At 61.1% G+C, this 104,618-nt stretch carries 106 protein-coding genes, 4 tRNA genes and 1 pseudogene (1 of these 111 cut by a window edge); 33 read left to right on the forward strand and 78 right to left on the reverse strand.

Going from position 1 to position 104,618, the window contains the following annotated elements:
* Positions 1–102, forward strand: the 3' portion of a protein-coding gene (locus OEG81_RS17510; protein ID WP_264132649.1) for a CaiB/BaiF CoA transferase family protein. 1,044 nt of this gene lie to the left of the window's left edge; the window shows 102 of its 1,146 coding nt (coding positions 1,045–1,146); the start codon falls outside the window, past its left edge; the stop codon is at positions 100–102.
* Between the two features lie 18 nt (positions 103–120).
* Here OEG81_RS17510 and OEG81_RS17515 read toward each other — a convergent pair whose 3' ends face one another.
* Positions 121–858, reverse strand: a complete 738-nt coding sequence (locus OEG81_RS17515) for an IclR family transcriptional regulator (RefSeq protein ID WP_264130549.1) — start codon at positions 856–858, stop codon at positions 121–123.
* Positions 859–1,044: 186 nt separating this feature from the next.
* Between OEG81_RS17515 and OEG81_RS17520 the strand changes: the two genes are divergently transcribed.
* Complete coding sequence (locus OEG81_RS17520; protein WP_264130550.1) at positions 1,045–1,623, forward strand: AAA family ATPase; 579 nt, start codon at positions 1,045–1,047, stop codon at positions 1,621–1,623.
* A 27-nt stretch (positions 1,624–1,650) separates the two neighbouring features.
* Here OEG81_RS17520 and OEG81_RS17525 read toward each other — a convergent pair whose 3' ends face one another.
* Positions 1,651–2,817: a mandelate racemase/muconate lactonizing enzyme family protein gene (locus OEG81_RS17525; RefSeq protein ID WP_264130551.1), complete on the reverse strand. Its 1,167-nt coding sequence runs from the start codon at positions 2,815–2,817 to the stop codon at positions 1,651–1,653.
* Between the two features lie 118 nt (positions 2,818–2,935).
* Here OEG81_RS17525 and OEG81_RS17530 point away from each other — a divergent pair, with 118 nt between their 5' ends.
* From OEG81_RS17530 to OEG81_RS17545, 4 genes are all read left to right on the forward strand, one after another.
* On the forward strand, positions 2,936–3,835 hold the full coding sequence (locus OEG81_RS17530) for a LysR family transcriptional regulator (protein ID WP_264130552.1): 900 nt from the start codon (positions 2,936–2,938) through the stop codon (positions 3,833–3,835).
* A 103-nt stretch (positions 3,836–3,938) separates the two neighbouring features.
* Positions 3,939–4,904, forward strand: a complete 966-nt coding sequence (locus OEG81_RS17535) for a Bug family tripartite tricarboxylate transporter substrate binding protein (protein ID WP_264130553.1) — start codon at positions 3,939–3,941, stop codon at positions 4,902–4,904.
* Positions 4,905–4,964: 60 nt separating this feature from the next.
* Positions 4,965–6,338 (forward strand): amidase, encoded by a 1,374-nt coding sequence (locus OEG81_RS17540; protein ID WP_264130554.1) that lies wholly within the window; start codon positions 4,965–4,967, stop codon positions 6,336–6,338.
* A 58-nt stretch (positions 6,339–6,396) separates the two neighbouring features.
* Positions 6,397–7,125, forward strand: coding sequence for a GntR family transcriptional regulator (locus tag OEG81_RS17545; protein ID WP_264130555.1), 729 nt, complete (start codon positions 6,397–6,399; stop codon positions 7,123–7,125).
* 20 nt (positions 7,126–7,145) lie between these two features.
* On the opposite strand, the gene ssb is transcribed toward OEG81_RS17545, so the two are convergent.
* Both ssb and OEG81_RS17555 read right to left on the reverse strand, forming a co-directional pair.
* A complete protein-coding gene (gene ssb, locus OEG81_RS17550) occupies positions 7,146–7,634 on the reverse strand; it encodes a single-stranded DNA-binding protein (RefSeq protein WP_264130556.1) in 489 nt (162 codons plus the stop codon).
* 106 nt (positions 7,635–7,740) lie between these two features.
* On the reverse strand, positions 7,741–8,949 hold the full coding sequence (locus tag OEG81_RS17555) for an MFS transporter (RefSeq protein WP_264130557.1): 1,209 nt from the start codon (positions 8,947–8,949) through the stop codon (positions 7,741–7,743).
* A gap of 131 nt (positions 8,950–9,080) precedes the next feature.
* Between OEG81_RS17555 and uvrA the strand changes: the two genes are divergently transcribed.
* Positions 9,081–11,930 carry an excinuclease ABC subunit UvrA gene (uvrA, locus tag OEG81_RS17560; RefSeq protein ID WP_264130558.1) on the forward strand — a complete coding sequence of 950 codons (2,850 nt, stop codon included), beginning with the start codon at positions 9,081–9,083 and terminating at the stop codon, positions 11,928–11,930.
* A 66-nt stretch (positions 11,931–11,996) separates the two neighbouring features.
* On the opposite strand, the gene OEG81_RS17565 is transcribed toward uvrA, so the two are convergent.
* The 3 genes from OEG81_RS17565 to OEG81_RS17575 are packed head-to-tail and all read right to left on the reverse strand — an operon-like array spanning position 11,997 to position 14,842.
* Entirely contained in the window at positions 11,997–13,133 is a 1,137-nt protein-coding gene (locus tag OEG81_RS17565) for a deoxyguanosinetriphosphate triphosphohydrolase (RefSeq protein ID WP_264130559.1), read from the reverse strand.
* A 12-nt stretch (positions 13,134–13,145) separates the two neighbouring features.
* Complete coding sequence (aroB, locus tag OEG81_RS17570) at positions 13,146–14,234, reverse strand: 3-dehydroquinate synthase (RefSeq protein WP_264130560.1); 1,089 nt, start codon at positions 14,232–14,234, stop codon at positions 13,146–13,148.
* On the reverse strand, positions 14,231–14,842 hold the full coding sequence (locus OEG81_RS17575) for a shikimate kinase (RefSeq protein WP_412034088.1): 612 nt from the start codon (positions 14,840–14,842) through the stop codon (positions 14,231–14,233). The genes aroB and OEG81_RS17575 overlap by 4 nt, the downstream gene beginning before the upstream one ends.
* Positions 14,843–14,957: 115 nt before the next feature.
* Between OEG81_RS17575 and OEG81_RS17580 the strand changes: the two genes are divergently transcribed.
* The 4 genes from OEG81_RS17580 to OEG81_RS17595 all read left to right on the forward strand — a co-directional run bounded on the left by OEG81_RS17580 (position 14,958) and on the right by OEG81_RS17595 (position 22,096).
* A complete protein-coding gene (locus OEG81_RS17580; protein WP_264130561.1) occupies positions 14,958–17,393 on the forward strand; it encodes a penicillin-binding protein 1A in 2,436 nt (811 codons plus the stop codon).
* An 11-nt stretch (positions 17,394–17,404) separates the two neighbouring features.
* A complete protein-coding gene (lptM, locus tag OEG81_RS17585; protein ID WP_264130562.1) occupies positions 17,405–17,614 on the forward strand; it encodes an LPS translocon maturation chaperone LptM in 210 nt (69 codons plus the stop codon).
* 51 nt (positions 17,615–17,665) lie between these two features.
* A complete protein-coding gene (gene lysA, locus OEG81_RS17590) occupies positions 17,666–18,934 on the forward strand; it encodes a diaminopimelate decarboxylase (protein ID WP_264130563.1) in 1,269 nt (422 codons plus the stop codon).
* Positions 18,935–19,165: 231 nt separating this feature from the next.
* Complete coding sequence (locus OEG81_RS17595) at positions 19,166–22,096, forward strand: putative bifunctional diguanylate cyclase/phosphodiesterase (RefSeq protein ID WP_264130564.1); 2,931 nt, start codon at positions 19,166–19,168, stop codon at positions 22,094–22,096.
* Here the strand turns inward: OEG81_RS17595 and OEG81_RS17600 are convergent.
* From OEG81_RS17600 to OEG81_RS17615, 4 genes are all read right to left on the reverse strand, one after another.
* The gene (locus OEG81_RS17600; RefSeq protein WP_264130565.1) at positions 22,093–23,094 is read right to left on the reverse strand and encodes a GGDEF domain-containing protein; all 1,002 of its coding nucleotides are present in this window, start codon (positions 23,092–23,094) and stop codon (positions 22,093–22,095) included. The two genes, OEG81_RS17595 and OEG81_RS17600, sit on opposite strands and share 4 nt — an antisense overlap.
* A 259-nt stretch (positions 23,095–23,353) precedes the next feature.
* Positions 23,354–24,712: a c-type cytochrome biogenesis protein CcsB gene (gene ccsB / locus OEG81_RS17605; RefSeq protein ID WP_264130566.1), complete on the reverse strand. Its 1,359-nt coding sequence runs from the start codon at positions 24,710–24,712 to the stop codon at positions 23,354–23,356.
* A gap of 12 nt (positions 24,713–24,724) precedes the next feature.
* A complete protein-coding gene (locus OEG81_RS17610; RefSeq protein ID WP_412034089.1) occupies positions 24,725–26,785 on the reverse strand; it encodes a cytochrome c biogenesis protein ResB in 2,061 nt (686 codons plus the stop codon).
* A gap of 80 nt (positions 26,786–26,865) precedes the next feature.
* A complete protein-coding gene (locus OEG81_RS17615) occupies positions 26,866–27,567 on the reverse strand; it encodes a c-type cytochrome (protein ID WP_264130567.1) in 702 nt (233 codons plus the stop codon).
* 154 nt (positions 27,568–27,721) lie between these two features.
* On the opposite strand from OEG81_RS17615, the gene yihA reads away from it, so the two are divergent.
* Positions 27,722–28,345 carry a ribosome biogenesis GTP-binding protein YihA/YsxC gene (yihA, locus tag OEG81_RS17620; RefSeq protein WP_264130568.1) on the forward strand — a complete coding sequence of 208 codons (624 nt, stop codon included), beginning with the start codon at positions 27,722–27,724 and terminating at the stop codon, positions 28,343–28,345.
* Positions 28,342–29,358, forward strand: a complete 1,017-nt coding sequence (gene hemB, locus OEG81_RS17625) for a porphobilinogen synthase (RefSeq protein ID WP_264130569.1) — start codon at positions 28,342–28,344, stop codon at positions 29,356–29,358. The genes yihA and hemB overlap by 4 nt, the downstream gene beginning before the upstream one ends.
* Positions 29,359–30,654: 1,296 nt before the next feature.
* Here the strand turns inward: hemB and dsbD are convergent.
* The 20 genes from dsbD to rplN all read right to left on the reverse strand — a co-directional run bounded on the left by dsbD (position 30,655) and on the right by rplN (position 42,102).
* Complete coding sequence (gene dsbD / locus OEG81_RS17630) at positions 30,655–32,646, reverse strand: protein-disulfide reductase DsbD (protein ID WP_264130570.1); 1,992 nt, start codon at positions 32,644–32,646, stop codon at positions 30,655–30,657.
* Positions 32,647–32,656: 10 nt separating this feature from the next.
* Positions 32,657–32,983 (reverse strand): divalent-cation tolerance protein CutA, encoded by a 327-nt coding sequence (gene cutA, locus OEG81_RS17635; protein WP_264132654.1) that lies wholly within the window; start codon positions 32,981–32,983, stop codon positions 32,657–32,659.
* Between the two features lie 192 nt (positions 32,984–33,175).
* Complete coding sequence (gene rplQ / locus OEG81_RS17640) at positions 33,176–33,559, reverse strand: 50S ribosomal protein L17 (RefSeq protein WP_264130571.1); 384 nt, start codon at positions 33,557–33,559, stop codon at positions 33,176–33,178.
* 161 nt (positions 33,560–33,720) lie between these two features.
* A complete protein-coding gene (locus OEG81_RS17645; RefSeq protein WP_264130572.1) occupies positions 33,721–34,710 on the reverse strand; it encodes a DNA-directed RNA polymerase subunit alpha in 990 nt (329 codons plus the stop codon).
* A 148-nt stretch (positions 34,711–34,858) separates the two neighbouring features.
* The gene (gene rpsD / locus OEG81_RS17650; RefSeq protein WP_264130573.1) at positions 34,859–35,482 is read right to left on the reverse strand and encodes a 30S ribosomal protein S4; all 624 of its coding nucleotides are present in this window, start codon (positions 35,480–35,482) and stop codon (positions 34,859–34,861) included.
* 11 nt (positions 35,483–35,493) lie between these two features.
* Positions 35,494–35,895 carry a 30S ribosomal protein S11 gene (gene rpsK / locus OEG81_RS17655; RefSeq protein ID WP_013743934.1) on the reverse strand — a complete coding sequence of 134 codons (402 nt, stop codon included), beginning with the start codon at positions 35,893–35,895 and terminating at the stop codon, positions 35,494–35,496.
* Positions 35,896–35,909: 14 nt separating this feature from the next.
* The gene (rpsM, locus tag OEG81_RS17660) at positions 35,910–36,275 is read right to left on the reverse strand and encodes a 30S ribosomal protein S13 (RefSeq protein ID WP_073104496.1); all 366 of its coding nucleotides are present in this window, start codon (positions 36,273–36,275) and stop codon (positions 35,910–35,912) included.
* Positions 36,276–36,310: 35 nt separating this feature from the next.
* A complete protein-coding gene (gene rpmJ / locus OEG81_RS17665; RefSeq protein WP_003805360.1) occupies positions 36,311–36,424 on the reverse strand; it encodes a 50S ribosomal protein L36 in 114 nt (37 codons plus the stop codon).
* Between the two features lie 32 nt (positions 36,425–36,456).
* Positions 36,457–36,675 (reverse strand): translation initiation factor IF-1, encoded by a 219-nt coding sequence (infA, locus tag OEG81_RS17670; protein WP_009523889.1) that lies wholly within the window; start codon positions 36,673–36,675, stop codon positions 36,457–36,459.
* A gap of 7 nt (positions 36,676–36,682) precedes the next feature.
* Positions 36,683–38,008 (reverse strand): preprotein translocase subunit SecY, encoded by a 1,326-nt coding sequence (gene secY, locus OEG81_RS17675; RefSeq protein WP_264130574.1) that lies wholly within the window; start codon positions 38,006–38,008, stop codon positions 36,683–36,685.
* Positions 38,009–38,017: 9 nt separating this feature from the next.
* Positions 38,018–38,458, reverse strand: a complete 441-nt coding sequence (rplO, locus tag OEG81_RS17680) for a 50S ribosomal protein L15 (protein ID WP_264130575.1) — start codon at positions 38,456–38,458, stop codon at positions 38,018–38,020.
* 11 nt (positions 38,459–38,469) lie between these two features.
* Positions 38,470–38,655 carry a 50S ribosomal protein L30 gene (gene rpmD / locus OEG81_RS17685; protein ID WP_264130576.1) on the reverse strand — a complete coding sequence of 62 codons (186 nt, stop codon included), beginning with the start codon at positions 38,653–38,655 and terminating at the stop codon, positions 38,470–38,472.
* Positions 38,656–38,658: 3 nt separating this feature from the next.
* A complete protein-coding gene (rpsE, locus tag OEG81_RS17690; RefSeq protein WP_264130577.1) occupies positions 38,659–39,180 on the reverse strand; it encodes a 30S ribosomal protein S5 in 522 nt (173 codons plus the stop codon).
* A 15-nt stretch (positions 39,181–39,195) separates the two neighbouring features.
* On the reverse strand, positions 39,196–39,561 hold the full coding sequence (rplR, locus tag OEG81_RS17695; protein ID WP_264130578.1) for a 50S ribosomal protein L18: 366 nt from the start codon (positions 39,559–39,561) through the stop codon (positions 39,196–39,198).
* 21 nt (positions 39,562–39,582) lie between these two features.
* Positions 39,583–40,116 carry a 50S ribosomal protein L6 gene (gene rplF / locus OEG81_RS17700; RefSeq protein WP_264130579.1) on the reverse strand — a complete coding sequence of 178 codons (534 nt, stop codon included), beginning with the start codon at positions 40,114–40,116 and terminating at the stop codon, positions 39,583–39,585.
* A gap of 10 nt (positions 40,117–40,126) precedes the next feature.
* Positions 40,127–40,522, reverse strand: a complete 396-nt coding sequence (gene rpsH / locus OEG81_RS17705) for a 30S ribosomal protein S8 (RefSeq protein ID WP_264130580.1) — start codon at positions 40,520–40,522, stop codon at positions 40,127–40,129.
* Positions 40,523–40,533: 11 nt separating this feature from the next.
* Positions 40,534–40,839 (reverse strand): 30S ribosomal protein S14, encoded by a 306-nt coding sequence (gene rpsN, locus OEG81_RS17710; RefSeq protein WP_264130581.1) that lies wholly within the window; start codon positions 40,837–40,839, stop codon positions 40,534–40,536.
* Positions 40,840–40,850: 11 nt separating this feature from the next.
* A complete protein-coding gene (rplE, locus tag OEG81_RS17715) occupies positions 40,851–41,390 on the reverse strand; it encodes a 50S ribosomal protein L5 (RefSeq protein WP_264130582.1) in 540 nt (179 codons plus the stop codon).
* A 12-nt stretch (positions 41,391–41,402) separates the two neighbouring features.
* Positions 41,403–41,723 (reverse strand): 50S ribosomal protein L24, encoded by a 321-nt coding sequence (gene rplX / locus OEG81_RS17720; protein ID WP_264130583.1) that lies wholly within the window; start codon positions 41,721–41,723, stop codon positions 41,403–41,405.
* Positions 41,724–41,733: 10 nt separating this feature from the next.
* Complete coding sequence (gene rplN / locus OEG81_RS17725) at positions 41,734–42,102, reverse strand: 50S ribosomal protein L14 (RefSeq protein WP_013743946.1); 369 nt, start codon at positions 42,100–42,102, stop codon at positions 41,734–41,736.
* 421 nt (positions 42,103–42,523) lie between these two features.
* Between rplN and OEG81_RS17730 the strand changes: the two genes are divergently transcribed.
* The 4 genes from OEG81_RS17730 (at position 42,524) to OEG81_RS17745 (ending at position 47,985) form a co-directional block, all read left to right on the forward strand.
* Positions 42,524–43,951: an NAD-dependent succinate-semialdehyde dehydrogenase gene (locus tag OEG81_RS17730; RefSeq protein ID WP_264130584.1), complete on the forward strand. Its 1,428-nt coding sequence runs from the start codon at positions 42,524–42,526 to the stop codon at positions 43,949–43,951.
* Positions 43,952–44,175: 224 nt separating this feature from the next.
* Positions 44,176–45,465 (forward strand): OmpP1/FadL family transporter, encoded by a 1,290-nt coding sequence (locus tag OEG81_RS17735; protein ID WP_264130585.1) that lies wholly within the window; start codon positions 44,176–44,178, stop codon positions 45,463–45,465.
* A 239-nt stretch (positions 45,466–45,704) separates the two neighbouring features.
* Complete coding sequence (locus OEG81_RS17740) at positions 45,705–46,298, forward strand: chalcone isomerase family protein (RefSeq protein WP_264130586.1); 594 nt, start codon at positions 45,705–45,707, stop codon at positions 46,296–46,298.
* Positions 46,299–46,323: 25 nt separating this feature from the next.
* Entirely contained in the window at positions 46,324–47,985 is a 1,662-nt protein-coding gene (locus tag OEG81_RS17745; protein WP_264130587.1) for an AMP-binding protein, read from the forward strand.
* A gap of 160 nt (positions 47,986–48,145) precedes the next feature.
* On the opposite strand, the gene rpsQ is transcribed toward OEG81_RS17745, so the two are convergent.
* Genes rpsQ through rplC form a run of 10 tightly spaced genes read right to left on the reverse strand, consistent with a single transcriptional unit; the run spans position 48,146 to position 52,910 of the window.
* Positions 48,146–48,427: a 30S ribosomal protein S17 gene (gene rpsQ, locus OEG81_RS17750; protein ID WP_264130588.1), complete on the reverse strand. Its 282-nt coding sequence runs from the start codon at positions 48,425–48,427 to the stop codon at positions 48,146–48,148.
* Between the two features lies 1 nt (position 48,428).
* A complete protein-coding gene (gene rpmC, locus OEG81_RS17755; RefSeq protein ID WP_013743952.1) occupies positions 48,429–48,620 on the reverse strand; it encodes a 50S ribosomal protein L29 in 192 nt (63 codons plus the stop codon).
* A 9-nt stretch (positions 48,621–48,629) separates the two neighbouring features.
* A complete protein-coding gene (rplP, locus tag OEG81_RS17760; RefSeq protein ID WP_165023282.1) occupies positions 48,630–49,046 on the reverse strand; it encodes a 50S ribosomal protein L16 in 417 nt (138 codons plus the stop codon).
* Positions 49,047–49,048: 2 nt separating this feature from the next.
* The gene (gene rpsC, locus OEG81_RS17765) at positions 49,049–49,846 is read right to left on the reverse strand and encodes a 30S ribosomal protein S3 (RefSeq protein WP_264130589.1); all 798 of its coding nucleotides are present in this window, start codon (positions 49,844–49,846) and stop codon (positions 49,049–49,051) included.
* Positions 49,847–49,855: 9 nt separating this feature from the next.
* The gene (gene rplV, locus OEG81_RS17770; RefSeq protein WP_129969638.1) at positions 49,856–50,185 is read right to left on the reverse strand and encodes a 50S ribosomal protein L22; all 330 of its coding nucleotides are present in this window, start codon (positions 50,183–50,185) and stop codon (positions 49,856–49,858) included.
* Positions 50,186–50,188: 3 nt separating this feature from the next.
* The gene (gene rpsS / locus OEG81_RS17775) at positions 50,189–50,464 is read right to left on the reverse strand and encodes a 30S ribosomal protein S19 (protein WP_180068444.1); all 276 of its coding nucleotides are present in this window, start codon (positions 50,462–50,464) and stop codon (positions 50,189–50,191) included.
* 12 nt (positions 50,465–50,476) lie between these two features.
* A complete protein-coding gene (gene rplB, locus OEG81_RS17780) occupies positions 50,477–51,304 on the reverse strand; it encodes a 50S ribosomal protein L2 (protein WP_264130590.1) in 828 nt (275 codons plus the stop codon).
* Positions 51,305–51,601 carry a 50S ribosomal protein L23 gene (gene rplW, locus OEG81_RS17785; RefSeq protein WP_264130591.1) on the reverse strand — a complete coding sequence of 99 codons (297 nt, stop codon included), beginning with the start codon at positions 51,599–51,601 and terminating at the stop codon, positions 51,305–51,307.
* The gene (gene rplD / locus OEG81_RS17790) at positions 51,598–52,218 is read right to left on the reverse strand and encodes a 50S ribosomal protein L4 (protein ID WP_264130592.1); all 621 of its coding nucleotides are present in this window, start codon (positions 52,216–52,218) and stop codon (positions 51,598–51,600) included. The genes rplW and rplD overlap by 4 nt, the downstream gene beginning before the upstream one ends.
* A 2-nt stretch (positions 52,219–52,220) precedes the next feature.
* A complete protein-coding gene (gene rplC / locus OEG81_RS17795) occupies positions 52,221–52,910 on the reverse strand; it encodes a 50S ribosomal protein L3 (RefSeq protein ID WP_264130593.1) in 690 nt (229 codons plus the stop codon).
* A gap of 385 nt (positions 52,911–53,295) precedes the next feature.
* Between rplC and OEG81_RS17800 the strand changes: the two genes are divergently transcribed.
* Entirely contained in the window at positions 53,296–55,362 is a 2,067-nt protein-coding gene (locus OEG81_RS17800; protein ID WP_264130594.1) for a TonB-dependent receptor, read from the forward strand.
* Here OEG81_RS17800 and OEG81_RS17805 read toward each other — a convergent pair.
* From OEG81_RS17805 to rpsL, 7 genes are all read right to left on the reverse strand, one after another.
* A complete protein-coding gene (locus OEG81_RS17805) occupies positions 55,359–56,180 on the reverse strand; it encodes a betaine/proline/choline family ABC transporter ATP-binding protein (protein WP_264130595.1) in 822 nt (273 codons plus the stop codon). The genes OEG81_RS17800 and OEG81_RS17805 overlap by 4 nt on opposite strands.
* Positions 56,177–58,150: a glycine betaine ABC transporter substrate-binding protein gene (locus OEG81_RS18180; RefSeq protein WP_264130596.1), complete on the reverse strand. Its 1,974-nt coding sequence runs from the start codon at positions 58,148–58,150 to the stop codon at positions 56,177–56,179. The genes OEG81_RS17805 and OEG81_RS18180 overlap by 4 nt, the downstream gene beginning before the upstream one ends.
* Positions 58,151–58,273: 123 nt before the next feature.
* Positions 58,274–58,585: a 30S ribosomal protein S10 gene (gene rpsJ, locus OEG81_RS17815; RefSeq protein WP_013743964.1), complete on the reverse strand. Its 312-nt coding sequence runs from the start codon at positions 58,583–58,585 to the stop codon at positions 58,274–58,276.
* A 63-nt stretch (positions 58,586–58,648) separates the two neighbouring features.
* Positions 58,649–59,842 carry an elongation factor Tu gene (gene tuf / locus OEG81_RS17820; RefSeq protein WP_264130597.1) on the reverse strand — a complete coding sequence of 398 codons (1,194 nt, stop codon included), beginning with the start codon at positions 59,840–59,842 and terminating at the stop codon, positions 58,649–58,651.
* A gap of 78 nt (positions 59,843–59,920) precedes the next feature.
* Positions 59,921–62,023 carry an elongation factor G gene (gene fusA / locus OEG81_RS17825; RefSeq protein WP_264130598.1) on the reverse strand — a complete coding sequence of 701 codons (2,103 nt, stop codon included), beginning with the start codon at positions 62,021–62,023 and terminating at the stop codon, positions 59,921–59,923.
* 15 nt (positions 62,024–62,038) lie between these two features.
* The gene (gene rpsG / locus OEG81_RS17830; protein WP_180071599.1) at positions 62,039–62,509 is read right to left on the reverse strand and encodes a 30S ribosomal protein S7; all 471 of its coding nucleotides are present in this window, start codon (positions 62,507–62,509) and stop codon (positions 62,039–62,041) included.
* A 139-nt stretch (positions 62,510–62,648) separates the two neighbouring features.
* On the reverse strand, positions 62,649–63,026 hold the full coding sequence (gene rpsL, locus OEG81_RS17835; protein WP_041682771.1) for a 30S ribosomal protein S12: 378 nt from the start codon (positions 63,024–63,026) through the stop codon (positions 62,649–62,651).
* 445 nt (positions 63,027–63,471) lie between these two features.
* Between rpsL and OEG81_RS17840 the strand changes: the two genes are divergently transcribed.
* Genes OEG81_RS17840 through OEG81_RS17850 form a run of 3 tightly spaced genes read left to right on the forward strand, consistent with a single transcriptional unit; the run spans position 63,472 to position 67,248 of the window.
* The gene (locus tag OEG81_RS17840) at positions 63,472–64,182 is read left to right on the forward strand and encodes a response regulator transcription factor (RefSeq protein WP_264130599.1); all 711 of its coding nucleotides are present in this window, start codon (positions 63,472–63,474) and stop codon (positions 64,180–64,182) included.
* Positions 64,179–65,282 carry a FecR domain-containing protein gene (locus tag OEG81_RS17845; protein ID WP_264130600.1) on the forward strand — a complete coding sequence of 368 codons (1,104 nt, stop codon included), beginning with the start codon at positions 64,179–64,181 and terminating at the stop codon, positions 65,280–65,282. Before OEG81_RS17840 ends, OEG81_RS17845 begins: the two co-directional genes overlap by 4 nt.
* A gap of 4 nt (positions 65,283–65,286) precedes the next feature.
* Positions 65,287–67,248, forward strand: coding sequence for a CHASE2 and HATPase_c domain-containing protein (locus OEG81_RS17850; RefSeq protein WP_264130601.1), 1,962 nt, complete (start codon positions 65,287–65,289; stop codon positions 67,246–67,248).
* Positions 67,249–67,303: 55 nt separating this feature from the next.
* Here the strand turns inward: OEG81_RS17850 and rpoC are convergent, their stop codons facing one another.
* The 18 genes from rpoC to OEG81_RS17940 all read right to left on the reverse strand — a co-directional run bounded on the left by rpoC (position 67,304) and on the right by OEG81_RS17940 (position 86,059).
* Complete coding sequence (rpoC, locus tag OEG81_RS17855) at positions 67,304–71,551, reverse strand: DNA-directed RNA polymerase subunit beta' (RefSeq protein ID WP_264130602.1); 4,248 nt, start codon at positions 71,549–71,551, stop codon at positions 67,304–67,306.
* Positions 71,551–75,663 carry a DNA-directed RNA polymerase subunit beta gene (gene rpoB / locus OEG81_RS17860; RefSeq protein WP_264130603.1) on the reverse strand — a complete coding sequence of 1,371 codons (4,113 nt, stop codon included), beginning with the start codon at positions 75,661–75,663 and terminating at the stop codon, positions 71,551–71,553. The genes rpoC and rpoB overlap by 1 nt, the downstream gene beginning before the upstream one ends.
* 160 nt (positions 75,664–75,823) lie before the next feature.
* Positions 75,824–76,204, reverse strand: coding sequence for a 50S ribosomal protein L7/L12 (gene rplL / locus OEG81_RS17865; protein ID WP_180071621.1), 381 nt, complete (start codon positions 76,202–76,204; stop codon positions 75,824–75,826).
* A gap of 72 nt (positions 76,205–76,276) precedes the next feature.
* Positions 76,277–76,801: a 50S ribosomal protein L10 gene (rplJ, locus tag OEG81_RS17870; protein WP_264130604.1), complete on the reverse strand. Its 525-nt coding sequence runs from the start codon at positions 76,799–76,801 to the stop codon at positions 76,277–76,279.
* A gap of 255 nt (positions 76,802–77,056) precedes the next feature.
* On the reverse strand, positions 77,057–77,752 hold the full coding sequence (gene rplA, locus OEG81_RS17875; protein WP_264130605.1) for a 50S ribosomal protein L1: 696 nt from the start codon (positions 77,750–77,752) through the stop codon (positions 77,057–77,059).
* A gap of 2 nt (positions 77,753–77,754) precedes the next feature.
* A complete protein-coding gene (rplK, locus tag OEG81_RS17880; protein WP_264130606.1) occupies positions 77,755–78,186 on the reverse strand; it encodes a 50S ribosomal protein L11 in 432 nt (143 codons plus the stop codon).
* A 67-nt stretch (positions 78,187–78,253) separates the two neighbouring features.
* Entirely contained in the window at positions 78,254–78,787 is a 534-nt protein-coding gene (nusG, locus tag OEG81_RS17885; protein WP_264130607.1) for a transcription termination/antitermination protein NusG, read from the reverse strand.
* A 9-nt stretch (positions 78,788–78,796) separates the two neighbouring features.
* Positions 78,797–79,177, reverse strand: coding sequence for a preprotein translocase subunit SecE (gene secE / locus OEG81_RS17890; protein ID WP_264130608.1), 381 nt, complete (start codon positions 79,175–79,177; stop codon positions 78,797–78,799).
* A 48-nt stretch (positions 79,178–79,225) separates the two neighbouring features.
* Positions 79,226–79,301 (reverse strand) — tRNA-Trp (locus OEG81_RS17895).
* A gap of 94 nt (positions 79,302–79,395) precedes the next feature.
* Complete coding sequence (gene tuf, locus OEG81_RS17900) at positions 79,396–80,589, reverse strand: elongation factor Tu (RefSeq protein ID WP_264130597.1); 1,194 nt, start codon at positions 80,587–80,589, stop codon at positions 79,396–79,398.
* A 42-nt stretch (positions 80,590–80,631) separates the two neighbouring features.
* Positions 80,632–80,706, reverse strand: a tRNA-Thr gene (locus OEG81_RS17905).
* A gap of 53 nt (positions 80,707–80,759) precedes the next feature.
* Positions 80,760–80,833 (reverse strand) — tRNA-Gly (locus tag OEG81_RS17910).
* Positions 80,834–80,901: 68 nt separating this feature from the next.
* Positions 80,902–80,988 (reverse strand) — tRNA-Tyr (locus OEG81_RS17915).
* A 132-nt stretch (positions 80,989–81,120) separates the two neighbouring features.
* A complete protein-coding gene (locus OEG81_RS17920; RefSeq protein ID WP_264130609.1) occupies positions 81,121–82,041 on the reverse strand; it encodes a ParB/RepB/Spo0J family partition protein in 921 nt (306 codons plus the stop codon).
* Positions 82,042–82,070: 29 nt separating this feature from the next.
* On the reverse strand, positions 82,071–82,886 hold the full coding sequence (locus OEG81_RS17925; RefSeq protein WP_264130610.1) for a ParA family protein: 816 nt from the start codon (positions 82,884–82,886) through the stop codon (positions 82,071–82,073).
* Complete coding sequence (rsmG, locus tag OEG81_RS17930; protein WP_412034090.1) at positions 82,883–83,557, reverse strand: 16S rRNA (guanine(527)-N(7))-methyltransferase RsmG; 675 nt, start codon at positions 83,555–83,557, stop codon at positions 82,883–82,885. Before rsmG ends, OEG81_RS17925 begins: the two co-directional genes overlap by 4 nt.
* On the reverse strand, positions 83,557–85,473 hold the full coding sequence (mnmG, locus tag OEG81_RS17935; RefSeq protein WP_264130611.1) for a tRNA uridine-5-carboxymethylaminomethyl(34) synthesis enzyme MnmG: 1,917 nt from the start codon (positions 85,471–85,473) through the stop codon (positions 83,557–83,559). The genes rsmG and mnmG overlap by 1 nt, the downstream gene beginning before the upstream one ends.
* A gap of 379 nt (positions 85,474–85,852) precedes the next feature.
* Positions 85,853–86,059, reverse strand: coding sequence for a cold-shock protein (locus OEG81_RS17940; protein WP_128355911.1), 207 nt, complete (start codon positions 86,057–86,059; stop codon positions 85,853–85,855).
* 315 nt (positions 86,060–86,374) lie between these two features.
* Between OEG81_RS17940 and OEG81_RS17945 the strand changes: the two genes are divergently transcribed.
* Both OEG81_RS17945 and OEG81_RS17950 read left to right on the forward strand, forming a co-directional pair.
* A complete protein-coding gene (locus OEG81_RS17945) occupies positions 86,375–87,544 on the forward strand; it encodes a methionine aminotransferase (RefSeq protein ID WP_264130612.1) in 1,170 nt (389 codons plus the stop codon).
* Between the two features lie 475 nt (positions 87,545–88,019).
* The gene (locus tag OEG81_RS17950; protein WP_264130613.1) at positions 88,020–88,640 is read left to right on the forward strand and encodes a Fic/DOC family protein; all 621 of its coding nucleotides are present in this window, start codon (positions 88,020–88,022) and stop codon (positions 88,638–88,640) included.
* A 14-nt stretch (positions 88,641–88,654) separates the two neighbouring features.
* Here the strand turns inward: OEG81_RS17950 and OEG81_RS17955 are convergent, their stop codons facing one another.
* Positions 88,655–88,852, reverse strand: a complete 198-nt coding sequence (locus tag OEG81_RS17955) for a hypothetical protein (RefSeq protein WP_264130614.1) — start codon at positions 88,850–88,852, stop codon at positions 88,655–88,657.
* A 659-nt stretch (positions 88,853–89,511) separates the two neighbouring features.
* Here OEG81_RS17955 and OEG81_RS17960 point away from each other — a divergent pair.
* The 4 genes and pseudogenes from OEG81_RS17960 to OEG81_RS18185 all read left to right on the forward strand — a co-directional run.
* Positions 89,512–89,772, forward strand: coding sequence for a type II toxin-antitoxin system ParD family antitoxin (locus OEG81_RS17960; RefSeq protein WP_264130615.1), 261 nt, complete (start codon positions 89,512–89,514; stop codon positions 89,770–89,772).
* 8 nt (positions 89,773–89,780) lie between these two features.
* Positions 89,781–90,101 carry a type II toxin-antitoxin system RelE/ParE family toxin gene (locus tag OEG81_RS17965; protein ID WP_264130616.1) on the forward strand — a complete coding sequence of 107 codons (321 nt, stop codon included), beginning with the start codon at positions 89,781–89,783 and terminating at the stop codon, positions 90,099–90,101.
* 65 nt (positions 90,102–90,166) lie between these two features.
* Positions 90,167–90,733: a hypothetical protein gene (locus tag OEG81_RS17970; RefSeq protein ID WP_264130617.1), complete on the forward strand. Its 567-nt coding sequence runs from the start codon at positions 90,167–90,169 to the stop codon at positions 90,731–90,733.
* Positions 90,645–90,890: pseudogene (locus OEG81_RS18185) on the forward strand (integrase); the annotation flags it as partial. The gene OEG81_RS17970 and the pseudogene OEG81_RS18185, both read left to right, overlap by 89 nt.
* 6 nt (positions 90,891–90,896) lie before the next feature.
* On the opposite strand, the gene OEG81_RS17975 reads toward OEG81_RS18185, so the two are convergent.
* The 4 genes from OEG81_RS17975 to mnmE form a co-directional block, all read right to left on the reverse strand.
* Entirely contained in the window at positions 90,897–91,937 is a 1,041-nt protein-coding gene (locus tag OEG81_RS17975) for a virulence RhuM family protein (protein ID WP_264130618.1), read from the reverse strand.
* 70 nt (positions 91,938–92,007) lie between these two features.
* Positions 92,008–92,280 carry a type I restriction endonuclease subunit R, EcoR124 family gene (locus OEG81_RS17980; RefSeq protein ID WP_264130619.1) on the reverse strand — a complete coding sequence of 91 codons (273 nt, stop codon included), beginning with the start codon at positions 92,278–92,280 and terminating at the stop codon, positions 92,008–92,010.
* The gene (locus OEG81_RS17985; protein WP_264130620.1) at positions 92,277–92,534 is read right to left on the reverse strand and encodes a hypothetical protein; all 258 of its coding nucleotides are present in this window, start codon (positions 92,532–92,534) and stop codon (positions 92,277–92,279) included. Before OEG81_RS17985 ends, OEG81_RS17980 begins: the two co-directional genes overlap by 4 nt.
* 133 nt (positions 92,535–92,667) lie before the next feature.
* Positions 92,668–94,095: a tRNA uridine-5-carboxymethylaminomethyl(34) synthesis GTPase MnmE gene (mnmE, locus tag OEG81_RS17990; RefSeq protein ID WP_264130621.1), complete on the reverse strand. Its 1,428-nt coding sequence runs from the start codon at positions 94,093–94,095 to the stop codon at positions 92,668–92,670.
* A gap of 138 nt (positions 94,096–94,233) precedes the next feature.
* On the opposite strand from mnmE, the gene OEG81_RS17995 reads away from it, so the two are divergent.
* The 4 genes from OEG81_RS17995 (at position 94,234) to OEG81_RS18010 (ending at position 97,564) form a co-directional block, all read left to right on the forward strand.
* Positions 94,234–94,530, forward strand: coding sequence for a YciI family protein (locus OEG81_RS17995; protein ID WP_264130622.1), 297 nt, complete (start codon positions 94,234–94,236; stop codon positions 94,528–94,530).
* 24 nt (positions 94,531–94,554) lie between these two features.
* Positions 94,555–95,463: a LysR family transcriptional regulator gene (locus OEG81_RS18000; RefSeq protein ID WP_264130623.1), complete on the forward strand. Its 909-nt coding sequence runs from the start codon at positions 94,555–94,557 to the stop codon at positions 95,461–95,463.
* A 149-nt stretch (positions 95,464–95,612) separates the two neighbouring features.
* The gene (locus OEG81_RS18005) at positions 95,613–96,599 is read left to right on the forward strand and encodes a Bug family tripartite tricarboxylate transporter substrate binding protein (RefSeq protein WP_264130624.1); all 987 of its coding nucleotides are present in this window, start codon (positions 95,613–95,615) and stop codon (positions 96,597–96,599) included.
* Between the two features lie 29 nt (positions 96,600–96,628).
* Complete coding sequence (locus OEG81_RS18010; protein WP_264130625.1) at positions 96,629–97,564, forward strand: succinylglutamate desuccinylase/aspartoacylase family protein; 936 nt, start codon at positions 96,629–96,631, stop codon at positions 97,562–97,564.
* A gap of 29 nt (positions 97,565–97,593) precedes the next feature.
* Here OEG81_RS18010 and OEG81_RS18015 read toward each other — a convergent pair whose 3' ends face one another.
* A complete protein-coding gene (locus tag OEG81_RS18015; protein WP_264130626.1) occupies positions 97,594–99,027 on the reverse strand; it encodes a catalase in 1,434 nt (477 codons plus the stop codon).
* Between the two features lie 169 nt (positions 99,028–99,196).
* Complete coding sequence (locus OEG81_RS18020) at positions 99,197–100,351, reverse strand: iron-containing alcohol dehydrogenase (protein WP_264130627.1); 1,155 nt, start codon at positions 100,349–100,351, stop codon at positions 99,197–99,199.
* A gap of 173 nt (positions 100,352–100,524) precedes the next feature.
* Between OEG81_RS18020 and OEG81_RS18025 the strand changes: the two genes are divergently transcribed.
* A complete protein-coding gene (locus OEG81_RS18025) occupies positions 100,525–100,890 on the forward strand; it encodes a hypothetical protein (protein ID WP_264130628.1) in 366 nt (121 codons plus the stop codon).
* On the opposite strand, the gene OEG81_RS18030 is transcribed toward OEG81_RS18025, so the two are convergent.
* Complete coding sequence (locus OEG81_RS18030) at positions 100,856–101,428, reverse strand: MASE1 domain-containing protein (RefSeq protein WP_264130629.1); 573 nt, start codon at positions 101,426–101,428, stop codon at positions 100,856–100,858. The genes OEG81_RS18025 and OEG81_RS18030 overlap by 35 nt on opposite strands.
* Before the next feature lie 57 nt (positions 101,429–101,485).
* Here OEG81_RS18030 and OEG81_RS18035 point away from each other — a divergent pair, with 57 nt between their 5' ends.
* The gene (locus OEG81_RS18035; protein ID WP_264130630.1) at positions 101,486–101,839 is read left to right on the forward strand and encodes a winged helix-turn-helix domain-containing protein; all 354 of its coding nucleotides are present in this window, start codon (positions 101,486–101,488) and stop codon (positions 101,837–101,839) included.
* A 32-nt stretch (positions 101,840–101,871) separates the two neighbouring features.
* On the opposite strand, the gene yidC is transcribed toward OEG81_RS18035, so the two are convergent.
* The 4 genes from yidC to rpmH all read right to left on the reverse strand — a co-directional run bounded on the left by yidC (position 101,872) and on the right by rpmH (position 104,473).
* A complete protein-coding gene (gene yidC, locus OEG81_RS18040; protein ID WP_264130631.1) occupies positions 101,872–103,560 on the reverse strand; it encodes a membrane protein insertase YidC in 1,689 nt (562 codons plus the stop codon).
* Positions 103,561–103,686: 126 nt separating this feature from the next.
* Positions 103,687–103,920: a membrane protein insertion efficiency factor YidD gene (yidD, locus tag OEG81_RS18045; protein WP_264130632.1), complete on the reverse strand. Its 234-nt coding sequence runs from the start codon at positions 103,918–103,920 to the stop codon at positions 103,687–103,689.
* A complete protein-coding gene (gene rnpA, locus OEG81_RS18050; RefSeq protein ID WP_264130633.1) occupies positions 103,917–104,306 on the reverse strand; it encodes a ribonuclease P protein component in 390 nt (129 codons plus the stop codon). The genes yidD and rnpA overlap by 4 nt, the downstream gene beginning before the upstream one ends.
* 32 nt (positions 104,307–104,338) lie before the next feature.
* The gene (gene rpmH / locus OEG81_RS18055; protein WP_128355903.1) at positions 104,339–104,473 is read right to left on the reverse strand and encodes a 50S ribosomal protein L34; all 135 of its coding nucleotides are present in this window, start codon (positions 104,471–104,473) and stop codon (positions 104,339–104,341) included.
* Between the last annotated feature and the right edge of the window lie 145 nt (positions 104,474–104,618).

Below are 104,618 nucleotides of genomic sequence, written 5' to 3' on the forward strand. Positions count from 1 at the left end.
GAAATCGGCGAGCACGCCCGACAACTGCTGGCCGGATTGAACATCGATGCGGCGCAGATCCGCGCGCTTCAGGAAAAGGGAATACTGGGCCCCGTCAGCTAGGGGGCCGGCGGCCGGCCCCTAGTTCCCCGCGGAGCCGAATCGTTCCTGGCCGCCCAGCAAGACGGTAATCCTGTCGGCGGCGGCCTTTACCGCTTCGGGGAAATCCGCCTTCAGCCTGGACGTAGGCATGGTCAGCGTGACCGCGCCGACCAGCTCCTTGCGATCATTGCAGACCACCGCCGACACGCCCGACAACTCGGGCAGGCGGTCGCCCTTCAGGACGATGAAGCCGTCGCGTCGGATCTGATCGTAAAGCTTGCCCTCCGCCCCCAGGAAAGCGCTGAGCACGCGCCCGCCCGAGCCGCGATCCAGCGGCAGGACGTCGCCTTCGCTGGTGTGATAGCGTATGGCCTGCGGGGAGTCGACACGATGCACGCAAATCCGATGCTTGCCTTGCACGATATGGAAGGCCGCGCTTTCGCGCGTGGCGGCCACCAGCTCGCGCAGGACCGGCATGACGACGCTGCCCAGCGAAAAGGAAGCGGCGTAGATGGCATTCAAGCGGGCCACCTCGTAACCCAGGGCGTAGCGTCCATCGGCTTTGCGCTGCATCAGCCCGGCATGCTCCAGCGACGCCAGCAAACGCAGGATCGTGCTTTTATACAGTCCGGAACGCTGGGAAAGCTCGATCAGCGTCAGCTCGGTGTCTCCGGGCCTGAATGCCGACAGCAAGGACATCGCCCGATCGACGGCGGCCACGCCGCCCGGTGCCGGATTCGCGTCTGCCACAGAAAGAGTAATTGCTTTTTTTGGCACCCTGACCATCCCCCGCCGTAAAACTCAATGCCGACCGCAAACAGGTGCGCAATATGCCGCCCCTGGATTCAATCGAGCATGATACCAGCAGGCATCGCCCTCTTTAACGTCTTTGATGCGTAGACGGTAAACTCGGATTTGAACGCCGCGCGGATCGCGCGGGCGCAACACACACTGGTGCCTACATTGACCAAACCTATCGCCCTTTTCGTCCTGGGCCATGCCGGAACCGGCAAATCCTTCCTGACCCGTCATTTCATCCAGCGGCAGCAAGAAGAAGGGCGCGCCTGGTGCGTGCTGGACAAGGACGTGGTCAGCGAATGCTGGTCGGGACCTTTCCTGGAAACACTGGGGACGGACCCCAATGACCGGGACAGCCCGCTGTTCAAGGACAAGGTCCGCGACCTGGAATACGCCAGCACGCTGCGCATCGCCAGGGATCAGCTGGAGCTGGGCCTCAACGTGGCCTTTCCCGGCCCCTGGAGCCGGGAGCAGGCGTCCGAAGCCTTGTTTTCCACCCAGCGCCTGGGCCTGCCGCCGGACACGCAGCTGCGCCATGTCTGGCTGGAACTGCCTCTGGACGTTCGCAGGGATCGCATCGCGAAGCGGGCCGATCCGCGCGACGCATGGAAACTGGCGCATTGGGAACGCTATGTCGAAGCACTGAAGCGGCCCACGGCGGTGCAGGACGGGCGCGTGCCCATACTGGACGCCAGCGTGCCGCTGGTCCGGCAACTGGAGGCGCTGGAGGCGCTGTTGCGGTAAAGTCCGCGGCGCGCCCTGCGCCAGGTTCTACGAAGACAGCTGCTGCATCTGGCTGTACAGATCGGCCTTGCCTTCGAAGCCGATTCCGACCAGATCGGGCATGGTGATGTAGCTGTTCTCGACCTTGACGCCATCGGGGAAGCCGCCGAAAGGCTGGAACAAATCCGGATAGGACTCATTGCCCCCCAGCCCCAGCCCGGCGGCAATGTTCAAGGACATCTGGTGTCCACCGTGAGGGATGCAGCGGCTGGGCGACCAGCCGTGGTCGCGCAGCATCTCCAGCGTGCGCAGATACTCAACCAGACCGTAGCTGAGAGCGCAGTCGAATTGCAGCCAGTCCCGGTCCGCGCGCATGCCGCCGTAGCGGATCAGATTCCGCGCATCCTGCATGGAGAACAGGTTTTCGCCCGTCGCCATGGGATTCTTGTAATAGCCGCGCAGCGTGGCCTGAAGTTCGAAATCCAGCGGGTCGCCCGGCTCTTCGTACCAGAACAGATCGTACTGCGACAAGGCCTTGGCATAGGCAATGGCGGTGTCCAGATCGAAGCGGCCATTGGCGTCCACGCATAGCCGCTGACCGTCCTGCAGCACGCTGAGGATGGAGTCGATGCGCCGCAAGTCCTCGTCCAGCGATGCGCCTCCGATTTTCTTTTTCACCACCGTATAGCCGCGATCCAGGTAGCTGCGCATTTCATCCTTCAGCTTGCCGTGATCCTGTCCCGGATAGTAATAACCGCCGGCGGCATAGACGAAGACCTTGCGGTTCGGCCGGCCATCGCCGTACTCGTCCGCCAGGTGCTGGAACAATGGCTTGTTGGCGATCTTCGCCACCGCGTCCCAGACCGCCATGTCTATCGTGCCGATGGCCACCGAGCGCTCGCCGTGGCCGCCGGGCTTCTCGTTGGTGTACATGCAGTCCCAGAGCTTGTGCGGGTCCAGGTTGTCGCCGGCGTCGTTCACCAGGCTTGCCGGATCGGCTTCCAGGATGCGCGGAATGAACCGCTCGCGCATCAGGTTGCCCTGGCCATAGCGCCCATTCGAATTGAAGCCGTAGCCGACGACCGGCCTGCCGTCCCTGATGACGTCCGTCATCACGGCCACCAGGCTCAGCGTCATCTTGCTGAAATCGATATAAGCGTTACGGATGGATGAACTGATAGGCAGGGTTGCTTCGCGGATTTCCAGGATCTTCATGATGCGTATTCCAGATGTGTGGATGCGGACCCGTGCCCGCCCTGCGCAAAGGATAACGAAGCCTGCGCATGGCATTATTTACTTATAATCAATTCACCATTCATTTATTTAACAAGATATGGAATCCGCCCTGTCATTCTTCGTTTTGCTGGCGCGGCACAAGAACCTTTCGGCCGTGGCCAGAGCCCTGGACATCACCCCGCCCGCCGCAACGCGAAAACTCAAGCAGCTCGAGGAGCATCTGGGCGTGCGGCTGGCCAACCGGACCACGCGCAGCATCAGCCTGACCAGCGAGGGCGAACTGTTTCTTGCGCAGGCCACGCGCATACTGGCCGACATCAAGGCGATGGAGGACTCGGTTTCCAAGCACCGCGAACAGCCTCGGGGCCTGCTGCGCGTCAATGCCAGCCTGGGCTTCGGACGCAGACGCATTTCGGCGCTGGCCTCCCGGTTCGCCTTGAAGTTTCCCGACATAGAACTGGACCTGCATGTGACGGACAGGCCGGTGGATCTTGTGGCCAACAATGTCGACCTGGCCGTGCGCTTCGGCTCGCTGCCCGATCGGCGTCTGGTCGCCCGCCGGCTTCTGAGCAATCGCCGGTTCCTGTGCGCTTCTCCCCGGTACCTGAAGAAGCACGGCGAGCCGAAAAGCCTGGCCGACCTGGCGGGCCATCGCTGCATCATCCATAACCAGAACGATGAAGCGCATGGCATCTGGCGGTTTACCCATCGGCATCATACGGAAGTCATAAAAGTCAGAGGAGCCATGTCCAGCAACGACGGCGATATCGCTCTGGGCTGGGCCCTGGAAGGACACGGCATCATGATCCGCTCTGAATGGGACCTGAACAAATACGTGGCGGCCCGGCGCCTGAAAATCATTTTGCCGGAGTTCATTCTGGAGCCTGCCGACCTGTTCGTGTATTACCCCAATCGGGAGAACCTGCCCGCCAGGGTCAGGGTGTTCATCGATTTTCTGACAGAGGAATTCAAGCCTGCTTCGGGCCCCGCCGCGTGATCGGATCCGAACGATCTATGCTGAATTGATAACTGTTTATTGTTGACAATTTTACAATTGCGCGGGTCTAATGCCTACTTCGAACTTGAATACTGGAGTAGACATGAAGCGATTTGGAACCTTATTACTGGCAGGCGCGGTCGCCTTCGCGGCTTTCGGCGCCTCGGCGCAAGAACACCCGACCGCACGCATCGTCGTGCCGTTCGCAGCCGGCGGGCCCAACGATGTCGTGGCGAGGCTGGCCGCCAAGGGACTGACCGAGGTCCTGGGCCAGAACATAATCGTTGACAACAAGCCAGGCGCCACAGGGGCCATCGGCACGCAGTTCGTCGCCGATTCGGCGCCGGACGGCCTGACCATGCTTCTGGCCAGCAGCAGCTCCATGTCGACCGGCCCCCTGCTGATGCCGTCGGTCAGGTTCGACCCGGTCAAGGACTTCATCCCCGTCGACCTCATTGCCCTGGATGAGAACATTCTGGTGGTCCATCCCTCGGTAGAGGTCAAGACCACTCAGGAATTGATCGATTACGCCAAGGCCCACCCCAACGACCTGAACTATTCCACCTCGGGCATAGGCAGCAGCTATCACCTGGGCACCCAGTTGTTCAGCTCGCGGGCCGGCATAGAGATGACCCACGTCCCCTACAAGGGCACGGCGCCCGCGGTGCTCGACCTGCTCGCCGGCCGGGTACAGGTCCAGTTCCAGGCGGTTTCCCAGGCCCGCGGAAATATCGAATCCGGCAAGGTGCGCCCGCTTGCCATTGCAAGCCCGAAACGCCATCCCGCCTTCCCCGACATTCCGACCATCGCCGAATCCGCCAATCTGCCCGGCTTTTCCTTCATGACCTGGATGGGGCTGTTCTTCCCCGCCGGCACCCCCGAAGCGGAAGTGGAAAGGATGCGCACGGCCCTGCACAAGGCCATGCAGATCCCCGAGCTGAAGAAGCGCATTACCGACCTGGGCATGCAGCCGACCAGCGAGAGCCCGGAAGCCATCGCCGCCCAGATCGAAGGCGACCTGGCGCGCTGGGGCGAGGTCATCAAAGCCGGTAATATCTCCTTGCAATAGAATCGGACATCACCACGCCGGCGCGCGCTTTCATGGCCTATTGATAATGGAGACAGCAGCATGAATTCCCGATACCTTTCGGACCACCCCAGTTTCTCTTCTGTCGTCGACAGTTTCAAGCGGGGGCAATCCACGCCTCGGGAATACCTGGAAACCTGCATTGCGGCGATCGAGCGCTTCAATCCCACCATACAGGCGTTCACCCATACCAATCTGGACAAAGCGCGCAAGCTGGCCGATGAGTCCACGGCCCGCTACCGCGCCGGCTCGCCCCTGTCGCCCATAGACGGCATGCCTATCGGCGTGAAGGACATCATCGACACCGCCGACATGCCCACGCAAATGAACAGTCCCATCTACGAAGGGCACTATCCCAGGAGCGACGCCGCGGCGGTGCGGGCCCTGTACGAAGGCGGCGGCATTCCGGTGGGCAAGACCGTTACAACGGAATTCGCCATCGGCGTATCCGGACCCACCGTCAACCCGCACAATACGGAACACACGCCGGGCGGCTCCTCATCCGGCTCGGCCGCCGGCACCGCCGCGGGCATGTTTTCCGCGGCGCTGGGGACGCAGACTCAGGGATCCATCATCCGGCCGGCCAGCTTCTGCGGCGTAATCGGCTACAAGCCCACATGGTCGGCGCTGTCTTCCGACGGCATCCACCCGCTGTCGACCACTCACGATCATCTGGGGACGATTGCCGACAGCGTCGACGATGCATGGAAGCTGGCGCGCTGGATTTCCGAGCGCGCACCTCAACAGAACGCCCCCGGCCTGTCCGGCCCCATGGGCGACACCGCCATACCGCCCCAGGCCTTGGAAACCGTCGCCGTCTTGCGTACGCAAGGTTACGAGACGCTGGATGAAGCCAGCCTGGAGGCCTTCGACGCCACGCTGGAACGCCTGCGCGAAAAAGGCGTGCGCGTGGTCGAGCCCGATGCGGACGGCGCACTGGCCAGTCTTGTCGCACAGCTGGACGCCATTCCGGATATGTCTCAGGAACTTCTGTGCTTTGAAATGCGCTGGCCCTATATGGGCTATGCAAGCGCCTATCCCGACAAGCTCAGTCAAAAAATCCATGCCATGGTCGAGCAGGGCAAGGCTGTGACACGCGACCGGTACCGCGAGATCCTGGCCATCCGCAATGAACTTCGCCGGCAAATAGCGGCGCGCAGCGGGCAGTACGACGCGTTTGTGCTTCCTTCCGCGTCGGGTCCCGCTCCCAGGGGATTGGAATATACTGGCGACCGTACTTTACTGGTATATGGCTCGTTGCTGGGCGTTCCCGCGTATAGCCTCCCCGTAATGGACGTCGATTCCATGCCGCTGGGCTTGCAATTAATGGGTTATGCCGACGCGGATTATCGCCTGACATGCCACGCCGCGTGGGTCATGGATGAAATCGGAGCCCGGGCGCGAACAAACGCGTAGCACACAATGCTGCCTGTCGGATGTCGAAACCCGGGTGTATCGCACGCGATGGTGACGAATGAATACACAGCCCCCTGCCTTGAGCTCGTCAAGGCTCAAAGAAATCGACGACGACACATTGGGCGCATCGCTTAACGCGTCGTCGCTTGCCGACCTTGCCTACCAGCGCATCGAAGCGATCATTCTCTCGGGCAAACTGCAGGGCGGCGAACGCCTGAACGACTCGAAACTGGCGAAGGCGTTTTCCATCAGCCGCGGCCCCGTACGCAGCGCCCTGGCCCGCCTGGCCGACGCGGGGCTGGTCGAGCTGATTCCATACCGAGGCGCTTTTGTCCGAAGGATAGACCTGGACGATGTCATGGAGATCTATGACGTTCGCGCCGCCGTCGAGCGCGCAGGCGTCCTGGCCGCCAGCCGCAACATGACACCCGAGATCCTCGAGCGGCTTGCCGCCTATGCGGCCGATATGGACCAGAGCGTCGGCAGCGGCGACCGGGAGGCCTACTTCAAGACCAATCTGGCGTTTCATCAGCTATTGCATCAGACCAGCGGCAACAGCCGCCTGCTGGAACTGTACGAACGCTACACCCGTGAACAGACCCTGTTCAGGCATTTTTCACTGGTCACCGCGGGTATCGAGGAATCGAACCGGGAACACCAGCGCATCGTTCGCGCCCTGCAGGCCGGCGATGCGCAAACGGCCGCGCATGAAATGGAAGCGCATGTGCTATCGGCCAAGAACCGGCTGGAGCAGACGGTGAAGAAAGTGCGCGACGAATACAACTAGCGCCGCACACAAGACCGGCTTTAGAACGGAATATCGTCGTCCATATCGGCCAGGTTGGCCGCGGGCGAGGCCTGCGGCGCGGCGGGACGCGGCTGGGCGGGGCGCTGGCTGCGCTGCTGGGCAGGCGCCTGGTTGTATTCGGTACCGCCGCCGCCCATGCCGGCGTCGTCGCCGCGGCCGCCCAGCATCTGCATCTGGTCGGCAACGATGTCGGTGCTGTAGCGGTCGGCGCCGGTGTCCTTGTCTTGCCACTTGCGGGTCTTGAGGCGGCCTTCCACATAGACGGAACGGCCTTTCTTCAGGTATTCGCCAGCGATTTCAGCCAGGCGGTTGTAGAAGACCACGCGGTGCCATTCGGTTTCTTCGCGCTTTTCGCCCGTGGCCTTGTCCTTCCATTGCGAGGTGGTGGCAATGGATACGTTGCAGATGGCGGCGCCGTCGGGGCTGTAGCGCACTTCGGGGTCTCGTCCAAGATTACCGACGAGAATGACTTTGTTGACTGAGGCCATGGCTTACCCTTAACTTGAAAATTTCATATTGACGTCATTATCGACGATTCCAGGCCTGTCTGCCACATCAAGCCGTACTAACACGATGGCACGAATTCGTCCCGTCTCAGGATCGTTCCTTGAAGCCGCGCGCGGTCAGGAACCACACGAAGGCCAGGGCGGCCGACACCAGAAACACCGCCGACGAACGGTTCAGCGACGCCAACAAGCCACCCGCCGCGCCCCCCAGGAACACGCCCAGGGATTGCGCCGTATTGTAAAAGCCCAGGGCCAGGCCTTTGTATTCCGGCGGAGCCACCCGGGAAACCAGCGAGGGCTGCAAGGCTTCCAGGATATTGAAGGCAATGAAAAAGCCGACCAGCATCGCCACCGTCCAGAAAAAGCTGTGGCTGGCCAGCGGCATCAGGGCCAGCACGACCACCAGGCCGGCCACCGCGATCTCCAGCGCGATCTTGTGGGCGCGCCGGGTCTCGGTATAGAAGACCGCGGGCACCATCAGGACGAAGGACAGCAAAATGACCGGCAGATACACTTCCCACAGATTGGCGGACTTGTAACCGCCCAGCGTCGCCAGCAGGCCCGGCGCCACGATGAACAGGGCCATCAGGATGAAGTGCAGGCAGAAGACGCCGAAATTCAGGCGCAGCAGGTCGACATGGCCCAGAACGTCGCGCGGCCGGGCCTGGACGATGGGTGCCTTGGCCAGGGGAACGGCCGGCACCACGAAGCAGGCGATCAGCAGGCAGACGAAGCCCAGCAGGCTGATGGCCCAGAACAGGCCCGACAGGCCGAACTCGCCCACCAGCATGGGCGACAGGACCAGGGACACGGCAAATGAAATGCCGATGGAACCGCCCACCATGGCCATGGCCCGCGTGCGTACCTCGGGTCGCGTGGCATCGGCCACCCAGGCGGTGATGGCGGCGGAGACCGCCCCCAGGCCCTGGATGACGCGGCCCGCGATGATCCAGTCCACATTCTCGGCCAGGGCGCAGATGACCCCGCCGATAATGAACAGCAGCATGCCGAAGACGATCACGGCGCGGCGGCCGTAGCGGTCCGACGCCATGCCCAGCGGGATCTGCATGATGGCTTGCGTCAAGCCATAGGCGCCCAGCGCCAGCCCGACCTTGGCCGCATCGTTGCCGCCGGGGATGGTCTGGGCCGCCACCGCGAAAATGGGGGTCAGCAGGAACAGGCCCAGCATGCGCGAGGCGAAAAGCAGCGCCAGGGTGACGCTGGCGCGCCGCTCGGTGGGCGTCAGCCTGAGCTTCGCCCGGGAAGAGATACCGGGATGATCGGCGGGATGGCTCATAAAAACTCGTTAGATGGATAAGCGCACAAGAGTCCGGGCTGCGCGGCCTCCCGCAAACGGGCTAGCGCACGGAACCGGGCTGCGCGTTATAGTAGCAAGTTAGCCTTTGAAAGACCTGAACCTTGAAGCTTATGGAAGCGATACGCATCCGGGGCGCCCGAACGCATAACCTTAAAAATGTTTCCGTCGATTTGCCGCGCCACAAGCTGGTGGTGGTAACGGGCCTGTCCGGATCGGGAAAGTCCTCGCTTGCTTTCGATACCTTGTATGCCGAAGGCCAGCGCCGCTATGTGGAAAGCCTGTCGGCCTACGCGCGGCAATTCCTGCAGCTCATGGACAAGCCCGACGTCGACCTGATCGAAGGGTTGTCCCCGGCCATTTCCATCGAACAGAAGTCGGCGGGCCACAACCCCCGCTCCACAGTCGGCACCATTACGGAAATCCACGACTACCTGCGCTTATTGTACGCGCGGGTCGGCACCCCCTATTGCCCGGATCACGGCCTGCCGCTGCAGGCACAAAGCGTCAGCCAGATGGTCGACAAGGTGCAAAGCTGGGCGCCCGATACCCGGCTGGCCATCCTGGCGCCGCTGGCCCGTTCGCGCAAGGGCAGCTTCGAAGAGGAATGCGCAAGCCTGCAGGCACAGGGGTTTGTGCGGCTGCGCGTGAACGGCGAGATGGTGTCGCTGGACGAGTTGTCGCCCCTGAAGAAAACCGAGAAGCACGATTTCGACGTGGTGGTCGACAGGCTGCGCGTCAAGCCCGAAAGCCAGCAGCGCCTGGCCGAAAGCTTCGAGACGGCACTGGGCCTGGCGGAAGGCCGCGTGATCGCGCTGAACATGGACACCAACGAAGAGCATGCCTTCTCCAGCCGCTACGCCTGTCCGGTCTGCCATCACAGCCTGACCGAGCTGGAGCCGCGCCTGTTCAGCTTCAACAACCCCGTGGGCGCCTGTCCCACCTGCGACGGCCTGGGCTGCGTGGATTTCTTCGACCCCAAGCGCGTCGTGGCCTTTCCCGAACTGAGCCTGGCCAGCGGCGCCATCAACGGCTGGGACCGGCGCAACGCGTTTACGCACACCCTGCTGACCAGCCTTGCGGCCCATTACGAATTCGACATCGACACTCCCTTCGAAGAGCTTCCCGAGGATATCCGCCAGCGTATCCTGTTCGGCTCCGGCGACGAGGCCATCCCTTTTCTGTACCTGAATGAAAAGGGGCGCAGCACCGTCAAGAAGCATCCGTTCGAGGGCATCATCCCGAACCTGGAGCGGCGCTGGCGCGAAACCGATTCCAGCGCGGTGCGCGAGGAACTGGGCAAGTACCGGCACACCAAGACCTGCCCCGACTGCCACGGTTCGCGCCTGCGCGCCGAAGCCCGGCACGTCCTGATCGGCGATGAACCGGGCGAGGCGCAGCGCCGCGGCCGCGCCATCTTCGAAGTCGAGGCCCTGTCGCTGTCCGATTGCCTGGCCTGGTTCCAGGCCCTGGCCCTGGGCGGCGCCAAGAAAGAGATCGCCGACCGCATCGTGCGCGAGATCGAAGCGCGCCTGCAGTTCCTGAACAATGTGGGGCTGAACTACCTGTCGCTCGATCGCAGCGCCGACACCATTTCCGGCGGCGAGGCCCAGCGCATACGCCTGGCCAGCCAGATCGGCTCCGGCCTGACCGGCGTGATGTACGTGCTGGACGAACCGTCCATCGGCCTGCATCAGCGCGATAACGACCGGCTCATACAAACGCTGCAGCACCTGCGCGACCTGGGCAACAGCGTCATTGTGGTCGAGCACGACGAAGACATGATACGTTCCGCCGACTTCGTGCTGGACATGGGTCCGGGCGCGGGCGAGCACGGCGGGCAGATCGTGGCGCAGGGCACGCCGCAAGAACTGGCGGCGAATGCGCAATCGCTGACCGGCCAATACCTCAGCGGAGCGCGCTCCATCGCCATTCCTCCCCGCCGCGCCGTCACGTCCGATCAGGCCTGGCTTGAACTGAAGGGCTGCCGCGGCAACAACCTGAAATCCGTGGATCTGGCCATACCCACCGGCAGGCTGGTGTGCATCACCGGGGTTTCGGGCTCGGGCAAATCCACGCTGATCAACGACACGCTCGCCACCGCGGTCGCCCAGAAGCTGCACAGGGCCCAGACCGAACCGGCGCCCTACGATTCGCTTGAAGGGCTGGCGCACTTCGACAAGATCATCAGCGTGGACCAGAGCCCCATCGGCCGCACGCCGCGCAGCAATCCCGCCACCTACACCGGCATGTTCACGCCGATACGGGAACTCTTCGCCGGCGTGCCCGAGTCACGGACGCGGGGCTACGACCCGGGCCGCTTCTCGTTCAACGTCAAGGGCGGCCGCTGCGAGGCCTGCCAGGGCGACGGCGTGGTCAAGGTGGAAATGCATTTCCTGCCCGATATGTACGTGCCCTGCGACGTGTGCGGCGGCAAGCGCTACAACCGCGAAACCCTGGAGATCCGCTATCGCGGACGCAGCATCAGCGAGGTGCTGGACCTGACCGTGGAACAGGCCCTGGACTACTTCGAAGCGGTGCCTACCGTGTCGCGCAAGCTGCACACCCTGATGGATGTGGGCTTGTCGTACCTGCGACTGGGCCAAAGCGCCACGACCCTGTCCGGCGGCGAAGCGCAGCGCGTCAAGCTGTCGCTGGAACTGTCCAAGCGCAGCACCGGCCGCACCCTGTATATCCTCGACGAACCCACCACCGGCCTGCATTTCCAGGACATCGCCCTGCTGCTGGACGTGCTGCGCAAGCTGGTCGAAGGCGGCAATACGGTGGTCATCATCGAACACAACCTGGACGTCATCAAGACCGCCGATTGGGTGGTCGACATGGGTCCCGAAGGTGGCGGGGGCGGGGGCCGCATCGTGGCCCAGGGCACACCCGAGGACATCGGCGCCGCGCCGGCCAGCCATACCGGACGCTATCTGAAACCGCTGTTGAAAGCCAAGTAGCGCCGCCGCTGTTCCGCATGCGGCCCGCCGTCCGCTAAGCGCCGGGCGCGCCTTCGCTTCCGGCCTTCACAGGCCCTGGTCCATGTGGAAAAGATTGTGGTGCTCGCGTATGGCGTAGCGGTCGGTCATGCCCGCGATGTAGTCGGCAATGGCCCGCGCCTGCGCCACGTCGTCGTCGCGCCGGTAGTCGCCGGCCAGCAGCCGGGGGTCCTGCAAGAAAGCCGTGAACAACTCGCGCACGATGGTCCGCGCCTTGGTCGTCATCCGCATGACCCGGTAGTGCCGGTACAGGTTTTCCAGCAGGAAGCTTTTCAGGGCATCCGCCTGGCGCCGCATCGAAACGGAAAACGCGGCCAGCGGCGGCGCCGCGCGCACCGCATCGGCGCTGTCGGGTTTATGCACGGCGATATTGGCCAGGGTGGTTTCGGTCAGGTCCATCACCAGGGTATTGATCATCGACCGGATGATCTCGGCCACCAGCCGCCGCTTTTCCAGGGTGGGGTGCCTGCGCTTCACGGCGGCGTGGTGCGTGGCGAAGATTTCCAGCATCTGCAGCTGCTCTATGGTGATAAGCCCCGAACGCAGGCCGTCGTCGATATCGTGGTTGTTGTAGGCGATCTCGTCGGCCAGGTTGGCGATCTGCGCCTCCAGCGACGGCTGCGTCCGGTTCAGGAAGCGTTCGCCCACATCGCCCAGCAGCCTGGCGTGCCTGACCGAGCAATGCTTCAGGATGCCTTCGCGCGTTTCAAAGCATAGATTCAGGCCGTTGAACGCCGCATAGCGCTCCTCCAGCTCGTCCACCACCCGCAGGCTTTGCAGATTGTGCTCGAAGCCGCCGGCCTTGGGCGCCAGCTCGCGCATGCAGGCATTCAGCTCGTCCTGCCCGGCGTGGCCGAAGGGGGTATGGCCCAGGTCGTGGGCCAGCGAAATCGCCTCGGTCAGGTCTTCGTGCAGGCCCAGGTTCCGCGCCAGCGTGCGCGCGATCTGGGCCACTTCGATGCTGTGCGTCAGGCGGGTGCGAAACAGGTCGCCCTCGTGGTTGATGAAGACCTGGGTTTTATATTCGAGCAGGCGGAATGCGTTGCAATGGATGATCCGGTCGCGGTCCCGCTGGAATTGATTGCGGCCGACCGCCGCCGGCTCGACGTGCCGCCGCCCGCGCGTCAGATCGGGATGGCATGCGTAGGAAGCCGGCGCCCGCATCGTCGACAGGCCCTAGGCCGCCGCTGGCGCGACGGTTTTTTCAAGGGCGCGGCGCACATCGTCCAGCGGCGCCGCCTGCAGCCGGGCCTGGCCGATTTCGGGCAACAGGACGAAGCGCAATTGACCGCCCTCGGTTTTCTTGTCCACCTGCATCAGGTCTATCCAGCGTTCGGTGCCCAGGTCGGGCGGCTGGATGGGGCAGCCTATGGCCTGGACCAGGGCGCGCACGCGCTCCACGCTTTCAGCGGGCAGGCCCAGCGTCAGTGCCGACAGCTCAGCGGCCTGCACCATGCCGCAACCCACGGCTTCGCCATGCAGCCATTGCCCGTAGCCCATGCCGGACTCGATGGCATGGCCGAAGGTGTGGCCGAAGTTGAGAATCGCCCGCAGGCCGGATTCGCGTTCGTCCTGCGACACGACCTGGGCCTTGAGTTCGCAGGAACGCTGGATGGCGTAGGTGATCGCCTGGGGGTCCAGGGCGCGCAGGGCCGCCGCATTGCGTTCGCACCAGGCGAAGAATTCCGCATCGATGATCAGGCCGTGCTTGATGACCTCGGCCAGGCCGGCGGACACTTCACGCGCCGGCAAGGTCGCCAGCACGTCGGTGTCGATTTCCACGGCCAGGGGCTGGTAGAAAGCCCCGATCATGTTCTTGCCCAGAGGGTGGTTGATCGCGGTTTTGCCGCCCACCGAGGAATCGACCTGCGCCAGCAAGGTGGTGGGCACCTGGATGAAGCGTATGCCCCGCATATAGCTGGCGGCGGCAAAGCCGCAGATATCGCCCACCACTCCGCCGCCCAGGGCGAGCAGAACCGCTTTGCGATCCAGCTTATTTTGTAACAGGCTATCGAAGATCAGGTTCAGCGTCCGCCAGTCTTTGTGCGCTTCGCCATCGGGCAGTTCGATGCGCAATACGCGCTTGCCCGTGCGGGCCAGCGCCTGTTCGACCCGTCCGGCGTAATGCGCCGCCACCGTCGGGTTGGTGACGATGGCGATGGCTGTGGCATCGCCGGGTATGCTTTGCGCCAGCGCGTCCAGGCGGCCGGCGGCCACATGAATGGGATAAGCGCCCCCGGGCGTTTCGACCTGGACTGTGCTCATGGATTTACCTCGTGTTGTTGAAGCATGGGAACAAGCGCGCGCACGACCTGCGCCACCGGCATGGCGCCGGTTTCTATGGTCAGGTCGGCGATGCTTGCATACAGCGGCTCGCGCTGCGCGATCAGTTCGCGTATGCGCCCCTGCGGGTCGGCGGTCTGCAGCAAGGGGCGGCTGCGGTCCCGCGCCAGGCGGCGAAACAATTCATCCGCGCTGGCGCGCAAATACACCACGACGCCGCGCTCTTTCAGATATTCCCGATTCTGCGCCGCCAGCACCGCACCGCCGCCGGTCGCCAGCACGATCCCCGGCTTGCGGGAACATTCGTCCAGCGCCGCGGTCTCCCGCCTGCGGAACCCTTCTTCGCCCTCGATGTCGAAAATCAGGGACACCCGGACGCCGCAACGCGCCTCCAGCTCGTGGTCCAGGTCCATGAATTCACGGTGCAGGCTGCGGGCCAGATGACGCCCTATGGTCGTCTTGCCCGCGCCCATCATGCCCACCAGGAAAACCGGCTGCCCGAAAGGCAGCAGGGCCGGCTCGGACTGCTCGCAGGCGCCCGCATCGCTTGCGGCTTGGACGGCAGGCTCGAAAGGTAAAGAGTCATTCATTTGTGTATTATCCCACTTGCAAGCTGGCCGCACCCCACTACACTGCATTACTTGGTTACATTAAGCTGATGCGCAAATCATAGTCTGCTCACGGTTAGACTTAAAATCGCCCCTAATGAGTTCTTCTACCGCTTCCCCCAAAAAAAATTCCGCCGCGACCTCTTCGTGGATTGGCCGCTTTTTCCTCAAGGCCGCGATTTTCGCGGCGGGGCTGGGGCTATGCGGCGCGCTGCTCGGCTCCCTGGCCCTGGCGCTGGCCTGGCCCAATCTGCCGGACCTGAGCGCCATGATCGATTACCGGCCGCGGGTGCCCCTGCGCATCTACACGGCCGACAAGGTGCTTATCGGCGAGTTCGGCGAAGAGCGCCGCAATGTGCTGCGCTTCAATGAAATACCCGACGTCATGAAATCGGCCATTCTATCAGCCGAAGACGACCGCTTTTACCAGCACGGGGGCATAGACTGGACGGGCGTGGCGCGCGCCGTAGTCGCCAACCTGACCCACATGTCGAAAACCCAGGGCGCCAGCACGATCACCATGCAGGTCGCCCGGAACTTCTACCTGTCCTCCGAGAAAACCTATACCCGCAAGTTCTACGAACTGCTGCTGACGTTCAAGATCGAAGCCACGCTGACCAAGGACCAGATCCTCGACCTGTACATGAACCAGATCTATCTGGGTCACCGCGCCTATGGGTTCGCGGCCGCGTCGCGCACCTATTTCGGCAAGCAGCTGGCCGACATCACGCCCGCCGAAGCCGCCATGCTGGCCGGCATCCCCAAGGCGCCCTCGCGCTTCAATCCCATCGCCAACTTCGACCGCGCCAAGTCGCGCCAGGCCTACGTGCTGGGACGCATGCGCAACCTGGGCTACCTGACCGAAGCCGAGTACCAGCAGGCAAAGGAACAGAAGATCGTCATCCAATCGGCGCCCGGGACACCGGCCGGAGGCTACGCCATCCACGGCGATTACGTCGCCGAACTGGCGCGGCAATTGCTTTACGGCGTCTACCAGGACGACATCTATTCCCGCGGTTTCAACGTCTACACCACGGTCCGATCCAAAGACCAGGAAGCCGCCTACCAGGCGGTCAGGGAAGGCATCCTGGACTACACCCGCCGCGCCCCCTATCCGGGGCCGGAAGAAACCCTGGATCTGCCCGCAGGCATTGAGAGCTCGCCCGCCCAGCTGGACGCCATACTCGACGAATTGCAGGAAAAGTATCCCGACAACGGCGACCTGCTCACCGGCGTGGTACTGGCGGCCAGCCCGACCAAGATCACCGTGGCGCGCACCTCCAACGAAATCATCGAGGTCACCGACAAAGGCGCTCTGCGCATCGTGGCCCGGGGCCTGGTCAAGAATGCCAAGGACAATGTCAGGATAGAACGCGGCTCGGTGGTCTACGTCCATAAGAACGGCGACCACTGGGAAGTGATCAACGCGCCCACCGTGCAGGCCGCCTTCGTCTCGCTGCGGCCGCAAGACGGCGCGATCCAGTCCCTGGTGGGCGGCTTCGACTTCGAGGACGGCAAGTTCAACCGCGTCACGCAAGCCTGGCGTCAGCCGGGCTCGGCGTTCAAGCCCTTCATCTATGCATCGTCCCTGGAGCGCGGACTGACGCCGGCCACCCAGGTTTCCGACGAGCCCTTTACCCTGACCGCCGCCCAAACCGGTTCGAAAGCCTGGGCTCCGAAGAATTACGGCCGCACCTACGAACCCATGCTGACCATGCGCCAGGGCCTGTACAAATCCAAGAACATGGTGTCTATCCGCATCATGCAGGCCGTGGGCCCCAAGTACGTGCAGGACTATGTCACGCGCTTCGGCTTCGACCGCGAGCGCCAGCCCGCCGTGCTGCCCCTGGCACTGGGCGCGGGCAGCGTCACGCCCCTGCAGCTGGCGGGTGCCTATGCGGTTTTCGCCAACGGGGGCTATCGCATTCCGCCCTACCTGATCGACCACGTCACCGACAGCAGCGGCAAGGTCATCATGCAGGCCAAACCCATCATCGCCGGCGACGCGGCGGCCCGGGCCATCGACCCGCGCACCGTCTATGTCATGAACGACATGCTGCGCGGCGTGGCCACGTACGGCACCGGCGCCCGGGTTCACCGCGAACTCAAGCGCGACGACATCGGCGGCAAGACCGGCACCACGAACGAATCGCATGACGCCTGGTTTGCGGGCTTCACGCCCAAGCTGGTCGGCGTGGTCTGGATGGGTTACGATCAGCCGCGTTCACTGGGCTCCAGCGAAACCGGCGGTGGCGCATCGCTGCCCATCTGGCTGGACTACATGCGCTATGCCCTGAAGGACCAGCCCCAGACTCCACCCGGCCCCATTCCCGATGGGCTCAGCAAGATCGACGGCGACTTCTACTTCGCCGAGTTCCCCCCCGGACAGGCCGTGGCGCGCGTAGGCCTGCCTTCGCCCAACGACATCCCCCTGGATGGCGGCGGCTCCGACGGCATCAGCGATCTGCTCAATCAACTGACCGGCGGAGGCGGGCAGCCCCGACGCGAACAACCGCCCGACGTACCGTTTTAATGAGGTTCACCATGCAAGCGCAATCCGCCCCGACGTCCGCCTACGCCGTCTGCCGCTACGCGGCCTGTCTGGCCCTGGTCTCCATGCTGGCCGCCTGCGGCTACAAGGGACCGCTGTACATGCCGCCCCCGCCGCCCGACGAATCGCTTGCGGCGCCGCCCACACCCGCCGCGCTTCCGGCATCCGAGCCCGCCACAACGGCTCCGGTCCAAGCAAAATAGGCCACGGCCGCCTCGGCGCAGCCCGACGAATTCAACCACTCCAAGTAAACGATGACTGTTGCTCCTCATTTCCAGTTCCTGAACGGCTCCCTCCATGCGGAGCGCGTCCCGCTGGCCGACCTGGCCCGTGAATACGGCACCCCCCTGTATGTCTATTCGCGCCAGGCCTTGCACGATGCCTGGGAAGCCTACCGGACGGCTGCCCGGGACCGCGATGTGCTGGTGTGCTACGGCATGAAGGCCAACTCGAACCTGGCCGTGCTCAATGAGTTCAAGAAGCTTGGATCCGGCTTCGACATCGTGTCGGGCGGAGAACTGGCCCGTGTCCTGGCCATAGGCGGCGATCCCTCCCGCATCGTCTTTTCCGGCGTCGGGAAACAGGCCTGGGAAATGAAGAATGCCCTGGAAGCCGGCGTCAAGTGCTTCAATGTGGAATCCGAGGCCGAGTTGCTGCGCTTGTCCCAGGTGGCGCATGCCATGGGCAAGGTCGCCCCGGTATCCTTGCGGGTCAATCCCGACGTCGATGCGCAGACCCATCCGTATATTTCAACCGGCCTGAAGGAAAACAAGTTCGGCATCGCCATCGAAACCGCCCTGGCCGTCTACCAGCGTGCCGCCGCCCTGCCCGGCCTGGAAATCGTGGGGGTGGACTGCCACATCGGATCGCAGATCACCGAAGTCAGCCCCTATATCGACGCCCTGGGCAAGCTCATCGCCCTGATCGAGGAGCTGGCCGGCGCCGGCATCCACCTGAAGCACCTGGACCTGGGCGGCGGCATAGGCATACGCTATACCGACGAAACCCTGCTCTCGCCCACGACATTGCTGGACAAGGTGTTCCAGGAACTGGACCGGCATGGCCTGGGCCATTTGCAGATCGTCCTGGAACCGGGCCGCTCGCTGGTCGGCAATGCCGGCGTCCTGCTGACCACGGTGGAATATCTGAAGCACAGCGAGGCGAAGAACTTCGCCATCGTCGATGCCGCCATGAACGATCTCATACGCCCCACGCTCTACGATGCCTGGCACAGCGTCAAGCCGGTGAACCCGCGCGAGCGCAATGCCGGCACCCCTTCCTATGACATCGTGGGCCCCATTTGCGAAAGCGGCGACTGGCTGGCGCGCAACCGCAAGCTTGCGCTGCAACAAGGCGACCTGCTTGCCATCATGTCCGCTGGCGCCTACGCCTTCACCATGGCCAGCCAATACAATACCCGCCCGCGCGCCGCCGAAGTCATGGTCGATGGCGGCCAGGCCCATGTGGTGCGCCCCCGCGAGACGCTGGAAAGCCTGTTTTCGGCTGAAACCACGCTGCCTTGACCATCGTTGACATTGGCGGCCGCCGCAATATAAAGAAACAAGCGAAATGACCGTTAACATACTGTAAGCCGAACGACTTATGCCTCGCATCAAACACCTGGGCAGATTCGACACAGGCGAATGCCGCCCATGTCGTCGCGAACCAGGCGGCGGCATCAAGTTAAGTTTTATGCCTTGCAAGCGGCCCGGACCGGGCCGCTTGCAGGGCGGAAAAGTCGGCCACAGTAGATCATGACGTTTTTAAACACGTTTTGCCATGCGTTCCCCAAAAAGCTCGCTAGCGCCTGCGGCCGGCTGGTCTACTATTTTTCCTTGTATGCCGTACCGGCCGGAATCGTGCTGTTCTCGATAGCGGCCCTGCTCATGCTGAACAACCGCTATCCGCCCACCAGCGGCAGCCCGCTTCAACTCCAGGTATTCCCCGACCCCGGCTTCGCACACTCGCCCGGCACAGCGCTGGAGGCCCTGAAACGGCGCGAACACGTTACGCATGCCAAGGTCGATGGCCCGACATGGTTTCTGGTCGACGTTCCCGCCGAGCCTGAACTGGGCGAAACCGCCATCGATGTGCCGTCGCGGCTGACACAGCGCATCGCCTGCTGGAACGCCGCCACCATGCGCTCGCTGGGCGCCGCCGACCAGGACCTGACCACCGGTTCGCTGCGCACGTCCAAGCAGGGGTACTCCGTCATGCTCGGCCGTTCCCCGCTTCCGGCCAGCATCCTCTGCTTCGCCACGTTCGTCGACCAGACCACCCTGAACGTGGATCTCTGGTCCATCACCGACCTGCGCACCTCCACCAGCCGGTTCGATCGCGGCGTAAGCCTGCTCGAAGGGGGCCTGCTGACCATCGCGCTGTTCATTCTGGTCATCGCCATCACCAATCGCGAATGGATCTACCTGCTGCTGGCCGCCTGGCTGGTCGGCAACCTGCGCCTGGGCGCGCTGGCCATGGGCTGGGATACCCAGTGGCTGGGCAGGAACATCCCGCTGGAGTGGATGCCTTTCATCCGGCAGGTGACCGTTGCCGCTTACTACCTGCTGACCTATACGCTCTTCACCCAGTTGTTCCGCAGCAGCCGGGTCGCCAGCTACCCCCGCCTGTTGCGGATCACCCAGTGGGCCGGCCTGTTGCAGCTGGCCGCGGCATTCCTGCTGCCCTATGAGCAGTTCCGGCCGCTGATGTGGGCGGTCTGCGGCTTCGGCATACTGGTTATGGCATTCCTGCTGGCGCGCACCGTCTACCGGACCCGTTCGCGGGTATGGATGTGGCATATCGTTTCGCTCAGCATGGCGTTGTGCGTCATGCTCTCGGGCATCCTGCTGGTCATTTTCGGCCGCACGCCATTCGTCGACATATTCAACAGTGTGGTCGCCCTGCTGCTGTCGAACGTGATGATCGCGCTGGCGGTGGCCGAGCGGATGCGCGAAGACCGCAGGGAGCGCATCCGGGCCCAGACCGAACTGGTCAGCAATTACGCCGTCACGCCCATAGGCATGTTCACCCTGGGGTTCGACAATGTCTTCCAGCGCGCCAATCCCGTGCTGGAGCAGATGCTGGGCGTTTCCCTGAACAACGACAACGATACCGCCATCCACTGGACCGACTACTTCGAGGAGCAGGACTGGCACAAGCTGTCGGAACAGACCGAGGCCGGACAGGAAGTCGAGATCAAAAGGCTGGACCCATCCAACGATCCCGGCCTGCCCCAGCATTTCGTGGTGCGGGCGGCCATGGCCGATGGCCGGATAGAAGGTTCGCTGCAAGACATCACCGCCCGCACGAAAACCATCAATCAGCTTCGCCTGCTGGCCGACAACGATCCGCTTACCGATGTGTTGAACCGGCGCGGCATAGAAAAAGCGCTGGACAAGTCGCTGGGCGATCTCAAAGAGGGCCAGCCCTGTGCGCTGGCCTATCTGGATCTGGATCACTTCAAGCGCATCAACGGGCTGTTCGGCCACACGGCCGGCGACGAGGTGCTCAAGCAGGTGTGCCAGCGCATCAAATCCGCGCTGTCCGACTCGCAGCATATCGGCCGCATAGGCGGCGACGAGTTCATCGTGCTTTTTCCCAATACGCCGGTGAGCGAAGCGCGCGAGGCCGCCAAGCGGATCATAGAACAGTTGAGCACGACCGCCTTCCATATCGGCACGCGCGCATTCCAGATCAAGAGCGCGATCGGCGTCGTCGAGGTAAACCAGAGCATGAGCGCCAAGGACGCCATCTCGGCGGCCAACCACGCATGCCGTGAGGCGCGCAAGCAGCACCAGAGCGTGGTCGTCTACGAGCAGGACTCGCAGGAATTGCTGGACCATACCGAAGAGCTGCGGCTGTTCGACCAGCTTGAAGGGGGCGATTCTCCGCGCGGCCTCTATCTGGAACTGCAGCCCATCATGTCGCTGAAAGACCCCTTGCAGTCCCTGAACTTCGAGGTGCTGCTGCGCGTGCGCGATTCCGCCGGCGCTTTGATTCCCTCGGGCAAGATCGTGTCGTCGGCCGAAGAAAGCGGCACCATCACCATCATCGACAAATGGGTGTTCTCGGCCACGCTGGAATGGCTTGCGAAGCACGAGAAGCGGTTGGGGAAGACGCAGTTCATCAGCATCAACCTTAGCGGCGTATCGCTGAACGACGACAAATTCATCGATGCCTTCTTCGCGAACCTGGCCCATCACAGCCATCTCACCAAGCGCCTGTGCGTCGAAATCACCGAAGGCGTCGCACTGCAAGACCTCGATCGTACGCGGCAGTTCATGAAGCGCCTGCAGCGCATGGGCGTACGCATCGCGCTGGACGATTTCGGGGCCGGCTACACCTCGTTCTCTTATCTGAAGGAGCTGCGCGCCGATGCCATCAAGATCGACGGCGCCCTGATCAAGGACATGCTGGCCAACGACACCAATATCGCCATCGTGCGCACCATCGTCGAACTTGCGCGCAACCTGGGCATGAAGAGCATTGCGGAATGGGTGGAAGACGGCGCCACGATGCAGGCGCTGCAGGACATGGGCGTGGATTATGTGCAGGGCTATATCGTATCGAAATCCAGGCCGCCCATAGACATACTGAATGCCCTTACGATCACCGACCTGGTGTCGTCCTCGGAAACGCTGGCATTCATCAGGAAGACGGCGGCGCAAGCGCGCCTTGAGCCTTAGGCCGTGTAGCGGCTTGGTCCGGGCCGGCTGCGGGCCGGCACCGGCTTTTTCCGTTTCTCGGCATACATGCGCTCGTCGGCCAGATGCATGGTTTTCTTCAGCGTTCCGGCCTCGGATTTGAGCGCCATGCCGATGGATATCCGGATGTCTTTCTGGTTCAGCGCCTGGCTTAGCCTGCTCATGAGCGATTCGGCCACCGCGGGCGTGGCCTGTTGCACCACCACCCCGAACTCGTCGCCCCCCAGTCGCCCCACCGAATCGGTGCTGCGCAACACCGATGAAATGGTCTGGGCGGTAAGTCGAAGGAGGTCGTCGCCCGCCGCATGGCCCCGCGTATCGTTCACGACTTTCAGGAAGTCCAGGTCCAGCATCACGATGGCGGCGTCTTCGTCGGTGCTGGACGCCAGCGCGTCGATATGCGCCAGGCGGTTGATCCAGCCTGCGCGATTGAACACACCGGTAAGCGGATCGATGAATGCATCGCGCTGCATCTCGATGACCATTTGCTCGGCGATATCCAGCTCGGCATGCAGGTTCACCACCAGGGCCATGGCGGCTACGCACAGGCGCAGGTTTTGCGCGCACAAGGCCAACTGGGCGACCATGGGCTCGTAGGCAAAGCCCACAACGCAGCCCATGCTGTCGCCCTCCTGTTCTTCAAGGCGTGCCATGATCAGGTAGCCTTTGCGCGGATCGGCGGGGACACGCCGGGGCAAATGGATGTGCTCGGCGTCGGTGACGGACCGGTAATGGAAGCCGCCGACGCGTGCGCAATCGTGCCAGTCGTTTTCCAGCAGACGCCCCAGGGCTTCGGACGGAAATGTGCGGAAGGCCCCCCGTGCCGCCAGTACGGCGCAGGCATCGCCGTCTTGTCTTCCGACGAGCCAGCCGGCGATGGGCAGAAAAATTTGCAGTATGCCAAGTTGGGCTTCGAGTGCTTCGCTGGCCAGAATATTTGCCCGAGCCTTGATGCCAGGGCCTTCTTTGACTACCGACATAATTATTTTTTACAGCGAAAGAAGTTGGCCTTGAGTGTGCAGGGTGCACAGCGTGGTCGCACAATGGCCCGGATGTCTCGACATTAAATTTTACAATATTCACATATATATGCCAGCATTATTTGCGATCATGCCGTCAATAGGTGGCAACACGTAATTCGAGGAAATAAACAGATACAAAAATGCCGCACGCCCGGCCCATGGCGGGTCGGGTGTGCGGCACTTCTTTCGGGATGGCCGGCAGGCGCGGATGTCCGTTTTACAGTTCTCCGTATGAATGCAGTCCGGACAGGAACATATTGACGCCGAGGAAGGCAAAGCTGGTCACCAGCAATCCGGCCAAGGCCCAATACGCCGCCATCGTGCCGCGCAGCCCTTTCATCAGCCGCATGTGCAGCCAGGCGGCGTAGTTCAGCCACACGATGAGCGCCCAGGTTTCCTTGGGATCCCATTGCCAATACGTGCCCCACGCATCGGCGGCCCACAGCGCGCCCAGAATGGTGGCGACCGTAAAGAAGGCAAACCCGACCGCGATCGCGCGATACATGATGTCGTCGAGGATTTCCAGCGAAGGCAGCCTGCTGGCGATAGGCCCGCGAAACGCCAGGATGGAGCCGACGATAATCGCCCCGATTCCGAAATAGAGCATCCAGGTGGCGGAGAGCTCGCGCGATCCGAACACCATGGGCTCGGCGCACAATATCGCCCCCAGCACGAACAGGGGGGCGAGCTTGCCCCACGAGCGCGTCTGGCCGTTTTCCTTCACCAGGTAGGCGAAGCCCACCATGGCGGACAGGGAGAAGGTGCCATAGCCTATGAAATTGGCCGGCACGTGCAGTTTCATCCACCAGCTTTTAAGCGCCGGCACCAGGGGCTGTATCTGAAAGGCATCGCGCGTGAACGAATACCACAGCAGGAAGACCACGGCGGAGCTGATGACCAGCAGGACAAAGCCTCCCAGGGCCCGGGTCGCATAGCGCCGCTCGTAGTACAGGTAGAACAGCGCGGTGATCAGGGCGAACAGCACGAAGACTTCGTACAGATTGCTGACCGGAATATGGCCGATGTCCGGGCCCAGCAGGTGGCCTTCGCGCCACCTTACCAGCAGGCCGGTCACCCCGGCATATACGGCGCCCCAGCTCAGCACCGTGCCCAGCCAGGCGGCCGTCTTGCTGAAGATGCCGATCCAGTAACAGATCATGGCCAGCACGAACAGCGAGCACATCCACAAAATGGCGGACTGGGACGAGAACAGGTACTTCAGGAAGAAGACGCTTTCGGCCCGGGTAATATCGCCCTGCTCCAGCCCGCCCCCGCCGCTGTACAGCCAGATGGCGAATAGCGCGGTGGCGCCGCTGGCGACCATCAGCGTGCGCAACGGACGCCACAGCCATGCCATCCAGCTGAAGCCCGCCACAGCGCCGCATAGAATGATCTTCTCGTAGTAATCCATGCTTTCCTGGTAATGCACCAGAACGTAAGCCGCTCCCACGGCCAGGGCCAGGAAGAATACGATATCGGTCCAGTCGGGCTTGCCCCGATGGCCGCGCGAATCGCCGCTGGCCGTCATGGACTCCTGCCACATCGGGGCGCTCGATGAAATAATGGACTCGGACATAGGTAAACCTCGTTACGTGGAGAGGCGCTTGAACGCCTCTTTGAAGCGATCGAACTCATGGTTGAAATCCAGAGTCCGCCGTTGCGACGTCATGGCCGCCAACAGCTCGCTGCCCTGGCCGCTGGGCTTGACCCATATCCAGACGCGGCGGTCCCGGATATAGAACATGGAGAAAACGCCTATGACCAGAAACAGGCAACCCAGGTAAACGGTGTTCTTGCCGGGGCTGCGCGCCACCTGGAACACGCTGGCCTCGATCTGCTCGAAACCCTTGAGCGTCATGAAGACCGGCGCCGGATAGTCGGGCAGGTTGGCCAGGGCCAGCAGCGACAGCTGTATCCAGCGATCGGCCGCCTCGCCCTCGGGACCTTCGCGCGGCACGGCTGGCTGGCCGGCGCGCTCACGCACGATGTCGCGCAACTCGAGCAGGGACAACTGGATCATGGGTACGGCAAAGCCCAGCACTTTTTCGCGATCCTGCTCGGGAACCCGTTCGATGATGCCGTTGAAACCGGACTTGTAGAAGGTTTCCAAAGCACCCTGCGCGGCCTTCTCAAGCAAGGGGCCTTGCAGATCGCCATTGGCGTTCCTGGCGGCGAACCGGACCGCCGCCTGCTGCACCAGCGCGGGCTGGGCCAGGGCTGCCCGCAGATTCATGAACTCTACCACCGAATGATCGGCATCGGCCGGAATCCTGATGTAGCGGTAAGGTTGTGCGGCGGTTTCGCGCACCCCCGCCAGGAACACCTGGCTGCCGTCCAGCGTGATGGGCAGCATATAGTTGGTGAATTCGTGTGCCTGGCCGTCCCGGCCGATGATCCGGTATTGCACGCTGGGGCCCACGTTCCGCAGGTTCTCGTTCTTGGCGCCGGCCGCGCTGCCCGTCACCGAGGCGACATGGTCGATGACCGCCTTGGGCTGCGGTTCGGCATCGCTGCTCATATTCTCGACATTGATGACGCGCAGGCCCGAGAAATCGATCTGCAAAGGCGCTTGCCCGCCATCGCCCTTGACGGTTATATCGGTGCTTTTTCCAACCGTGCCGTCGATACTGAAGGGCTGGCTGGCCGCGCCCTCAAGGGGGTAGCCCACCAGCTGCAGCGTGCTGCCGCCATCGTCGAAGCTGGACTGGTAAACGGTTACACCCTTGTAGCGCAAGGGTTCATTGACTTCGATGGTCTGGCTGAAGGACTTGCCGGTTTCCGGGTCGGTGACCTCGACCTCGCTTTTGAAGCTGCTGGGCATGCCGGTGGAATAGTAATCCACCAGGAATTTGTTGAGCTTGAGGGTGAACGGCAGGGGCTGGACCAGCACCCCATTGTCCACGCTGACGATGCCGCTGCTGCTTTGCGCGCCTTCCGGCACCAGCATATTGGCCCTGAAACTGGGGTTGCGCGCCGACAGCAGGCCCGACTCGGGCACCTCGGAAATCAGCATGTTCTGGGTAATGGGCTGCTTGCCGCCCAGCCAGACCTGCATGCGCACGGGCAGCTCGCTGTCCAGCAGGCCGCCTATGCAGATGACCACGATCGCGGCGTGCGCGAAAATATAGCCCAGCCGGTTGGCGCTGCCTTTCTTGGCGGCCAGCATCGCGCTGTCGCCTTCCTGCCTGACCTTGAACCTGTAGCCTTGCGAAGTCAGCCATTGCTGCATTTGAGCCAGGCTCTGGGCCGGCGCGGCCGACGATGTGATTTCGACGCGGTGATGAAAAGAGCGCAAGCTGCTGGCGCGCACGTACTCGCGAAAAGACTGTGCATCGCGCACCATTTTCGGCGCATTGCGCAGCAGGCAGATCGTGGTCGAAACGACCAGGAAGGCCATGATGAGCAGGAACCACCAGCTATTGTAGATATGCCAGATCGAAAACTTGTCGAACAGGGCAAACCAGAACGGGCCGAACTGGTCGATGTAGTTGCTGGCGGCCTGGTTCTGCTGAAGAACCGTGCCGATCAGGCTTGCCACGCAGATAAACATCAGCAGGCTGACCGCGAAGCGCATGGAACCTAGCAGCTCGATGACGTCTGCGCCGAGGCGCCGCGTGGAAGAAGGATGATTCACTGAAGCGGGCTTCATAAAAAAGGGGATGCTGTCGATAGCGTCCCCTGTATTTTAGACTTGTTGCCACGGAAAGTATTCCGTGGCTTATCCGGGCATCAACGCAAGCCGGCGGCGTAATCGGCCACGGCGGCGATGTCGGCATCGGACATGCGGTCGGCGATTTCGTGCATGATGGCATTGTTGGCGCGGTCGCCGCTGCGGAACAGCTTGAGCTGCTCGGCGATATAGGCCGGATGCTGTCCCGACAGGCGGGGGAAGGCGCCGGGAACACCCGCGCCGTTGGGCGAGTGGCAACCTGCACAGGCAGGAACCCTTCGATCGGGCAAGCCGCCGCGCCAGATATGCTGGCCGCGCTCCATGGTGGCCTCGTTGCTGGCCGTGGCGGCTGCTTCAGGGTCGATCGCCTGCTGGGTCAGGTAGTAGGCGATATTCTGCTTGTCTTCGGCCGTCAGGGCGGTGGCGAAGGCGGTCATGACCGAATTGGCGCCGCCGGGGCCGCGGCGTGCGGGAGGGGTCTTGTCGTCTTTGGCGGTGAAGTCAACCAGTTGCTTGACCAGGTATTCATGCGGTTGGCTGGCCAGATTCGGGTTGGCGGGAATCGTGCTGTTGCCGGCCGCGCCGTGGCAGCTGGCACAGGCCAGGATGCCTCGCGCGGGGTCGCCGTTGGCGTACAGCTGCTCGCCCTTGGCGGCATCGGGCTTGGCCACGGCCACGTCGGCTGCATAAGCAAGTGAAACTACGGAAGACCCCAGCAGCAAGCCGCTGGCAACTACGATTCTGGAAAGCATACGCTTCATGAAGACCTCGACGATCGCTATTCGATCCGGGTGCCGTAGACACCACGATGACAATGCCACTTTCGCCCAAAGCATGCTTCAAGGAAAATGACGCAACTGTTTCAAACCTGCGATTATACAATAGCGTTTGAATTAAACCGTTCTAGGTAACCCCGTGTCCATTTTGCATCGCGCTTCATTCACCGTTTCCGCGGCCCGCCTGGATCAGCTGCCGGCGCCCACGACGGCCGAAGTCTGTTTCGTTGGCCGATCCAACTCGGGCAAGTCGTCGGCCATCAATGTGCTGACCAATCAGCGCCGCCTGGCATTTTCCAGCAAGACGCCCGGGCGCACGCGCCTGATCAATCTTTTCGGTATCCCCGACCCTGCCGAGCCCGGCGCCTTCCTGGGCTTTCTGGTCGACCTTCCGGGCTATGGCTACGCATCGGTGGCCCGTGAGGCCCGCGAAGAATGGGCCGACGTCCTGGGCGGCTACCTGCGCAACCGCCCTTCGCTGGCCGGCATCGTCCTGCTTATCGATATCCGCCGCGGCGTGACCGAGCTTGACCGGCGCCTGGCCGACTGGATAGCTCCCACCGGCACGCCGGTGCTGGCGCTGCTGACCAAGGCCGACAAGCTCCCCTACGGCCAGCGCGTCAAGGCCGTCGCCGCGGTCAGGAAGGAACTGGCCGATATCGGCGCCCTGAACGCCATGCCGTTCTCGGCCACCCATCGCCTTGGCCTGGATACCGCCACTGCGCAAATTGAAAACTGGATTTCTCCGAAGGTCGTACCATGACTTCTTTTATTCTTTCCGCCGACTTCCCCGCCGCGCGTCCGCGCCGCAATCGCCGCGACGAGTTTTCCCGCCGCCTGGTGCGCGAGAACACCCTGACGGCGCACGACCTGATCTATCCGGTCTTCGTCATGGAAGGCCAGGGCATACAGGAGCCGGTCCCCTCCATGCCCGGCGTGGTCCGCTATTCGCCCGACACGCTGCTGAAGGCGGCCGAGGAATGCGTGGCCCTGCAGATTCCGGTGATCGCCTTGTTTCCGGTCATCGACCCCGGCCTGAAGACGCCGGACGGCATCGAGGCGGCCAATCCGCAAGGCCTGGTGCCCCGCGTCGTGGCATCGTTGAAACAGCGCTTCCCCGAACTGGGCGTGCTGACCGACGTGGCGCTGGACCCCTACACCAGCCACGGCCAGGACGGCGTCATCGACGAGGACGGCTATGTGCTGAACGAACCGACCGTTGAAATCCTGACGCGGCAGGCGCTGGTGCAGGCCCAGGCCGGCGTGGACATCGTCGCGCCCAGCGACATGATGGATGGCCGCATCGGCACGATACGCCAGGCCCTCGAGGCGGAAAAGCATATCTACACGCGCATCATGGCGTATTCGGCCAAGTACGCCAGCGCCTTCTACGGGCCCTTCCGCGACGCGGTCGGCTCGGCCGCCAACCTGGGCAAGTCCAACAAGTTCACCTACCAGATGGATCCGGCCAACCGCAACGAGGCGCTGCGGGAAGTGGCCGCCGATATCCGGGAAGGCGCGGACATGGTGATGGTGAAGCCGGGGCTGCCTTACCTGGACATTCTGCGCGACGTGAAGAATGCGTTCGGCATGCCGACGTATGCCTATCAGGTCAGCGGCGAGTACGCGATGATCAAGGCGGCGGCGGCCAATGGCTGGCTGGATCACGACAAGGTGATGATGGAGTCGCTGTTGGCCTTCAAGCGGGCGGGGGGCGACGGGATTCTCACGTACTTTGCGATAGCGGCGGCCAAGCTGCTGAAGGAACAGGGCTAGCCGGCAGTCCAGCCCTGTCTGGTTTCTTGAACAGCGCCGTTGGCTGGATCAGCATGCGTGGTTTCTTGAATCGGTACCAGTAGCTGGGGCAGCTTGCTTGGTTTCTTAGGCTTGCCCGGCGCAGCTCTCATCATGGAGCGGGGGCACGACTCTCCAATTGGGCTCCGGATAGATTTACAAGCAGCCTGATTTACGTCAACACCGTCACACTTGCAAAATGCGGGCTGACCATAGGTTCTTAAGCCGCTGCGGCTGGCAAGCCGGGGCCGTGCTCCCATCGCGGCGGCCCCTGCGGGGCTACCCTTGCCCTCGCTTCGCAGCGGGGTACGTGCGCGAACTCATGAATTTTCAGCCGCCTGTGGGCTGAAAATTCATTCAAACAGCGCGCACTCTTACGCCCCCGCCGCAAAGCGAGGGCCGCGGCTTGCTCAAAGGTCACACGGCCCCGGCTTGCCAGCCGCAGCTCAAGATCAAGGCATGATGAATGGCCATCCAAAGGTCCTTGAGTTGCTTGATAGCTATTCGGTAGTTGCTTGGCTCAACTGCCGCACCCTGATGGACTGAAGCTCGATATCAGGCATGCACCGTGTTAAATACTAAACGGCTCGTATTAAGTACTCGTGATTTCCCGCATGAGCAGCGTGGAGCTGCGCGACCCTACGTATGGGAAGCTATGCTGCTTTGCGCTGGCAATGCATGTCGACGGCCTTATTTGCAAGAGCATATAGGTGTCCGCAAACAGGCCAACCCACACTGATGAGGCATGAGCACTGCCGGCACGGCTAATCCAGCGCGGCAATCCTCTCAGCCTGTGCATGCCCGGCTCGAACGTCCCTGGCCGCGCCGCCCGTAGGGCGCGGCCAGGGACAGCGCAATAACCCTTTCAGCGGCCAGTGTCATTCCAAAAACAGGCCAAGCACCCAAACCGCCCCGGCAGGGCCACGCATTTCAACCATGCAGCCTGCGGGGTGGCGGGGGTCGGGCTGCGGCGACTTTCGGGATCGAGCAAGCCGCAGGTGAAGGAAGCCCGAACGGGCGGACGAGCCGGGCTATGCGATGTTCGGCGCGCAGGCGCCGAACCGGTCACGAGGAGCAAAGCTCGATCCCGCTACCCCGCAGGCGTCAATAGAAACGCCCACAGACGCTCAATGGAACCACCCTGCGCGTCAAACAAAAAAGCAAGCGCAAAAAAGCTGTCAGCAAGCAGAACGCTTGTTTGCGCCTGTACTAGCGCATTCGTCCTCAGCCAACGGGAAACAGACGGCCAAGAGCGACGCCCCTGAACGACCACAACCTTCAGCGCCCCGCCAGAACCCGATCCAGCACAGCCCCGAAATCCTCTGCATTCTTGAAGCCAATCACACGGGCATCGGCCATCTGCCGGCCTTGAGCATCGAAGAAGATAATCCCCGGCGGTCCGAACAGATTGAAGCGCTTCAGCAAAGCCCGGTCATCGTCCGTACTCTTCGTGACATCCGCCTGCACCAACAACAGCTGCGACATCTGCGCAGCAACGCCAGGATCGCTGAACGTGAATTTTTCCATCTCGATGCACGACACACACCAGTCCGCATAAAAATCCAGCATCACCGGCCGATTCGTATTGGTCAGAAGATTATCCAGCTCTTCCACCGAACGCACCTGCGTAAATTGCTTCTTGACCGCATCCACACTCAAACCCGACGCTGCGGTGCCCACGGATTGCCCCGCCCCGGCAAACGGAGCCAAAGGCCGCAATACCTCGCGTCCGCCCGCCGCCATGCCTACGATCAACACCGCCGCCCACAATGCCAGCAGCAAACCCAAGGCCTTGCCAAGAAAACGACCCGCGCCGGCTCCGACCGGCGCCGCATCGAATGCGCCCAGCATCGCAGCGCCCCACAGCGCCAGCAAAGCCCAGCCCAGCATGTTCAGCCAGCCCGGCAGTATCGAGTTCACCATCCACCAGGCCGTGGCCAGCAGCAAGATTCCGAACAGATGCTTCACGCCGTTCATCCAGGGTCCGGCCTTGGGCAGCAGAAGACCGGATGTCGCGCCTACCGCCAACAGCAACAGCCCTTCCCCCCAGGCCATCGCGAACAACGCCGTACCGCCCAGCACCAGGTCGCCCGTCTGCGAAATGAACAGCAGCACGCCGGCCAGCGGCGCCGCTACGCAGGGTCCGACGATCAGCGCCGACACCATGCCCATCAGGAAGACGCCGCCGTAGCGGCCACCGGGCAAACGGGACAGCCGGTGATTCAGCGCCGATTGCATCGCCGTGGGCGCCTGCAAGGTGAATACGTCGAACATCGCCAGCGCCAGGACAGCCAGCAGGATGGCGAACACACCCAGCACCCATGGCGTCTGCAGCCAGATCGCCAGGCTGGCGCCGATCAGGCCGGCCACGACACCCAGCACCGTGTAGACAATGGACATCCCCAGCACAAACACCGCCGCCAGCGACAGGCCGCGCCAGCGCGACAGCTTCTTATGTTCGCCGGCATTGCCCGCCAGTATGGCGAGCAATATGGGCACCATGGGCAGCACGCAAGGCGTGAACGAGAGCAGCAGCCCCAGCAGCAAGGACAACAGGATGATCTCAGCCCAGCCGGCATCGGCCAGGTAGGCCGCAAACCCGGTATCGCCCATTTGCAGCGCGCTTCCAAGGGTGGCCTTGTCCGCGCCCGCCGACCCGGTCTGCGCGGCCAGCTCGGCCTGCGAGCGCGGCGCGGGCACGCTGGCCGCCACATGCGCGCCTTGCGCCTGGTAGCCGCCCGCCACGGGCACCAGCTTGATCTCCTTGGTCATGGGCGGATAGCACAGCCCCGCATCGGCGCAACCCTGGCTGGTGACTGAAAGGGTAAATGGCTCCTGCGGGCCGGCCTTGAGCGGAAGGCGCACCGTGACCTGGTGGTAATAGACCTCCAGGTCTTTCTCGAAGGTGGGGTCGTACTTGACGATGCCGGCGGGATAAACGGGTTCGCCCAGCGCGGACGACGCCGTATCCGGCGTCACGGCGAACTCGAAGCGCTCGCGATACATATAGTACTTGGGCGCGATCCTGAAATGGACGTCCAGCATGTCCGGCGCCGGCATGGCGGCGGACAACACGAAGGCCGCCTCGGGGTCGAGGAAATCTTCCTCGGCGTGAGCGGGCCCGGCGCGCAGCATCAGGGCCGCCATCAGCAGGGCAGCCAGCACGGCTGCCATCAGCGCAAACAGGCGGCGGACGCCCCGACCTGCGAATTGCGGCGCGGCGCCGGCTTGTGTTCGTATCATGTTGTCGGCCAGCGGCACATACCGCATACGATTTCCTTTAAACCTGTACTTGCGCCCGCACCCAGTCCAGATAGCTTGCGGAACCGCCCAGAACCGGCAGTACCAGGATCTCCGGGACTTCATAGGGGTGCAGCGCCATCAGGCGCTCCATCGCGGCTTGGGCGCCCGCTCCGGTCGTCTTGATGGTAATCGGGATCTCTTCCGAGCCCTCCAGCTCACCCTGCCACATATACATAGACAGGCCCGGCGCTCCAAGGTTCACGCAGGCGGCCAGATGCTCCTCGACCAGCACGTGCGCAATGCGTTTGGCCAGCAGCATGTCGGGGGCGTTGCTCAGGATCACGACAATGTCATTGGCCGCCAAAGACGGCTGTGCCTGGGCAGCCGCAAGGGCGTCATCGGCCTGGCGAACCGGCGGCCGGCGAACCGGCGGCCGGCGTCCCGGCGGCATAGAGGAACTCACGGATATCAACCTGATAAATCGTTGCAGACCAACGATTTTACCGCGCGCAAAAAAAACGGGCCCAAAGGCCCGTTTCCATATACCGCCAAATCCTTATTCGGCTTCGGCTTCTTCGACTTCCGGACGGTCGACCAGTTCCATGAACGCCATGGGTGCATTGTCGCCTTGACGGAAGCCCATTTTCAGGACGCGCGTGTAGCCGCCATTGCGCTCTTTGTAGCGCGGGCCGATTTCGGCAAACAGCTTGACGACCGCATCGCGATCGCGCAAGCGGGCGAATGCCAGGCGCTTGTTGGCCAGGGTAGGCTCTTTGCCCAGCGTGATAAGGGGCTCGACGACGCGGCGCAGTTCCTTGGCTTTGGGCAAGGTGGTCTTGATGGCTTCGTGGGTAAGCAACGAAACGGCCATGTTGCGGAACATGGCAAGACGGTGACTGCTGGTGCGATTTAGTTTACGCAAACCACTACGGTGACGCATGATGATTTCCTTTGAATCTAGGTTGGCCAGGGGAACATTCCACTGGTTATCCGGCTCTTCTATCAGCTGGGCTGCGGGCCGGGAAAGGGCAAGACTTTACCATATTTATGCAAAGTCCCGTTTGCTGCCGCCGGCTTGCCTGGGCAAGCCGGCTTACTTCCTTAAGGACGCTCGAGGCCCAGGGGAGGCCAGTTTTCCAGCTTCATGCCCAGGGTCAGGCCGCGCGCGGCCAGCACTTCCTTGATTTCATTAAGCGACTTGCGGCCCAGGTTGGGCGTCTTGAGCAGCTCGTTCTCGGTGCGCTGGATCAGATCGCCGATGTAGTAGATGTTTTCGGCTTTCAGGCAGTTGGCCGAGCGAACGGTCAGCTCCAGGTCGTCGACGGGACGCAGCAGGACCGGGTCGATCTGCGGAGCGCCGCGCGACGGGGCGCTGTCGTAGGAATCGCCGGCGCCCTCGAGGGCGGCAAACACCGAAATCTGGTCCATGAGGATGCGGGCCGACTGGCGCACGGCCTCTTCAGGCGAGATGACGCCGTTGGTCTGGATATCCAGCACCAGCTTGTCCAGGTCGGTGCGCTGTTCGACGCGGGCGCTTTCAACCGCATAGCTGACGCGGCGCACCGGGCTGTACGATGCATCCAGCACGATGCGGCCGATGGTGTGGGTGCGGTCGTCGGACAGCGCGCGCACGTTGCCGGGCACATAACCACGGCCTTGCTCGACCTTGATCTGCATTTCCAGCTTGCCGGCTTCGGTCAGCGTGGCGATGACGTGATCGGGGTTGATGATCTCGACGTCGTGCGGCAACTCGATGTCGCTGGCCAGCACGATGCCGGCGCCTTGCTTGCGCAGCACCAGGGTGACTTCCTCGCGGTTGTGCAGCTTGAACACGACGCCCTTCAGGTTCAGCAGGATGTCGACGACGTCCTCGCGAACACCGGCGATAGTGGAATATTCGTGAACCACACCGGTCATCTGGACTTCGGTGGGGGCGTATCCTGTCATGGACGACAGCAGGATGCGGCGCAGGGCGTTACCCAGCGTGTGGCCGTAGCCGCGCTCGAAGGGCTCCATCACGACTTTGGCGTGATTCTTGCCGACGGGCTCGACTTCGATAGAACGGGGTTTCAGAAAACCTTGTGACGACATGGATGTTCCTTTTCAATACCCTCGGCTCGTTACACCGATAAGGCTGACGGACAAGCCGGCGAACCGGCGCTTGCATCGCAAAGCCCACTTTTCGGCGAATGCCGAAGAAGTGGGCGATGCGATGTTACGACAATACTGCTTGCAACGATTAGCGCGAATACAATTCGACGACCATCGACTCGTTGACGTCGCGAGCGACATCGGCGCGGTCGGGGGCTTGCTTGAAGACGCCGGACAGCTTGCTGGCGTCGACTTCAACCCACTGCGGCAGGCCCTGGCCGGTGGCCAGGTCGAGCGATTCGCGGATACGCGATTGCGCTTTGGCCTTTTCGCGGATCGAGATGATGTCGCCCGCCTTGACCAGCATGGAGGCGATGTCGGCGGTGTGGCCGTTCAGCTCGATGGCGCGGTGGTTCACCAACTGGCGTGCTTCAGCGCGCGTGGAACCGAAGCCCATGCGATACACGACGTTGTCCAGACGCGATTCCAGCAATTGAATCAGGGTCTCGCCGGTGTTGCCACGGCGACGCTCAGCTTCAACGAAGTATTTGCGGAATTGCTTTTCCAGAACGCCGTACATGCGCTTGAGTTTCTGCTTCTCGCGCAGCTGCAGGCCGAAGTCCGACGTGCGGGCACCGGAGGTGCGGCCGTGCTGACCGGGCTTGGACTCGAGCTTGCACTTCGAGTCGAGCGAGCGGCGGGCGCTCTTCAAGAATAAATCTGTACCCTCGCGACGCGAGAGCTTGCATTTAGGTCCAATATAACGTGCCAAGATGCTTCCCCTTAGATGCGACGACGCTTGGGCGGACGGCAGCCGTTATGCGGCACCGGCGTGATGTCTGAAATGCTGGAGATTTTGATACCCAGCGCATTCAGCGCACGCACGGACGACTCGCGGCCGGGACCGGGGCCCTTGATGCGGACTTCGAGAGTTTTGATACCGTATTCCAACGCCACGCGTCCGGCCGATTCGGCGGCAACCTGAGCCGCAAACGGGGTGGACTTGCGCGAGCCCTTGAAACCGGCACCACCGGATGTCGCCCAGGACAATGCGTTGCCCTGGCGGTCGGTAATGGTGATGATCGTGTTGTTGAAGGACGCATGAACGTGCGCGATGCCGTCCGATACGCTCTTCTTGATTTTCTTGCGTACGCGCGATGCGCCGCTGTTGGAAGCTTTCGCCATCTTCTATTCCTCGATTATTTCTTCAGGGAAGCAGCAGCGCGACGCGGCCCTTTACGGGTGCGGGCGTTGGTACGGGTGCGTTGACCGCGTACAGGCAGGCCACGCTTGTGGCGCATGCCCCGGTAGGTTCCCAGATCGATCAAGCGCTTGATCGACAGTTGTACTTCGCGACGCAAATCGCCTTCAACCGTGAACACGCCGACGTGTTCGCGGATACGCTCGAGTTCGGCGTCGGTCAGATCCTTCACTTTCTTGGAAAGCTCGATGCCCGAAGCTTCGCAGATCTTGCGGGCGCGGGTACGACCAATACCAAAAATAGCGGTAAGTCCGATTTCGGCGTGTTGATGCGGCGGAATGTTGATGCCAGCAATACGGGCCATGACTGTTCCTTGTTAAATCCGTTGCGCTTCGGCGATTAGCCTTGACGCTGCTTATGACGTGGGTCGGTGCAGATGACGCGCACCACGCCGTGACGTTTAATGATCTTGCAGTTGCGGCAGATCCGCTTTACCGATGCCATTACCTTCATGGGTTGACTCCTAGTTTCCTGTAACCGGCCGCTTATTTAGAGCGGAAGACAATTCTGGCGCGAGACAGATCATAGGGCGTGAGCTCCACTGTGACCTTGTCACCCGGCAGAATCCGGATGTAATGCATACGCATCTTGCCCGAGATGTGGCCCAGAACTACGTGGCCATTTTCCAGCTTGACGCGAAAAGTTGCGTTGGGAAGGTTCTCGAGAACCTCTCCTTGCATTTGTATGACGTCGTCTTTTGCCATTCTCTGTTTACCGCATTGGCAGTCCCGCACCCTTGAAGTTGGCCTTCTTGAGCAGCGAGTCGTATTGGTGAGACATCATGTAGGCTTGTGCCTGCGCCATGAAGTCCATGGTCACCACCACGATAATTAATAGAGAGGTTCCGCCGAAGTAAAACGGTACATTCCAGCGCGCCTGCATCAGCTCGGGCAGCAAGCACACCAAGGTGATGTAGATGGCGCCGGCCAGCGTCAAGCGCATGAGTATCTTGTCGACGTAGCGAGAGGTTTGCTCGCCGGGACGGATACCCGGAACAAATGCACCGCTTTTCTTCAGGTTGTCTGCCGTTTCGCGGCTATTGAACACCAAGGCCGTATAGAAAAAGCAAAAGAAGATAATTGCAGCGGAATACAACGTGATATACAGCGGCTGGCCCGGCGACAACACCGCGGCCAGGTCTCCCAGCCAGCGCATGTTGGGATTGCTGGAGAACCAGCTGGTCACCGTTGCGGGCAGCAAGATGATGGACGAAGCGAAGATGGGGGGAATGACGCCCGACATGTTCAGCTTCAGCGGCAAATGCGAGCTTTGGCCGCCATAGATCTTGTTGCCCACCTGGCGCTTGGCATAGTTGACCGTTATCCGGCGCTGGCCGCGTTCGACGAACACGACGAAGTAGGTAACAGCCACCACCAGCACCAGGATGAACAGGGCCGACAGCACCGACATGGAATCGGTACGGACCAGGTCGAGCAGTCCGGCCAGAGCACTGGGCAGGCCCGCCACGATACCGGCAAAGATCAGTATGGAAATACCGTTGCCCATGCCGCGCTCGGTGATCTGTTCGCCCAGCCACATGATGAACATGGTGCCGGTAACCAGCGTGACCACCGTGGTAAAGCGGAACAGCATGCCCGGATCGATGACCAATCCCGGCTGCGACTCGAGGGCGACCGAAATGCCGACCGCCTGGATCAGCGCCAGGAACACCGTGCCGTAGCGCGTGTACTGGGTGATCTTGCGCCGGCCCGATTCGCCTTCTTTCTTGATTGCCTCAAGGGTGGGCACCACGACCGCCATCAACTGCATGATGATGGACGCGGAAATATACGGCATGATACCCAGCGCGAAGACGGAGAACCGCTCCAGGGCGCCACCCGAAAACATGTTGAACAGGCCCAGGATGCCGCCCTGGTTCTGGTTGAACATTTCGGACAGCGCATCGGGGTTGATTCCCGGCACGGGTATGTGCGTTCCCAATCGATAGACCACCAGGGCGAGCACCAGGAACACGATGCGGCGCTTGAGATCGCCGTATCGGGAACCCGATTTACTCTGTGCCTGAGCTTTAGCCACCGTTACCCCTTAAGCCAGCGAGCCGCCGGCAGCTTCGATTGCGGCGCGGGCGCCAGCCGTTGCGGCGATCCCTTTCAGGACGACCTTGCGCGACAATTCGCCGGACTTGATGACCTTGGCGTAGCGCACGGCCTGGCCCACGATGCCCGCTTGCTTCAGGACTTGCACGTCGATTTCGTCGACGGGCAGGCGCTGGAGGTCGGACAGGCGGACTTCGGCGGACAGGTGCTGGCCCAGGGGCGTGAAGCCGCGCTTGGGCAAGCGGCGTTGCAAAGGCATTTGACCGCCTTCGAAACCGACCTTGTGGAAGCCGCCGGTGCGGGACTTCTGGCCTTTGTGGCCACGGCCGGCGGTTTTACCCAGGCCGGAGCCGATGCCGCGACCGACGCGGCGCTTGGCGTGCTTGGCGCCTTCGGCCGGCTTTAGCGTATTAAGTTGAGTTTCTGACATCCCGATTCCTTTCAGGCTTCCGAGACGGTAACGAGGTAATCCACCTTGCGGATCATCCCACGCACCTCGGGCGTATCGATCAACACACGGCTGCTGTTGATTCGGCCCAGACCCAGACCGCGCACGGTGGCGCGATGGGATGCTTTGGTGCCGATAACAGAGCGCACGAGAGTAACTTTGATTTGCTTCTGTGCCATGACTTACCCCAGAATTTCTTCCACCGACTTGCCGCGCTTGGCGGCCACTTCGGCGGGAGTCGAGCAGGCACGCAAGCCGTTCAGCGTTGCGCGGACCATGTTGTAGGGGTTGCTGGAGCCCAGGCTCTTTGCAACCACGTTACGCACGCCCATCACTTCGAAGATGGCGCGCATCGGGCCGCCGGCGATCACGCCGGTACCTTCCGCCGCCGGCGAAATGAGGACCGTCGAGGCGCCATGCTTGCCCACTACGGTGTGGTGCAAGGTGCCGTTCTTCAGGGCGACCTTGACCAGGCCGCGACGTGCCTGTTCCATTGCTTTTTGTACAGCGACGGGCACTTCACGGGCTTTACCTTTGCCCATGCCGATGCGGCCATCGCCATCACCCACCACGGTCAAGGCAGCAAAGCTCATGGTGCGACCACCCTTGACCACTTTGCTGACGCGATTGACCGCGATCATTTTTTCACGCAAGCCGTCGTCGTTTTCTTTTTCGGCGGGATGCTTGCCTTGTGCTTTAGCCATTTGACAATTCCTTGCTTAGAATTTCAAGCCGGCTTCACGCGCGGCGTCGGCCAGCGCTTTCACGCGGCCATGGTAACGGAAGCCCGAACGATCAAAGGCAACCAGCTCGATGCCGGCAGCTTTTGCTTTTTCGGCGACGCGCTTGCCGACCAGGCTGGCCGCGGCGACATTGCCACCGTTGACCTTTTGGCTGGCCAGGTCTTTGCGCACTTCGGGCTCGAGCGTGGAAGCGCTGACGAGCACACGATCGCCTTCCGGCGAAATGATGTTCGCGTAGATGTGCAGGTTCGAGCGGTAAATAGAGAGGCGATGAACTCGCAGCTCGCTGATTTTCCGGCGGGTCGAAACAGCACGACGCAAACGGGAGATTTTCTTGTCCATAATTCGTCCTTGCCTGCGCGCTTATTTCTTCTTGGTTTCTTTGATGATGACGCGTTCGTCGGCGTAACGCACACCTTTGCCCTTGTAGGGTTCGGGTTCGCGGTAAGCGCGGATTTCAGCAGCCACCTGGCCAACGACCTGCTTGTTGGCGCCCTTGACGACGATCTCGGTCTGAGTGGGGCACTCGACCTTGACGCCGGCAGGCATGCTGTGAACGATGTCATGGGAAAAACCAAGCTGCAGCTTCAGGGCATCGCCCTGCACCTGGGCGCGGAAACCCACGCCGACCAGGTTCAGACGACGCTCGAAGCCTTTGCTGACGCCCGTTACCATATTGGCAACCAATGCGCGCACTGTGCCCGACATGGCCTTGGCCTGGCGGGATTCGTTGGCAACAGCAAATGTCAGTTGACCGTCTTCTTGACGAACGACGACGTCGCCGGTCAAGTCTTGTGTAAGGGTGCCCAAAGGGCCTTTGACGACGATCTGGCCTGCGCTGATCGTGGCCTCTACGCCCTTGGGTACCGGGACTGGGTATTTAGCGATACGTGACATGTGATTCTCCTTATGCCACGTAGCACAACACTTCGCCGCCCACGCCGGTGGCGCGGGCCTTGCGATCGGTCATCACGCCGCGCGGCGTCGACACGATGGCCACGCCCAAACCATTCATGACTTGAGGAATGGTCTTGCTGCCTTTGTAGATGCGCAGCCCGGGACGCGAAACGCGGTCGATACGCTCGATGACCGGACGGCCAGCGTAGTATTTCAGGGTGATTTCCAGGACAGGCTTGGCCTTGTCGCCAGCGACCTGGAAGTTGTCGATATAGCCTTCGTCTTTCAGCACGGCAGCAATGGCTACCTTAAGCTTAGAGGAGGGCATGCTGACCGACGTCTTGCTGACTTGCTGCGCATTGCGCACGCGGGTCAACATGTCGGCGATGGGATCGCTCATGCTCATGTGTATTTCTCCTACCAGCTGGCTTTGGTCATGCCCGGCACTTCGCCGCGCAGCGCCATTTCGCGCAGTTTGTGACGAGTTAAGCCGAACTTGCTGAAAACACCGCGCGGACGACCGGTAACGACGCAACGGTTGCGTTGACGGGTCGGGTTTGCATTGCGCGGCAGTTGTTGCAGTTGCAAGCGAGCCTGGTAGCGTTCTTCGTCGGTCTTGGACTGATCGTCGATGATGGCCTTCAGTGCTGCGCGCTTGGGCGCAAATTTTTCTGCCAGCTTGGCGCGTTTGATATCGCGATTGATGAGTGAAAGTTTAGCCACGTCATCGCCCCTTAATTGCGAAACGGGAAGCTGAAGGCGGTAAGCAGCGCCTTGGCTTCGTCGTCGGTCTTGGCTGTAGTGGTGATGCTGATGTTCATACCACGTACGGCGTCGATTTTGTCGTATTCGATTTCAGGGAAAATGATCTGCTCTTTCACCCCGATGTTGTAGTTGCCACGTCCATCGAATGCACGACCCGAAATACCACGGAAGTCGCGAACGCGCGGCAGTGCCACGGCGACCAGGCGGTCCAGGAATTCGTACATGCGGCGGCCACGCAGGGTGACCATGCAGCCGATGGGGTAGTCTTCGCGGATCTTGAAGCCCGCGATAGCCTTGCGCGTCTTGGTGACGACAGGCTTCTGGCCGGCGATCTTGGTCAGGTCGGAGACGGCGTGCTCGATGACCTTCTTGTCGGCGACAGCCTCGGACACACCCATGTTCAGGGTGATCTTGCTGATGCGCGGCACTTCCATGATGCTTTTGTAGCCAAACTTGGTTTGCAGGTCGGCTATGACCTTGCTGCGGTAAAACTCTTGTAAACGAGCCATGTTCTTCGCCCCTTAAGCCTTGGCGCCAACGACTGCGCCGCTGGAACGGAATACACGGACCTTGCTGCCATCAACCACTTTCACACCGACGCGATCGGCCTTGCCGGACTCGGGGTTGTAAAGGGCCACATTGGAAATGTGGATGGGCATGGTCTTGTCGATGATGCCGCCTTGCGTGCCCGCCATGGGGTTGGCCTTGACGTGCTTCTTGACGACGTTGATGCCTTCGACCAGAACGTGGTCGGCGTCGACGCGCTGCAGGACGGTGCCGCGGCGCTTTTTGTCGCGACCGGTCAACACGATGACCTCGTCGCCTTTACGGATTTTTTCCATGCTTGGCTCCTTACAGCACTTCTGGAGCCAGGGACACGATCTTCATGAACTTCTCTGTACGCAGCTCGCGCGTGACAGGTCCGAAGATACGGGTACCGATGGGTTCCAGTTTGGCGTTGAGCAACACAGCGGCATTGCCGCCGAACTTGATCAGCGAGCCGTCTTTACGACGAACGCCCTTAGCGGTACGAACCACTACTGCGTTGTATATTTCGCCTTTCTTGACGCGACCGCGAGGGGCTGCATCTTTGACACTAACCTTGATAATGTCACCGATTGCGGCATAGCGGCGCTTCGAGCCGCCTAACACCTTGATGCACATGATGGAGCGTGCGCCAGTGTTATCGGCCACGTCTAGCGTGGTCTGCATTTGGATCATGATTTTTCCTGTTCCAACTTAGCCGCATTGCCCGCCTTGTCAGCGATGCCATACAGCCAGTTTTGGTCCCGTCAGGCTCAAAAACACAAAGCGCTGCCTGTTTGATGAGGCCGTAACGCTTGGCACCCGTGAACCCTGGGTTGAAATCGTGCTAAAAAACTTTGCTTCGGTAGCCCTGCTGCGCCCATCCTGGGCGTTGCAATGCGTCCATGCAGAAAGTCTTGCGTCTAACTTTGCGGCTAAAACATACGGTTTCTGCCAGCAAGTCTAGTATGGTATTCTATTTTTTCCGGTCTTGCAAGCAACCCCGCGCGCAATCCACAGGTCCTGTCGTGTTTTGACCTCAGGGGCGCCCCCGTCCGGCGACGGACGGCACTTGCGGCCCAACCCTTCCACCCGAAGAAACAAGGAAGCGATCAGCATGTACGAGACGTTGGCATTATATATAGATGGCGAGTTCCTGGGCGGCGAAGGCCGCAAGACCGAAGAGGTCAGCAATCCGGCCACCCTCGAAGTTCTGGGCCAGTTGCCCCACGCATCCACCGCCGATCTGGACCGCGCCCTGGCGGCCGCCGCGCGGGCATTCGAGTCATGGCGCCACAGCTCGCCCATGCAGCGTTCCGAGATCCTGCGCAAGGTGGGCCAGCTGTCGCGCGAGCGCGCCCAGGATATCGGCCGCAACATGACCCTGGACCAGGGCAAGCCGCTGGCCGAATCCGTCGGCGAGATCATGGCCTGCGCCGATCACGCCGACTGGCACGCCGAGGAATGCCGCCGCATCTATGGCCGCGTCATCACGCCGCGCAGCCCGGAAGTCCGGCAGATCGTGCTGCGCGAGCCCATCGGCGTCTGCGCGGCCTTCACGCCCTGGAACTTCCCTTACAACCAGGCTATCCGCAAGGTTTGCGCCGCCATCGGCGCCGGCTGCACCATCATCCTGAAGGGCCCCGAGGACTCCCCCAGCGCCGTCATGGCCATCGCGCGCATGTTCCACGACGCCGGCCTGCCTCCCGGCGTGCTCAACATCGTTTGGGGCGTGCCCAGCGAAGTGTCGGATTACCTCATCCGCTCGCCCATCGTGCGCAAGGTCTCGTTCACCGGTTCCGTGCCCGTGGGCAAGCACCTGGCCTCGCTGGCCGGCGCCCACATGAAGCGCGTCACCATGGAGCTGGGCGGCCACTCCCCCGTCCTGGTGTTCGACGACGCCGACATCGGCCGCGCCGCCAAGCAGCTGGCCCGCTTCAAGGTGCGCAACGCCGGCCAGGTCTGCGTATCGCCCACCCGTTTTTATATCCATGAAAAGGCCTACGACCAGTTCCTGGACGTCTTCGTGAATACGCTCAAGACGGTCAAAGTGGGCGACGGCCTGGAGGCCGACACCCAGATGGGCCCGCTGGCGCATGCCCGCCGCGTGCCCACCATGACCAAGTTCGTCGAGAATGCGCTGGAACTCGGCGGCAAGGTGGTGCTGGGCGGCGAACGCCTGGACCGCAAGGGACACTTCTTCGCGCCCACCGTGGTCACCGACCTGCCCGAGCACTCCATGCTGATGACCGAAGAGCCCTTCGGCCCCATCGCCCCCATCACCCGGTTCTCGGACACCGACGACGTCATCCGGCGCGCCAATTCGCTGCCTTTCGGTCTGTCATCCTACGTCTTCACCAACTCGCTGCAGACGGCCACCAAGGTGTCCAACGGCATCGAGGCAGGCATGGTCAACATCAACCATTTCGGCAGCGCCCTGCCCGAAACCCCCTTTGGCGGCGTGAAGGACAGCGGCATCGGCAGCGAAGGCGGCGCGGAAACCTTCGACGGCTATCTGGTCACGAAGTTCGTCACGCACGTTTAAGCCTTCCCCGCATTCCATCACCGCCGTATCCGCCCGCCGGATACGGCGGTTTTTTTCGTCCCGGGGACGCAGGCACTCTACATGCTGACCGTCCCGGACTGCGCGGGACGAATGCATCGGGCCCGGGATCGCCAGGAAGCCAGCCGGCCTTCACCAGGCACATGGATGCCGCGGATCCCCTCCTGTTCGTTCACACGCCGTGGCGATCAAAGCGGAGGTGGCATATGAAGGCAGCACGGTCATTACCTATCGTTTCGGCAATCGTATTGAGCCTGGGCCCGGACGGCGCTCATGCCGCGGGCTTCCAGCTGCTCGAGCAGAATGCGAGCGGCATCGGCAATTCTTACGCGGGTTCGGCGGCCATCGCCGAGAATGCCAGCACGATTTTCTTCAACCCGGCCGGCATGACCCGCCTGCCCGGCGTCAATGTATCGGCCGGCGCCGCAGCCATCCGGCCGTCGTTCCGATTCTCGAATCTTGGAAGCACCGGCCCCACCGGCACTCCTTCCACTGGTGGCGATGGCGGCGATGCGGGCTCCCTGGGCGTGGCGCCCAACGCCTATATCTCCTGGGAAGCCAGCCCCGACTGGCATCTCGGATTGGGCGTGGGCGCGCCTTTCGGCCTGATGACGGAGTACGACCAAGGCTGGACGGGACGCCATCATTCGGAAGAGTTCAGTGTCCAGAGCATCAACATCAATCCTTCCGTCGCCTACAAGGTCAACGACCGGCTGTCCATCGGCGCGGGGGTGAGCTGGATGCAGCTGGATGCGGATTACCGGCGTGCCACGGCGGTCGTGCTTCCCGCCTTCGGTTATCTCGGCGACATCGACACCCGGGTCGAGATGAAAGGCGATGCATGGGGCTGGAACCTGGGCCTGCTCTATCAGCTCAGCGCGGATACCCGGCTGGGCCTGTCTTATCGATCCAAAGTGAAGATCGACGCCGACGGTACGACCCGGGTCAGGAACAGGAATGTGCCCGCGCCCGCCAGCGCCCTCATTCCCGCCACAAGCGTGAACGCCAGCGCAACCGTGGAGCTGGCCGATACCGCCATCTTCAGCATCGTGCATGACCTGAACAGCCAATGGCAGCTTTTGGCGGATGTGTCATGGACGGGCTGGAGCAGCATCAGGTCGTTGGACATAGACAGCGGAGCGCTCGGAACGGACAGCCTGGACCTGCGCCTGCGCGACACCTGGCGCGTGGCGCTGGGCGCCAACTATAAATTCAATCGGCAATGGACATTCAAGGGAGGCCTGGCCTGGGATCAATCCCCCGTTCATGATGCGCGATACCGCCCCACCTCGCTGCCGGACGGCGATCGTTACTGGGTATCCATCGGCGCACAGTACAACTTCAACGACCGGACGTCGGTCGACGTGGGTTACGCCCATCTGTTCATGAAGAACGCCGATATCGGCAACGATACGGATCCGGCCAAGGGTACGGTCCGGGGCCACTACAAGTCCAATGCCAACATCATAGGCCTGCAGGTATCGCACCGATTCTAGGCGCGCGCCGCCATGCGCCGCGGAAGCCGGCTATCCAACGCCGCAGCGGACTTTCGCCCCCAAGCCCGGGAACTTGATTGAAATTTGCCGCGAACTCGACAACAATCACGAAACGTCGCGCAGGTCCGCCATGGAATGAAAAAAGGGTTCGGCCTCTACACCATGGCTGAAGGCTTGGTGTACAGTGCCGGCAAGGCATCACAAGCAAAAAACGCTGTCCCGATAGCCCGGAGTTCAACATGAAGATTCGGTTCCGCTTTACGGCCTTTCTTTTTGGCCTGTCGCTGTTTATCGCTACTCTGGGGCTGCCGTCCCCTGCGCAGGCCTTGCAGCTAGGCGGCGTCCAGGTGCCCGAACAAGTCTCCGTCGAATCCCACCTCCTGGCACTCAATGGCGCCGGAGTGCGCAAACGCTTTTTTTTTGATGTGTATGTGGCCGCCCTGTACACCACCATAAAGGGCCTGGACACGTCGACCATCGTCAACAGCTCCGAACCGCGCAGCCTGCGGCTTACGCTGCTGCGCAAGCAAAGTGGCGCCGCCCTGGCCGGAGCCCTCAACGACGGCCTGGACGACAACAGCTCCAGCCAGGAGCTGGACGAGCTGCGGGCGCCCAGAGAGCAGCTCACCGCCTTGGTCGGCGCGATAGATGAAGGCCTGCCGGGTGATACGATAGCCATGGACTTCAATGCCCGCCATGTGACCGTGAGCCATAACGGCCGCAAGCTGGGCGCGGTGGAAAGCCCTGGCCTCATGGCGGCGCTGCTGCGGGTCTGGCTGGGCCGCAAGCCTGCGCAGGAGTCCCTCAAGAAGGCCCTGCTGGGACAGCGATAAACAAATTAGGAAAGGGTGTTGCCTTATGGAACCAATCTGGCTGGAAAACTATCCGCAAGGCATACCGGCAGACATTACCGACGAAGCGATCCGCTACGATTCACTGGTTGGCCTGTTCGAAGATAGCTGCGCGAAGCACGCGGGCAATCCCGCTTACCTCAGCATGGGCGCCAGCATGAGCTATGCGCAACTGGAAGAACGCTCCCGCCACTTTGCGGCATGGCTGCAATCGGCGGGCGTCAAGAAAGGCGACCGCATCGCCCTGATGATGCCCAACCTGCTGCAGTATCCCGTGTGCCTGTTCGGCGCGCTGCGCGCCGGCGCCGTGGCCGTGAATACCAACCCGCTATATACCGCGGCCGAGCTGGAACACCAGTTGAGCGACTCGGGGGCGGAAACCATCGTCATCGCCGAGAATTTCGCCCATACGCTGCAACAGGCGCTGCCCAGAACCGCCATCAAGCGCATCATCGTGACCTCGCTGGGCGAAATGCTGGGCCCGATCAAAGGGGCGCTGACCGATCTGGTCGTGCGCCACGTCAAGCGCATGGTACCCGCGTACCGCTTGCCCGATACCCGCAGCCTGAAGCAGGTGCTGTCCCTGGGCCGGCGGGCGGCGTATACGCGCCCGGAGCTCTCTCATGACGATCTTGCCCTGCTGCAGTACACCGGTGGGACCACCGGCGTCGCCAAGGGGGCCATGCTGACACATGGGAACATGGTATCCAATGTGTGCCAGGCGCATGCGTGGGTCAAGCCTTACCTGGTCGAGGGCGATGAATGCATCGTCACCGCTTTGCCGCTGTACCATATCTTCGCCCTCACGGCCAATTGCCTGACCTTCCTTAAGCTGGGTGCCAGCAATCTGCTCATCGTCAATCCCCGCGACATCCCCGCTTTCGTCAAAAGCCTGGGGCGGCACCGGTTTACCGCGCTTACCGGCGTCAATACCCTGTTCAATGCGCTGCTGAACCATCCCGATTTTTCCAGGCTCGATTTTTCGCCGCTGAAGCTGACCCTGGGGGGCGGGATGGCGGTCCAGGAAGTCATCGCCCAGCGCTGGCTGAAAGTTACGGGCAAACCTCTTGCCCAGGCCTATGGGCTTACCGAGACGTCTCCGGCGGTCACCATCAACCCGCTGGATAAAACGGAGTTCGACGGCTCCATAGGCCTGCCCGTGCCCTCCACCGAGATATCCATCCGCGACAACCATAGCCGCGACCTGCCCCAGGGCGAAAGCGGGGAAATCTGCGTGCGCGGCCCCCAGGTGACGCCCGGATACTGGAATCGTCCCGAAGAAACCCGCAAAACCTTCGATTCCGACGGCTTCCTGCATACTGGCGACATCGGCTATGTGAATGAACGGGGTTATGTGTTCATCCTGGATCGCAAGAAAGACATGATTCTGGTGTCGGGCTTCAATGTCTATCCCAACGAAGTGGAAGCCGTGGCGATGGAGCACCCGGACGTGCTGGAGGCGGCCGCCATAGGGGTGCCCGACGAGCACTCCGGCGAGGTGGTGAAGCTGTTCGTCATCCGCAAGAACGACCGCCTGACCGAAGAAGCGCTTATCAGACATTGCCGCAACAAGCTTACCGGGTACAAGGCGCCCAAGTATGTGGAGTTTCGCAAGGATCTGCCGCGCAGCAATGTAGGCAAGATACTGCGGCGCAAGCTGAAGGAGTAGGCTTCGCGGAGCACGGGATTGGCCGGCCTGCACGGCAGATGCCCTTCCTGCTGCCATGGGCCGCCCGATAACGGGCGGACGCAAAAAGGCCCCGGAAATTCCAGGGCCTTTTTGTTGCTTATCGCGATGAATCGGATCCGCCGCGGCGGACCGGAACACCTTAGATAACGCGTGCGGCTTCGAGCAAACGCACAACAGTCCACGATTTATCACGGGAGATCGGACGACCTTCCGCAATTTCAACCGTATCGCCTTCGTTGTACTGGTTGGTCTCGTCATGCGCCTTGTACTTGTTGGAGCGGACGATGATCTTGCCAAAGACGGGGTGCTTGACGCGGCGCTCGACGCGAACCACGACAGTCTTGTCCATCTTGTTGCTCACAACCTGGCCAACGAGGGTACGCTGGCGCTTTGCGGGCTGGGTGTTTTGAGTTTCGCTCATTTTACTTTCCTGCGTTCTCAGTCATGATGGTGCGGACGCGCGCGATATCGCGACGGACCTTGCCGATCTGGCTGGTATTGGAAAGCTGCTGGGTGGCACGCTGCATGCGCAGGTTGAATTGTGCCTTCAGCAGGCTCTCGAGCTCTTTGCTGAGCTCGGTGGCATCCTTGGAACGGAGTTCGCTGGCTTTCATAAGGTCTCCTTAAGCTCCGATGTGACGCGACACGAAGGTCGTGGCAATGGGCAGCTTAGCGGCGGCCAGGCGGAAAGCTTCACGTGCAAGCTCTTCGCTTACACCTTCCATTTCATAGAGCACCTTGCCGGGTTGAATTTCTGCGACCCAGTATTCAGGATTGCCTTTACCGTTACCCATACGGACTTCAGCAGGCTTCTGCGAAATCGGCTTGTCGGGGAAGATACGGATCCAGATACGGCCGCCACGTTTGATGTGGCGGTTGATCGCACGACGGGCGGATTCGATCTGGCGCGCGGTAAGGCGGCCACGACCCGTGGCCTTCAAACCGAACTCGCCAAACGATACCTGTGCACCGCGGGTAGCCAGGCCCGTATTGCGGCCCTTTTGCTCTTTGCGGTATTTTCTGCGTGACGGTTGCAGCATGTTTATTCTCCTTCAGGCGCGGGCGCAGCCGTTGCTGGCGCAGCGTCTTTGCGAGGGCCGCGACCGCGTCCACCGCTAGGACGGCGGCCGTCGGGGCGCTCGCCACGAGGGGCGCGACGCGGACGACGCTCTTCATCGCGGGGAGCCGCGGTCTCGGGGGGCATTTCGCCGTTAGGCAGCATGTCGCCCTTGTAGACCCAGACTTTGATACCGATGATGCCGTAGGTCGTTTGCGCCTCGGACGTACCGTAGTCGATGTTGGCGCGCAGGGTGTGCAGGGGCACACGGCCTTCGCGATACCATTCGGTGCGGGCGATTTCAATACCGTTCAAGCGGCCCGAGCTCATGATCTTGATGCCTTGGGCACCCAGACGCATGGCGTTCTGCATGGCGCGTTTCATGGCGCGGCGGAACATGATGCGTTTTTCGAGCTGTTGCGCGATGGAATCGGCGATCAGCTGGGCATCGGTTTCGGGCTTGCGGATTTCTTCGATATTGACGTGCACGGGCACGCCCATCAAGCGCTGCAGATCGGCCTTGAGACTTTCGATGTCTTCGCCGCGCTTGCCGATCACGACGCCCGGGCGAGCCGAGTAAACCGTGATGCGGGCGTTCTTGGCGGGACGCTCGATGACGACGCGACCAACGGAAGCGCTTTTAAGCTTTTTCTTCAGGTACTCGCGAACGCGGATATCTTCGGCCAGCATGCCGCCGAAGTTCTTGTCGTCGGCGTACCAACGCGAACTCCAGTTGCGATTAACCGCGAGGCGGAACCCAATCGGGTGAATTTTCTGTCCCATTGCGACTCCTTAAGCTCCGACTTTGACCACGATGTGGCAAGTCTGCTTCTCGATACGGTTACCGCGGCCTTTTGCACGTGCGGAGAAACGCTTCATCGACTGGCCCTTGTCCACGTAGATCGTGGTGACCTTGAGTTCATCGATATCGGCGCCGTCGTTGTGCTCGGCGTTGGCGATCGCGGACTCAAGCGCTTTCTTGAGGATGCCCGCGGCCTTCTTGGGTGTGAATGTCAGGATATTCAGCGCCTGGGCGACGGACTTGCCGCGGATCAGGTCCGCTACAAGTCGTGTCTTCTGGGCCGAAATATGGACTCCACGGATAATTGCAGTAGTTTCCATCACTTACCTCTTGGACTTCTTGTCCGCAGCGTGGCCCTTGAACGTACGGGTCAGCGCGAACTCGCCGAGCTTGTGGCCGACCATGTTCTCGTTGATGTAAACGGGAACGTGCTGGCGGCCATTGTGCACAGCAATCGTCAGCCCAATGAACTCGGGCAGGATGGTGGAACGGCGCGACCAGGTTTTGATCGGCTTTTTCTCTTTGCCTTCGACGGCCGCATCGACCTTTTTGATCAGATGCGCATCGACGAATGGGCCTTTTTTGATCGAACGTGACATGTTGTTCGCCCCTTACTTGCGCTTGCGGCGCGAGACAATCATATTGTCTGTGCGCTTGTTACGACGGGTTCTGAAGCCCTTGGCCGGCGTGCCCCATGGGCTGACCGGTTCGCGACCTTCACCAGTACGTCCTTCACCACCGCCGTGCGGGTGGTCGACCGGGTTCATGGCAACGCCACGGACCGTCGGACGGACACCACGCCAGCGCATGGCACCGGCTTTGCCGATTTGACGCAAGCTGTTTTCTTCGTTTCCGACTTCGCCTATGGTTGCACGGCAGTCGATGTGAACGCGGCGGACTTCGCCCGAGCGCAAGCGCACTTGGGCATAAGTACCTTCGCGCGCCATCAGCACAGCCGATGCGCCGGCGGAGCGGGCCATCTGCGCACCCTTGCCCGGAAGCATTTCGATGCAGTGGATGGTGGAACCGACAGGTATATTGCGGATGGGCAGCGTGTTGCCCGCGCGGATGGGGGCATCCAGTCCCGACAACAGGGTAGCGCCCACTTCCAGGCCGCGGGGAGCGATGATGTAGCGACGCTCGCCGTCCGCGTAGCACAGCAATGCGATGTGCGCGGTACGGTTGGGGTCGTATTCAAGACGCTCGACCTTGGCAGGAATACCGTCCTTGTTGCGACGGAAGTCGACGATACGGTAGTGCTGCTTGTGGCCGCCGCCGCGATGGCGAACGGTGATGTGACCGTTGTTGTTGCGGCCAGAACCACGCTTTTTCTTTTCGAGCAGAGCTGCGAACGGCTCGCCTTTGTGCAGATCAGGGCTGACGACCTTGATCATGCCGCGGCGACCGGCCGAAGTCGGCTTGACTTTTACGAGTGCCATTTACTTCACCTCCGTAAAGTCGAGTTCCTGACCGTCTTTGAGCGAGACATATGCCTTGCGCTCGTTACGGCGGCGACCCATGAAACGGCCAAAACGCTTTTCCTTGCCCTTGGTGTTCAAAACCTGCACGGACTCGACTTCAACCTTGAAAAGGAGTTCGACAGCGGCCTTGATTTCAGGCTTGGTGGCGTCGGCGACGACGCGGAAAGCGATTTGCTGATTTTTTTCGGCAACAAACGTGGCTTTTTCAGTCACGATAGGAGCCAGGATGACTTGCATTAAGCGTTCGGCGTTCATCCCAACATCTCCTCGAGTTGAGCGATAGCCGGCTTGGTGATCAGCACTTTCTTGTAGTGGATCAGCGACAGCGGGTCGGCGTAGCGCGGTTCAACCACGGCAACGTGCGGCAGGTTGCGCGTAGCGAGATAAACGTTTTCGTCGAGCACATCGGTAATGATGAGCACCGACTCCAGGCCCATGCTTTTCAGCTTGTCGGCTGCCAGCTTGGTCTTGGGAGCGTCGAGCGCAAAAGTGTCGACCACGGCGATGCGGTCTTCGCGAGCCAACTGGGAAAGAATCGCACGGATGCCGGCGCGATACATTTTCTTGTTGACCTTGTGCGAGAAATTCTCTTCGGGAGAATTCGGGAACGCACGACCGCCTCCGCGCCAGATGGGCGAGGAAGTCATACCCGAGCGGGCGCGGCCGGTGCCTTTCTGGCGCCACGGCTTCTTGGTGCTGTGCTTGACGGCGTCGCGGCCCTTCTGGGCGCGGTTGCCGCTGCGGGCATTGGCCTGAAATGCGACGACGATCTGGTGCACCAGCGCTTCGTTGAAGTCGCGACCGAAAATGGTGTCGGGAGCGGCAACGGTGGAAGCGGATTGACCCTGGTCATTCAGGAGCTTGAGTTCCATTATTAGGCTCCTTTCTTGGCCGACATCTTGATGGCGGGACGCACGACGACATCGGCGTTCTTGTGGCCGGGGACAGCGCCCTTGACCAGCAACAAGCCGCGTTCGGCATCGACACGCACGATGTCGAGGTTTTGAACGGTGCGGGTGGCATCGCCCAGGTGGCCCGACATTTTCTTGCCGGGGAAGATACGGCCTGGGTCTTGTGCCTGGCCGATGGAACCCGGAACGCGATGCGAACGCGAGTTGCCGTGCGAAGCACGCTGCGAGCCAAAGTGGTGGCGCTTGATGGTGCCGGCAAAGCCTTTACCGATCGTCGTGCCAGTGACGTCAACCTTTTGTCCCGCTTCGAATACGCTTTCCACGGCCACAACCGAACCGGCCGAAAATTCGGCGGCTTTGGCGGGGTCGAGACGGAATTCTTTGAGGATGCTACCGGCTTCGGCGCCGGCCTTTGCGTAATGCCCAGCTTGCGGCTTGGTCACGCGGGATGCGCGACGGGTGCCGTAGGCTACTTGCACAGCCGCGTAGCCATCGATTTCTGGCGACTTGACCTGGGTAATGCGGTTGTTCGACACGTCCAGTACGGTCACCGGGATGGACTCGCCTTCCTCGGTGAAAATACGGGTCATGCCGACCTTGCGCCCCACAAGCCCCAGCCGATGGGCGGCAGGCGTAGGTGTCGAGTTCGACATCGTTTTCTCCATTCCCGACTGCGATTGGTCGGGGCTAATTACCGTGCGCTTAAATGCCGCTTTGTTGCCGCTTTGTTGCCTTGGCGGGCTTTGGCGTCATCGCCGCGCACATGAATTCTTAAAAACCAAAACTTTTTTGGTTAAGCGTAGCACTTTAACATGCTTCGGCTCAACCTAGCAAGCCGCCGCTGGTGTTTACCCTGAAGGCCGCGCCATTCCTGCTGAAAAAGCCACAGTGTCCGTGCTCGAGGCGACACAGCTTTGATCCGGCCGGCCCGCATTGGCGGTCAGCCCACCGGAAACTGCTCCGGCATGACTAAGGTAATGTTATGTTATAACATTACGAATTTGGGCCAATCGCCATTCATTCACCACGGGGAAAACAATGCCATCCAGATTCCGACCGCTTGCCGCAGGGCTCGCCCTGACCTTCAGCCCGCTCCTGGCCGCCCAAACCGGCATTCCGCCGGACCCAGGCGGGCATGCGCCGGAAACACTGGAAACCATCACCATATCCGCCAACCCGCTTGGACCGACCACGGATACCGTGGCCGCTCCGGCCGAAGTGCTGGACGGCTCCGCCCTGGTATTGAAACGCGAGGCCACCCTGGGCGACACCCTGAATGGCATGCTGGGCGTGCATGCCGACACCTTCGGCGCCGGCGCCAGCCGTCCGGTCATACGCGGCCAGACAGCACCGCGCGTGAAGATTCTGTCCGACGGCTCCGAACTGATGGACGCTTCCGGGATCTCGCCGGACCACGCCATCACCAGCGAACCCATGCTGGCGCGCCGCATCGAGGTCCTGCGCGGACCAGCCACCTTGCTGTACGGCGGCGGTGCCATAGGCGGCGTGGTCAACGTCATCGACGACAAGATCCCGGAAGCCATACCGGAAAAGGGGGTGGAGGGATACGCCGAACTGCGCGGCTCCACCGGGTCGAGCGAGAAGGCGGCGGCGGCCGGCATCACGGCGGGCCAGGACAATTTCGCCATTCATGTCGAGGGACTCAGGCGGCATGCCGACGACTACCGGGTTCGCGGCTGGCCGGACGGGCGGGTCAAGGGCTCGTTCGAAGAAAGCACGACGGGCAGCGTCGGCATGTCCTGGATAGGCAGCCGTGGGTTTGTCGGCATGGCCTACACCAGCACCCGCAGCGAGTACGGCCTGCCTGGGCATAACCATGAGTATGAATCCTGCCATCCGCATGGCAGCCATCTGCATTGCGGGGGCCATGGGGATGACGATCACCATGATGATGACCATGATCACGATCATGACCACAGCGAAGCGGCGCCCTTTGTCCGGCTGAAGAACGAAAGAATCGATGTGCGCGGAGAATACCGCGAGCCCATCGCCGGCATCCGCAAGATCCGCGTGCGCGGCGGCCTGACCGACTACCAGCATCAGGAAATCGAAGGCGCCGCGGTTGCGACGACCTTCAAGAACCGCGGCTATGACGCCCGCGTGGAGCTGGAACATGAACCTCTTGCCGGATGGCGCGGCGTGGTCGGCGTGCAGGGCTCGCGCAGCGATTTCAGCGCGCTGGGCGAGGAAAGCTTCCTGCCCAGGACGGTCACGGAGAACGTGGGCGTGTTCCTGCTGGAAGAATACCGGCTGCGGGACTGGCGGTTCGAGGTGGGCGCCCGCCAGGAATGGCAGTCGGTCGCTCCCGACGGCACGCAGCCGAAGTCCGCGCTGAACGGCACATCCCTGTCGGCGGCGGCTACCTGGGATTTCGCCCCCATGTACTCGCTGGCCCTGTCGGTATCGCGTTCGCAGCGCCTGCCCACCGCCCAGGAGCTCTATGCCGACGGCATACACCTGGCCACGAACACCTACGAGATCGGCAACGCCGACCTGAAGCAGGAGACCTCGCACAATATCGACCTGACGCTGCGCAAGCACGCCGGCGATGCGCGTTTCGCCGTCAGCGTGTTCTTCAATCAGGTAAAGGACTACATCTACGCGGATACGCTGGACCGCCATGAAGATTTCCGGCTGATCGAATACACGCAGCACGACGCCCGCTTCATGGGTGTCGAAGCCGAGGCCAGCTATCGCTTCAATCCGTATCTGACCGCCTCGGTGTTCGGCGACATGGTGCGCGGAGACCTGACCGGCCGTTCCGGCAAGCTGCCGCGCATTCCCGCCGCCCGTGCCGGCGTCCGCCTGAATGCCCGCCTGAACGGCAACTGGTCGGCCAATGCCGAGGCGTACCGCGTCTTCCGCCAGGACAGGCTGGCCGATTACGAAAGCGAAACGCCGGGCTACAACATGCTCAACCTGGGGATCCAGTACGACGGCAGGGCGGGCGCCGTGGACTACACCGCCTATCTGCGCGCCACCAACCTGGCGGATCAGCGGGCCTTCAACCACGCCTCCTTCATTTCATCGGCGGCGCCCTTGCCGGGACGGCGCGTGATGCTGGGCCTGCGCATGTACTACTAGGCCGCGCTGCGCCGGACCACAAACCGTTCCACGTACTCGTTTGCGGGATGGTTGCGGATGTCGTCCGGCGTTCCCACCTGCTCCACCTTGCCGTCGCGGAGAATCACGATATGCTGGCCCAGCCGCAATGCTTCCTCGATATCGTGGGTAATGAAGACTATGGTCTTTTGCAGGCGCTGCTGCAGGGCCAGCAGCTGGTCCTGCATGTCGTAGCGGATCAAGGGGTCCAGGGCCGAAAAAGCCTCGTCCATCAGCAAGACCTCGGCATCAATGGCCAAGGCCCTGGCCAGGCCGACGCGCTGCTGCATGCCGCCCGATAGTTCGTCCGGATAACTTTTCTCGTACTCCGGCAGGCCGACCCGCTCCAGCCATTTCAGGGCCGTCTTTCTGGCCTGGGCGCGGGGCTCTCCGCGAACGTTCAGGCCGAACGCGATATTGTCGATGACGTTCAGGTGCGGCAGCAGGCCGAAGCTCTGGAACACCATGCTGACGGAATGGCGCCGCAGTTCGCGCAACTGGGGCATGGTCAGGGTCAGGATGTTGCTTCCGTCGATCAGGATTTCGCCCGCCGACGGATCGATCAGGCGATTCAGATGCCGGACCAGGGTGGACTTTCCGGATCCCGACAAGCCCATGATGCACGATATCCGGCCCTGTGGGATGACCGCACTGACGCCCGCCAGGCCGACATTGCAGCCGGTTTCGGCTTGCACGGTGGTTTTGTCCGCTCCTTGCCTGAGCAGTTGCACGGCCTGGGCCTCTTTTGCGCCAAAGACCTTGTAGACGTCGCGTATCTCGATTTTTATGGCTGAAGTCATGGCTGTTTCCGGGTTTGCGGCTTGCCGCGCAGGCGGCGCGGCTTGCCATAGGCCTGCGTGATGCGATCGATGACAATGGCCAGTATGACGATGGCCACCCCCGCTTGCAGCCCGCGGCCCACATCCAGCGTCTGGATGCCCGCCAGCACATCTTCACCCAAGCCGCGGGCCCCTATCATGGATGCCACCACCACCATGGACAAGGCCATCATGGTGGTCTGATTGATGCCGGCCATGATGCTGGGCCGGGCCAGCGGCAAGGTTACCCGCAACAGCATCTGCCAGCGCGTCACCCCGAATGCCTGCGCCGCCTCCATGACGTTGTGATCGACCTGGCGCAGACCCAGGGTGGTCAGGCGTATAAGCGGCGGCACGGCATAGATGATGGTGGCGAACAAGGCGGGCACCTTGCCCAGGCCGAACAGCATCAGCACCGGAATCAGGTACACGAAGCTGGGCAGCGTTTGCATTACATCCAGCACTGGCGTGGAGACGCGCCGCAGCAGGCGGCTACGGGCGGCGGCGATGCCCAGCGGCACACCGATGACGATGGAGATGGCCGTTGACACCAGCACCAGCGAGAACGTTTGTATAAGCTTGTCCCAGAGCCCCACCGCTCCGATGGCATACAGGCATGCCACGTACAGCACGGTGGCCACCAGCTTGCGGGTGGCATGCCATGACAGCAAGGCGACCAGTGCCAGGAACAGCCAGGGCGGCACAGCCTGCATGGCCCGTTCCACAGGCAGCAGGACCGTGGTCAGCATGAAGCCGCTGGCTTGGCGGAAGACGCCGCCATACGCCTTGACCACCCCCATCAGTTGCCGATTGACGAACGCCGCCGCGGACCAGTCGGGAAAAATACCGGCTTGCAGGCCCGCGCCGTCCGTTGCGCCCATGCCGTCTCCGCCTTCCGATGCGACGGACAGGGATTTGACACCCAAAGCCGCATCCACGCGTGCGGCCGCCTCGGCGGGAAGCCATGCGTGCCAGATCTCGGGATGCTCGCGCAGGAAGCGGTCGGCCATGGCCTCCCCTCCCTCGCGCGTTTCGGTCATGGCAAGTATCATGCCGTTCAGCAGCGGGGGCTCGAACTGAAGCTTCTGGAACAGAGCCATGATATCGGGATTGCTCCGGGCAAAGGGCGTGGATGTCGCGATCGCCAGCCGCGCCGTCAGGAAGTCGGAAGAGCACAGCTTGCCCTCGCCGCTCACGATGGCGTCCCAGCACGGCTTGTTGAAGGGATCTTGCCGGATTTTGTAGAAGTCGTATTTGGCCATCAGGCCCGCCGGCTGCCAGTAGTAGAACAGTATGGGCCTGCCCTGGTCGTACGCCGAACTGATGGCGGCGTCCAGCGCCGCGCCCGTGCCCGCCCGGAAGTTCGTGTAATCGTCGTCCAGTCCATGCAACTGCAGCAGGCGGCTATTGGTTTTCTCGCACACCCAGCCCGAAGGGCAGTTCAGAAAACGCCCCTTGCCGGGGTCTTCCGGATCGGTGAACAGGGACTTGTAGCGCGGCAGATCCTGCCAGCCCTTGAGATCGGGCGCCATGGCCTCGATGCCGCGCGCTGGATCGCCGTGGACCACGTAGTCGGGCACGTACCAGCCTTGCTCCGCGCCGCCGGCCAGCGTGTCGCCCACGATCTGTATCTGGCCTTGGCGCAGCGCCTTTTCGATGATGGGCGAACGGCCGGACCATATTTCGGCAATGACTTGCACATCGTCCTGCACTAGCGCCGACTCCAGAGCGGCGGGCGTGCCCGGCACGACTTCTGTCTGGCATCCGTAGCCGGCGCTCAGCAGCTTGGCGACGACATGCGTGGTGAAGGTCGCGCTTTCCCAGTTCAGGTCGGCCAGCTTGACCGGACGCCCCTGGTTGCAGGATGCCGTCTGCGCGGCGGCCGCGCCGGAGCCGGACGCGCACGCCAGGGCAAGCGCCGCCGTTCCAAGAAATCTGTGCCATCGGCTCATGGGCCGGCTCCTTGCTGTTGATGACCCGTCCTGTCGCGGCGCTTGCGCCGCGCAAAATGCAAAACGCCATGCTGTTTCGAGCATGGCGTCCTACTTCTTGCACTCGAGGTGCTCGCAAGCAGATTACTGCAATGCGATTTCCACGTCCACACCTGCGGGCAGGTCCAGGCGCATCAGGGCGTCGACGGTTTTATCCGTGGGATCGACGATATCCATGAGGCGTTGGTGAGTACGCATCTCGAACTGGTCGCGCGACGTCTTGTTGACGTGCGGCGAACGCAGCACATCGTAACGGCGGATACGCGTAGGCAGCGGCACCGGACCGCGCACCACGGCGCCCGTGCGTTTGGCTGTCTCCACGATTTCGGCGGCCGACTGATCGATCAGCTTGTAGTCGAACGCTTTCAAGCGGATGCGGATTTTCTGGTTTTTCATGGGAATTCCTAAAGAACGAATTAGACAGGGGGAGGGGGCAATATTGCCCCCGTCCTGGCAGCTTTACTTGGTGATGGAGGCGACGACGCCGGCGCCCACCGTACGGCCGCCTTCGCGAATGGCGAAGCGCAGGCCTTCTTCCATGGCGATCGGCGCGATCAGGCTGACCTTCATCGACACGTTATCGCCCGGCAGCACCATTTCCTTGTCCGCCGGCAGCTCGATCGTGCCCGTCACGTCCGTCGTGCGGAAGTAGAACTGGGGACGATAGCCCTGGAAGAACGGCGTGTGACGGCCACCCTCGTCCTTGGACAGGATGTACACCTCGGCCGAGAAGTCCGTGTGCGGCTTGATCGAGCCGGGCTTGGCCAGCACCTGGCCGCGCTCGACATCTTCACGCTTGGTGCCGCGCAGCAAGATACCGACGTTGTCACCGGCCTCGCCCTGGTCCAGCAGCTTGCGGAACATTTCCACGCCCGTGCAGGTGGTCTTGACCGTGTCCTTGATACCGACGATCTCGATTTCCTCGCCGACCTTGACGATGCCGCGCTCGATACGCCCGGTCACCACCGTGCCGCGACCCGAGATCGAGAACACGTCTTCCACAGGCATCAGGAACGTGCCGTCCACCGCGCGCTCGGGCGTGGGGATGTAGCTGTCCAGCGCTTCGGCCAGCTTCAGGATCGCTTCCTTGCCCAGCGGACCTTCGTCGCCTTCCAGAGCCAGCTTGGCCGAGCCCTTGACGATCGGGGTGTCGTCACCCGGGAAATCGTACTTGGACAGCAGCTCGCGCACTTCCATCTCGACCAGTTCGAGCAGCTCTTCATCGTCGACCATGTCGGCCTTGTTCAGGAACACGATGATGTAAGGCACGCCCACCTGGCGCGAGAGCAGGATGTGCTCGCGCGTTTGCGGCATCGGGCCGTCCGCGGCCGACACCACCAGGATCGCCCCGTCCATCTGCGCCGCGCCCGTGATCATGTTCTTGACATAGTCAGCGTGGCCCGGGCAGTCAACGTGCGCGTAGTGGCGCGCCGCCGTTTCGTATTCCACGTGCGAGGTGTTGATCGTGATGCCGCGCGCCTTTTCTTCGGGCGCCGCGTCGATCTGATCGTAGCCCTTGGCCTCGCCCGAGCCGAACGCCTTGGCCAGCACCGTCGTGATTGCCGCCGTAAGCGTCGTCTTGCCGTGGTCAACGTGCCCGATCGTACCTACGTTTACGTGCGGTTTGGTCCGTTCAAACTTACCTTTTGCCATGATTTATCCCATCAATGTTTTCAAGGAAACAAAAAAATTTATAAGCTGCCCGCGCCATGGCGGGCAGAAACTGGTTGATTACTTGCCGCGTGCGCTGATGACTTCATCAGCAACGTTCTTCGGAGCTTCGGCGTAGTGCTTGAACTCCATCGTGTAGGTTGCACGACCCTGAGTCTGCGAACGCAGGCTGGTCGAATAACCGAACATCTCGGCCAAAGGCACTTCGGCTTTGATGATCTTGCCGCCACCGGGGATGTCGTCCATGCCTTGCACCATGCCGCGACGGGAGGACAGATCGCCCATGACCGTGCCGGCGTAGTCTTCCGGAGTTTCGACTTCAACGGCCATCATGGGCTCGAGCAGCACAGGGCTGGCCTTGCGCATGCCATCCTTGAACGCCATGGAAGCGGCCATGCGGAACGCGTTTTCGTTCGAGTCCACGTCGTGGTAGGAACCGAAGAACAGCGTAACCTTGACGTCGACCACAGGGTAGCCGGCCACCACGCCCGCAGGCAGGGTTTCCTGGATGCCCTTGTCGACCGCCGGGATGTATTCGCGAGGAACCACGCCGCCCTTGATCGCGTCCACGAATTCGTAGCCGCCGCCCGGCTCGAGGGGCTCGAGCTTGAGCACGACGTGGCCGTACTGGCCGCGGCCGCCGGATTGCTTGACGAACTTGCCTTCGATTTCTTCGCAGGTCTTGCGGATGGTTTCGCGGTAGGCAACCTGAGGCTTGCCCACGTTGGCTTCCACGCCGAACTCGCGGCGCATGCGGTCGACCAGCACTTCAAGGTGCAGCTCACCCATGCCGGAAATGATGGTCTGGCCGGATTCTTCATCGCTGCGAACGCGGAAAGACGGATCTTCCTGGGCAAGACGCGACAACGCGATACCCATTTTTTCCTGGTCGGCCTTGGTCTTGGGTTCGACGGCCTGCGAAATCACGGGCTCGGGGAACTCCATGCGCTCGAGCAGGATGTGCTGGCCGACGTCGCACAGGGTTTCGCCCGTGGTCACGTCTTTCAGGCCGACCACGGCGGCGATGTCACCCGCCAGAACCTCCTTGATTTCAGCGCGGTTGTTGGCGTGCATCTGCAGGATGCGGCCGATGCGTTCCTTCTTGCCCTTGATGGGGTTGTAGACGGTTTCGCCCGAATGCAGCACGCCGGAATACACGCGCACGAAGGTCAGCTGACCCACGAACGGATCGCTCATGAGCTTGAACGCCAGCGCCGAGAACTTGGCATCGTCGGACGCGGGCAGGCTGATTTCGTTGCCATCGTCGTCCACGCCCTGGACCGGGGGGATATCCACCGGGGAAGGCAGGTAATCGACGACCGCGTCCAGCATGCGCTGCACGCCCTTGTTCTTGAAGGCGGTGCCGCACAGCATGGGCTGGATTTCGCCGGCGATGGTGCGCGTGCGCAGGCCCAGGTTGATTTCCGCTTCGGTGAGCTCGCCCGTTTCCAGGTATTTGTTCATGAGCTCTTCGTTGGCTTCAGCCGCGGACTCGACCAGCTTTTCACGCCATTCGTTAGCCTCGTCGACGAGATCGGCCGGGATGTCGACGTACTCGAACTTGGTGCCCTGGCTGGCCTCATCCCAGATGATGCCTTTCATGCGGACCAGGTCGACGACGCCGGTGAAGGTGTCTTCGGCGCCGATGGGGATCACGATGGGCACGGGATTGGCTTTCAGGCGCAGCTTGAGCTGGTCGTAGACCTTGAAGAAGTTCGCGCCGGTGCGGTCCATCTTGTTGATGAAGGCCAGACGAGGCACGCCGTATTTGTTGGCCTGCCGCCAGACGGTTTCCGACTGGGGCTGCACACCGCCCACGGCGCAATACACCATGCAGGCGCCATCGAGCACGCGCATGGAGCGCTCGACTTCAATGGTGAAGTCGACGTGTCCCGGGGTGTCGATGATGTTGATGCGGTGCTCGGGGCGATCGCCGGCCATACCGCGCCAGAATGCCGTGGTGGCAGCCGAGGTAATGGTGATGCCGCGTTCTTGCTCTTGTTCCATCCAGTCCATGGTGGCCGAGCCTTCATGGGTTTCGCCAATCTTGTGGTTGACGCCGGTGTAGAACAGGATGCGCTCGGTCGTGGTGGTTTTCCCTGCATCGATGTGCGCAGAGATGCCAATATTGCGATAGCGCTCGATTGGGGTTTTGCGGGCCATGATTGTGTCCTTAGATTACCAACGGAAATGGCTGAATGCCTTGTTGGCCTCTGCCATCTTGTGCGTGTCCTCACGCTTCTTCATTGCGCCCCCACGGCCTTCGGATGCGTCAAGCAGTTCACCGGCCAGGCGCAGATCCATCGATTTCTCGCCACGCTTCTTGGCTGCTTCACGCAACCAGCGCATGGCCAGCGCCAGGCGGCGCACAGGGCGCACTTCAACCGGCACTTGATAGTTCGCGCCACCTACACGGCGGCTTTTCACTTCAACGATAGGCTTGATGTTGTTAATCGCGGTGTTGAACACCTCGATGGGCTCTTTGCCAGTTTTAGCCTGAATCTGGTCGAAGGCGCCGTAGATAATACGTTCGGCGACGGCCTTTTTGCCAGACAACATAACAACGTTCATGAATTTGGCGAGCTCTACGCTGCCAAATTTGGGATCGGGGAGAATTTCACGCTTGGGAACTTCGCGACGACGAGGCATTTTTAACTTCCTTGTGACAGTTCAGTTGAACCGCTATGAGCGGCCACGACCATTCATATTCGAAATGGTCACTTACATGCTATGGGCCCATGCCCATGGCTGCACTGATGCGACCAGACTAGCTGGACTATGGAAAAGCTTAGGCTTTCTTCGGGCGTTTTGCGCCGTACTTGGAGCGGGACTGCTTGCGGTCTTTGACGCCTTGCAGGTCGAGCGAACCACGAACGATGTGGTAGCGCACACCCGGCAAGTCTTTGACACGGCCGCCGCGAACAAGAACCACCGAGTGTTCCTGCAGGTTGTGGCCTTCGCCGCCGATATACGAAATGACTTCGAAACCGTTGGTCAGGCGCACTTTGGCGACTTTACGCAAAGCCGAGTTGGGCTTCTTGGGAGTGGTGGTGTATACACGAGTGCAAACACCGCGACGCTGAGGGCAGTTTTCGAGCGCGGGGCTCTTGCTGCTCTCGCGGGAGACTTCGCGCGGCTTGCGCACGAGTTGGCTAATGGTTGGCATGACCTTTACGCATCCTGTATTTACGAATTACGTACTTGCGTACTTTTACGTATAGAGTTAAGCGCCTCTTGCCCAAAACGGCAGGCAAGCTACGGCGGTTTGCGCAAAAACCGCCTGACACGAATATCACGTAAAAGAGCGGGTCTTGCTGCAAAGCTGGCCGGCAGCCTGGGCAAATTGCCCGAACTACCGGCGTCTTGGATTCCTTGGATTCAAATCTTCCTTGGGGATCCTTCCTGCTTTTGAAGGGGCTTGGCAAAAGCACCCCTTAAAGTAAGCTCGCCATCGTAACACGGCAAAACGCGGGCAGTCAACATTTGCACGGCCAAACCGCGACTTCCGGGGTGTGTGAGGCAAATCGGCCACGGGGGCCCGGCTCGACACTACTGGGTCGGTATCGTACCATTGGTGCCAAGCAATAAAAAAACCTCTTACCCGCCTTCCCATGAATATCGCTTCCGTCGAAGACGACCTGGATCAGGGTCGGCTGATACAAACCATACTCGGCAATGCCGGCCACGATTGCGCCCTGTTTGCGACGGGCACCGATCTGCTGGCCGCGCTGTCGCGCCAGCATGCCTTCGACCTGCTTCTGATCGACTGGGAGCTGCCCGACATCAGCGGCCTGGATATTGTCCGCTGGGTGCGCGGCAATCTGGGCCAGACCATGCCGGTCATGCTGATCACCAACCGGACGCTGGAGGAAGAGCTGATCGAGGGCCTGCAGGCCGGCGCCGACGATTACATGTGCAAGCCCATACGCGCCGGCGAGCTCGTCGCCCGGGCCGAGGCGCTGCTGCGCCGCTACATGCCGGTGCAGCAGCAGTCGTCCTTCCAGTGCGGCGCCTACGAAATCGACCCGGCCGCTGAAGCCATCATGCTGCAGGGCCGCAAGATCGAGCTGGCGCCCAAGGAGTTCGAACTCGCCCTGCTGCTGTTCCGCAATCCCGGCCGCCTGTTTTCCCGGGATGTATTGAGCACGGCTGTCTGGAACCGCGAGATACCCGCCACCTCGCGCACGCTGGACACGCACCTGTCCAACCTTCGCCGCAAGCTGCAGCTGCGCCCCGAGCATGGCTTGCGGCTGAATTCCTCGTATGCATTGGGCTATCGGCTGGAATTGCTCGGCGACAACCTCGACCCCCCGACTCCATGAGCGCCTTCCTCTTCCCGCCGCGGCTGCTAAGCCGGCTTGCCCTGGCAGTTTCCAGCCTGCTTCCCCTGGCTGCCATGGCCCAGCCCCATGGCGCCCATGGCGACCTCTTCCTGTACAGGGTAGTCGCCGGGGACACGCTCATCGCGCTGTCGGAACGCTTTACCGACAAGGCCGACAACTGGGCGGTGCTTCAGTCGCTCAATGCCGTCCAGGAACCCACCCTGCTTCCCGTCGGGCTCGAACTGAAGATTCCTTTTTCCCTCATTCCCGAGCTGCCCTCGCAGGCCCGGGTCGACCACCTGGCGGGGCCGGCCTTCGCGGATGACCGCCCGGTCAAGGCCGGGGATCAGTTGAGCGAGGGCCAGACGGTGGCCACCGGCGAGAATGGCTTCCTTACCCTGATGCTGGCCGACGGCAGCACCCTGTCCGTACCGGCCGCCTCGTCGCTGTCGATAGAACGCCTGCGGGTATTCAAGGGTACGGGCCTGACCGATACCGTCTTCACCCTGCGGCAAGGCTCGCTGGAATCCATGGTCGCGCCGGCGGATACAGGCGTGGGACGATTCGAGATCCGCACGCCGGTCAGCATCACCGGCGTGCGGGGCACCCGTTTGCGGGTCCATGCCCAGGCCGCCGGTGCCCAGAGCGAGGTGCTCGAGGGTTCGGCCCGGCTGGACGCCTCCCAGGGGCGCAATGCCACCCTGCGCCAGGGCCAGGGCGCCGCCATCGATTCCAGCGGGCAACTGCTGGGCGTGCGCGCACTGCTTCCCGCGCCCGAACTCGGGCCCGCAAGCCGTGGCGGCGCGGGCTGGGTCATTGCCTTCCCACCGGTGCCGGGCGCCAGCGCCTACCTGTTGCGGGTGGCCGCCGACCCGCAGGGCAAGCAGCTGTTTTCCAGCCAGCGTTTCACCGAGCCGCGAGTCACCTTCAGCGCCCCCGGCGCGGGCACCTACTATGCCGTGCTGCGGGCGGTCGACAGCGACGGCATCATGGGCCGGGACGCCAGCCAGTCCTTCGAGGGCCGCTCGCTGCTCAGGACCTCCGACGGCAAGCCCGCCCTGAGCGGCTTCGGCCACTTCGTATTCCTGACGGAACACTAAGGTCATGCCGGACGCGGCGCAACCGGCCGGCACGCGGTTCTGGGGCGGCCTCGAACGCCGGATACGCAAGGAATGGCTGGCGGTCACCTTGGCGCTGGCGGCGCTGACCATGGCCCTGAGCTATTTCAGCGGCGCCCTGGGCCTGGCCCGGCTGGATCACGCCTTTTACGACAAGGCCCTGGCCGCCTCCGCCTATGCGGCCGCCGATACCGATATCGTCATTGTCGCCATCGACGACGGCAGCATCGACCACTTCGGCTACTGGCCCTGGCGCCGCCAGCTTCACGCACAACTGCTGGGCGTCTTGCATCAGGCGCGCGTGGTGGGCCTGGATCTGGTGCTGAGCGATGTCAACCCGGCCTATCCACAAGACGATGCCCTGCTTGCGCAAGCCATACGCCGGCACGGCAAGGTCGTCCTGCCGCTGGTCGTGCAGGCTGACGGAAGACGGGCTGTCGGACCGGTGGCCACGCTGGCCGAATCGGCCGCCGCCCTGGGATACATCAATATCCAGGCGGATGGCGACGGCATCATCCGGTCGCTGGCCCTGCGGCAGATATTGGGCGACGGCCGGAGCGCCGAGCATTTCGTCGCCGCCATGCTGTCCCTGCACCACGGAGACTCCGCGGCCATGGAATCCATCCAGGCCAAGGGCCAGGATCGCCTGCTGATTCCCTATGTGGGCGTTCCCGGCCATTTCACCATTTATTCCTACGCCGCCGTCCTCGGCGGCCGGATACCTCCCCTGGCGTTCAAGGACAAGTATGTGCTGGTCGGATCATGGGGGTCCGGACTGGGCGATGCGTTTCCCACGCCCCTTTCGCGACAGGGGGAAGCCATGTCGGGGGTGGAGATCCTGGCCAACGCCCTGCTTGCCGCCCGCCGCGACAACTGGATCCTAAGCCCCCCGCGCTGGCTGGCCGCCGCGTTGGCCTGCCTGCCTGTGCTGCTGGCCTGCGTGGCGCTGCGCCGGCTGTCGCCGCGCCAATCCTTCCTGGCCGTGATGGGCGTGCTGCTGCTGAGCTTCGCAAGCTGCTGGCTGCTGATGCGCTACGGCAGGATCTGGGTTCCCCTTACCGCCAGCCTGATCGGCATCGGCCTGGCTCTGCCGGTATGGAGCTGGCGCAGCCAGGAAGCGTCATTGCAGCATATCGACCGCGAACTCCTGGCGCTGCAGGCCGAACGGCAAGGGTCCGGCGATGCGGCCACGCCGCCGGAAACGCAGCCCGATGGCTCGCTTCCGGCGCGCATCGCGCAACTGCACGGCGCCATTGCGCAGCTGCGCATGGCCCATCGCAAGCGCGATGAAACGCTGCGCTTCCTGTCCCACGACATGCGGGCGCCGCAGACGTCCATCCTCGCGCTGACGCAGCTGCAGCAAGAGCCCGGGAAGGCCTTGCCGCAAAAGGAGTTACTCGAGCGTATCGACGCCTATGCCGGCAGGACGCTCGGCCTGGTCGACGGCTTCGTCCAGCTGGCCCGCGCCGAAGCGGCTCCCCTTTCCCGCCGGCGCGTCGATCTGGTCGAGCTGGTGGCCCAATGCATCGACGAATTCTGGGCACAGGCCCGCCACAGAAGCATCGATATCCAGTTCATCCGGCATCCCGAGGCGGCGTGGACCATGGGCGATCTTTCGCTGCTACGGCGCGCGTGCTGCAATCTGCTGGACAACGCGCTCAAGTACAGCGCGGACCATACCTTGGTCACATGCAGCATCGACCGGGACGCGGACGACTGGCTGCTGGCCATCCGCGACCAGGGACGCGGCATGCAGGCGGACCAGCAGGCAACCCTGTTCCAGCCCTTCAGCCGCATTGCGCAAGACGGGAGCGGAAGCCCCCAGGGCGCGGGCCTGGGCCTGGCCTTTGTCGCCACGGTGGCCATGCGCCACGAAGGTTCGATTGCCGTCGAAAGCCGCGAGGGCCTTGGCAGCGCGTTCCACCTGCGGCTGCCCGCATCGGCCTGAGCAAAAAAAACGCCAGGCGGCGAGCCTGGCGTTCTGGTACTGCGGTACAGCGCGATTACTCTTCGGAAGACGCTCCGCCGGCTTCGTCCGATTCCACGCCTTCGTGAGCCTGCACCGTTTCGGCCGGGGCGTCCTCGAAGGGGTTGGCCATGGCGCGCGCGGCTTGACGTTCGGCCGCTTCGTGGGCCTCTTTGTCTTTGCGCGCCATGTGGTAGGACATGCCCGTACCGGCAGGTATCAGGCGGCCGACAATGACGTTTTCCTTCAGGCCGCGCAGGTCGTCGCGTTTGCCCATGATGGCGGCTTCGGTCAGGACACGCGTGGTTTCCTGGAAGGACGCGGCCGAGATGAAGGAGTCGGTCGACAGGGATGCCTTGGTAATACCCAGCAGTACGTTGTCGTACGTGGCCGGAATCTTGCCTTCGGCTTCCATGCGGTCGTTCTCGTTCAGCAGCTCGGAACGCTCGACCTGCTCGCCCGTGATGAAGCTGGTATCGCCCGCATTGGTGATGTTCACACGACGCAGCATCTGGCGGACGATCACTTCGATGTGCTTGTCGTTGATCTTCACGCCTTGCAAGCGGTACACATCCTGGACCTCGTTGACGACATAGCTGGCCAGGCGCTCGATGCCTTGCAGGCGCAGGATGTCATGCGGATCGGCGGGGCCGTCCACAATCATTTCACCCTTGTTCACCACTTGGCCGTCGTGCACCAGAACCTGCTTTTCCTTGGGGATCAGGAACTCGTGGCTGACGCCGTCCAGGTCGGTAATGACCAGGCGCTGCTTGCCCTTGGTGTCCTTGCCGAACGAGACCGTGCCGGTGACGTCGGCCAGCATGCCGGCGTCCTTGGGCGAACGGGCTTCGAACAGTTCGGCCACACGCGGCAGACCGCCGGTAATATCGCGCGTCTTTTGCGATTCCTGGGGAATACGCGCCAGAACCTCACCGATGGAAACCTGCTGTCCGTCGCGCACGGTAATCAGCGCGCCCACCGGGAAGGAGATATTGACCGAGTGATCCGTGCCCGCGATCTTGACCTCTTCGCCCGCTTCGTTGATCAGCTTGATCTGCGGACGCATCATGGTTTTGCCGCCACGCGTCTTGGGCGTGATGACGACCAGGGTGGACAGGCCGGTGACTTCGTCCAGCTGCTTGGCAACCGTGACGCCTTCCTCGATGTTCTCGAAGCGGACCTGGCCGGCATACTCAGACACGATGGGCCGTGTGAGCGGATCCCAGTTGGCCAGGCGCTGGCCGGCCTTGACGGCATCGCCGTCGCCCACGGCGATGGTGGCGCCGTAAGGAATCTTGTGGCGTTCGCGTTCGCGGCGGTTGTCGTCGAAAATGACGATCTCGCCCGAACGTGAAATGGCCACGCGTTCGCCCTTGGCGTTGGTCACATAGCGCAGGCCGATGGCAAAGCCGATGGTGCCGGCCGATTTCGTTTCGACCGAACTGGCCATGGCGGCGCGCGAAGCGGCGCCACCGATGTGGAAGGTACGCATCGTAAGCTGCGTGCCCGGCTCACCAATGGACTGGGCGGCAATGACGCCCACGGCTTCGCCGCGGTTGACCAGGTAGCCCCGGCCCAGATCGCGGCCGTAGCAATGCGCGCACAGGCCGTGACGCGTTTCGCAGGTCAGCGGAGTGCGGATCTTGACTTCGTCCACGCCGATGCTGTCGATGAATTCGACCAGGTCTTCATCCAGCAGGGTGCCGGCCGTGACGGCGGTTTCCTGCGTGTCGGGATTGACGATGTCCACGGCGGCCACGCGGCCCAGAATGCGATCGCGCAAGGGCTCGATGACTTCACCGCCCTCGACCAGGGCCTTCATGGAATAGCCGCGCGTGGTGCCGCAATCGGACTCGGTGATGACCAGGTCCTGCGTCACGTCGACCAGACGGCGGGTCAGGTAGCCCGAGTTGGCGGTCTTCAAAGCCGTATCGGCCAGGCCCTTACGCGCACCGTGAGTCGAGATGAAGTACTGGAGTACGTTCAGCCCTTCGCGGAAGTTGGCGGTAATCGGCGTCTCGATAATGGAACCGTCAGGCTTGGCCATCAGGCCGCGCATGCCCGCCAGCTGGCGGATCTGGGCGGCGGAGCCCCGGGCGCCCGAGTCGGCCATCATGTAGATGGAGTTGAAGGATTCCTGGCGGTCTTCTTCGCCGTGGCGGTTGACGACCGGCTCGGTGGCCAGTTGTTCCATCATGGCCTTGCCGACCTTGTCGCCGGCCTTGCCCCAGATGTCGACCACGTTGTTGTAGCGCTCTTGCGAGGTCACCAGACCCGACGAGTACTGCTTGTCAATTTCCTTGACCTCTTTGCTGGCCTGCGCAAGGATGTCTTCCTTGACCGAGGGGATCAGCATGTCGCTCATGGCGATGGAGATGCCGCCGCGCGTTGCCAGACGGAAACCCGACTGCATGAGCTTGTCGGCGAAGATCACCGTGGCGCGCAAACCGCAGCGACGGAAGGACTGGTTGATGAGACGCGAGATTTCCTTCTTTTTCAGGGGGCGGTTCAGCACCGAGAACGGCAGGCCCTGAGGCAGGATTTCAGACAGCAGCGCGCGGCCGACCGTGGTCTCGAAACGCTTGAGCACCGGCTGCCATTCGCCCTGGGCGTCTTTCTCGTATTCGTTCAAACGAACCGTGACGCGGCTCTGCAGCTCGACTTCGTGGTTGTCGTAGGCGCGCTGGACTTCGGCCACGTCCGTGAAGAACAGGCCTTCGCCCTTGCCGTTGATGCGCTCGCGCGTCGTGTAGTACAGGCCCAGCACGATATCCTGCGACGGCACGATGGACGGCTCGCCGTTGGCTGGGAACAGGACGTTGTTCGATGCAAGCATCAGGGTACGCGCTTCCAGCTGGGCTTCCAGCGACAGCGGCACGTGGACAGCCATCTGGTCACCGTCGAAGTCGGCGTTGAATGCCGCGCAGACCAGCGGATGCAGCTGGATGGCCTTGCCTTCGATAAGGACCGGCTCGAACGCCTGGATGCCCAGGCGGTGCAGCGTAGGTGCCCGGTTCAGCATGACGGGGTGCTCGCGAATGACTTCTTCGAGAATATCCCACACCACCGGTTCCTGGCTTTCAACCAGTTTCTTGGCGGCTTTGATCGTCGTGGCCAGGCCCATCATTTCAAGGCGATTGAAAATGAAGGGCTTGAACAGCTCCAGGGCCATCAGCTTGGGCAGACCGCATTGGTGCAGCTTGAGCTGCGGACCCACCACAATGACCGAACGGCCAGAGTAGTCGACGCGCTTGCCCAGCAGGTTCTGGCGGAAGCGGCCGCTCTTGCCCTTGATCATGTCGGCCAGGGACTTGAGCTGGCGCTTGTTGGCGCCCGTCATGGCTTTGCCGCGGCGGCCGTTGTCCAACAGGGAGTCGACCGATTCCTGTAGCATGCGCTTTTCGTTGCGCAGGATGATGTCGGGCGCCTTCAGTTCAAGCAGGCGCTTCAGGCGGTTGTTGCGGTTGATGACGCGACGGTACAGATCGTTCAGGTCGGACGTGGCGAAACGGCCGCCATCCAGCGGCACCAGCGGACGCAGGTCCGGCGGCAGCACGGGCAGCACTTCCATGACCATCCACTCGGGCTTGATGCCCGATTTCTGGAAGCCTTCCAGCACTTTCAGGCGCTTGGAGATCTTCTTGATTTTGGCGTCGGACGAGGTGGCCTTGAGTTCGGCGCGCAGGGTCTCCACGTCGCGATCGATGTCGATCGTGCGCAGAAGCTCGCGCACGGCTTCCGCGCCCATCAGGGCGTGAAAGTCGTCGCCGTATTCTTCCGTCTTGGCGAGGAAATCGTCGTCGGACATGATCTGGCCGCGCTTGAGCGGCGTCATGCCCGGCTCGATCACGCACCATGCTTCAAAATACAGCACGCGTTCGATGTCGCGCAGGGTCATGTCCAGCACCATGCCCAGGCGGGATGGCAGGCTCTTCAGGAACCAGATGTGCGCAACGGGGCTGGCCAGTTCGATATGGCCCATGCGTTCGCGGCGCACCTTGGCCACGGTGACTTCGACGCCGCACTTTTCGCAAATGACGCCGCGATGCTTCAGGCGCTTGTATTTGCCGCAAAGGCATTCGTAATCCTTGATCGGGCCAAAAATCTTGGCGCAGAACAGGCCATCGCGCTCTGGCTTGAAGGTGCGGTAGTTGATGGTTTCCGGCTTGCGTACTTCGCCGTAAGACCACGACCGCACTTTTTCAGGCGACGCGATGCCGATCTTGATGGCATCGAATTGCTCGTCTTGCGAGACTTGCTTGAATAGATCGAGTAGCGCTTTCATTATTTACGCTCCAAATCCATGTCCAGGGACAGGGATCTAATTTCTTTGACCAGAACATTGAACGACTCCGGCATGCCGGCGTCGATGACGTGGTCGCCCTTGACGATGTTCTCGTACACCTTGGTGCGGCCCGAGATGTCGTCCGACTTGACGGTGAGCATCTCTTGCAGCGTGTAGGATGCGCCGTAGGCTTCCAGGGCCCAGACTTCCATCTCGCCGAAACGCTGGCCGCCGAACTGGGCCTTGCCGCCCAGGGGCTGCTGCGTGACCAGCGAATAGGGTCCGGTTGACCGGGCATGCATCTTGTCGTCCACCAGGTGATGCAGCTTCAGGTAGTGCATGTAGCCGATGGTGACCGGGCGCTCGAATTGCTCACCGGTGCGGCCATCGAACAGCCAGGCCTGCGTACGGGTCGGGGTCAGCTTGAGGTTCTCCGCGATGTCGTCCGGATAGGCCAGTTCGAGCATCTTGGTGATTTCCTCTTCGGTCGCGCCGTCGAAAACCGGTGTCGCCAAAGGCACGCCGTTTTTCAGGTTGCGGGCCATCTCGACGACTTCGTCGTCGGTCAGGGAACTGATCCGCGCGCCAGCGCCGGTGCTGTTGTAGACCTTTTCCAGATAGCTGCGCAGGTTCTTGACCTGGACCGCCTTCTCGTCGTCGAGCATTTCGGCGATGCGGTGGCCCACGCCCTTGGCGGCCCAGCCCAGGTGGACTTCGAGCACTTGCCCGACGTTCATCCGCGAAGGAACGCCCAGGGGGTTCAACACGATGTCGGCCGGCGTGCCGTCGGCCATGTGGGGCATGTCTTCGACCGGCGTGATGCGCGATACGACGCCCTTGTTGCCGTGACGGCCGGCCATCTTGTCGCCCGGCTGCAAGCGGCGCTTGACGGCCAGGTAGACCTTGATCATCTTGAGCACGCCCGGAGGCAGCTCATCGCCCTGCGTCAGCTTCTTGCGCTTCTCTTCGAAGGCCAGGTCGAACTGATGGCGCTTCTGTTCGAGGGATTCCTTGGCCTGTTCCAGCACCAGGGCATGCGCCTCGTCGGACAGGCGGATGTCGAACCACTGCCAGCGGTCCAGGTCGGCCAGGTAGTCCTTCGCCAGGACCGAGCCCTTGGCCAGCTTGCGCGGGCCGCCATTGACGGTCTTGCCGACCAGGAACTTGCCGATACGATCGAAGGTATCGTCTTCGACGATGCGCAGCTGGTCGTTCAGGTCTTGGCGGTAGCGGCGCAGCTCGTCGTCGATGATGGACTGCGCGCGCTTGTCGCGCTCGATGCCTTCGCGGGTGAACACCTGTACATCGATGACCGTGCCGACCATGCCCGAGGGCACGCGCAGCGAGGTGTCCTTGACGTCGGAGGCCTTCTCGCCGAAGATCGCGCGCAGCAGCTTCTCTTCGGGAGTCAGCTGGGTTTCGCCCTTGGGCGTCACCTTGCCGACCAGCACGTCGTCGGCGCGCACTTCGGCGCCGATGTAGACGATGCCGGAGTCATCCAGGCGATTCAACTGCGTTTCAGCCAGATTGCTGATGTCGCGCGTGATTTCTTCCGCACCCAGCTTGGTGTCCCGGGCAACGACCGTGAGCTCTTCGATGTGGACCGACGTATAGCGGTCGTCGGCCACGATTTTTTCCGAGATCAGGATGGAGTCTTCGAAGTTGTAGCCGTTCCAGGGCATGAACGCGATGAGCATGTTCTGACCCAGGGCGAGCTCGCCCAGGTCGGTGGATGCGCCGTCGGCCAGGACATCGCCGCGGGCGACCTGATCGCCGCGCTTGACGATGGGACGCTGGTTGATGTTGGTGTTCTGGTTGGAACGGGTGTACTTGATGAGGTTGTAGATGTCCACGCCCACTTCGCCGGCGACGTTCTCGTCGTCGTTCACGCGAATGACCACGCGCTCGGCATCGACGTGATCGACGATGCCGCCGCGTATGGCCTGGACGGTGGTGCCGGAGTCGACCGCGACGGTGCGCTCGATGCCGGTGCCGACCAGAGGCTTCTCGGGACGCAGGCAAGGCACGGCCTGGCGCTGCATGTTGGCGCCCATCAGGGCCCGGTTCGCGTCGTCGTGCTCGAGGAAGGGAATGAGCGAGGCGGCCACGGAGACGATCTGCGAAGGCGCCACGTCCATGTAGTGCACATTGGACGGTGCGGTAAGCATGGTTTCGCCGGCCTGGCGGCAAGCCACCAGGTCGTCCACGAAACGGCCCGCGTCGTCGAGCTCGGCGTTGGCCTGGGCGATGACGTAGTTGCTTTCCTCGATGGCGGAAAGATAGTCGATCTGTTCGCTGACCTTGCCGTCGATGATCTTGCGATAAGGCGTTTCCAGGAAGCCGTACTCGTTCAGGCGCGCATACAGCGCCATCGAGTTGATCAGGCCGATGTTCGGGCCTTCAGGCGTCTCGATGGGGCATACCCGGCCGTAGTGCGTGGGATGCACGTCGCGCACTTCGAAGCCCGCGCGTTCGCGCGTCAGGCCGCCTGGGCCCAGGGCGGAAACGCGGCGCTTGTGCGTGATTTCCGACAGCGGGTTGGTCTGGTCCATGAACTGCGACAGCTGGCTGGAACCGAAGAACTCCTTGATGGCGGCCGAAATCGGCTTGGAGTTGATCAGGTCGTGCGGCATGAGGTTTTCGGTCTCGGCCTGGCCCAGACGTTCCTTGACCGCGCGCTCGACACGTACCAGGCCGGCACGGAATTGGTTCTCGGCCAGTTCGCCGACACAGCGCACACGGCGGTTGCCCAGGTGATCGATGTCGTCGATCTGGCCGCGCCCGTTGCGCAGCTCGACCAGCACCTTGATCGTTTCCAGGATGTCTTCGTTGGTCAGCGTCATCGGACCGGTGATGTCCTCGCCACGGCCCAGACGGCTGTTGACCTTCATGCGGCCCACGCGCGACAGATCGTAGGCTTCCTCGCTGTAGAACAGGCGCTGGAACAAGGCTTCGACGGCATCCTCGGTGGGAGGCTCGCCGGGGCGCATCATGCGATAGATGGCGACGCGCGCGGCCATCTGGTCGGCGGTCTCGTCGGTGCGCAGCGTGTGCGAAATATAGCCGCCACGGTCCAGATCGTTGATGTACAGGGTCTGGATGTTGCGGATATTGGCGGCGCGCAGGTCGGACAGCGTGGTCTCGGTGATCTCGTCGTTGGCGTTGGCGATGACCTCGCCGGTTTCCGGGTTGACCACGCCGGTGGCCAGCACACGGCCCAGCAGGAAGTCTTCGGGAACCGACAGGAGCTCGACCTTGGCGGCCGCCAGGTCGCGCAGATGCTTGGCGTTGATCCGCTTGTCTTTTTCGACGATGACCTTGCCGGAGCGGTCGGTGATGTCGAAATGGGCCACTTCACCCTTCCAGCGCTCGGGGACGAATTCAAGCATGCCGCCTTCGTTGTGGATCTCGAAGTTGTCGAAATCGGAGAAGTAGGCCAGAATCGCCTCGGGCGTCATGCCGATGGCTTTCAGCAGGATGGTCACGGGCATCTTGCGGCGGCGGTCGACGCGGAAGAACAGGATGTCCTTGGGGTCGAACTCGAAATCCAGCCACGAACCGCGGTAGGGAATCACGCGGGCCGAGAACAGCAGTTTGCCCGAGCTGTGCGTTTTACCGCGGTCATGCTCGAAGAAGACGCCGGGCGAACGGTGCAGCTGCGACACAATGACGCGCTCGGTGCCGTTGATGACAAAAGAACCGGTATTGGTCATGAGCGGTATTTCGCCCATGTATACTTCCTGCTCTTTCACTTCCTTGACTGTCGGTTTGCTGACTTCGCGGTCCATCAGGACCAGGCGCACCTTGGCACGCAGCGGAGAAGCATAGGTCAGGCCGCGCAGCTGGCATTCCTTGACGTCGAATACGGGCTCGCCCAGCACGTAGCTGACGAACTCCAGGCGGGCCATCTGGTTATGGCTTACGATGGGAAATATTGAGCTGAAAGCCGCTTGCAGGCCTTCATCTTTGCGTTTGGAAGGTGTAGTATCCGCCTGCAGAAATGTTTTAAATGATTGCAGTTGAGTCGCCAAAAGGTAAGGGACGTCCTGAACGTCTTCACGCTTGGCGAAGCTCTTGCGTATGCGCTTTTTTTCGGTGTACGAATAAGGCATGAGCACTCCGACTCGAGGGTTACATGGGCCGTCAACCACGGCCCTGGTTTACGACTCCAGAAAACCCGACTCGGAAAAACAACAGGTACCGAATCGCGGGTTTTCTGGAAACGCAAAAGCCCGGGAGGGCCTAAACCGTCCCGGGCACGCGTGAAAAGTCTTACTTGAGTTCGACTTTTGCGCCAGCTTCTTCAAGCTTCTTCTGTGCAGCTTCGGCGTCGGCTTTGGCCAGGCCTTCCTTGACAGGCTTCGGTGCGCCGTCAACCAGATCCTTGGCTTCTTTCAAGCCCAGGCCGGTGATTTCACGCACGGCTTTGATGACGCTGACCTTGTTGGCGCCGACTTCAGCCAGAACAACGGTGAACTCGGTTTGCTCTTCAGCAGCGGCGGCAGCGCCACCGGCAGCGGGAGCAGCCACAGCCACAGCAGCGGCAGCAGCCGACACGCCAAATTTTTCTTCCATTTCCTTGATCAGCTCGGACAATTCGAGCACGGTCATGCCAGCGATAGCGTCAAGGATTTCAGCTTTGCTTAATGCCATTTTAAGAACTCCAAATATTGATAAATGCCAGGGTTGGGTGTCGCTCGGTTCGACGAAATCCGGAAGGGCTGCTTACGCGGCGGCCTTCTGATCGCGCACGGCCGCGAGGCCACGTGCGAACTTGGTCGGAACTTCGTTGAGCGTACGCACAAATTGCGTGACAGGTGCTTGCATCGTACCCATAAGTTTCGAAAGCAACTCGTCGCGGGAAGGCATGGTGGCCAAGGCCTTCACGCCATCCTGGGTCAAGAGGCTGTTGGGCAATGCCCCGCCTTTGATCACCAGCTTATCGTTGGTCTTTGCGAAACCGGCAAGTACTTTTGCCGCCGAAACCGGATCGGCGCTGATGCCATAGATCAGCGGACCGGTCAGCTGGGCGGAGAGCTCCTCGTAGGGAGTTCCTGCCACAGCACGGCGAACAAGCGTGTTCTTGAGAACACGCAGATACACGCCCGACTCACGCGCAGTTTTGCGCAATACGGTAACAGAGGCGACGTCCAGACCACGGTACTCGGCGATAATGATCGATTGGGCCTGGGCGACTTCCGCCGAGACTTCCTCGATGACTACCGCTTTCTCTTTACGATTGAGACTCACGGTTTGAACACTCCATCAAAAGACGCAAGAGAGGGTCTCCCGCGTCAACCGAATGCGGCGCACCTGGTCGAGTTCTTCAGTGAAACAAGAATTCTTCCATGGGACGCCGTCTGCGCTGGAACCAGGCTACGAAAAGCCTGGAATTAAGCTCTGCAACGTTTCCACGACTGCGAATCGCGGCAGGGCTCCAGCGGTCTTTGACAGCAATGCCTGAGATTCCAGGCACAGCCCAAAGTTCTTTTCCCGAAGGCTTTGTTAAGCCGTCAGGGAAGCTATTTCTACACGCGCACCGCCGCCCATCGTGGACGAAACGGCCAGCTTGCGCAGGTACACACCCTTGGCAGCGGTGGGACGGGCTTTGTTCAGCGCGTCGACCAGGGCGGCCAGGTTGGTTTGCAGCTGCTCGACGCCGAACGAGGCGCGGCCGATGGTGGCGTGGATGATGCCGGCCTTGTCGGTGCGGTACTGGACCTGACCGGCCTTGGCGTTCTTGACGGCGGTGGCGACGTCAGGCGTCACGGTGCCGACCTTGGGGTTGGGCATCAGGCCGCGGGGACCGAGCACCTGGCCCAGCGCGCCCACGATGCGCATCGTGTCGGGCGAAGCGATCAGGATGTCGAAATCGATTTGGCCGCCCTTGATGGTGTCGGCCAGATCTTCCATGCCGACGATGTCGGCGCCCGCTGCCTTGGCGGCTTCGGCTTTTTCGCCCTGGGCGAAAACGGCGACGCGCACCGATTTGCCGGTTCCGGCGGGCAGCACGACCGAGCCGCGAACCAGCTGGTCGGATTTCTTGGGATCGATGCCCAGTTGCACGGCCACGTCGATGGACTCATCGAACTTGGCGGTGGCCGTTTCCTTGACCAGGGCCAAGGCTTCGGAAACCGGGTAGAACTTGTTGCGATCGATCTTGGCGGCAATGGCGGCCGCGCGCTTGCTCAACTTGGCCATGCTTATACCCCTTCAACCGTGATGCCCATGCTGCGGGCGCTGCCGGCAACCGTGCGAACGGCTGCGTCCAGGTCGGCCGCCGTCAGGTCGGGCGACTTGGTCTTGGCGATTTCCTCGGCCTGGGCGCGGGTCAGTGTACCGACCTTGTCCAGGTTCGGGCGAGCCGAGCCCTTCTGCACACCGCTGGCCTTTTTGATCAGGACGGTGGCAGGCGGCGTCTTCATGATGAAGGTGAAGCTCTTGTCTGCGTAGGCGGTGATGACCACGGGAATCGGCAGACCGGGCTCCAGGCCCTGCGTCTTGGCGTTGAACGCCTTGCAGAATTCCATGATGTTCAGACCGCGCTGACCCAGCGCCGGACCAATGGGGGGTGAGGGATTAGCCTTACCAGCTGGTACTTGCAGCTTGATAAAGCCGACGATTTTCTTCGCCATGCTTTGCTCCTTGCGGGTTCAAACACCGTCCAGCGCTAGGCTGGGCCGGCTCCCCGGGGTTGAAAACTCAGGTCTTTTCGACCTGACCAAAATCGAGTTCCACTGGTGTGGCGCGGCCAAAAATCGTGACCGACACCCGCACCTTGCTTTTCTCGTAATTCACATCTTCGACATTGCCGTTGAAGTCGGCAAAAGGACCTTCCTTGACGCGGACCATCTCGCCCACTTCGAAGAGGATCTTGGGCTTGGGCTTCTCGACGCCTTCTTCCATCTGCGAAAGGATTTTTTCCACTTCGCGATCGGAGATCGGGGCGGGACGATTGCCGGAACCGCCCAGGAAGCCGGTTACCCGGTTCGTGTTCTTGACCAGGTGCCAGGTTTCGTCGGTGAGATCCATCTCGACCAATACGTAACCCGGGAAGATGCGCCTTTCGGTAATGGACTTCTTGCCGCCCTTTACCTCGATGACTTCTTCCGAAGGAACCAGAATGCGCCCAAAGGAGGATTCCAGGCCTTCGCGTTCGATACGCTCTACGAGCGCCTTATGCACGCTTTTTTCCATTCCGGAATAAACGTGGACAACATACCAACGCTTGCTCATGTGTGTCCTTTATTTCCAGCCCAGCAGCAGGCCATAGATGACCCACTCCAGACCTTTGTCGACGACCCACAGCAAGAGTCCCATTGCCGCGACGAACACGAAAACGATGCCCGTCATTTGCGTGGATTCTTTACGCGTCGGCCAGACCACACGCTTGACTTCGTTATAGGAGTCGCGACCGAAGCTCAGGGTGCGGCGGCCGGGCTCGCTGAACCATGCGATGAGGGCGGCAAGCACCAGGCTGCCCAGGAACACGCCGACGCGAACGATGGTGGGCTGGGCTTCGAGCATCGAGTAGCCGACGATGCCGGCCACGATAACAAGCACCGCCAGACCCAGCTTGATGCGATCTGTGCTACTGCTAACGGTTTCTACGTTGCTATTCGACATATTCCGGCATGTGACGCCACGTGTGCGGCTGCGATGAGACTGACTGTGTGGCAGGGGCAGTAGGAATCGAACCTACAACCTTCGGTTTTGGAGACCGACGCTCTGCCAATTGAGCTATACCCCTAGACCCTGAGCGCGAAGCGCCGGCTACGGCTGCCTCGCCTTGTACAACAAAAGCGGAAGAGCGCCACGCGCCCCTTCCGCCTACTACCTTGAACTTACTTGGTGATGGAGGCGACGACGCCGGCGCCCACCGTACGGCCGCCTTCGCGAATGGCGAAGCGCAGGCCTTCTTCCATGGCGATCGGCGCGATCAGGCTGACCTTCATCGACACGTTATCGCCCGGCAGCACCATTTCCTTGTCCGCCGGCAGCTCGATCGTGCCCGTCACGTCCGTCGTGCGGAAGTAGAACTGGGGACGATAGCCCTGGAAGAACGGCGTGTGACGGCCACCCTCGTCCTTGGACAGGATGTACACCTCGGCCGAGAAGTCCGTGTGCGGCTTGATCGAGCCGGGCTTGGCCAGCACCTGGCCGCGCTCGACATCTTCACGCTTGGTGCCGCGCAGCAAGATACCGACGTTGTCACCGGCCTCGCCCTGGTCCAGCAGCTTGCGGAACATTTCCACGCCCGTGCAGGTGGTCTTGACCGTGTCCTTGATACCGACGATCTCGATTTCCTCGCCGACCTTGACGATGCCGCGCTCGATACGCCCGGTCACCACCGTGCCGCGACCCGAGATCGAGAACACGTCTTCCACAGGCATCAGGAACGTGCCGTCCACCGCGCGCTCGGGCGTGGGGATGTAGCTGTCCAGCGCTTCGGCCAGCTTCAGGATCGCTTCCTTGCCCAGCGGACCTTCGTCGCCTTCCAGAGCCAGCTTGGCCGAGCCCTTGACGATCGGGGTGTCGTCACCCGGGAAATCGTACTTGGACAGCAGCTCGCGCACTTCCATCTCGACCAGTTCGAGCAGCTCTTCATCGTCGACCATGTCGGCCTTGTTCAGGAACACGATGATGTAAGGCACGCCCACCTGGCGCGAGAGCAGGATGTGCTCGCGCGTTTGCGGCATCGGGCCGTCCGCGGCCGACACCACCAGGATCGCCCCGTCCATCTGCGCCGCGCCCGTGATCATGTTCTTGACATAGTCAGCGTGGCCCGGGCAGTCAACGTGCGCGTAGTGGCGCGCCGCCGTTTCGTATTCCACGTGCGAGGTGTTGATCGTGATGCCGCGCGCCTTTTCTTCGGGCGCCGCGTCGATCTGATCGTAGCCCTTGGCCTCGCCCGAGCCGAACGCCTTGGCCAGCACCGTCGTGATTGCCGCCGTAAGCGTCGTCTTGCCGTGGTCAACGTGCCCGATCGTACCTACGTTTACGTGCGGTTTGGTCCGTTCAAACTTACCTTTTGCCATGGCTGACTCCTGACTGTGGAATTGAGCTATAAATAAAAATGTTGGTGCCCATGACGCGGATCGAACGCGTGACCTCTCCCTTACCAAGGGAGTGCTCTACCACTGAGCCACATGGGCGACTATCTTGTTGCTTTCCGCTGTATTACAAGCGAAATTCATAAAATCGTTGCTGGAGCGGGTGAAGGGAATCGAACCCTCATCATCAGCTTGGAAGGCTGTTGCTCTACCATTGAGCTACACCCGCGAAAGATTCATTTCACCCTGCACCGCCGGCTTCAGATGACTGACTCTGCCGCCTGGATAATCGCTGGCTGGTGGTGGGAGTTGGATTCGAACCAACGTAGACGCAAGGTCAACAGATTTACAGTCTGCCCCCTTTAACCACTCGGGCATCCCACCAAAAGCGAACTCCGAATTATGCAGGGTTTCTATGCACTTGTCAAACTGGAAAACAAGGTGCCGTGCCTGTGTGGGTGGACGACGTTTCCGCAACCCGGCGTCCCGCCAAGGCAAGTCACGGCTGTACCGGTATCAGGCGTCGATCAGGCCGGAGAGCCCCTGGCGCTCGAGCAGTGAATTCAGATGCTCCCAGCCGTGGAAGTCGATCTGCAACTGGCCGCGGTTCTTGGCCCCCACCTTCAGGCTTACCTTGGTGCCCAGGTGATCCGACAAGGCCTCTTCAAGGCGCTTCACGTCGCCGGACTGGGCAACCGGCTTGGCCGCGGACCTGGGTTGCGCATCGTCGGCCTCGCGCAGGGTGCGGCCGATCAGCTTTTCGGTTTCACGCACAGACAGGCGCTTGGCGATGACCTCGTTGGCCAGCAGTATCTGGGTGGCCGCATCGGTGGCCAGCAGGGCGCGGGCATGGCCCATGTCGATGTCGCCTGCCAGCAACATGGTCTGGACCGGACCCGTCAGGTTCAACAGGCGCAGCAGGTTGCTGGTAGCCGAACGCGAACGCCCTATGGCCTGCGCCGCCTGCTCATGCGTCAGTCCGAATTCATCCAGCAGCCGGCGAACACCATGCGCCTCTTCCAGCGGATTGAGGTCTTCACGCTGGATGTTCTCGATCAGCGCCATGACGGCGGCGTTCTCGTCGGCCACCTCGCGCACCAAGACCGGCACCTCTTTCAGGCCGGCCAGCTTGGCGGCCCGAAAGCGCCGTTCGCCCGCGATGATCTCGTACTTGCCGGCGTCCTTTCCATCCAGCGGACGGACCAGGATGGGCTGCATGATCCCCTGCGCGCGAATGGAGTCGGCAAGCTCATTGAGCGCGCCCTCGTCCATGCGGGTACGCGGCTGGTACTTGCCGGCGCGCAGCACCTGGACGCTCAGGGTGGACGGCAAGCCGCCTTCGGCGCCGGCCCGACCCAGGTTCTCGACGGCGGGCGCGTCTTCTCCAAGCAATGCATCAAGCCCTCGCCCCAGGCCCTTCGGTTTCCTTGTTGCCATAGTATGTATTCCTTCTGTAATTCGTTCGGCTAACGCGGCCGGGCCTGCTGGCGCAGGGCTTCCTTCTTCACGCGGTTGATGAGCTCGTTGCCGAACTCGATGTAGGCCTTCGCCCCGCGCGAGCTTTTGTCATAGACGATGCCGGGCAGGCCATGGCTGGGCGCCTCGGCCAGGCGCACATTGCGCGGCACCACCGCCTTGAACACCCGGTCGCCGAAATGCGTTTCTATCTGCGCGGACACCTGCTGCTGCAAGGTCACGCGCGTATCGAACATCACACGCAGCAGTCCGATCAGCTGCAGCTCGGGATTGATGTTGCGATGCACGCGCTTGATGGTGTTGACCAGGTCGGACAAGCCCTCCAGCGCGAAGTACTCGCACTGCATGGGGATGATCACCCCATGCGCCGAGGCCAGTCCATTCAAGGTCAGAAGCGACAAGGTGGGCGGGCAGTCGATCAGCACGAAGTCGTAGTCATCCATGACCTGCCCGATGGCTTGCTTGAGTTGCCGCTCGCGGCCTTCCATCTGGATAAGGTCGATTTCCGCCCCCGAGAGTTCACGGTTGGCCGGCAGCACGTCGTAGCCCCCCGCTTCGGACTTGACGCGCGTCTGCGCGATCGTGGCATCGCCTATCAATACCTGGTACAGGTTCTGTTCCACTTTGTTCTTGTCGATGCCGCTGCCCATCGTGGCATTGCCTTGCGGATCCAGGTCGATAAGAAGAACCCGCTTGCCCAGCGCCGCAAGGGCCGCCGCCAGATTGATCGCCGTAGTGGTCTTACCCACGCCGCCCTTCTGATTTGCAATGCAGAATACATTGGCGGGGGACGTAATTGGATTCATAAGGCTCCTTGATGAGTCATCCAGACCAGGCAACGCTGGGCATTCAATTCCGGTACTGCCAAAGACTGTATATGGCTGACGCGCCAATCGGTCTGGCGCCGCAAGGCGTCGATTTCTTCCGAGGGCTGGCGGCCCTTCATGGCTAGTAGATGGCCCTTCGGCGCTACGTGCCGGCCAGCCAGGCTGGCAAAGTCGGAGAGCGAAGCAAAGGCACGCGAAACAACAACATCGGCCTGATAGGGAGCAATGGTTTCGACCCGCTGGTGCACAGCCTGCAGGTTGGGCAGGTGCAAAGCCCCGGACATCTGGCGTACAAAGGCCATTTTCTTCTCGACGGCATCGATGCAATGCACCGACCAGCCCGGCTGCATGATAGCCATAATCACGCCCGGCAGGCCAGCGCCCGAGCCCACATCGACGATAAGGGCATTTTCTACTGTGTTTTTATACAGTATATTGATCACGTGAGGCAACACCGCCAGGCTGTCAAAGACATGCTGGATCAACATCTGTTCAGGATCCCGCAACGCCGTCAGGTTGTAGGTTCGATTCCAGCGTTGCAACTGATCAAGATACGCCAGCAAGGAATCCCTTTGCCCAGAAGCCATATCCAGGCCCAGCATTCCGGCAGCCGCCTCCAAGCGTTGTCCGTAATTTTCGCGTGCTGCCATTACGCCGCTTTTTTCTGATAATTCATACGTTTTATATGTATGAGCAGCAAGGAGATGGCCGCCGGGGTAATGCCCGATATCCTGCTGGCCTGCCCAACGGTCTCGGGCCTGGCTGCCTTGAGCCGTTGCCGTACTTCTATGGACATGCTGCTTATCGCATCGTAGTCGATGTCTTGCGGAATGGGCTGCCCTTCCTGGGCAGCCTGTTTTTCGACCTCTTCCTGCTGCTTGCTTACATAGCCTTCATACTTGACCTGGATTTCGACCTGCTCTGCGCTGACTGGTTCTTGTATGCCGGGGCCCGCCAGCAGGCAGCCGTCGCTTTGGGCGAGCTCCATCAAGGCACCGTAGCTGACCTGCGGCCGCTTCAGAAGATCGTAAAGCGAATACTCGCGTTCCACCTGCTTGCCCAATAAGGCTTCCGCCGCATGCAGGGCTAAGGTCTTGGGATTGATCCACGTGGATTTCAGGCGCTCTATTTCAGCTGCGACCTCATCCCGCTTACGACTGAATGCGTCCCACCGAACATCGTCCACCAATCCAAGGCGACGGCCTTGTTCTGTCAAACGCATATCGGCATTGTCTTCACGCAAACTGAGACGGTATTCCGCGCGCGAAGTGAACATGCGGTAGGGCTCGGTTACCCCTCGGGTTATCAGATCGTCCACCAGCACGCCAAGATACGCCTCGTTTCGCTTGGGGTACCAACCCTCTAGGCCTTGCGCTTGCCGGGCCGCATTCACTCCGGCCAGCAAACCCTGGGCAGCCGCTTCTTCGTAGCCTGTGGTGCCGTTGATCTGCCCCGCAAAATACAAGCCCTTGATCGCCCGGGTTTCCAGTGTGGCGTGGAGTTCACGTGGATCAAAGTAGTCATATTCGATGGCATAGCCTGGACGCATGATCACCGCATTTTCCAGGCCGGGCAGCGTACGAACCAGGGCCAACTGAATATCGAAGGGCAAACTGGTCGATATACCGTTAGGATAAATCTCGTTCGTACTGAGGCCTTCAGGCTCAAGAAATATCTGATGGCTGGGCTTATCCGCAAAGCGATGAATCTTGTCTTCGATGGAGGGACAATATCTAGGGCCAACACCTTCTATTTTTCCTTGATCGCTATACATGGGCGAGCGATCCAGGCCGGACCGGATTATTTCGTGAGTGCGCTCATTGGTATGGGTTATCCAGCAAGGAAGCTGTTCCGGATGCATAGCCGTGCTGCCCAGATAGGAAAACACAGGCACCGGATTGCTGTCACCGGGCTGCACTTCGGTTTTGCTGAAATCGATACTTCGGGCGTCTATGCGTGGAGGGGTTCCCGTCTTCAAGCGGCCTTGAGGCAGTTTCAGTTCTTTCAGGCGCTGGCCCAGGGAGATAGAAGGGGGATCCCCCGCGCGACCCCCGGAGTAATGATCCAGTCCCACGTGAATCAAGCCATTCAGAAACGTGCCCGCGGTCAACACTACTGAACGGGCCTTGAATCTCAAGCCAATCTGAGTAACCGCACCGGCCACTCGATCACCGTCGAGAATAAGGTCGTCCACCGCTTGCTGGAATATGGTGAGGTTAGCCTGGTTCTGCAACGTAGTACGAATGGCTCTTCGATACAGAGAACGATCCGCTTGAGCGCGGGTAGCCCGGACAGCGGGCCCCTTGGACCGGTTCAAGATGCGAAATTGAATCCCGGCCTGGTCTGTCGCCAATGCCATGGCTCCGCCCAAAGCGTCCACTTCCTTTACCAGATGTCCTTTGCCGATACCGCCTATCGACGGATTGCATGACATCTGCCCAAGGGTTTCCATGTTATGGGTAAGCAGCAGGGTGGAGGCGCCTGTGCGTGCAGAAGCCAGCGCAGCCTCTGTTCCAGCATGGCCGCCGCCCACCACGATGACGTCGAATGTATCCGGATAATCCATTTTTTCGCTCTGGCGAGGTAAATATATACCTATCATTATACTGCCACGGCACTTCACTGTTCCACGTGGAACATAAGAGATTTAGAGGAGGGTCTTGGGCAAGAGAATGTTCCACGTGAAACAGCGAGATATAAATCGAAGATGGCATGTTCCACGTGAAACACAGCTATTTCAATTTAAAAGCCGTCGAATCCAGCTTGTGGATAAACATGTGGGCAAGTCGGTGAGCAAGCTGTTGATAGTTTTATCAATATGTGCCTGGCGGATATAATCTAGTTCGATGATAAGCGGTCAGATCGATGAACAAATAAAAACGCCCAATCTTTCGAAAGGGCGTTTAGCAATCTGTGCGCAGAACGCTACACAAATTGGGCAGAGATCACAAAGGGCGAATCTCGGCAGCTTGCGGACCTTTGGGACCGTCTTTAACTTCGAATTCAACTTCCTGGCCTTCGTTCAGGCTGCGGTAGCCGCGACCCTCGATTGCCGAGAAATGAGCGAACACATCGGTGCCGCCTTCATCGGGAGTAATGAAACCGAAGCCTTTATCGGCATTGAACCACTTGACTTTGCCCTTTTGAGCCATGATGTATAGCGTCCTAAAAATAAACAAAAATGCAATTAACCAAGGACGCTGAAACGTTCCAGACTTCACCAGGCTTAGGGCCGTATTTATTTAGACCTAAAGCTTCATTGATTACTAACCGCGAGACTTGCGCACTGCTTGATTACAAAGCAAGTATGAGCATAACCACGCCGGTCGCCTTTATCAAATACTTGTTTACCCCAGTGTGGTATTTTTCCGTCATACATCGTTATGACATATTGCGCACGCCGATTCTGGACTACCTTAATCGCCTACTTCTATTTCCTTTCCACCCTTCGCTGCAACGACCAAGACATGAACTTCCAATCCAAGCTGCCCGACGTAGGCACCACCATATTTACAGTGATGAGCCAACTGTCCGTTGACCACAATGCCATCAACCTCGGGCAAGGCTTCCCGGACTTCAATCCCGACGAGGCGCTGCTGGACCTGGTAAGCCGCGCGATGAAGGAGGGGCATAATCAGTATCCGCCCATGGCCGGAATTCCGGCATTGCGCCAAGCCATATCGTCCAAGGTTGAAAACCTGTATGGGCATCGGTACGACTTCGCAACAGAGATAACCGTAACCAGCGGCGCCAGCGAGGCTCTGATGGCCAGCATCCTGGCTTTTGTACGGGAGGGCGATGAAGTCGTCATTATCGAGCCGTTTTACGACCTGTACATACCCGCAATTCAACTCGCTGGAGGCCGGCCCGTCATCGTTCCCATGCTGCCGCCCACAGAGCAGACAAGGCTGTACCAAGTGGACTGGCAGGAAGTACGCAAAGCCATTACATCAAAAACCCGGATGCTGATACTGAACTTTCCGCATAACCCCACAGGCATCAACCTGAAGGCGGAAGACCTGGATGCGCTGGAATCCATCGTGAACGATACGGGCATCCTGCTGCTGTCGGACGAGGTCTATGAGCATATCGTGTTCGATGGCCAGATACATCAAAGCCTGTCACGGCGTCCGGCACTGGCCAACAACGCTATCGTGATTTCCTCGTTCGGAAAAACCTATAACGCTACGGGCTGGAAAATAGGCTACTGCTGCGCTCCTCAATGGATGTCGTCCGAGATACGGAAGGTTCACCAATTCATGGTCTTCACGGTGACCTCGCCCATGCAGGTGGGGCTTGCCCACTACATGCAAGATCCAAAGCCTTATCTGGATCTGTCCGCCTTTTACCAGCAAAAAAGGGATCGCCTTTTCCAGGGCCTGGCCTCGACACGCTTTCTTCCCCTGAAAAGCGAAGGCACATTCTTCCTGCTTGCCGACTACAGCGCCATATCGGACATGCCTGAAGCTGAATTCGCCAAGTGGATGACGACTACGCATGGCGTTGGCTTGATACCGGTGTCCGCCTTTTACCGGCAACCTTCTGCTGCAGAGTCCAACCACCGCCTGGCCCGCTTCTGCTTTGCAAAGCGCGACTCAACGCTCGATGCCGCTATCGAGAAGCTAAGCCGCGTATAAATCTTCGTAACTCCACCCAGAGCCCGCATTCGCGGGCTTTTTTTTCAGCTCTTTTGCAATGGAGGGAAGTATACATGCCGTTTTTGAATTGCAAAATGACGTCCGTAGAAAGCAGAGCGTGTTGTTTCTGTTTATCTTTTCTATATAAAACGATTACTGATGATGGGTGTCTGTGGATAACTGGAACAAGTTCATATTAACCAGCTACATCAAAGACTTGAGGAACATTTTTGAGCCGCATAAGTCGGGTTTAATCAAGGGACGAAAACTGTACAACTTCTACAGCGGAAGATAAATCGTGGCTTGTTCCTCTTCCGTCCACAGGCTATGCACATGAGGTCTGCTTAGTACTTATCCACAGCCCGCGTTACTTAGCCAATCATGGTTTATTTTGTATTTAAATGTAAATAAGCTGAAGCGAGCCGCGCTTGAACGGGTCTACAATGCGCGGACAGTGTGTTCCCACGGGTGGCGCATGATGACTCGATACGATGTGGCCGGTGTGCAAGGCATGTTCGAGCCGGACTCCGGCGACTTGGTGCTGGCCAACAAGCTGGGCATCACCGATCCTTCGGATATGGATGAAGCCGAACTGGTGCTGCTGCAGAAACTATATGAATCCGTTCTGCAAGAGCATCTGCCCACCGGGCGGCTTACCGTGCATCACCTGAGAACCTGGCACCGGCGCTGGCTGGGCAATGTATATGCATGGGCGGGCCAATGGCGCTACGTGAACATGAGCAAAGGCGGTTTTCCATTTGCACCGGCCGCGCAACTGGCCAGGCTGATGGCAGCCTTTGACCAGGAGCAATTGAGCCGCTATACCCCGTGCTCGGGCTATGACGGAAAGCAATTGACGGAAGCCATTGCTGTGACACATGTGGAATTCATCCTGATGCACCCGTTTCGCGAAGGAAATGGGCGAATTTCACGCTTGCTGGCCGACGTCATGGCGGTGCAGGCCGGCCATGGTCCCTTGGACTACAGCAGCTGGGAAATCAATAAAAAAGATTACGTTTCGGCGATACAGCTGGGGTTGGGCGGCAATTACGAACCCATGAAGCACTGGGTGGCGCGGGCGCTTGAAGCAGACTGATCGCCTGGGTGCGTTTAAGCGGAAGGAGCCAGGCTGAGTTGCTGGAACTTGCTGGTCTGGGCCTTTAGCAAGGCTTCGAGTTCTTTTACGGATTGCCCCGTTTCGATTGCCGTCGAGCTTGCCACTGCGCGAATGATGCGTGTTTGAGCGGGCTTGGGCACGGCTGAAGGTTTGGATTTCATTGAATCGAAATAGGTGGGTACATTGCCCATTATAGCCTTTCAAGGACCATATCAGAAGCTTGACGCGCATTCCGCAGCGTCGATGTCATTCCCGCGCCACAGTGCTAAGCACTATTGCATTTTAGTTGTTCATTATTCTTTTATATATAAAGACTACTGATGATGGGTGTCTGTGGATAAATTGGATAACTGTGTTTAGCGGAGTGCTTTCAATGGCTTACGATGAATTTCTGCTGCGGACAACATATGTTTGGGCAGTGCATGGAAACTGGACAAGTTCAGGCACCCGGAAAACAAGGATGCTTGTTCATGGCCCGCCCACAATTTATGCACAGGTTTTTTGGCGGGATTGCGGCGTAAAACAGGATGTGGGGAACGAGGCATCCCCAGGCCTGGTAATCACTTCCCGATGCAGAAGGATTTTTTAAGACGTATCCTATTGATTATAAATAATATTTTTTGACGTTCTCGGCATGCTTGGACCTATTCTTAGACCCAAAGCTGATGTGTGTGTCTCTTGATGGCTCTCCAAAGCGCATTATGGATCATCTCTGCCGCCAGACTTGCTGAAATAGGTGCAAATGGGGGTGCTATTGGCTGCATGATGAGCGCAGTCCCGCAACGCGCAGGCTTGGTGATGTGTTCATTATTGAGTATATTGAATACATCAAGACTGCAAGGAGCTGACCATGTCCCGCACGAACACCACCACCATGACAGTGCGCCTCAGTGGCCCTCTGAGCGAATTCGTTGCCACAAATGTTGGCGAACAAGGCGACTACGAGAGCGTCAGCGAGTATGTGCGCGACCTTATTCGCCGTGACAAAGAAACCAGGGAAGCGGCTGCATTCGAACGGCTCAAGGCCGAACTCACCCAGGCTTGGGCGGCGCCAGAGTCGTCATACAAGCCCTTGACGGCAGCAGACGTCATCGCGCGTAACCGGGCCTGATTTCCGTCATGGTCAAGGCGCAGATACGCGTTCAGGAAGCCGCGTCCTGGCGGCTGGACGATACTTATCGCTATACGCATGAGCGTTGGGGCGCGCAACAAGCCGAGCGCTACATCACGGGTTTATTCGAGGCGTTCGAGGGTATTGCCACACACCAGACGGCATCCCGCACCATTCCGGCAGAGTTCGGTATAGATGGCTATTTCCTCCGTTATGAACGGCATTTCGTCTATTGGCGCCGGCTCTCGAACGGCGACATCGGGATCGTGACCATCCTGCATGAAAAGATGCACCAGATTGGGCGCTTGCGGGAGGACTTTGGCCTTTGAGTCTGAGATTTGCGTTGAGGCTGGATTGAAGCACGCTGATCACGAGATACAGAGAACAGATTACCATGAGTGAATATCAGTACTATGAGTTCGCGGCGATCGATAAGCCCTTGACCCGTACCGAAATGGGCGAGCTGCGTGCTGTTTCTACCCGGGCAGTCATTACCCCCAGCGGTTTCACCAATCATTACGAATGGGGCGACCTCAAGGCAGATCCCGCCGACTGGATGCGGCGTTATTTCGATGCCTTTGTCTATTCGGCCAACTGGTGCAGTTGTCATGTGTCACTGCGATTGCCGAAAGTCGTTTTCCGCAAGGCCGAGCTGGATGCTTTCATCCGCTCGGCTGTACTGTCGATTGACACCACCGATGCACACTGGATTTTCAGTTGGACGCTGGAGGAAAGCGAAGACTATGACCGCTTTGCCGAAGACGATGGCAGAGGCTGGATGCGCTGGTTGATTCCCCTGCGCGATGAGTTGATGCGTGGTGATTTGCGACCGCTGTACCTGGGTTGGTTGGCGGCTGGCGATGAGTTGGATGCAGCGGCATGTCTACGACGGGCAGTGCAAGGCGGCAGGTTTGAGCAACATGCATGGGCTGCGGCATCGGTATGCCCAGATGCGGTATAAGGTATTGACGGGATGGAAGGCGCCGGTGGCGGGTTGTCCTGGTAAAGTTCAGCTCAGTAGCAGTCAGAGCATGAGTGACCAACACGCTCGACAGCAGATCAGCCATGAACTCGGGCATGAAAGGTTGAAAGTGACGTCGATCTATTTGGGAACCTGAGCCTTATCAGTCATCTCTGGTGTTCGGCTCACCGGACGCCAGTTTTCTCACTGCTTTGTCGAAATCGCTTTCAAACAGGCGATCCTGCACAATTCTGTATTTCTCAAATTCGCTTTCCGCATGCGTCTGGGCAAGTTTCGCAGAAATCTTGCCGCTGTTCTGTAGCACTTCCCGTTCATCAAATTCGAGGAAAGCGTCCAGCCGCTTGGACCAGTCTTCCATGCTCATTGGAATCTTGCGGCGAGCACGATCCTCGGCCAGTTCCAGATAGGCGTTGACGATACGCCCGAGTGAATCCAACTCGTCCTTGGTCAGGTAGTTCTTTGCCACGGCCACATCGGTTTTCAGGATCTTGCCTTCGGGCGCGCTCGCCCAGGAATTCAGCCCCATATGTGGCTTGCTGCTATCGGCCCGCTTGCGGATCAACTCTGCAGCGGTATGGCCGTGGATGGCGTAATGCAGTTTGTTCTGTACTTTGGCGAAGAAGGCCTTGGTGGTCGGTGCGTCCTTGTTGTAGTCCACGCTGGTGGCATAGATGTCGGTGATCTTCTGGTAGAAGCGTCGCTCGCTGAGGCGGATCTCGCGGATTTCCGCCAGCAGCCGCTCGAAGTAGTCCTCGCCCAGGAAGCTGCCGTTCTCCATGCGCTGACGATCCAGCACATAGCCCTTGATGGCGAACTCACGCAGGACGCCGGTCGCCCACTGGCGGAACTGCGTTGCGCGTAGGGAGTTGACCCGGTAGCCGACCGAGATGATGGCGTCGAGGTTGTAGAAATCCACCGCCCGGGACACCTCCCGCTGACCCTCCTGCTGAACTATCCGGAATTTCCGGATAGTTGCCTCAGGCGTGAGCTCATGACTGACAAAGATGTTCTTTAAGTGCTCGCTGACGGTGCGCACATCCACCCCGAACAGCTCAGCCATCAGCTTCTGCGACAGCCACAGGGTTTCGTCCTCATAGCGGGCTTCGATGCTCTGTTCGCCCGCCTGCCCAGTGAAGATCAGAAACTCGGCGGTGCTGTTGCGGATCAATTTTTTGTTACTCATACCAAGTATCTCCACGGGGTCTGTACGTCGACCAAGCATGCTTTACCGCCTGTGCGATAACTCTGGTCGGCTACACCTGCCCACCTACTCCTTTGAATTTTTCGACGAACGCGGCAATCTTCTGGAAGACGCTTTGCTTCTTTGTCAGGTACTCCGGATTGAGCGGGCTCATCTTGGGCAGGAGGGCATTGAGTTCGGTGCCGTTCTCGCTGGCGAATTCACGTCTCAGAGAGCTGCTGATGTACCGTCTGGCCGCCTCTGCATTCAGCGCCTCATCGTTGATCAACTCCTGAGCCTCGCGCTGCTGCTTGGCCTGGGCAAAGCTGAAGAATGCCTCGATCACGCTGGCCTTGTCGCCCAGCCCACCTTGCGCCCGCTGAGTTCGGCCAGTTCCGTCAGAGACTTGGGGTGTTTGTCATGGATCAGGCGCAGCAGGCGGCGGTTGTCGTCCGACAGCACCGCTGCCAGTGATGCCAGGGACGGAAACCAAATGCTGGGAGTTTCGCTTCCCTTCGGTGGCGAACCTTCTGGCTGTCGGATACCCACAATGCAGCGCTTCATGATCGCGAATCCAATGACACGTTGATTTACAATCATATCAGTCTCTGATAATCATCGTCGTTTACATATGTTCGACATGAAGGGAAAGGTGGGTAAGGGGACGCAATTAAGAGGTAATGGCCTTATCCATCTCATTCCCGGGGGATACATCACCAATCCAGATCCCACATCACTTCCCGATGCAGAAGCTGGAAAAAATCTCGCCCAATAAATCGTCGCTGGTGAACTGACCGGTGATGGCGCTCAGTTCGGCATGGGCCAGGCGAAGTTCTTCGGCGAACAGGTCCAGGACGCGGTCGTTGTGGCTTGCATGTTCGCCGGCCAGCGCAAGGTGTTCGGCGGCGTTGGCCAGGGCCTTCAAATGCCGTTCGCGCGCCAGCCAGGGCGATTCAGCGCTGGGGTTCCATCCCGCAATATCCAGAAGCCTTTGGCGCAGACTGTCCAGGCCGGTTCCGGTCTTGGCTGAGATGCCCAGAGCCTGTTCCGGCGGGATACCGCCCGCGCCTTCGGGACGGGCCGATGCCTCTGGTGAAGCGGAGGCCGTCATGGAAAAGGGTATCTGTCCGGATTCCGGCAACAGGTCTATCTTGTTGAATACCTTCAGTACGGGCGTGTGCGCGGGCAGCCGCTGGGTGATGGCGGTGTCCAGCTCGTCGTTCGGGCTACGGGCGTCCTGAAGATGGATGATGACATTGGCTTTTTCTATTTCGGCCCAGGTACGCGCGATGCCTATGCTTTCCACGGTGTCCTGGGTTTCCCGCAAGCCGGCGGTATCCACGATGTGCAAGGGTACGCCTTGTATGTGGATCTGCTGTATGACCTTGTCGCGCGTGGTGCCGGCGATGGGCGTGACGATGGCGACCTCGTCGCCGGCCAGGGCGTTGAGCAGGCTGGACTTGCCCACATTGGGCTGGCCGGCCAGCACGACATGCAGGCCTTCACGCAGGATCATGCCTTGTCTTGCCTGTTGCGTCAGCGCATCCAGGTCTTTACGCAGGCCTTCCAGGGTTTCCCGGGCTTGGTACTTTTCCAGGAAGTCGATTTCTTCTTCGGGAAAATCCAGCGTGGCTTCGACCAGCATGCGCAGATGCACGATGCGGTCGCCCAGGGCATTCACATGCTGGGAAAAGGCGCCGCTCAACGACGCCATGGCGCTGCGCGCGGCGGCTTCGGACGATGCATCGATAAGGTCGGCCACGGCTTCGGCCTGAGCCAGGTCCAGGCGTTCGTTGAGGAATGCGCGATGGGTGAATTCGCCCGGTTCGGCATGCCGAAGTCCGTACTCCCTGCCTGCGGCCAGGCAGTGGTCCAGCAGCCGGCGCAGCACGGCCGGCCCTCCGTGGCCCTGTAGCTCGATGACGTCTTCGCCGGTGTAGGAGTGGGGCGCTTTGAAGTAGAGGGCGATGCCGGCATCGATGGGCTGGCCTTTCTCGTCCTTGAAGGGCAGGTAATGGGCATGCCTGGGCTTGAGAGGCGTGTCGAACAACGTGTTCGACAGGGCCGCCAGCGATTTTCCGGATATCCGTACAACGCCTATGCCGCCACGCCCGGGGGCGGTGGCAATGGCGATGATGGGTTCATGAGAGCGCAGGGACATGGTCGGCGGTGATCTGAATAAGGAAAAGCATACTAATATAGGACGGGAACGAGTTTATCTTGAACCTTGACCGTTTCCGCCGGCGGAGCCGGGTGAAAGCCGGCAAACAAGAAACCATTACAGGAGCATAAAAGCATCATGCCATACTTGATCGAAACCTTTGACAAGCCGCATACACAGGCCTTGCGGCAAGCCCTGCGTGACAAGCATCTGGATTTCCTCGAAGAGAACAAGAAGCTGCTGCTGGCTTGCGGCGCCAAGCTGGAAGACGATGGCACGGGCGGCACCGGCAGCGTTTATATCGTGGATGTCGAGACGCGGGCCGAGGCCGAGGATTTCGTCAATGCCGATCCGTTCGCGACCGGAGGCCTGTTCGAGCGCATGACCATCACCCGCTGGCGCAAGGCCTATCTGGGCGGCGAGTGCTATCTGTAGTCGCCGCCAGGCCGGATCCGCCACATGCCGCAACTGAAGCTGCTTGAAGATTTCATTGCACTGGCCAGGACCGGAAGCTTCCTGCGGGCGGCGGAAGCGCGCCATGTCACGCATCCCGCCTTCGGCCGCCGCATCCGTGCGCTGGAAAGCTGGGCCGGCGTTCCCCTGGTGGACCGGTCCCAGATCCCGATCACATTGACGGAACAGGGGGAAGTCCTGCTGAAGACCGCCTGCCAGGTGGTCGAACAACTTCAACGCGTGCGCAATCAGATTTCGATGTCCGGCGGTGAGGAGCAACATGTATTGCGCGTGGCTAGCGGGCGCAGCCTGGCGCGCACCCTTGTTGCCGACTGGGTCGCGCGCTTGCGCAAAGGACGGCCCGCCGTGCTCCGCCCGACGATACAGGTAGAGATTTCCACCGGCATGATGGCCGATATGCCGGCCCGCCTGGCGCAAGGCAAGGCGGACTTCCTGTTCTGCTACGAGCATCCCGCCTTGTCGGTGGAGCTTCAGCCCGACAATTATCAGTACATGACTTTGGCAACCGACAAGCTTGTCCCGGTCTGCCAAGCCGTGGCACAAGGAAAGCCCCGTTACTCGCTGGAGGAGGGCCGCGGTTCGCTGCCGCTGATCTCTTATTCAAGAGGGCTCGCGATGGGGCGCATTGCGGGCGACCGGATCGAGACCATGCCCTATCCCCTCGTCACTTCGCTGCGTTGTGATTCCCTGGATGCAATGCTGGGAACCGTGTCCAATGGCCTCGGGATTGCCTGGCTGCCCTGGTCCATGGTCGCCGCGGATTGCAAGCGCGGCAACTTGATCGTGCTGGGAGGCCGTAGCGAGCAGATCGCCTTTGAAGTGCGCCTGTATCGTTCGCGCAGCCGCCTTTCCGATGTGGCCGAGGCGGTGTGGAAGGCCATGGAGAAAGGCTAGGGAACAACAAGAGCGATCGAGCGCTCCATTAAATTATTAGCACAAGGATGTGCCGAAACGGCACATTAGCAACAGATGCTGCGGCCAGAATACTGCCAGGAAACCGGTCATGGGCGATCGGCTTCACGACAATAAACTGGAGACCTGCCATGAATCATTTTTTCAGCCGCGGTGCGCTGTCTGTTGCAGCGGCGTGTTCTTTCTTCTTCTCGGCCACGCCGTCGCAGGCAGCCGGCTATCCCTCGAAACCGATCACCATCGTCGTGGGCTACCCGGCCGGCGGCAGCGTGGACTTCACGGCACGGGCGGTGGGCGAAGCCCTGTCCGAACGCCTGGGGCAAAGCGTGGTCATCGAAAACATGGGCGGAGCCGGCGGCACGATAGGCGCCAACAGGGTGGCTCGGGCGACGGCCGACGGCTACACGCTGCTCGTCGGCTCCACCAACGAGATGGTCATCGCGGCGATGATCAATAGCGCGGTGCGGTATGACGGACTGAAAGACTTTACGCCTGTCGGGATGATTGCGGCCCAGCCGATGATGCTGGCCGCATCCAAAGAGTTGGGCATCACGAACGCCGCCCAGTACCTGGAAAAATTCAAGAGTGGCGGGCGCAACGACTATACCTTCGGTTCTTCGGGGGTGGGCACGGCGCTGCATCTGGCCGGGGAGATGATCAACGAATCGACCCAGACGCACGCCGAGCACATCCCCTATCGCGGCGTGGCGCCGCTGCTGACGGACCTGGTCAGCGGACAGCTGGATTACGGCATTTTCGTGATGTCTTCCGGCCTGCCTCATGTAAAGTCGGGCAAGGTCGTGGCCTTGGGTGTTACCGAGGCCCGGCGCTCTCCGGCGGCGCCGGACATCCCCGCCCTGGCTGAAACGCCGGGATTCGAAAAGGTGGACATCAATGTGTGGTTCGGCCTGTATGGCCCGGCCGGCTTGCCCGACGAAGTGGTGGCCGTGTTGCGGAGCGCCCTGGACGACGTGCTGCGCCAAGATGCCTTCCGGGACAGGCTGGCCGCCAGCGGCGCCGCCCTGTACAAGCCCGGAATGAATGCCAGGGAATTCCAGGTAGCTGAAACGGAGAAGTACGGTCGTCTTGTCAGGATGGCAAAGATCGAACGTCAATAAGCTGGCACTCCGTCGATAGAAGGTGAAAAATGGATTTTGAACTTCCCTATCCCGACCTGACGCAAGAGCGCCAGGGCAATACGGGCACGCCGGGCGTCTGGCATTTCGACTCGGGCTTGCCCGGCCCTACGTTGATGATCACGTCGCTGATCCACGGCAACGAGCTTTGCGGAGCCTGGGCGCTGAAGACCCTGCTGGCCAGCGGGCTGCGGCCTCAGGCCGGCGGGATGATCCTGGCCTTTTGCAATCTGGATGGCTACGATCGTTTCGACGTACAGCGACCCGATGCAAGCAGGTATATCGACGAAGACTTGAATCGCGTATGGCAGGATGAGCGCCTTGCGCAAGCAAACAACCGTGAGCGTCGCCGGGCGGCTGAGCTACTGCCGTGGGTTAGGCGCGCCGACCATCTGCTGGACCTGCATTCCATGCACGAGCCGGGCGAACCCCTGCTGTTGACAGGCCTATTGCCCCGCAATATCGAGCTGGCCCGCAAGTTGGGTGCTCCCGAACACGTGATTGTCGATGCCGGGCACAAGGACGGCGTGCGCCTGCGTGATTACGGACGGTTTGGCGATCCGCTGGACGAGGCTTGCGCTTTGCTGATCGAGTGCGGCTACCACGGTGACCAGGCTTCCCGGCGGGTGGCGCTGGATATGACGGCGCGCATGCTGCGCGAGACCGGGGTGGTTGCGCCCGGCCGCATCCCGCAGGAATGGTTCCAGCCCGAGCCGTCCGTGCAGCGCGTGCTGCAAGTGACGGAAGCCATCGTTGCGCCCTCCATGGACGTCAGTTTTGCCCGCGATTGGGAGGGGCTGGAAACCGTGGCCAGAGCGGGCGAGGTGATCGGCTGGGCCGATGGCCGGCCGATCACGACCCCGTACGACAATTGCACCCTGATCATGCCTTCCTTAAGGCAGTTGCGCGCCGGCGTAACCGTTGTCCGCTTTGCCAAAGAGTACTGACGGCGTCGGCGGAAACAGGGGGCGGGTCTTTAGCCCAATGCCTTGATCGCCGCGGCGACGCCCGCACCGTAGGCCGGGTCGGCCTGGGTGCAGTGGTCGATGTGCCGGGCTTTCAGGTCGTCGGATGCGCCCGAGATGGCGCGGGCGGTGTTGTCGAACAGCGCCTGCTTTTGCTGATCGTTCATCAAGCGGAACAAGGCGCCCGGCTGCGAGAAGTAGTCGGTGTCTTCGCGGTGGTTCCAATGGTCCGCCGCGCCTTCGATGGACAGGGGCGGTTCGCGGTAGTCGGGCTGTTCCTGCCATTCTCCCTGCGTGTTGGGCTCGTTGCCCGTAATGCCGCCATGATTGCCATCGACACGCATGGCGCCGTCCCGGTGGTAGCTGTGAAAGGGACACTTGGGCGCATTGACCGGAATCTGGTGATGGTTGACGCCCAGGCGATAGCGCTGCGCGTCGCCGTAGGAAAACAGCCTGGCCTGCAGCATGCGGTCGGGCGAAAAACCGATGCCCGGCACGACGTTGGCGGGCGTGAAGGCGGCTTGCTCGACTTCGGCGAAGAAGTTGTCCGGGTTGCGGTTCAGTTCCAGCACACCGACTTCGATCAGCGGATAGTCGCCCTTGGGCCAGACCTTGGTCAAATCGAAGGGGTTCAGGCGATAGCTGCCCGCATCCTTCTCGGGCATGACCTGCACATAGAGGGTCCAGCGCGGGAAGTCCTTGTTCTCGATGGCCTCGAACAGGTCGCGTTGCGAGCTTTCACGGTCTTTGCCGACCAGTTCGCATGCCTGGGCGTCGGTCAGGTTCCTGATGCCCTGCTGGGTCTTGAAATGGAACTTAACCCAGAACCGTTCATTCTTCGCATTGATGAAGCTGAAGGTGTGGCTGCCGAACAGATGCATGTTCCGGAAACCCGCCGGGATGCCCCGGTCGCTCATCACGATGGTGATCTGGTGCAGGGCTTCCGGCAGGCCGGTCCAGAATTCCCAATTGTTCTGCGCGCTGCGCATCCCGGTACGCGGATCGCGCTTGACGGCGTGATTCAGGTCGGGAAACTTCAAGGGGTCGCGAAAGAAGAATACGGGCGTGTTGTTGCCAACCAGATCCCAGTTTCCTTCCTCGGTATAGAACTTCATGGCGATGCCGCGGATGTCACGCTCCGCATCGGCGGCTCCGCGTTCGCCGGCAACGGTCGAAAAGCGCGCGAACATCGGCGTTTGCTTGCCTACCTCGGAAAAGACCTTGGCGCGTGTGTATCGGGTAATGTCGTGGGTAACGGTGAAAGTGCCGTAGGCACCGGAACCCTTGGCATGCATGCGTCGCTCCGGTATGACTTCGCGATCGAAATGCGCCAGCTTTTCAAGCAGCCAGACATCCTGCAACAGCGCCGGTCCACGCGGACCGGCGGTTTGAATATTCTGATTATCAGCGACGGGCGCGCCGGCGGCGGTAGTAAGTTTTTTCATGTGAGCCTCAAGGAGCGGTTGGTCTGGTCGCTGCATGTTGCGTTATGTCGCGCTCGATGCAGTCGAAGGGAGTCTACCGAGAGGCCCTGCAATAGTAAAATTAATTAATTATCTTATATCAATAGATATTTACTATTTGATTTCAATGAGGCGGATTCCGCCAGCTGTTCTAAAGCGCGGCCGCATAGATGGCATAGGCGTCTTCTTCCCGGACTTCCCGGGGGTTGTTGCCCAGCAGCCGGGTCTGCTTCATGGCTTCCCGCGCCATGTGGCGCAGGTCGGCCTGCCTGACGCCGACTTCCCGCAACGTACGCTCTATGCCGGTCGACCGGGTAAGGTCCTCCAGGCGGGCGATGAAGGCGTGGGTTCTGGCCTCGTCGCTGCCGGAGCAGCCGGGCACGATCAGTTCGGCGAGCTCCGCATACCGGGCTGCGGCATCGGGGGCGTTGAAGCGCAGCACATGGGGCAGCACCAGTGAATTGGACAGCCCATGCGGCACATGGAAAATGCCTCCTATGGGGTAGGCCAGGGCATGGACAGCCGCGACGGGCGCGTTCGCAAAAGCCTGGCCGGCCAGCATGGCGCCCAGCAGCATGGCTTCCCTTGCGGCAAGGTCATTGCCGTTTTCGCAGGCGGGCAGCAGGTTGGCGGACAGCAATGCCAGGGCCCTTACCGCCAGCATGTCCGACACCGGATTCTTCAGATGCTTGCTGGTATAGGCTTCAATCGCGTGGACCATGGCGTCTATGCCGGTGGCGGCGGTGGCCTTGGCGGGCAGGCCAAGGGTCAAACGGGCGTCCAGGATGGCCATGTCGGCATACAGCATGGGTGAAACGACGCCGGATTTGGTCGTCTCGCCGGTGGTGACGATGGATACGGGTGTCACTTCGGAGCCGGTGCCCGCCGTGGTGGGAATCTGTACCAGCGGCAAGCGTTGGCCGCGGACATTGCCGATTCCGTACATGTCGGTCAGGGGCTGGTCGCCGCCCAGCAATATCGCCAGCAGCTTGGCGACATCCATGGACGACCCGCCGCCCAGGCCCACGATGACTTCGGCGCCCGATCTACGGGCCTGCTCGGCCGCTTCCAGGACGATATGCTCCGGAGGATCGGCGATGACGTGATCGATGACCTGAACCTGCCAGCCGGCATTCTTCAGGCTGGCCAGCGCGCCATCCAGCATGCCGCTTTGATGAAGGAAGCGGTCGGTGACCAGGCATAGCCGGGTCTGCAGGTAATGCTCACGCAGCAGCGGCCCCAGCCGGTCGGCGGCGCCGGCCTCGACGACGATGCACGGAACCGTGCGAAACTCGAACTTCATCACCTTTGGTCTCCTTTGGCCCTGCGGAGCGGCCGCAGTGTTGTATCTGGGCACCATGATATCCCTGCTGGAAACGTCTGTCCCGCTTCTTTCAACGCTCTGTCGGCGTAAAAGGGCAGTCCTGTTTCAATTTGTTATATAATTTATAACAATGCGAACGCCGATAAGGAACAGCAGTGGGACAGCACAGCAATGATGCCGACGACGCGTTATTCCAACGAGCTGACTCCTCGGAGATGTCCGATGGTGAGTCCTGGAGCGTCGAGCTGCGCCTTTATATGAAGAGGCAATGCGAGATGTGGGCGGACATAACCGCCAAGATCGAATATAACGCCAGCGTTCTGGGCACGCCGCGCATGCGGCTGTATTCGCCGGACGAGCGTAAAGCACTGGCGGCGATGATGGCCAATATGAAGCAGTTGCTGGATAGGGCTCATGGCGACATGGGCCGGTCGATAGAGGCCACGCATGCGCGGCTCGAGGCCGCCTTGCAGGCCTATGATGCGTTCATCGCCCGTTCCGGGTCGTGCCTGCGGGCTTGAGCCGGTTCGCCAGGCGGCCCAGCACCAGCCTTACGCCGTATAAGACGAGCAGAATGCCTGCCATATCGCCCACAAGCATCACGAAGGCCTGCCTCCAATCGTTCGCCGCTCCCCAGAACAGAAACCACAAATAATGAAGCAGGGTATTGACCACTGCGCACGCCGCGGCGCAGGCCAGCAGCCGTGCCGGCGTCAGGTTCGACAGCGAATCGTGTAAAGAGAAAATCCGGCGGGCCAGCATATATACAAGATAAGGGCTCCCCGCGGATATGGCGGCGCCCGCCGCCGCCCTGATAAAATCATCCGGGAAATAATAATAGATGTTGGCAAGCCAGGATGCGATCAGTATGCCCAGCGCACCGGCACTTCCGAACAGCAAAGTGCACAGCAAGCGGACGCCTGCGGGAAGATATATCCAATTGAACCCCAGCGCGTATTCCGAACCTGTGAATACCAGCTCATTCAAGCCGAGCAGCAGCAGATAAATTGCCGCTGTGCCGGCAACCGCATATAGGAACTGCATGCGCCGCTGCTTCATTTCAGTCTATATCCCTTGGCGCCAATCCTCGAAAAAGCTTACAAGAATACACAGCATATGAAGGACAATACACGCCCAGCCGATATTTACTTGCGTTTCCTGAGCCTGGCCGAAGCCTTGCGCGGGCTTCCCTCGCTTGACCCGCTGGAAGAGCGGATACTTTCACTGGTGGCTCGCAAGGTGCAGGAAGCCAGCCGCCTGTCGGTGCGCGACATCATGGCGATCGATAGCCTGGGCTCGCCGGCCACCATTCATGGCCGGCTCAAGTCGATGCGTGAAAAAGGCTGGATAGAGCTCGCCGATACGGATGACGCCAGGCGCAAGCAGGTTGCGCTGACGTCGGCCGCGCTGCGCCACTTCGACATGCTGTCCACCTGCATGGTCCAGGCGGCAAAAACCCGCATCGAATGACGCGGGTTTCCATGCCATAAGCGGTCAGCCGCCTACCGCGCCGACGCGGCGGTTTCCTTGTCCAGCTTGTGCATGATGTAGCGCTGCTGGGCAATCGATACGGCGTTGTTGACGCACCAGTACAGGACCAGGCCGGCGGGGAAGAAGAACATCATGCCGCCGAAGACCAAGGGCATGATCATCATGATCCTGGCCTGGGTGGGATCCGGAGGCGTGGGGTTCAATTTGATCTGCAGGAACATGGTTGCCATCATGAAGGCAGGCAATATGAACCAGGGGTCGCGCACCGACAGATCGTGTATCCACAGTATCCACGGGGCGCCGCGCATTTCGACGCTGCCCAGCAGCACCCAGTACAGGGAAATGAACACCGGAATCTGCACCACCATGGGCAGGCAGCCCCCCAGCGGGTTGATCTTCTCGGTACGGTACATCTCCATCATGGCTGCGTTCAGCTTGGCCTTGTCGTCGCCGAACTTTTCGCGCAAGGCCTGCATGCGCGGGGTCACCTGCTTCATCTTGGCCATGGACCGGTAGCTGGCGGCGGACAGCGGGTAGAACACCAGCTTGATCAGCAGCGTCAGCACCACGATGGTCCAGCCCCAGTTGCCCAGCAGGGCGTGCAGCCAGGTCATGACCTTGAACAAGGGCTTGGCAATGATGGTAAGCCAGCCGTAGTCGACCACCAGCTCCAGCCCGGGGGCGAGTTCGCTCATGGCTTTCTGGTCTTGCGGGCCCACCCACAGATGCGAGTCGACGGCGACGTGTTCGCCGGGCTGTATGCTTCCCACGCTTTCGATGGAGCGGATGGCATACAGATTGTTGGACAGGCGCAGGGCTTCGTTGTGGCGGACCTTGCCTTCGGGCGGCACCCAGGCCGACGCGAAGTAGTGCTGCACCATGCCGATCCAGCCGTTGTCCGCCTGCTTGACGTAGCCGGACTTGCCCTTGTCGATGTCCGAGAAGGTGATCTTCTGGAATTTCTCTTCGGCCGAGTACAGGGCGGGGCCCGTGAACGTGCTGTAGAAGGACGACTTGTCGGAAGGGTCGTTGCCGTCGCGGGCCAGTTGCAGGTACAGGGAGGGCGTGATGGCGGTGTCGCCGACGTTGTAGACGTCGTGCTGCACGTCGATGTCGTAGCGGCCCTTGTGCAGGGTGTAGGTCTTTACCACCTTGACGCCGCCGCTCTCGGCTTCGAAAACGACCTTCAGCGTATCTCCGGCAAGGGCGGTATCGCTGGAAACCAGCCTGAACGGCGTCAGATGCGTGGGGTAGCTTTGGCCGGCGGGGGCTCCAACGACACCGGTCTGCGCCATGTAGACGGATTGGGCGGAGTTGTCCAGCAGAACCATGGGTTCGTCTTTGGCGCCCGGGGCGGAGTACTTGACCAGTTCCGCCTTGACGAGCTGTGCGCCCTGGGTGTCGAAGGTCAGGTTGTAGACATCAGTCTTGACCTGGACTTTTTCAGACGTGCTGGCGGGCGCCTGCGTGCCGCTGCCCGGAACCGTGGTATCGGCGGCGACAGCCGAAGCGGCGGGGGCGGCCGAAGGGATGCTGGGATCGGCGGACACGGCCCCCGCTTGAGCGGGGGCCGCTTCCTGCGTGGCGGTGGAGCTTGCTCCGAACAGCGACGGTTTGCCGTTATGCACTTGCCAGTTGTTCCACAGCAGCAAGAGCGAAAGAGAGAAAATCATCCAGAGGACGGTGCGTCGGATATCCATAGCGCCTGTTTTTTGAGTTAAAGCCGAGCAAAAGCTCAACAGTTTAACGTAGCTCAACTGAATCCAAGATGAGCGAAGAATAATGCAAGAAAACTACAATCGCCTGACGTTCGAAGCAAGCTGGATTCAGCGTGGCTTTCGAACCGGGTCCGGCACCGGATCGTATCCGCCCGGACACCAGGGATGGCATCGGCCTATGCGGCGCGACCCCAGCCAAAGACCCTTCAATGCCCCATGCTTTTCGATGGCCTCTATCGCATAGAGCGAACAGCTTGGGGTGAATCGGCAGCTCCTGCCGACCCAGGGGCTCAGGAAATACCGGTAGAAGCGGATCGGAGCGATCAGCAAGGCCCTGATCATTGCAAGGCTCGCTGGAGCAGGGCGTCGGCTTCGCTGCGCACCTGCTTTTTGAGCTCGGTCAGGCTCAGGGGCTCGATTTTGCTATGGAGCCTGAAAACCAGATCGCAAGCGGGCAGATCGCCCCGCTTTTGCCGGAAGGCCTCCCGGATGACCCGCTTGATGGCGTTGCGGACAACGGCCTTGGCGGCGAAGCGCTTGGCGATGATGAGCCCGAGCCGGGCGCATGCGGCCGCTTCCTGGCCGGAAGAAAGGCGTGGTGTCATTACAACGAACAACGCCCCTCTGGCAAGGCGTTTACCCTTGAGGGCGGACGCATATTCCGAGGGGCTGTGTAAACGAGCGCTGGCGGGAAACGTGGCTCGAGTGGATGCTGTCGCACCAGCCATGGGCTTGCCAGCCGGCGCTTGCGGCGGCTGGCTTAAACGGCCAGCTGCTTGCGGCCTTTGGCGCGGCGCGCATTGATGACGGCACGGCCGCCGCGCGTTTTCATGCGTACGCGAAAACCGTGGGTGCGCTTGCGGCGGGTAACTGAGGGCTGGAAAGTGCGTTTCATGGAAAATCCAAATAAAAGAGCTGCCAAGGCCGAAAATGCCACCGCCAAGACGATGGGCGGCGTTGTTTACCGGCAATGGTTTGCCCGGCAACCCCGGCCTTGGGGTTAAAAATTCGCTAGTGAGCCCGCCATTTCATCAAATTTT

This window comes from Pollutimonas sp. M17, from assembly GCF_025836975.1.
Classification (GTDB): domain Bacteria; phylum Pseudomonadota; class Gammaproteobacteria; order Burkholderiales; family Burkholderiaceae_B.

Coding starts and splice junctions, on each gene's coding strand:
- OEG81_RS17525 (WP_264130551.1), bottom strand. CDS start 2,817: ATGAAGATCCTGGAAATCCGCGAAGCAACCCTGCCTATCAGTTCATCC.
- OEG81_RS17530 (WP_264130552.1), top strand. CDS start 2,936: ATGGAATCCGCCCTGTCATTCTTCGTTTTGCTGGCGCGGCACAAGAAC.
- OEG81_RS17535 (WP_264130553.1), top strand. CDS start 3,939: ATGAAGCGATTTGGAACCTTATTACTGGCAGGCGCGGTCGCCTTCGCG.
- OEG81_RS17540 (WP_264130554.1), top strand. CDS start 4,965: ATGAATTCCCGATACCTTTCGGACCACCCCAGTTTCTCTTCTGTCGTC.
- OEG81_RS17545 (WP_264130555.1), top strand. CDS start 6,397: ATGAATACACAGCCCCCTGCCTTGAGCTCGTCAAGGCTCAAAGAAATC.
- ssb (WP_264130556.1), bottom strand. CDS start 7,634: ATGGCCTCAGTCAACAAAGTCATTCTCGTCGGTAATCTTGGACGAGAC.
- OEG81_RS17555 (WP_264130557.1), bottom strand. CDS start 8,949: ATGAGCCATCCCGCCGATCATCCCGGTATCTCTTCCCGGGCGAAGCTC.
- uvrA (WP_264130558.1), top strand. CDS start 9,081: ATGGAAGCGATACGCATCCGGGGCGCCCGAACGCATAACCTTAAAAAT.
- OEG81_RS17565 (WP_264130559.1), bottom strand. CDS start 13,133: ATGCGGGCGCCGGCTTCCTACGCATGCCATCCCGATCTGACGCGCGGG.
- aroB (WP_264130560.1), bottom strand. CDS start 14,234: ATGAGCACAGTCCAGGTCGAAACGCCCGGGGGCGCTTATCCCATTCAT.
- OEG81_RS17575 (WP_412034088.1), bottom strand. CDS start 14,842: ATGAATGACTCTTTACCTTTCGAGCCTGCCGTCCAAGCCGCAAGCGAT.
- OEG81_RS17580 (WP_264130561.1), top strand. CDS start 14,958: ATGAGTTCTTCTACCGCTTCCCCCAAAAAAAATTCCGCCGCGACCTCT.
- lptM (WP_264130562.1), top strand. CDS start 17,405: ATGCAAGCGCAATCCGCCCCGACGTCCGCCTACGCCGTCTGCCGCTAC.
- lysA (WP_264130563.1), top strand. CDS start 17,666: ATGACTGTTGCTCCTCATTTCCAGTTCCTGAACGGCTCCCTCCATGCG.
- OEG81_RS17595 (WP_264130564.1), top strand. CDS start 19,166: ATGACGTTTTTAAACACGTTTTGCCATGCGTTCCCCAAAAAGCTCGCT.
- OEG81_RS17600 (WP_264130565.1), bottom strand. CDS start 23,094: ATGTCGGTAGTCAAAGAAGGCCCTGGCATCAAGGCTCGGGCAAATATT.
- ccsB (WP_264130566.1), bottom strand. CDS start 24,712: ATGTCCGAGTCCATTATTTCATCGAGCGCCCCGATGTGGCAGGAGTCC.
- OEG81_RS17610 (WP_412034089.1), bottom strand. CDS start 26,785: ATGAAGCCCGCTTCAGTGAATCATCCTTCTTCCACGCGGCGCCTCGGC.
- OEG81_RS17615 (WP_264130567.1), bottom strand. CDS start 27,567: ATGAAGCGTATGCTTTCCAGAATCGTAGTTGCCAGCGGCTTGCTGCTG.
- hemB (WP_264130569.1), top strand. CDS start 28,342: ATGACTTCTTTTATTCTTTCCGCCGACTTCCCCGCCGCGCGTCCGCGC.
- dsbD (WP_264130570.1), bottom strand. CDS start 32,646: ATGCGGTATGTGCCGCTGGCCGACAACATGATACGAACACAAGCCGGC.
- rplQ (WP_264130571.1), bottom strand. CDS start 33,559: ATGCGTCACCGTAGTGGTTTGCGTAAACTAAATCGCACCAGCAGTCAC.
- OEG81_RS17645 (WP_264130572.1), bottom strand. CDS start 34,710: ATGTCGTCACAAGGTTTTCTGAAACCCCGTTCTATCGAAGTCGAGCCC.
- rpsK (WP_013743934.1), bottom strand. CDS start 35,895: ATGGCGAAAGCTTCCAACAGCGGCGCATCGCGCGTACGCAAGAAAATC.
- rpsM (WP_073104496.1), bottom strand. CDS start 36,275: ATGGCCCGTATTGCTGGCATCAACATTCCGCCGCATCAACACGCCGAA.
- rpmJ (WP_003805360.1), bottom strand. CDS start 36,424: ATGAAGGTAATGGCATCGGTAAAGCGGATCTGCCGCAACTGCAAGATC.
- infA (WP_009523889.1), bottom strand. CDS start 36,675: ATGGCAAAAGACGACGTCATACAAATGCAAGGAGAGGTTCTCGAGAAC.
- rplO (WP_264130575.1), bottom strand. CDS start 38,458: ATGTCAGAAACTCAACTTAATACGCTAAAGCCGGCCGAAGGCGCCAAG.
- rpmD (WP_264130576.1), bottom strand. CDS start 38,655: ATGGCACAGAAGCAAATCAAAGTTACTCTCGTGCGCTCTGTTATCGGC.
- rpsE (WP_264130577.1), bottom strand. CDS start 39,180: ATGGCTAAAGCACAAGGCAAGCATCCCGCCGAAAAAGAAAACGACGAC.
- rplR (WP_264130578.1), bottom strand. CDS start 39,561: ATGGACAAGAAAATCTCCCGTTTGCGTCGTGCTGTTTCGACCCGCCGG.
- rplF (WP_264130579.1), bottom strand. CDS start 40,116: ATGTCACGTATCGCTAAATACCCAGTCCCGGTACCCAAGGGCGTAGAG.
- rpsH (WP_264130580.1), bottom strand. CDS start 40,522: ATGAGCATGAGCGATCCCATCGCCGACATGTTGACCCGCGTGCGCAAT.
- rplE (WP_264130582.1), bottom strand. CDS start 41,390: ATGGCTCGTTTACAAGAGTTTTACCGCAGCAAGGTCATAGCCGACCTG.
- rplX (WP_264130583.1), bottom strand. CDS start 41,723: ATGGAAAAAATCCGTAAAGGCGACGAGGTCATCGTGTTGACCGGTCGC.
- rplN (WP_013743946.1), bottom strand. CDS start 42,102: ATGATCCAAATGCAGACCACGCTAGACGTGGCCGATAACACTGGCGCA.
- OEG81_RS17730 (WP_264130584.1), top strand. CDS start 42,524: ATGTACGAGACGTTGGCATTATATATAGATGGCGAGTTCCTGGGCGGC.
- OEG81_RS17735 (WP_264130585.1), top strand. CDS start 44,176: ATGAAGGCAGCACGGTCATTACCTATCGTTTCGGCAATCGTATTGAGC.
- OEG81_RS17740 (WP_264130586.1), top strand. CDS start 45,705: ATGAAGATTCGGTTCCGCTTTACGGCCTTTCTTTTTGGCCTGTCGCTG.
- OEG81_RS17745 (WP_264130587.1), top strand. CDS start 46,324: ATGGAACCAATCTGGCTGGAAAACTATCCGCAAGGCATACCGGCAGAC.
- rpsQ (WP_264130588.1), bottom strand. CDS start 48,427: ATGAGCGAAACTCAAAACACCCAGCCCGCAAAGCGCCAGCGTACCCTC.
- rpmC (WP_013743952.1), bottom strand. CDS start 48,620: ATGAAAGCCAGCGAACTCCGTTCCAAGGATGCCACCGAGCTCAGCAAA.
- rplP (WP_165023282.1), bottom strand. CDS start 49,046: ATGCTGCAACCGTCACGCAGAAAATACCGCAAAGAGCAAAAGGGCCGC.
- rpsC (WP_264130589.1), bottom strand. CDS start 49,846: ATGGGACAGAAAATTCACCCGATTGGGTTCCGCCTCGCGGTTAATCGC.
- rplV (WP_129969638.1), bottom strand. CDS start 50,185: ATGGAAACTACTGCAATTATCCGTGGAGTCCATATTTCGGCCCAGAAG.
- rpsS (WP_180068444.1), bottom strand. CDS start 50,464: ATGTCACGTTCGATCAAAAAAGGCCCATTCGTCGATGCGCATCTGATC.
- rplB (WP_264130590.1), bottom strand. CDS start 51,304: ATGGCACTCGTAAAAGTCAAGCCGACTTCGGCCGGTCGCCGCGGCATG.
- rplW (WP_264130591.1), bottom strand. CDS start 51,601: ATGAACGCCGAACGCTTAATGCAAGTCATCCTGGCTCCTATCGTGACT.
- rplD (WP_264130592.1), bottom strand. CDS start 52,218: ATGGAACTCAAGCTCCTGAATGACCAGGGTCAATCCGCTTCCACCGTT.
- rplC (WP_264130593.1), bottom strand. CDS start 52,910: ATGTCGAACTCGACACCTACGCCTGCCGCCCATCGGCTGGGGCTTGTG.
- OEG81_RS17800 (WP_264130594.1), top strand. CDS start 53,296: ATGCCATCCAGATTCCGACCGCTTGCCGCAGGGCTCGCCCTGACCTTC.
- OEG81_RS17805 (WP_264130595.1), bottom strand. CDS start 56,180: ATGACTTCAGCCATAAAAATCGAGATACGCGACGTCTACAAGGTCTTT.
- OEG81_RS18180 (WP_264130596.1), bottom strand. CDS start 58,150: ATGAGCCGATGGCACAGATTTCTTGGAACGGCGGCGCTTGCCCTGGCG.
- rpsJ (WP_013743964.1), bottom strand. CDS start 58,585: ATGAAAAACCAGAAAATCCGCATCCGCTTGAAAGCGTTCGACTACAAG.
- tuf (WP_264130597.1), bottom strand. CDS start 59,842: ATGGCAAAAGGTAAGTTTGAACGGACCAAACCGCACGTAAACGTAGGT.
- fusA (WP_264130598.1), bottom strand. CDS start 62,023: ATGGCCCGCAAAACCCCAATCGAGCGCTATCGCAATATTGGCATCTCT.
- rpsG (WP_180071599.1), bottom strand. CDS start 62,509: ATGCCTCGTCGTCGCGAAGTTCCCAAGCGTGAAATTCTCCCCGATCCC.
- rpsL (WP_041682771.1), bottom strand. CDS start 63,026: ATGCCAACCATTAGCCAACTCGTGCGCAAGCCGCGCGAAGTCTCCCGC.
- OEG81_RS17840 (WP_264130599.1), top strand. CDS start 63,472: ATGAATATCGCTTCCGTCGAAGACGACCTGGATCAGGGTCGGCTGATA.
- OEG81_RS17845 (WP_264130600.1), top strand. CDS start 64,179: ATGAGCGCCTTCCTCTTCCCGCCGCGGCTGCTAAGCCGGCTTGCCCTG.
- OEG81_RS17850 (WP_264130601.1), top strand. CDS start 65,287: ATGCCGGACGCGGCGCAACCGGCCGGCACGCGGTTCTGGGGCGGCCTC.
- rpoC (WP_264130602.1), bottom strand. CDS start 71,551: ATGAAAGCGCTACTCGATCTATTCAAGCAAGTCTCGCAAGACGAGCAA.
- rpoB (WP_264130603.1), bottom strand. CDS start 75,663: ATGCCTTATTCGTACACCGAAAAAAAGCGCATACGCAAGAGCTTCGCC.
- rplL (WP_180071621.1), bottom strand. CDS start 76,204: ATGGCATTAAGCAAAGCTGAAATCCTTGACGCTATCGCTGGCATGACC.
- rplA (WP_264130605.1), bottom strand. CDS start 77,752: ATGGCCAAGTTGAGCAAGCGCGCGGCCGCCATTGCCGCCAAGATCGAT.
- rplK (WP_264130606.1), bottom strand. CDS start 78,186: ATGGCGAAGAAAATCGTCGGCTTTATCAAGCTGCAAGTACCAGCTGGT.
- nusG (WP_264130607.1), bottom strand. CDS start 78,787: ATGAGCAAGCGTTGGTATGTTGTCCACGTTTATTCCGGAATGGAAAAA.
- secE (WP_264130608.1), bottom strand. CDS start 79,177: ATGTCGAATAGCAACGTAGAAACCGTTAGCAGTAGCACAGATCGCATC.
- tuf (WP_264130597.1), bottom strand. CDS start 80,589: ATGGCAAAAGGTAAGTTTGAACGGACCAAACCGCACGTAAACGTAGGT.
- OEG81_RS17920 (WP_264130609.1), bottom strand. CDS start 82,041: ATGGCAACAAGGAAACCGAAGGGCCTGGGGCGAGGGCTTGATGCATTG.
- OEG81_RS17925 (WP_264130610.1), bottom strand. CDS start 82,886: ATGAATCCAATTACGTCCCCCGCCAATGTATTCTGCATTGCAAATCAG.
- rsmG (WP_412034090.1), bottom strand. CDS start 83,557: ATGGCAGCACGCGAAAATTACGGACAACGCTTGGAGGCGGCTGCCGGA.
- mnmG (WP_264130611.1), bottom strand. CDS start 85,473: ATGGATTATCCGGATACATTCGACGTCATCGTGGTGGGCGGCGGCCAT.
- OEG81_RS17940 (WP_128355911.1), bottom strand. CDS start 86,059: ATGGCTCAAAAGGGCAAAGTCAAGTGGTTCAATGCCGATAAAGGCTTC.
- OEG81_RS17945 (WP_264130612.1), top strand. CDS start 86,375: ATGAACTTCCAATCCAAGCTGCCCGACGTAGGCACCACCATATTTACA.
- OEG81_RS17950 (WP_264130613.1), top strand. CDS start 88,020: ATGATGACTCGATACGATGTGGCCGGTGTGCAAGGCATGTTCGAGCCG.
- OEG81_RS17955 (WP_264130614.1), bottom strand. CDS start 88,852: ATGGGCAATGTACCCACCTATTTCGATTCAATGAAATCCAAACCTTCA.
- OEG81_RS17960 (WP_264130615.1), top strand. CDS start 89,512: ATGTCCCGCACGAACACCACCACCATGACAGTGCGCCTCAGTGGCCCT.
- OEG81_RS17965 (WP_264130616.1), top strand. CDS start 89,781: ATGGTCAAGGCGCAGATACGCGTTCAGGAAGCCGCGTCCTGGCGGCTG.
- OEG81_RS17970 (WP_264130617.1), top strand. CDS start 90,167: ATGAGTGAATATCAGTACTATGAGTTCGCGGCGATCGATAAGCCCTTG.
- OEG81_RS17975 (WP_264130618.1), bottom strand. CDS start 91,937: ATGAGTAACAAAAAATTGATCCGCAACAGCACCGCCGAGTTTCTGATC.
- OEG81_RS17985 (WP_264130620.1), bottom strand. CDS start 92,534: ATGATTGTAAATCAACGTGTCATTGGATTCGCGATCATGAAGCGCTGC.
- mnmE (WP_264130621.1), bottom strand. CDS start 94,095: ATGTCCCTGCGCTCTCATGAACCCATCATCGCCATTGCCACCGCCCCC.
- OEG81_RS17995 (WP_264130622.1), top strand. CDS start 94,234: ATGCCATACTTGATCGAAACCTTTGACAAGCCGCATACACAGGCCTTG.
- OEG81_RS18000 (WP_264130623.1), top strand. CDS start 94,555: ATGCCGCAACTGAAGCTGCTTGAAGATTTCATTGCACTGGCCAGGACC.
- OEG81_RS18005 (WP_264130624.1), top strand. CDS start 95,613: ATGAATCATTTTTTCAGCCGCGGTGCGCTGTCTGTTGCAGCGGCGTGT.
- OEG81_RS18010 (WP_264130625.1), top strand. CDS start 96,629: ATGGATTTTGAACTTCCCTATCCCGACCTGACGCAAGAGCGCCAGGGC.
- OEG81_RS18015 (WP_264130626.1), bottom strand. CDS start 99,027: ATGAAAAAACTTACTACCGCCGCCGGCGCGCCCGTCGCTGATAATCAG.
- OEG81_RS18030 (WP_264130629.1), bottom strand. CDS start 101,428: ATGAAGCAGCGGCGCATGCAGTTCCTATATGCGGTTGCCGGCACAGCG.
- OEG81_RS18035 (WP_264130630.1), top strand. CDS start 101,486: ATGAAGGACAATACACGCCCAGCCGATATTTACTTGCGTTTCCTGAGC.
- yidC (WP_264130631.1), bottom strand. CDS start 103,560: ATGGATATCCGACGCACCGTCCTCTGGATGATTTTCTCTCTTTCGCTC.
- yidD (WP_264130632.1), bottom strand. CDS start 103,920: ATGATCAGGGCCTTGCTGATCGCTCCGATCCGCTTCTACCGGTATTTC.
- rnpA (WP_264130633.1), bottom strand. CDS start 104,306: ATGGCTGGTGCGACAGCATCCACTCGAGCCACGTTTCCCGCCAGCGCT.
- rpmH (WP_128355903.1), bottom strand. CDS start 104,473: ATGAAACGCACTTTCCAGCCCTCAGTTACCCGCCGCAAGCGCACCCAC.